Origin of the sequence: Providencia sp. PROV252, from assembly GCF_033676005.1 — a bacterium.
GTDB classification, from domain to species: Bacteria; Pseudomonadota; Gammaproteobacteria; order Enterobacterales; family Enterobacteriaceae; genus Providencia; species Providencia vermicola.
In genome coordinates, this window is sequence record NZ_CP096294.1 from 3,337,138 (window position 1) to 3,452,480 (window position 115,343).

Consider the following 115,343-nt stretch of genomic DNA (forward strand, 5'->3'; position numbering starts at 1 on the left):
TATTGATGGCAGACTACATTTCCGAGGTGTATTAGGTGCATGGCATCATGAAGGCTCAGCCTTTGTGATTAATGAACACGGTATTGAACTGATTTTCTTTCCCTTTGAATAATACCCATGAAAGTTCTTGCTCGTAAACGCGACTGTTTGCTTACTTATTAATCACGCAAACGTTTTCCTTGCTGCTTTGTCATGATATGATCGACTCAATTCAATTCTCCACCTTCGGGTGACGTTTTTTTCAATACAGGAAAGCACCAAATGACTGCCCAAGCTTCTGCTCAATCTGCGGCAAAAATCGCCATTGTTATGGGTTCGAAAAGTGATTGGACGACCATGCAGCACGCTGCTGATGTATTAACCGAACTCCAAATTCCTTTTCACGTCGAAATTGTTTCTGCACACCGTACACCCGATAAACTGTTTTCGTTTGCCGAAACCGCCAAAGAAAATGGTTTTGATGTGATCATTGCAGGTGCAGGTGGTGCAGCCCACCTACCAGGTATGATAGCGGCCAAAACCTTAGTGCCTGTTTTTGGTGTTCCTGTACAAAGCGCGGCACTCAGTGGTGTTGATAGCTTATATTCCATCGTTCAGATGCCAAAAGGCATCCCAGTGGGTACGCTTGCCATTGGCAAAGCTGGTGCAGCAAATGCCGCGCTGTTAGCAGCGCAAGTATTAGCCATTGCAGATACCGCTGTTTTTAATCGCTTATCCACTTGGCGTGAAATACAAACTAACGACGTACTCAATAACCCAGACCCGAGGGATGCGTAATGAAACCCGTTTGCGTACTGGGCAACGGTCAACTGGGTCGCATGCTGCGCCAAGCTGGCGAACCATTAGGTATCGCCGTTTTCCCTGTCGGATTGGATGCAGAGCCTGAAGCAGTTCCTTATCAACAAAGCGTGATCACCGCTGAAATCGAGCGTTGGCCTGAAACGCCTTTGACTAAAGAGTTAGCTAGGCACAATGCCTTTATTAACCGCGATATTTTCCCGCGTTTAGCTGACCGCTTCCCACAAAAAAGCCTGTTTGATAGCTTACATTTGTCAACCGCCCCTTGGGTACTGCTCGAATCCCCTGAGCAATGGCCTGAATTGTTTGACTCACTGGGTGATTTTCTGATAGTCAAACGCCGAACAGGCGGCTATGACGGGCGCGGCCAATGGCGTGTACGCCCAGGTGACGAACTCAGTTTACCCGCTGAAGTTTACGGTGAGTGCATTGTAGAGCAAGGCATCCCTTTTGATGCTGAAGTCTCGGTGATTGGTGCTCGTAATGCTGCTGGGGAGTCAGTTTTTTACCCTATCACCCACAATCTACACCAAGAAGGTATCCTGCGCACCAGTGTCGCTTTTCCGAAATCCACCAATCCTCAGCAAGATCAAGCGCAAGCGATGTTAAGCGCTGTAATGGATGAGCTCGGCTATATTGGTGTGATGGCGATGGAATGCTTTGTTGTGGGCGATAAACTGCTGATCAACGAAATTGCCCCTCGCGTACATAACAGCGGACATTGGACCCAAAACGGTGCATCAATCAGCCAATTTGAGTTACATTTGCGTGCCATATTGAATCTACCAATGCCATCCCCTGAAGTATACAGCCCTGCGGTAATGGTGAACTTAATCGGCACTGATGTGAATATCGATTGGCTCAATTTGCCACTAGTTCACTTGCATTGGTATGAAAAAGAGGTGCGTCCAGCCCGTAAAGTTGGCCATTTAAACCTCTCCCACAGTGACTGTAATCAGCTAACCGAAACGCTCAGTGCACTTATTCCACTCTTACCAAATGAGTATAAAAGTGGCATTGAGTGGGCAAATGAAAAATTAGACTGGTACTCTCACCAATAAATAGGGAAAATAGCCTTAATCGATGCCCGAACTTGTTTTCGGGCATTTTGCTATTTTCGCCGTCATCCAGATGATAATTCTCCTGACTAAAGGTGTGCGGCATGACTGGAGTTACTATGTCCTCGCAGCATTTTAGTCCGTTTTATCAGTGGTGTATTTTAATTCTATTAGGGTTAGTTTATTTTTTAGCCACAGCCACGACTTTCACCTCTTTAGGCGTTGTATTGCCAGAAATGATCAGCGAGCTAAAATGGAGCTGGAGTGAAGCGGGTTTTGGCTTTACCTTATTGGGCTTGACCTGTGGACTTGCCAGTTTCTTACCCTCTTTGCTGATCCGTAAAGTTGGCGTGCGAGCCACATTACTGCTGGGTACCTTAGTCTTTGTCGCTGGGTTTTATAGCCTGTATTCCACCAACACCATCAGTACATATTTCTTAGGTACAGCCTTGATTGGTATCGGTTTTACCTTATTAGCCACGGTGCCTGGCACTTACGTGCTTTCCCGATTATTTGAAAAACAGTCCCTCGCTTTTGGCTTGTATTTCACCATTGGTGGGCTCGGCGGAGTTGCAGGGCCATGGATTTATTTCTATGCTTCAAACCAATTGGGCTCATGGCGCATGCACTGGGTTTTGTGTGCGATTTACCTCAGCATCATCACGTTAATCACTATCTTTATGTTACGTGAAGGCAAACAAGAGCAAGAACATGCCAAGAAAGTGATGCAAAAACAAGTCAGTGATGCAAGTAAACCCATTTATCGTACAGCTGAAGTGTGGACAGTTGGACGCGCACTGCGCACATGGCAGTTCTATTTAATTGCAGCGACCTATACCTCTTTTCTATGGTGTGGTATTACCGTTAACAGTTTTGCTGTTGCCCATATCGAAGAACGTGGTTTTGGTATGACCGTTGCAGTTTCATTACTTAGTACAATGGCTTTTGTTAATGCATTTTCACGATTTATTGGCGGCGCAGCTGGAGAATGGTTGGAGCCAAAAAAACTGCTGATTGGCAGCTTAATTATCATGGTGCTTGGTGTTATCTTCCTCAGTATCGCAAGCTCTTGGTTCTGGTTAATTTTATTTGTTTTGTGCGTAGGAATTGGTTACGGCATGACGTTCTTAGCATCAAGTGTTTTGTTATCAAACTACTTTGGTCGTGGCCCCTATTTGGAGCTATTTTCTGTGGTTAACTTGATTTCAACTATCGCCTGTTTAGCGCCATTTATCGCAGGTGGGATCAAGGACTACACAGGTAGCTTCACCCCTGCATTTTTAGTCATTGCCGCCCCTGTGGTGGTTATCCTCGGCTTAACATTAATGATGAAACCACCCGCACTCCATACCAAATAAAAAATCCCGAGCACAGGCTCGGGAAAGATTGAAACCAAGGGAAAAATAATCAGAAGACCAGATATTGGATCAAAACATGCGTTTCACATTGTGCCACGACAAACTGGAATGAGGTGGCACAAATTCAATCAAGTCTTTAACAATTCAGGGACTTTCAACAGAATAAATTCATTATCATCGGCTTGATTTGGCTCACGGCTTGATGAGAACGGGTAGTTATTGTCATTCCCGACAATGATATGTTCACCGTCGACCACATCCACATTCTCAATCGTAAAGAATGGGAAGGTAAATACCCCATTATTTAAGGGCTTTCTTGCCATATTATTCGGGTCTTTGATATTCATTAGGTCAGTATATAGCTATTTATTAACAGCTTTACAGACGAAATGTACCTATTAATATTCTAAAAAATCAATTATTCATTATTCATTATTCATTATTCATTATTCATTATTCATTATTCATTATTCATTATTCATTATTCATTATTCATTATTCATTATTCATTATTCATTATTCATTATTCATTATTCATTATTCATTATTCATTATTCATTATTCATTATTCATTATTCAACCACTCTCGTTATAAATAATATAATAACATAGTAAAAAATACTTAATTAATATTAAAACTAATCATATAAAACCTTACCTGTTAGAGTTATTTATTAATATTTCATTGTGATGAAACATTAATAAATAAAAACGAAGCACATTTTAATAAAACTTTAATTACACATAATCTGTGTTTTGCATTAGATTCAAAAAACATCAATTCGATGCCTCGATAATTGGATAAAATCATGTCTAAGTTAAGTAAAGAGATCAAAGAAAATAATGCCAGTGTAAAATTGGCACCTAATGAAAGAAGCTCTCGTGAAGTATTAATAAAGTCTATGCTAGAAAGTGTATCAGGTGGTTGGGTTAACGTTTTTGCACGTTGGGACAAACAAATATAACTAATCAACGGTAGGGCTCTCCCTACCGTGTAGATTAAGGAAAGACTATGGATAAAATAAAGCATCTAGAAGTCATCTTAAAAGTCAGTGAAAGATGTAATATTAACTGTACATATTGCTATGTATTTAACCTTGGAAATGAAGCCGCAATAAATTCCAAGCCAATTATTTCTAGCGAAATTATTAGCCACTTAGTTAATTTTTTTGAGCAAGCAACTACAGAATATTATATTGAATCAATTCAAGTTGATTTTCATGGTGGTGAACCATTAATGATGGGCAAAAAAAAATTTATAGCAGCCTGTCAAGAATTAATTTCAGGGAACTATAATAATACTAAGTTATATTTAGCTTGCCAAACTAATGCTATTCTAATAGACCCTGATTGGATAGATATATTTTCCAAATATAGTATAAGTATAGGTGTGTCCATTGATGGCCCTAAGCATATAAATGATAAATATAGGTTAGATACAAAAGGTCGTAGCACTTACGATAATACTATAAAAGGCTTTAAATTACTCCAAAATGCTTGGAAAGAAGGAAAGCTTAAAGATCAACCTGGAATTTTATGTGTGGCTAATCCTAATGTTAGCGGAAAAGATATATATAGGCATTTTGTGGATGAATTAAAATGCACTAAATTTGATTTCCTCATACCTGATGAGACTCATGATACATGCATTGACCCAACAGGTTTATCAGATTTTTATTGTTCTGCTATAGATGAATTTTTTTTAGATTCAAATAGTGATATTTACATTCGTTATTTTCATACGAACATTCAATCCATGTTAAAATCTGATTTCACACCAACAATGGGAGTGAACAAAGCTAGTAATGATATAATTACTTTAACTATTAGTTCAGAAGGCGATGTTTATATAGATGATACTCTTCGAGGAACAAACGACGATATTTTTTCTGTTATTGGAAATATAAAAAAATAAAATTTAGAGAAACATTAAGCTCATAGAAAATGAAAAAGTATATGAAAATTAATAGTCAACTACCTTCTGATTGTGCTAATTGTATTTGGAAGAAAACATGTTCTGGTGGTAGGCATATACAACGATATTCTAAAGCTGATAGCTTTAATAGAAAATCAGTATTTTACCCTTCAATAAAAAAAATATTAAGTCGAGCCGCATCGCATTTATTAGAATCTGGGGTACCCGAAGAATTAATTATGGATAATTTAGGAATTAAATCATGATTAAGGTTTTACTTTCAATTTTATTACTCACTAACTTATCATTTCCATGTGAAGGTAGTCAATTAGGGACTTTAAATTATAATGAAATTGGAATTCCTATCGTTAATTTAGAAATAGAGAATGAAAAACTATCATTAATGCTTGATACGGGAAGCAGTGAAGGCTTCCATTTAAAAATGGATAATATAAACAAGATACTTAGCAATAAAAATTTAAATGTAAAAAATAAAACCCCATATAGATATATGGATATATTAGGAAATAAAAACAGTGTAACATCATGGACTATTGATAAACTTTCTATTTCAAATTTAATTTTTAATAATGTTAAAATTGTTGAACTACAGCCATGGGGACTTAACATAGGAGAAAAAATCATTGAAACAGAAGTTGTCGGCCTCGGTATTTTTTATGAAAAAAAAATCATTCTAGATTTTAAAAAAAACAAATTAATAATTTTAATAGACACACCAGAATATGCTAAAAATTGGCCATCCTATCCAATAGAACAAACCGACTCAGGATTAAAACTAACTGTATATGCTCACAAAAAACCATTGGATTTTATTATTGATACTGCAGCCTCACATTCCATTGTATTTTCCAATAAGCTTCAAACTAAAAACAAATACCTAGGCTGCAATAAAATTTCCTCTGAAGCTTTGAGCTCTGATTGCAATGTACAAAATATCTTAATAAAAGATATTAAAGGTAATATACAGAATGAATATGCTATAGCAATAGAATCCCCTACGCCTAAAAATATAGGGTTTGATGGACTACTTGGAATGTCATTTATGAAAAACAAAATAATACTGATAGATCTAGCCAAAAAAGTTATCTATATACAGAGTTGATTTCATGGAAAAAATAAATCTATATTTAGGAATGAGTCTATATTGTACAAAGAAAAAACATTAATAGGGAGATATAGCGCATTTCCATCATCTATATTACCGATAGTATTTTTATGTGTACTTTCAACTTTAGCCATCATAGTATTTATATTATTTTCCAATTGTTCCAAAAGAGTATTAGCAAAAGGCAAGATAATATACGCTCCTTCTGCTATAGAAATAACGATTAGAGATCACATTTCTTTTGTAATACAAGATGATAAATTATTAGCGGGTTCAATATCTAAAAACATTAGCAGTTTTAATGAAATCATTGACCATGAAAAAATGGTAAAATGTGCAAAACTGGCCTCTATTGACGATGATATTAATACTTTCCCTAGGGGGTATGACACAATGATTGGCGACATTGGAAATACATTATCTGGAGGTCAAAAGCAAAGAATTTCAATTGCAAGAGCCCTTTATCGTGAACCTCAAATTCTATTACTTGATGAAGCTACTAGCGACCTAGATGTTATTAATGAAAAAAATATAACTAATGCTATAGCTGAGTTAAAAATAACACGTATTTTTGTAGCGCATAGACCTGAAATGATAAACTCAGCAGATAGAATATATGACCTAAGTTTAAATAAGTGGGTTAAATAAAAATATAATATCGTTATCATTCCTATTTTATTTATAGTATCTAAAAATCGTTCTTAAACTATAATTATTTAATTCTCCCAGCCCTCAATCACAAATAAAAAACCCGAGTATTAACTCGGGAAAGATTGAAACCAAAGGGAAAATAAGCTTAAGACCAGATATTGGATCAAAACATGCGTTTCACATTGTGCCACGACAAACTGGAATGAGGTGGCACAAATTCAATCAAGGCTTTAACAATTCAGGGACTTTCAACAGAATAAATTCATTATCATCGGCTTGATTTGGCTCACGACTTGATGAGAACGGGTAGTTATTGTCATTCCCGACAATGATATGTTCACCGTCGACCACATCCACATTCTCAATCGTAAAGAATGGGAAGGTAAATACCCCATCATTTAAGGGTTTTCTTGCTTGACTATTTGGGTCTTTAATATTCATTAAATCAATGTACGCCTGCTTATCAACCGCTTCACCGACGTTTTTATCTGAAAACTCAATACGGTATACACGCTTAAATTTCGCTAAATTACTAAAGCAATTTTCCGTGTTCGTACTGCCTGCAGCACAGGCTTTATCCGATGTCCCCTCGCCATTATCACGCTCGATGATTAGGCCATGAGTGTCATCGATTAAATTAAAATCGCCGATAGCATTTTGGTTATCTTCGAACACATACAACCAGCTTCTGCCTGTCCAATCTTGTTTTTTTACATCGAACTCAAGAATGCGTGCAGCGCGTTTACCATCCACATTTTCATAATCTTGTTTTTCATCAACCCAAATTGCCCCTTCAAGCATTGGGTACAGTTTTGAACCGTCTGGTGAGGAAGCCATACCTTCAAACCCTTTTGAGCGATTCACTTGGAAGGTGACTTTATCTGTTGGTTTTCCTGGTGTGGTGATTTGATAATGGTCTGGAGAAACCACTTTTTTGCCATCGACCTGCGTTTCAAACAAGGCTAACACTTTGCCATCCAAATCCATTTTTATCAGATATGGGCCAAATTCATCCCCTACCCATAATGCACCATTAGCAAACTGAAAGCTTTCTGGGTCGAAGTCGCTGCCCGTTAAGTAACGTTCCTTTGTGCTCTCATTAATAATGTGAAAAGGAATGATTCTGTCGGGGTCATGGAAAAAAACCGTTTTGAGTGGTGTTGTTTTGCCTGATTTAAAATCAATATCGTATTGCGTCACATACAGCATAGAGTCTGGTGAATTCACTTTATTACCAAACCCATTATCCGTTAACACCCAATAGGTGCCATCCCCCATCCGTTTAATTCCTGAATGGCCTTGCAATGGCTGCCCTTTGATTGGAATGTGTTTCCCCGTTGGACGATCAGCGGATTTTCCTTCGACTTTGCCGAGAGTGTCAACGCGTGTGCCAGTGGTGAATTTTCCGCTCACTTGAAGGTCTGCAGGCGCATTTTGTGGCGCTGAAACGGTGGAATCAACGGAAAGAATGGAATGCCCCATTAATGTGGCAGGCACTTCTTGTTGAGCAAACCCTGAGAAGCTAAATGAAATCAAACTTGCCAGTAAAGAAAATGAACCCAACGTCTGTTTAATTGGGTGTGTAATTGAATTTTTATGCTGCATGGTTATGTTTCCATTTTAAGGCTATCAATAATCGACGGCGGAATCATAACCTGAGTAAATGACGATTTTGTGAAGGATTCAAGACAGTTATTTTAATTGGGCGTAAATAATTTCACGCCCAATTATTCCCTATAAATTAATCATCCATTGGGTAATCGACGGTGCTGGCTGCCTGTTCCTAATAAGCGAAGACCTAGCCATCCCCCACAAATCGACAACAAAATAGCTGCGCACAGTGGTAATAATAGCCACATACGCCATTCAGGTTGCCATGGAAAATCAAACACTTTACTTTGCAATAACCACAAGGCAATTTCAGCACCAAAGGCCGCAGCAAGGCCTGCCATTAAGCCAAGTAATGCAAACTCGCTCCATAATGTTCTGCGCATCAGCTTTCTGCTCGCACCTAAGGTGCGATAGACCACCAGTTCGCGCTCACGTTGGCTCATTCCCACTTGAATCTGTGCCAACAATAACAGCAAGCCACAGAAAATCACTAAGACGACCATCACTTCAAGAGCTTGGCTGACTTGCTGAAGGATTTGCTGAATCTGTGTAATGATCGCCCCTGTATCCAGCACATTTATGGTTGGGTAATGGCGGCTAAGTTGCGTCAATAACTGGCCGTCCCCCTCATAATGGAAACTACTCAGCCATGTTGCTGGCATTTTCGACAAGCTTTCTTCCGAAAAAATAAAATAAAAATTCGGTCGTAAACTTTCCCAATCCACAGTGCGGATGCTGCTTACCGTCGCCGTAAAAACTTGAGCTCCTGCGTTAAATGTCAGTTTATCCCCCAGTTTTAACCCTAGCTCTTTCACCACGGTTTGTTCAATGGAAACCTCCCCCGCTTTCGGCGGCCACGTGCCTTCATTCACGATATTCGCAGGGGCCAATTGAGATTGCCACGTTAAGCTTAATTCACGCCGTACCGTATTATTATTTGGGTCACGTTTATCGGCCCATTCAATCGCTGACTGGTCATTAATATCGGTTAAACGCGCTAAAACCACAGGATTGAATTCCGTTGGCTTCACTTGATACTGTGCCAGTAACTCAGTCACAGGTTTAAGCTGTGATTGGTTCATGTTAATCAAGAAATAGTTCGGGCTATCTGCTGGCAATTGCTGCTGCCAGCGGTCAAGTAAATCACCCCGAACTAAAATTAATAATGCCAGTAACATAAACGAGAGCGAAAAGGCGCTCATTTGGGTGATAGTTTGCAACGGTTGGCGCAACAAGCGGCTGACCGAAAGGCGTAAACTCAGCTGGCGAAATTTAATATGGCGCAGCCCCCAAAGCCCGACCCAACCAATTAAGGCCAATAGAATCGCCACGACAACAATCCCTGCAAGAATCGACCATAACAGGGGGTTTACTCCCGCAAAAATAAATAACCCGCCCACGACAATTAATATAACCACAGGGAGATAATAATGCAGCGGCCATACTGGGGATTTTGCATCTTCACGTAACACCCGAGAAGGTTGGGTCGCCATCAATTGGTAATAAGGACGGCTGCCTACAATAATGGCAATGATAAACAATGTCCCTATCGCCCAGACCCACGGCATTAGGCTAGCAGGAGGCAATTCTTTTGGCAGCATTGCGCCTAGAATTTGCATCAAAATGCCTTCAAAGGCTAGCCCTAATAACGAACCTAATAACGCCGCTGCCACTAAAATGACCAACCACTGGCCAATGATCCATTTACGCAGCGCACTGCGCCCAGCCCCAAGTGTTTTTAGAACCGCAATAAGCTGGTGGCGGCTACGGCAATAGTGGGTCATAGAAACCACAACAGCTGCAATCGCCAGTAATAAGGTTAATAATACGGATAACAACAAAAATTGCTGAGCACGTTGGAAAGTTTTCCCCACCGCGCCATTGTCTTCACTTAAGGTATACCATCGCTGGTCATTGCGCAGTTCTTTATCAAACTTTTGCTTAAATGCATCGATAACTTGGCTATCACCCGCGAACATATCGCGATAGGTTAAACGGCTACCTAACTGAATCGCCCCCGTTAACGGTGCATCTTCAATCGCAATTAATACTCGAGGGGCAATTTGGAATGGATTGAAGCCACTATCGGGCTCTTGGAGTAATTTCCCCGAAACCTTTAACGTCGCATCGCCGATATCAATATTATCGCCAATATTCAGGTTCAATAACTCTAATAAGCGAGGTGCCACTAACACCTCCCCTTGGGTTGGTACTAACCCCTCAGGTTCTGTAACTAACTCGCCATACAGCGGATAAGCCTTGTCGGCGGCTTTGACTAACACCAGCTGTGGGCGTGCATCTTCATCTTCCGTTGCATAGGCCATCGTCGAAAATGATATTTGCTGGCTCAGTTTTAACCCGTCTTTTTGTGCCTCTTGCAACCAAGCGGGCTCGCTCGGGTGTGAGGAACGCAGAACCAGATCCCCTGCAAGTAGCTCACGGCTTTGGTAGCTCATGCTGTTTTCGATACGATCACTAATGCGCCCTAACGCTAAAACACAGGCAACGGCGAGAGTGAGTGCTAACCAGACAATCAATAATGACGGCGTTTTCCATTCACGCCAAAACCAACGCCAAATCATGCTTCTTCCCTCAGTTGTCCATCAACCAAGCGTAAGCGACGCTGACAACGTGCAGCGAGTTCGTTATCGTGTGTAACTAAAATCAGCGTAGTACCATGTTCTTTGTTCATGGCAAACAGCAAGTCCGCGATTTTATCCCCAGTCTGTCTATCAAGGTTACCTGTCGGCTCATCGGCAAATAAAATTTGTGGACGACCGTTAAATGCGCGTGCCAGTGCCACACGCTGTTGTTCGCCACCAGAAAGTTGTGGCGGCATATGCTTCATGCGATCTTTCAAGCCTAAATCAGTCAGTAATTCAGCGGCATGTTGGTGGCTAGATGACTCTGGCTCTCCACGCAACAAGGAAGGTAGCTGCACGTTTTCAATCGCATTTAATGTAGGGATTAACATAAACGATTGGAACACAAACCCCACGCTTTGCGCGCGCAAACGAGCTCGTTCCTCTTCATCCATGCGGGTCAGGTCTTGCCCCAATAAATTGACCGAGCCACACGTGCCGTCATCTAAGCCCGCAATGATCCCAAGCAGAGTTGATTTCCCCGATCCTGACTCGCCAATTAAAGCAATTGTTTGACCAGACTCGACAATTAGCTCAACACCTTGCAATATAGTCAGTTCATGTTCACCTTGACCAACACGTTTAATGAGATGATGAACTTCAAGAATATTATTCGCCGACATATATTGGTTTTTCTCCTGTTACTGACTGCAAGTGGACACGCCCTTGCGTCAACTAAGCTATTGATCTTAGGTGATAGCCTAAGTGCAGGCTACCGTTTACCCGCTGAGCAGGCGTGGGCCTCTTTGCTTGCCAACCGCTGGCAGAAACTGTCTCCGCCTATTGAGGTGGTCAATGGCAGCATTAGTGGCAATACATCAGCACAAGGGCTGGAACGCCTTTCTACCTTATTGGAACAAAATAAACCGAGCTGGGTGCTGATCGAGTTAGGTGCTAACGATGGTCTGCAAGGCTTACCTGTCGAACAACTGGAAACTAATTTACAGCAAATAATCGACCAAATCGTGCAATCGGGTGCAAAACCGCTCTTAATGCAAATTCGTATTCCACCAAATTATGGAAAACGTTATACAACAAGCTTTGAAAAAGTGTACCCGAAACTGGCGGATAGCAATCAAATTCCGTTACTGCCTTTTTACATGGAAACCGTTATCACTAAGCCTGAGTGGATACAACAAGATGGGATTCACCCGACGGTTGAAGCACAGTCATCCATTGCTGACTTTATGGAAAAACAACTTTCCGCACATATTTTACCCTCAAACAAGTAAAATAGACGGTAAACAAACGCGATAAAGGGCTCTTTATACGCGAAATAAATTCAGTTGCATGAAATGAAGGTAAAGTTATGCAAACATCCGCACGAAACGAAAAATCGGTTCTGATCACTGGAGCATCAAGCGGTATAGGCTTTTGTGCTGCCCAAACTCTGCGCCAACGGGGCTACCATGTGATTGTCGCCTGTCGCAAAGAGAGCGATATCTTCCGCTTAAGAGACCTTGGCTTTGATACAGTTGCTCTCGACCTTGATGATAAGAATAGCATAGATACAGCGGCAAAAGAGGTGTTAACACTCTGTAATCACCGACTTTTCGGATTATTCAACAATGCGGGTTTTGGGGTTTATGGGCCATTGAACAGTGTTAGTCGGGAACAACTCGAAGCCCAGTTTTCCACAAACTTTTTCGGCGTGCACCAATTGACCTTCCAACTGCTACCCGCCATGCTAGCACACCATGAAGGGCGCATTGTGCAAACCAGTTCGGTGATGGGCATTATCTCTACCCCTGGTCGTGGTGCTTATGCAGCGAGCAAATATGCCTTGGAAGGTTGGTCAGATGCCTTACGGTTAGAGCTAAAAGGCAGTGGTGTTTTCGTGATTTTGATTGAACCAGGGCCAATTCACACGGCATTCACTCAAAATGTTGAACAAACTCAAAAAGATAAACCTGTTAAAAACCCAGGGATCGCCTCGCGCTTTACCTTAACCCCAGAGCATGTGGTGGAAAAGCTTATCCATGCGTTAGAAAGCCCACGCCCACGCGTGCGTTATTCTGTCACGCTTTTAACAGTGGCAGTCCGAGTGCTTAAACGTGTTTTACCTGACAAACTGATGGATAGAATACTGGCAAATCAGGGAAAAAAGGCTTGAAAAAAGCAAATTAAGCCCCACTCTACTATTAATGCTAACTCATTCAAAAGAGATACCCTATGTTTGCGAATAACGCACAAATTATTGATATTAACGAAACTAATCTTCATCAAGTCATTGAACAATCAATGAACTTACCCGTCATGTTTTACTTTTGGTCACCTCGTAGCCCTCATTGCCAAGAGTTTGGCTCAATGTTGGAAAAAATTGCCAACGACTACGCAGGTTTATATATCTTAGCTAAAGTTAACTGTGACGAAGAACAAATGATTGCCAGCCAGTTTGGCTTAAAAGCCATCCCAACGGTATATGTCCTGCAAAATGGCCGACCCGTTGATGGCTTTGAAGGGCCGCAACCGGAAGAGGTCGTGTTAGAGATTTTATCTCGTGTTCTACCAAGCCCTGAAGAGTTGAAAGCGGCACAAGCGGCTGAATTAATAGCGGAAGGTAAAACACAAGAAGCATTGCCTCTGCTGAAAGAAGCTCATCAACTAAACCCGAAAAATAGCGATATCACGCTGTTATTGGCAGAAACGCAAATTAACCTAAAACTCGTCGATGATGCACAAACCACCTTAGATGTGGTGCCATTACAAGACAAAGACAGTCGTTATCAAGGGCTGATTGCACAAATTGAGTTGTTAAAACAAGCAGCGGATACCCCTGAAATTCAACAATTACAGGACGAATTTAATCAAGATCCGCAAAATACCACGTTAGCCGTTCAATTAGCACTAAAATTACATGAAGTGAACCGTAATGAAGAAGCCCTTGAAATGTTATTTAGCTTCTTACGTAAAGATTTAGGTGCGGGTGACGGTGCTGTGAAAAAAACCATGATGGATATTATGTCCGCCATGGGTACTGGCGATGCGATTGCGAGTAAATATCGCCGCCAAATGTATTCATTACTTTATTAATTAAGGGTTAGATATGGACTTGTTCGCCTTTGGTGCCATTCCGATTATTATTTTTGTAGCCATCGTTATTGTTTTCACCTGCGTTAAAACAGTACCGCAGGGTTTTCAATGGACAGTTGAACGTTTTGGGCGTTACACCCGTACATTACAACCTGGGCTGCATATCATTGTGCCATTTATGGACAAAATCGGCCGTCGTATCAATATGATGGAACAAGTCCTTGATATCCCATCACAAGAAGTTATTTCACGGGATAACGCCAACGTCACTATTGATGCCGTGTGCTTTATTCAAGTGGTTGACCCTGTTCGTGCTGCTTATGAAGTCAGTAATTTAGAACTGTCCGTGCTTAATCTGACAATGACCAATATTCGTACCGTGTTAGGGTCTATGGAACTTGATGAAATGCTGTCTCAACGAGATTCGATCAACTCCCGCTTATTGCATGTGGTGGATGAAGCAACTAACCCATGGGGTGTGAAAATCACCCGTATTGAAATTCGTGATGTGAAACCACCAAAAGAACTTATCAGCGCGATGAATGCACAGATGAAAGCGGAACGAACAAAACGTGCCGATATTTTAGAAGCGGAAGGTATTCGTCAAGCGGCAATCCTTAAAGCGGAAGGTGAAAAACAATCACAAATTTTAAAAGCCGAAGGGGAAAGACAATCTGCTTTCTTACAAGCTGAAGCGCGTGAAAGGGCTGCAGAAGCTGAAGCGAGAGCAACCCAAATGGTATCTGAAGCAATTGCCGCTGGGGACATGCAAGCCATTAACTACTTCGTGGCACAGAAATACACAGATGCGTTAACCAGTATTGGCTCGGCTCAAAATAGCAAAGTGATTATGATGCCATTAGAAGCCAGCAATTTAATGGGCGCGATCGGCGGTATTACCGAACTCATTAGCGAAAGCAAAAAAACAACACAAAAGGCGAAAGAATGATAGAGCTTATCAGCGCTCAACCCGCATGGTTTTGGCTGTGCCTCGGTGGGCTATTGCTGATTGCTGAGTTACTCGGCATGGGTGGCTATTTGCTTTGGTCGGGGATTGCCGCTGTCGCCGTCGGTTTATTGACTTGGGCTTTACCCTTCCTAAATTGGGAGTGGCAAGGGATTTTATTTGCCGTCTTTACCCTTGTTTCTGCCGTGTTATGGCGCAAATGGTTAAGCGGCCGTAAAAGAAGCAAAGCTGACGATGTCAATCAAATCAGCCACCAGCTTGTGGGGGTTAAAGCGCGTTTGTTAACGGATACCGAAGAAGGCTTTAGCCGTGTTCGCCTTGCTGATGGCAGCTGGCGGGTTTTCAGCGATGTCCCACTTCTTGCTAATACTGAAGTAGTGGTCATCGCCGTTGATGGCATTACATTGCAAGTTAAACCTTCTGGTGATGGCAACAGCCACGTGCCAGGTGGTCAATAATTGGGCAGTTAGCGCCATCATCCCCTGGGCACACATCCACCAGCTCCTGTAATGTATCGCGGATTGCAGACAGTTTAAAAATTGTCTGCTCTATTTCATTTATCTTAGCAATGGTCGTGCTTTTCACATCAGCACTGTGTCTGGTTGGATTACGAAACAGCCCAAGCAGTTCACCGCATTCATCCAAGGTAAAGCCAACATCCTTCGCTTGTTTTAGCAATATCAATTCGTTTAAATGCCGTTCTTGGTAATAGCGGTAGCTATTCTCCCCTCTTTCAGGTGGCGTAATCAGCCCTTTATCTTCATAAAAACGGATTGCTTTTGCAGTTAGGCCTGTTTTTTTGGCAATTTCACTAATATTCATAATAACCCCTTGACCTTAACCTTGCTGGAAGGTGTAACCTTTGCTCATTGTCGAATTATAGACCTAATTGTCGATAAAGTTATAGACCCAATTCATCGAACGGGTTCGGAGGCTGCAAAATGAGTAACAAAACTATCCTAAAATTACAGGGACTAAGCTGCATGCACTGTGTCGGCTCAGTCACTAAAGCATTAGAAGCTCGCGGTGATGTGATAAATTTAAACGTCACTATCGATTATGCGACATTAGAAAGTGATACCAATGTTGCTGATATCATCAACACAATTACTGAAGCTGGCTATGAAGCCGAAGTTGCATCAACACCTGATGTCGAATTGCAGCTTTCGGGTTTAAATTGCATGAAATGTGCAGGCAAAACCCAAAAAGCCCTTGAAGAGGTTGAAGGTGTTGCCGCTGCGGTTGTTAGCACAACTCAGGCAAAAGTGTATGGCTCTGCTGATGCACAAACCTTAATCGCTGCGGTTGAACAAGCAGGCTTTAAGGCCCAGTTGCCGCAGTCCAATGAGGTGACGTTATCCCTTTCAGGATTAAGCTGCATGAAATGTGCGGCGAAAACCCAACAAGCACTCGAAGCTGTTGACGGTGTAGAAAGCGCACAAGTGGATACAACGTCTGCGGTTGTACAAGGTTCTGCATCAGTTTCGGCATTGATTGCTGCCGTCGAAGCCGCTGGCTACCAAGCTACAGAAGGTGAATCTCACCCAAAAACTGAGCCGCTGACCACCCAAACTGAACAGCCGGATGCTGATTCAGCGGCAATTTGTGACATTCCGGCACAAGAGTCAGATTTAGGTGAACAGCCTGACATCCCCCCAACGGATGACAGTGTGCAGTTACTGCTTGATGGCATGACCTGTGCCAGCTGTGTGAATAAAGTGCAAAAAGCACTCAGCGGCGTCCCCGGTGTGGAAAACGCACGCGTTAATTTAGCCGAGCGTAGCGCATTAGTCACAGGAACTGCAGATCCCAATGACCTGATTAATGCCGTGGTTAAAGCGGGTTATGGTGCTGAAATCATTCAAGATGAAGCCAAACGCCGTGAACGCCAGCAAGAAGTTGCTCAAGCCAATATGCGCCGTTTCCGTTGGCAATCAGCCTTAGCCTTAGCCCTTGGTATCCCTGTCATGGTATGGGGAATGATGGGCGATAATATGGTGCTGACTGAGCAAAATCACACCACATGGCTTACCATTGGGGTATTAACCTTCCTAGTAATGGTATTCGCAGGTGGGCATTTTTATCGCAGTGCATGGCAAAGTTTAAAAAATGGCAGTGCCACTATGGATACCTTGGTTGCACTGGGTACAGGAGCTGCATGGCTCTACTCTATCGTCGTTAATATTTGGCCTGAATGGTTCCCTGACCAAGCTCGCCACCTTTATTACGAAGCCAGTGCGATGATCATCGGTCTGATTAACCTTGGCCACGCTTTAGAGCAACGGGCACGCCAACGTTCCTCCAAAGCCCTTGAAAGGTTGTTAGATTTAACACCGCCAACTGCACGTGTTGTGACGGAGCAAGGCGAAGTTGACATGCCATTGGAGCAGGTTAAAAAAGGCATGATCTTACGCTTAGCGACGGGTGACCGCGTACCTGTCGATGGGGAAATCATCGAAGGGGAAGTTTGGCTAGACGAAGCGATGCTGACAGGTGAACCTATCCCGCAACAAAAAAGTAAAGGTGACCCTGTACATGCAGGTACTGTCGTGCAAGATGGTACGGTACTCTTTCGCGCCGCGGCAGTGGGAAGCCAAACCACATTAGCGCGAATTATTCACCTTGTTCGTCAAGCACAAAGTAGTAAACCGCAAATTGGCCAAATGGCGGATAAAATTTCGGCAGTGTTTGTCCCTGTAGTTGTTGCTATTGCATTGATTTCGGGGGCTATCTGGTACTTTATTGGCCCTGCGCCACAAATTACTTATGCCTTGGTTATCACCACAACTGTGTTAATCATTGCCTGTCCATGTGCTTTAGGATTAGCAACGCCGATGTCGATAATTTCAGGTGTCGGTCGTGCAGCTGAGTTCGGGGTGTTAGTCCGTGATGCGGATGCCCTTCAGCAAGCTAGCGAACTGGACACTATCGTCTTTGATAAAACAGGTACATTAACCGAAGGTATGCCTCAAGTTACTGACATCCACGTATTTAATGGTTTTGATCAGGACGGCGCATTGCAGCTCGCAGCATCGTTGGAAAATGGTTCAAACCACCCATTAGCGCGTGCTGTCTTAGCAAAAGCGAAAGGCTTAACCTTACCCGCTAATGAGCAATTTAGGACATTAGCAGGCTTAGGTGTAAGCGCAATTATTGATGGTAAAACCATTTTGTTAGGTAACCAAAAGCTGTTAGCGCAAAGCAGTGTGGATACCACAGATGTCGACGGTATTCTGCATCAGCAAGCCTCTCAAGGGGTGACCCCTGTACTGTTGGCCGTTGAAGGGAAAGTCGCTGCGTTGTTATCTATTCGTGACCCATTGCGTGAAGACAGCATCAGTGCTCTTGCTCGCTTACATAAACAAGGCTTCCGTTTGGTGATGTTAACAGGGGATAATCCAGTCACCGCCAATGCTATCGCTAAAGAAGCGGGTATTGATGAAGTGATTGCTGGCGTCATGCCTGATGGTAAATCAGCCGCAATTGAAGCCCTGCAAGCGAAAGGTCATAAAGTAGCGATGGTCGGTGATGGCATCAATGATGCCCCTGCACTTGCCCGTGCTGATGTGGGTATTGCGATGGGCGGCGGTAGTGATATCGCCATTGAAACAGCATCTATCACCTTGATGCGTCAAAGCTTACACGGGGTTGCTGATGCGGTTTCTATCTCAAAAGGGACGCTGCGCAATATGAAGCAAAACCTATTTGGTGCCTTTATATATAACACGCTGGGGATCCCAATTGCTGCTGGTATTTTATACCCACTCACAGGGACTTTACTTAACCCAGTAGTTGCAGGAGCAGCAATGGCGCTCTCCTCTATCACTGTAGTGAGTAACGCAAACCGTCTATTACGTTTTAAGCCTGAAAAATAACCTTTAAAAAAGGGTGGGGGCCTCTCTCACCCTTGAGGTTGTTGACAAAGCAGGATAAAAGCGTGGTTTTTCCTGCTTTGTGTTATCAGCCGAAAATCAATGAATTGATTTTCCTCGACTATTTTCAAAACCAATCCAACCTGCAGTCAAACCTAATCGGTTTGTCAGTAGTCTGAAGGGTGGGAGCCTATCTCATCCTTTCTCGTCTTATTTCAATCATCAAAATACGCTAAGTATTTGCCTTCCAAGATTTTATTATTTAAATCGCACGATCTTTGATGCCCTTTCTCGTCGGCTAGGTCTATACTATTAAATAATTAGCTACTTAATATTTGGAGCGCAAAATGCTTAATATTGATCGTGAAAAACTTGCCAAACTCGCTGGTGAGGAATTTAAAAAACAGCGAACTTTTTTATTAATTTTGTCCTTTTTGCTGTTGGCTGGCGGCATTTTTTGTATTGTTAACCCAATGATTTCAGGCATTGCGGTCAGTACGGTATTAGGCGTTTTACTGATTATTGGTGGTGTCGGTGCCATTGTTAGCATACTTAGCACGGTAATTTATACGGGATGGTCGCGCTTATTTGGTTTTGTGATTGGGCTAATCTATATTATTGTCGGCTATTCCTTTATTAAAGACCCACTACAAAGCTTAATCGCCCTCGCGATTTTAGTCGCCGCACTATTTATTGTCGGCGGTGTCATTCGCTTATATGTGGGTTTTCAACAAATAAAATCCCCAAGCGGTTGGCTGCAAATTCTTATCGGGTTATTAGATTTCTTTATTGCCTTTTTGCTTGTTGGCAATGGGCCATTAACGTCGATTACGCTATTAACCACGTTAATTGGTATCGAAATGGTGTTTAGCTCATTCAGCTTATTTGCGTTGCTAAGTGTGTTTAAAAACATTACTAAAAACAGTTAATTCAATTTGCCCCCTATTTGGGGGCAATCACTTCATCGATGACGACGACTGGTACTGGGTTGATTTTTATCAAGCTGATGGCCACGACCTCCTGAGCTTTTGGGGGGTTTAGGGGGAAATGACTTTTTGACTCCCTTTCCGATAGGAAGATTCCCAAACACACGTTCAAACTCATTGGCATACATTGTATAGAGTGTTTTATCCATCCCTCCCCAGAAATTCCCCATTCCAACCTGAAACTCTATACCTTTATAGTCGTATAATGTGAAACTCGTTTTCCCTACCGCCACTCCAGCAGAATATGAAGAGTTTTTATAGCGAGTTCGTGACTGCCCATGTTGTATGGCTGCAAGAGGTAAATCACCATCTCGAAGAATCATCGTTGTGAAGCGACGTTTAGGCATTGATTGTCGAAAAGTATACATGGCATTTTCACAACTTGAACATAATTTAGCCTTTTGGGATATGATTAAATTACTTATGTTAAAACTATCATGAGCCGTTAATGTTCTTATTAATGCCTGCTCCGCATGATTAACCGTTTCCCAGCCAGGCTCACGCTGGCGAGAAGTATTTTGATAGCTTAATTTATTTGTCGCCCATGTCTTAAACTCCTCACTTTGCGAGTCCATCTCCAAAAATTCATATAAATTAATAGCATATGTAAATTTAGATGTTTTATCTTTGTAAAATAATTGCGCCATACTAATGACTCGGTTGCGAATTAATGATGGATTTTTCGCAATTCTTTCAATTTTAGAGGATGCATTAAGCAGCTTTGATACTGTTTGCTGGAAATCAGCAAACATATCATCCTGTGTATCAAAAAGTCGAGGTGCTAACCCATGTTCATCCTGATAGGTCAATGGGTTGTTACGTACCATCCGATACAGATTTAAACCATCAATAGTTCCCGCGGGATCTGCGCTTAACCAACGCCCCACCCAAGGCTGATAATAACGACGACCATAATAATAAAGCCCTGTAATATCACGCTCTTGCCCTGAATAGCGCCGTGTTTTGTAGTTTACTTGCAATGCGCTACTTACCGCCCAAACAGCCGTTCCACCAAAGGGATAAAACTCCTCTTGGCTAATCAAGTTTCCATCCATATCGAGTTCTAAACCGCTATTGCTGGCAAGCCCATTAATACTATAACGAATGGTATTATTTACCATTTTATCTGGTAGCCCAATTTCCCAATGCAATACTTGGGCTTGTACCTCACTGTCTTCCCCGATACAGATCACATGGTATTTTTCATTATGTTCAATTAGCCTAATCTCTAGGTTCGGTAAATAAACAACCTTGCTTTGTTTTTGATTATATTGTGTTATTTTTAATGCCCGCAGGCTGTCGCCATCGTAGCGGTAAAACTCATTCCCGCCAGCACCATTAACACTTTGCAGTTCTTGCCTTGATGTCCACGTTAAATTTTTTCCTTGCAAAAGCTGTTTTTGCTGTCCACTTGGCGTGAATAATGGTTCCACTTGATGAGGAAACTCAGCTAAATCTGCCAGTACTGCATGGTTACTTCGGCTGCTCGTTGTCATTTTGATTGTATAAGCTTGCTGCATCGCAGGGGCACGGTGGTGAATTTGAATTAAATTCCCGCCTTTATCATAAGAATAGGCACGGAAATACCGTGTATATACCGAATTATCAATTGATGAATGGTGAGGAAGGTAGTGACTTTGCTGGCTAATACCCGCTATTTCTCGCCCTGTCGCATGGACTAATTGATAAAGCGTGTCATATTGATATCGATGCTTGGGTTCGACTTTTTGATTCCGCCAAAAAACCTTTTTTTCTGCACTATTATAAATTGCAATCACATTGCCGACAGGATCGTAGTCGTAATGTAAACTCTGAAATAATTTATAACCCAATGAGTGATTTACTGGCCTATAGGTCTGAATAAGGATTAAGCGCTGTGTCTGCGCCTCGTATACATACTCAGTCACGGCACCATTACCATAGCTCTCTCGCACTTTCTGACCGACTGCCGAATATTCAATGATCTGAGTTATTGGCTGCGTATCTTGTCCTTTAACTGTGAATGTCGTTCTGATTAACTGACCTGTAATATCATATTCTCGCTGTTGTTTATGGCCTTTTGCATCAATAATAGAAAGGCAAGCACCTGCAGCATCAAAATGTGTTTGGTGAGAAAATTTTTCGGGTGATAATGCCGTTAAATCACTATCTCCTTGCCAATCAACATTAAACTCAGCATTATCAACTTGTTGAATAAACTGCCGAGTCAATAAAGTCGGTTCCCCTTGCAGTGATACTTCCTGTGTTTGCAATAACCCTGCAGTATCAAAGTGACTAATACATTGCCCAGCTAAATTTGCCAATTGTTCGGTATGCGAATTACCTGCATATTGAAAACGCTCGCTGACTCGCCAGTTCCCCCCCTCTATTTTCTCACTGACACTTTCGAGGCGACCTAATGAATCATTAGCCTCATAGCAACACCATTTAAACGTTTTATTTGCGTCAATGCTTACCATAAGCCGCTGTTCAATATCATTCAGTTGGTAAATTTCACCGCTATCAACACCTTTGTTTAATAACGAGAACCCCATTAAATCCGCATGATAATAAAAGTTATCTTGCCCACTTTCAGACAAACGTGCATCTGCATTTTTCTGTAAAAAACCATAAATATTAAAATAATGAAATTCAAGACGCTCCTGTACATCCTGTTGAATATTAGGCTGTCGATAGTATTGAAGTGTACGAACCGTAAAGTGACGGTTATCGAATGCCGTTATTGTTGGTGTGCCCGCATGAATATTTGAAATTTGAGGCGTTATCATGTTATCTCCAATTAAGGCTAACAAAATGATAACACCATCTTGTTAACGTATTGCTTCATATCATGAAACCATAATTGAAGTGTGCCTAAATTGTCATTGTCCATTTTTATCAGGACAGACGAAAAATGCGTAATTGACGTACAACATTCGCAAATTCGCGAGAGATTGTTTACCCTATTAACCCAAGAAGAATGCAGGGTAAAATGATGGGAAAACTATTTGAAAGCTTTAAAAATTGGCTCCATATGGAAACGGCGCTGGTATACCCCTATCCTGCGATTGATGTTCGCTTATCAAAAGGCCTTAAATTGCACATTGTAGGCAGTATTCATATGGGAACAGAAAATATGTTTCCGTTATCTGCCATATTGCTCGATAAACTGAATCAAGCGGATGCATTAATTGTTGAAGCGGATATAACCCAAGCTCAATCCCCTTTCCCTCATGAAGTTGATGAACAGCGCCCTGTTCAGCAACGTTTGAGCGAAGAACAATACGCCTTATTTTTGCAATGTTGCCAAGAAATTCACCAGTCACCCGAAAAGTTTGATAGTCTCCCTTCATGGCAAATCGCCTTGATCCTACAGGCCACTCAAGCACAAGGGCTTGGCTTGCGCGGCCACTATGGCATCGATTATCAGCTTATTCGCAACGCTCAGACCCAACTTAAACCGATCATTGAACTTGAAGGCACTGCATCCCAAGTTGAATTGCTGCTTTCCTTACCTAATAATGGGTTAGCGCTCTTACAAGACTCATTAGTCCATTGGCGTGCAAATGCACGTTCACTGCAAACCATGATTGGTTGGTGGCTTGATTATCAACCCAATAACCACATGACTTTACCTAATACTTTCAGTAAAGATGTCTATCAAGTACTAATGGATAAACGTAATGCAGTTTGGAGTGAACAACTTAAGGCGCTTCCAGATGGCAATTATGTGGTTGCTGTTGGTGCATTACACCTATTTGGTGAAGACAGTCTTGTTGAGTATCTGCGCCATTGTGTCAGAGATAAATAAAAGGTAAAAAAATGACTCCTGCTGTTAAATTACTTGAAAAACAAAAAATTAACTTCACATTGCACCCTTATGATCATGACCCAAATGAGAGCAACTTTGGTGATGAGGCAGTACGTAAATTAGGCTTAGATGCCAAACAAGTGTTTAAAACGTTATTAGTGGCATTAAATGGTGACCAAAAAACATTAGCTGTTGCCGTCACCCCTGTCTCAGGGCAGCTTGACTTAAAACTGGTCGCAAAAGTGTTCAAAGTGAAAAAAGTGGAAATGGCCGATCCCCAAATCGCGCAAAAGACCACTGGCTATTTATTAGGTGGCATCAGCCCATTGGGCCAAAAGAAGCGATTACCCACGGTAATCGATGACCAAGCCCAGCAATATGCAACAATGTTTATTTCAGGGGGAAAACGCGGGTTGGATATTGAATTAGCGCCAGCTGATTTAGGTAACGTACTCAATGCTACTTTTGCTGAAATTCGCAAGTAAATACGCGCATTGATAAAAAAAGCCTCATCGATATGAGGCTTTTCATATTATAAAATGAATTATTTATTGTTATAAATAATCTCACCTTTTGGTTCGTAATCTGCAGCTTTTAGTGGAGAATGTTTCTCGATATAACCTTTGAGCACTTCCGCATCCACAAAACCTGTATTCACATAGTTAGGGTGATTATCAATTTTCGGATAACCATCACCACCAATCGCATTAAAATTCAATGTTGCCATACGATAAGTTTTTGATGTATCAACAGGTTTACCATCGATTTTCACATCGCTAATCGTACCATCTTTATTCAACGTCAAGTTTACATTATAGAATTGACCATATGCCCCTGCATCGGGTTTCATATTCGCGACCGCAGTCAGGTAAGGAATGACTTCATCCCCTTTAAAATCAACGTACACTAATTCATTCGCAAAGGGTTGAACTTTCAGCACATCTTTATACGTGATATCACCGCTTTCGATAGAATCACGGACCCCCCCCCCACTCATGATGGCAAAATCAGCGCCTGCGCGCTCTTTTTGAGCTGCTAACAGAAGGTGCCCCATATTGGTTTGCACAAAGCGCACTTTGCTACGATCGCCTTCCAGTTTGCCTTCAACAGAACCCACTTTGACGCTTAATTGCTTATCACCTTTCTCTTGGTATGGCGTCAGTAATTTCATCATATCTGGGTTGTGGGCGATTTCTTGTGTGTAATAAACACGCTCACTGGTACCATCTTCTTTGGTCACTTTTTTCTTCAAGTTAATTGGAATTAACTGGTAGTGTTTTAAGGTAAATTTGCCATTTTTGAATTCAAAATCAGCACGTCCTACATATTTACCCCACTCATGGGCTTGAACAATCCATGTACCATTTTGATTATCTGGCGCACAAGGAGTCCCTGGTACATAGTCCGCTTGTTTGTAGTCTTTGTTTTCTTGGGACATACAAACGGGGTCTTGTGAGTGACCACCCACTATCATATCTAAGTAACCCGCAGGTAAACTGCGTGCCATTTCGACGTCACCTGGTGCGTTTGAACCATGTTTGCCGTCATCATAGTGCCCCATGTGGGTTGCGGCGATGATAATGTCAGGTTTTTCAGTCTGGCGCAGTTCTTCAACCACTTTTTTCGCTTCATCCGCAGGTACGCGGAATTCGACATCAGGGAAATTTGCTGGGTTACCAATACGTACAGTATCGTCTGTAGTCAGCCCCATCACTGCAATTTTTACACCTTGTTTATCAAATATTTGATAAGGTTTAAACAGACGTTTACCTGTGCTGGTTTGGTAAATATTAGCGGATAAGAATGGGAAGGTTGCCCATTTTTCTTGCTGACGTAGCGTTTCAAGCGGATTATCGAACTCATGGTTACCCAATGCCATTGCATCGTACCCGACTAAATTCATCCCTTTGAAATCAGGCTCCGCGTCTTGTAAATCAGATTCTGGAACCCCTGTATTGATATCACCACCAGAGAGTAGCAACACACTGCCACCTTGCTTCGCCACTTCATTGCGAATTTCATCAACGACGGTTTTTTGCGCTGCTAAACCGTATTCGCCGTGGTCGTTATGCCAAAAGTGACCATGGTGGTCATTTGTATGCAAAATAGTGATATTGTAGGTTTTGTCTTTTTCCCACGCGTTTGCCATCGTCGCGGGTATTAACGCTAACGATACTGTTAATGCACATGCGGATGCTTTAAATGCAAACTTCATACACTTCTCCCTGCTGGTATAGGAATTTTTATTCGTTAATATTAGATTATAGTTTGTCACTGCCCGCAGATTTATAGCATAAAAATATGAGCAAGATTTGATACCTCTTGCAGAATAAGAAATTCGTTTCATAAAAATGAGATCACCATCAAATAATTCACTGATATTATTTTTCATGTGGCTTATTTATTCATTTCAATAAATTGTATTTCAGTTATATTGATAACAATTATGTAACACAGAAAGTTGATAATTATGAGTGAGCAAACAACAACCCCTAATAACGCAAATCCATCAAAACCCGTGAATAAAACAGGGAAAACCGTCTTCAGTATTCTGACAGCAATTAGTGTCTCCCATTTATTAAACGACATGATCCAATCGCTTATCTTAGCGATTTATCCTTTATTACAATCTGATTTCTCGCTGAGCTTCGCGCAAATTGGGATGATCACCCTAACGTATCAGATTACCGCATCCCTACTGCAGCCTGTTATTGGCTACTACACGGATAAACACCCTCAGCCATACTCATTACCAATTGGCATGAGCTTTACATTGACTGGGTTAATTTTATTGGCGATGGCAGAAACCTTCCCAATGATTTTATTTGCAGCCGCTTTAGTCGGGACGGGTTCTTCAGTCTTCCACCCAGAATCATCTCGTGTAGCTCGAATGGCTTCAGGTGGTCGTCACGGCCTTGCTCAGTCATTTTTCCAAGTAGGCGGTAACTTAGGGGCATCACTAGGGCCGTTGCTTGCCGCATTAATTATTGAACCTTATGGAAAAGGTAACTTAGGTTGGTTCTCCCTTGCGGCTTTGTTAGCGATTGTGATTTTACTGCAAGTCAGTAACTGGTATAAGCAGCAACATCGCGCTGCCAGTAAAAAAACCATTTCCACTGGCAACATTAAAATCTTACCTCGCAAGGCGGTTATTGGTTCGTTAGCGGTCTTACTGGTTTTGATTTTTTCTAAATACTTCTATTTGGCTAGCATTAGCAGTTATTACACCTTTTATCTTATAGAGAAGTTTGGTGTTTCTGTGCAAAATGCCCAGATTCACCTATTTGTTTTCTTATTCTCTGTTGCCGCAGGGACAATGATTGGCGGCCCTATTGGGGATAAAATAGGTCGTAAATATGTTATTTGGTTCTCAATCCTCGGTGTCGCCCCCTTTACACTCATTTTACCGTATGCTTCGCTGTACTGGACGGGCGTGCTAACTGTAATCATTGGGATGATTTTAGCCTCTGCGTTCTCAGCTATTTTGGTGTATGCACAGGAGCTGATCCCCGGTAAAACCGGCATGGTATCAGGATTGTTCTTCGGTCTTGCATTCGGAATGGGCGGTGTTGGGGCAGCAGTTTTAGGCCATATTGCTGACCAAACCAGTATTGAGCAAGTTTATCATTATTGTGCTTTCTTACCATTACTTGGGATTTTTACAGTATTGTTACCAAATATCGGTCATAAATAGATTTATTTTCTTATTTTACCCACACTTAATTAAAAATAAGTGTGGGTCTTTCCTACCATATTTCCTAAAAATTTCAGCTAAAAATCGCCTAATCCTAAAGTTTGTAACGATTTAGCACCTTTAGTCTGTCTTTTTTTTAAAAACATTTCATTTTTTTAAGGAAATATTTCTCAAAAAAAGTTAAAATAGAAAAACATGCAAATTGGCATTTTAAAATGAAGGCCTCATTTTAAAAGTCAACGGCATGTACCCACCTTATATTTTCATACTAACCAGAGGAGACTAAATGGAGCATTCAACGCCCTTAATCACAACCATTGTTGGTGGTCTCGCCCTTGCATATTTGTTAGGTATGATCGCACAGCGATTAAAAATCTCCCCACTTGTGGGCTACCTTGCAGCAGGTGTCCTTGCAGGCCCATTTACCCCAGGGTTTGTGGCAGATGCAGCGCTTGCACCTGAATTAGCTGAAATCGGCGTTATCTTGCTGATGTTTGGCGTGGGTTTACACTTTTCACTCAAAGATTTACTAGCCGTTAAAGCCATTGCTATTCCTGGTGCAATTGCACAAATTGCGGTAGCAACCCTATTAGGTCTCGGCCTGTCGATGTTATTTGGCTGGGGCATTTTTACTGGTATTGTCTTTGGTTTATGTCTTTCAACCGCCAGTACCGTGGTTTTATTACGCGCATTAGAAGAACGGCAACTCATTGAAAGCCAACGCGGGCAAATTGCCATTGGCTGGCTAATTGTGGAAGACTTAGCCATGGTTCTTACCCTGGTACTGCTTCCTGCCGCAGCTGCTATCATGAATACAGATGATGCAAGCTTTAGTGAGCTCGCATTAGGCCTTGCCTGGACAATTGGTAAAGTTGTTTTATTCATATTCATTATGATTGTGGTCGGTCGTAAAGTCATTCCATGGATTTTATCTCGTACCGCCTCAACAGGTTCTCGTGAGCTGTTCACCTTAGCTGTTCTCGCCCTTGCGTTAGGTATCGCTTATGCCGCTGTAGCTATCTTTGATGCTTCCTTTGCGCTGGGGGCGTTCTTCGCGGGTATGGTTCTGAACGAGTCTGAGCTGAGCCACCGTGCAGCACAAGACACCTTACCACTGCGTGATGCATTTGCGGTTCTGTTCTTCGTTTCCGTTGGTATGCTTTTCGATCCGATGGTTCTGATCCAGCAACCTCTCGGTATCTTGGCTGTTCTGGCTATCATTATTATTGGTAAGTCCGCTGCGGCCCTGGTTCTGGTCAGAATGTTTGGGCACTCACGGCGAACCGCATTAACCATCTCCGTCAGCCTTGCGCAAATTGGTGAGTTTGCGTTTATATTAGCGGGTATGGGCCTCACCCTCGGCGTGATGGATAAAGACGCACAAAACTTGGTGTTAGCGGGTGCTATTGTCTCTATTATGCTTAACCCAGTATTATTTAGTTTGTTAGATAAATACCTTGAAAGAACAGAAACGATTGAAGAGCAACTTCTGGAAGAAACGCTGGAAGAAGAAACACAAGTACCTGTCGATATCTGTGGTCACGCCATCATCGTCGGTTATGGTCGTGTCGGAGGTATGTTAGCGGACAAACTGCGTAGACGAGAAATCCCTGTTGTCGTCGTGGAAGACACCCGTGCTCGCTTTGAGGAGCTGGCTGAAAATGGCTTCAGTGCAATCCTCGGTAATGGAGCGAATAAAGAAATCATCAGCCTTGCCCGCATTGAATGTGCTAAAACGTTATTATTAACCATTCCAAATGGTTATGAAGCAGGTGAAATCGTCGCAACCGCGAAAGAGATGAACCCTGACGTTACCGTTATCGTTCGTGCCCACTATGATGATGAAGTCAGCTTTATTAAAGAGCGCGGCGCTGATCATATCATTATAGGTGAACATGAAATTGCCAAATCCATGGCGACACTCATGTGTAATGATGTGGAAGAGTTTGGCTGTTCTATCGATGATATGCTTGATGGCGGCAACGATAAAAAAGGTGAAGGCAAAAGTTTAGATGATTATCTAAAACCGGCTCACTAACCTCCTCTCTCTATAAATACAAAAAGGAAGCCATGGCTTCCTTTTTTATCTTTTGCCTTCTTTCATCTCAGCATTTGTCTTTTACCTTCCATCCCTTATCACTCACTCTAAATAATTCCCGTTGAGGCTAGGCGGCAAGTAAACGAATCCTTAGGAGAATACATAAGTATGTGACTGAGGTGAACGCACGCAGCCAACAACGCATCAGCGTGAATTATGACGAGTGAGCGATAAATTCATCACTGGTCCAAACTGGCAACCCTTTATCTTTAAAAAACTGAATTTCAGCTGCAACACCACCACTCTTTTCCCAACCTGGTAGCGTCAGTACAATTAGCCCATCACAACGTTTTAAGAATTCCATATCAATGGATGACCATGCTACTTTTTTCCCTTCAGCGGCCAAATATTGATTAATTGGGTGCGTCATGGTGATTTGGCTATAGGTCGCAATTCCTTTTAGCGCAAGTTCTGCTGCAAATTTAGTACATTCAGCAAAACGCATTTCTACAATATTGCTATCGGGATCAGAGTAAGGGCAAGCTATAAAATAAAGGCTCATAATAATTCCTGATGTTAGTGTGTTCAAATTTTAGATACAGTTATCCCGTGAAAAATAAGTGATTATTTTCCAAGGGATAGGTTTAAATAGGTGCTACGTTAAAAACTTATTCAATATCAGCAACAATGATTTTGGTTTTTGGTCGCTTTTTATTTTCGGGTAACTTAAATTCTTTACTGGTTGTCACCAGATAATCAATATTATCCCAATTAGTGACAAAGTTAATGGCGTGCTTATTGGCCTTAGTGCCATCCGCCAGCACAATCAGTTTGTCACTGTTTTCCATCATTTTTTGGGCTATTGCTGCCTCATCCACATGCTGATCCATCACGCCATGTAATGCATGGATAGCCCCTGCACCAATCACTGCATAATCTGCAAAAAACTCGGCAATATTTTTTAACGCTATTGCGCCTAAACAGGCATTTTGCGCCGCATTAAACTGCCCTCCAATTAAAATGGTTTCAATGGATGGGTTTTCTTGCAGTGTGGTCGCTAATAATGGCGAATTAGTAATTACCGTTAAATTATCAATCAATTTAATACGTTGACTAAATTCAAACGTCGTCGTACCAAAATCAATAAATAAGGTATCGCCAGGTTTAATCAGTTCAGCTGCCTTGATGGCAATCGCTTTTTTCTCATCCACAGCAGCTTGGGCACGTTCAGTAAAATTACGTTCAAATTTTGACTGAATATTCACCGCCCCACCATGGACTTTCTTTAATAACTTTTGTGATTCCAGCTTACTGAGATCTCGACGGATTGTTTCCTGCGCGACATTAAAATGCTTTGCGAGCTCCTGCACGTACACCTGACCTTGAGTCGACAATAACTCAATGATGGTTTGATGCCGTACTTTTGAAGAGCGCCCTTCACACATAGTTTAATCCTTCTTGACCATTTAACATTTCCAGCACTATACAACAGTGATACGAATTTCAGTAGCGTCTGGTTGTATTTTTGTTAAATCGATATTTTTCAATAAAATGCGTCTTGTTGGTAAACAACGGTGCTTTTTCTCATACAAAACCGTATTCCCCGCCATGACTTTGATTGTGCCTTGCAACGCTTGTTCAACTTTAATATTGAAGTCGATACATCCTTGGGATAGCGCGTCCATATTTATACAAGCAGGAACGCTAAAGCTGATATTTGAATCTCTGCTCACAGGGATGCGCTGTACAGGCTGAATTTGCGGCTGATGGTGATTGGCTAATAAATCATTCGCAATATTCTCCCCTGTCAATAAACCTTCTTGGTAGCACTGATCCCCCATATCCGCAGGGTGCAACATATTCCCCGCCGCATAATATGCCCCATCCGAGCAGCGACTAAATTGGTCTGTTACAGGCTTCCCTGTGCTCGCATCAAATTCAAGGTGACTTTTGCGGATTAATGTATTTTCCCCCACAAATTGCCCCGTAAAAATGACCGAATCACACTCAATTTTGTGGTTTTTTCCGTTGGTTTCCACCATCACATACTCTACACGGTCAAGGCCACCAATTTCAGTGATTTTACTGTTTAAATAAACGGGTGTTCCCATCGCTTTGGCAAATAAGGTCGCGGGTTTAAATGCCAGAATGCGCTCCCCACCTTCCACCATTGCCTGCGCTTTTACACCTGCATTTTTTAATGTCCACAGGGCAGAAAAACTGACTAACTCACTTCCCACAATGACTGGGTTTCGGCACGGTTTTTTACCATTAAGGTAAACAAACTGCTGCAATGCCCCTGCGGTTAAAACACCTTGCGGGCGAAGGCCTGATACCAAACGTGGGTGACGCGGTGTTTCACGAACCCCTGTCGCTACCAAGATGCGCTTAGCGTGCATCTCAACTAACCCCTCTGCGGTAGAGACCGTCAGTTTTCCATTTGGGTGAAGCTGCGTCACGGTGCTGCGGGTAAAAATTGGGGTATCACCGAGGCTTTCCACAATTTTCGCTGCAAATTGATTACCTTTCATCGGCCGCTTAAATACCAACAAACCAAATGTTGGGTGTTGGCAATGACGAGGAACACCGCCTGCATGGGCTTCTCGCTCAAGAATAGCGATATTCTTAATGCCACGACGGCGTAGAGTATGAGCTGCGGCAACACCAGTTGGCCCTGAGCCAATGATAATCACATCATAATATAAACTCATTTTACCGCCTCCACTGCCAGTGTATGGTCAAAACGACCATTAATAATTTCCGCCACCTGACTACTGCAATAAAAGCCATTACAACGCCCCATCATAACCCGCGTTCTACGGCGCAAAGCCCCCAAGCATTCAGGCGGAATATCAGAGTCAAATGTCGCTTCGATTTCCCGTTGTGTTACCAATTCACAATGGCACACAATGCCGCCATTGCTTTTACATTGGTAATCACGTTGATGATATTCAGAAATCGAGGGCATATTCGGCCAAATAAGTTCTTCTGGCGGCAATAATTCAAATAATGGCGTGAAGTTTTCTTGGTATAACTTACTCAAGTGATTTGCGACACCCAGTGCTGATGTTAAACCTGTAGAACGTATCCCCCCTGCACAAATCCATTGTTTTTCAGGGTAACCATTGATACGGTAATATTTTTCTTCTGTTGCAGGACGTAAGCCCGCATAAGTCGCCGTCACACTGTAATTCTGTAAAGACGGTAACATGCGAGAACCTTGGGCGATTAAATCTTCCATCACCTCTTGTTTGACTTCCGCTTTCCAACGGTCATCCTGTTCTTCGGCTGTTGGCCCTAACAGCAAATTACCGAAAATAGTTTTTGATAACAAAACACCCTTTGTGATGGCGGTTGGTACAGGTAAAATAATCGCATTGATATCCGCAGCTGCCGCTTTGTCATATACCAAAAATTGCCCTTTGCGCGGTTTTATTTGGAATGGTGATGGATGGCAAATCGACTCAACAATATCCCCGTTAATCCCTGCACAGTTAATCACTAAACGGGCAGAAAACTCACCTTTTGTTGTGGTTAAATGCCACAGTCCCGCCTTTAGCTCACCGCCTTTGACTTCACAATGAAAATGGTATTGTGCTCCGTGTTTCACGGCTTGGGTTAAATAAGATAACGGTGTACTCCACGGGTCAATCACAGCTTCACCTGGAACCGAAACCGCCGCTAAAGCACCATCTGCTAAGTGAGGTTCACGGCGGTATAATTCGTCTTTATCAATAATTGCCACATCTAATACATTATTAGTATGTGCTTGTTCAACAATGCCTGGCAGCTTACTCAGTTGTTCTTCATTCCACGCAACAACCAATGCCCCCGTTTCGAGGATCGGCAAATTCATTTTTTCTCTGATTTCAAGGAATTCGCGATACCCATCCTGCATACATTCCAGTTCTAGACTCCCTGGTGTGGCGTCAAAACCTGTATGTAATAGTGCGCTGTTGGCCTTACTCGCCCCTGACAAGATGTCACCACCTCGTTCTAGCAGCAAAGTATTTGCCCCCATCAGTGTGAATTTACGTGTCACTGCACAGCCAATGACACCACCGCCTATGACAATGACATCCCAAATTTTTTTATTATTAATATCCATGGCTGAGATCCTTTACTTAAAACTTGCACACATAAAACCACATAATTCCCACAATCACAATAATTAAAACAACATAAAGTACAACAACAAACCAAAAACTACTCACATTGTTACTTTATTGTGAGTTTTGTCACATCAGTGAAACTTATTGTGAGTTTTTTGTGGACTTTCCTTCCGATTAAACGATAGTAGGCAAAAAAACAGACCTATTTACAACATTTATAACACTGGGAATACTGTGATGCTCAACCAACGTTATGCCGCAATCGATCAGGGAACAACGGGAACCCGAGTCGTGGTCTTCGAAGAAGGCGGGCACTATTACTCCCCGATGAGTATTCCTCATAAACAAATCACATTGAATAGTGGTTGGGTTGAACACGACCCAGAGGAAATACTCGCTAATATTATTAAGTGCTTGAATAGCTGCGAAGTCGTCGATGCTATTGGTTTATGCCATCAAGGTGAGAGCATTGTCGCTTGGGATGCTGACAGCAAACGCCCACTTTACAATGCGATCGTTTGGCAGGATTTACGGACTGAAAAAACGATTTCTCATCTCAAAGAAGCAGGATTAGAACCCGTGGTTCAGTCCAAATCAGGCTTACCACTCGACCCTTATTTCTCCGCCAGTAAAATGGGTTGGATCATGGAAAATGTGGTGGGTGCGAAAACTTTAGCAGATAAAAACAAATTACGTATTGGCACCATGGATGCCTTTTTTCTAGACCGCTTATGTGGCGTGTTTGTGACTGACTATAATTCAGCCTCTCGCACCTCTTTGCTCAATATTCACACATTAAAGTGGGATAAAGAACTGTGTGACATATTTGGCGTGCCAATTCATTGTCTTCCACCAATTAAAGACAATATTGGCGATTTTGGCGCTATCAACCTTGACGGCCACTTAACCCCTGTTACAGCGGTGATTGTTGACCAATTTGCTGGCACATTCGGTCACGGTTGCCGTGAAAAAGGCGATGCCAAAATAACCTTTGGTACAGGTGCCTTTTTGCAAGCACTCACAGGGTTTGAGATCCCACAAACTCATGAAAGTGGCTTGTTACCCACTCTGTGTTGGAAATTCCCTAATGAAGCCCCCGTTTTTGGCTTAGATGGCGGTGTGTATAACGCAGCATCCGCCATTAACTGGGCAAGAAAAATTGGGCTATTTGATCAATTCGATGAACTCAGTGATTTCAGAGCAGAACCTGCCATTAAACGCGGTTTAGCGTTTGTTCCCGCATTATCTGGCTTAGGCTGCCCATATTGGGATCGTAGCGCTGCTGGATTGTGGGCAGGCCTTTCATTAGATACCGACAAAAAAGACATGATGCAATCGGTGTTGGAGGGGATTGCCGCTCGCTCTGCCGAAGTCATTTTTGCAATGGAAAAAATTTCACCACTGGGACAATCAATCTCTGTCGATGGAGGGCTTTCTTCAAATCAGTACTTTAAGCAATTTTTAGCCAATTTATTACAAAAAAATATTGAAGCACCAGCAAACCGTGAAGTGACTGCACTTGGCGCTGCCTTATTGGCACGCAAAGGGTTAGGGCTGACTCACGATATGGCAGTTAGGCGCAATGCAACCATAACACACCCCGATGGCACCAACATGCAAGGTGTAATGGAACAGTACCGCGACATCATTGCCCGTTCCCGCCAATTAAGACACTAAAATAATAAAAGGAAACCCTACCATGGCTGAATTCGGAAATTACATTATTTATTTAATCATGTGCGGTGCCATTATTGGTGCTGTCGCCTCTATCGTTAAACCGACCAGTGATCTGGGCAAAGAATTTGTTAACGGGATTTTCTCCATTGGCCCTGTATTTCTTGCTCAAGCAGGGATCATGGCTGCCGTACCACTGCTTTCTCAGTTAATTTCTTATGTTTTAGGGCCTATATTCTCTTCTGTGGGCTCCGATGTCTCTATCGCCGCATTGTCGATCATTGCTGTTGATATGGGGGGCTACCAGCTTGCAGATGCGTTAACCACGAACCGTGATATGTGGATCACTGCGATGTTAATCGGCTATACCTCAGGCGCGACGATTGTGTATCTCATCCCTGTTGGCTTAACTATGTTAAATCGCAAAGATCACAAATACCTCGCACTCGGCGCAATGGCAGGGTTAATCTCCATTCCATTTGGTGTACTGGCTTCACTGCTATTAATCACATTCAATAATATTCCCGTTCGCGATATTATTTCAACCAATTCCCCCGCAGCACATCAACTCACCCTTGATTTTATGACCATGCTGCAATATTTGATGCCACTGTTTGTTTTCTGTTTCTTATTGGCCGCGGGCTTGAAATATCGCCCAATGCTGATGGTTACAGGCTTCTTAATCTTCGGTAAGATTATGGATGCCTTTGTCAAACTGGTTCTGGCTTTCTCGATTGTCGAGCACTTTACTGGCGTATTTACCAAAGTTTTCGGTGCGTGGGGCTTTGACCCGCTCTTTGCAGACCAAAATGAGCTGTTCCGTGCCATTGAAATAGCAGGTTATATTGGCATCATGTTGGCAGGGACATTCCCAATTTGTTACCTATTCCAACGTTATTGCAAACCGTTAGTCCGTGCATTAAGCAACCGTTTGAAACTGAGTGATACTGGGTCGTTAGGTTTTATCATGGTGATGGCAAACATTATTGCAACTTATCATTTATTCAAAGATATGCGTGCAAGAGATAAAGTTCTGTGTGTCGCATTCGGTGTCTGTGCACAAGCCACCATCGGCGATCACTTAGCCTTTACCGCCAACTTCCAACCAACGCTCGTTCTGCCTATTTTATTAGGAAAACTGGTTGGGGGCTTCTTAGCGGTATTTATCGCAATTAAAATTTCGGTTCCACAGGCATTGCGTTATGAAGAGGAAGACCAAAAAGCAGTGGATGCCGTTAAAGGTGATGCTGAGTTAGCGGTTGCCAAACAAAGTTAAATATAATTAATATTAAACAATTTAATAACTGCATTCGAAATATTGCAATTAAATAATATCGAATGCAGTTTTTTATTATTCGTCATCATCAGTGATATTATTTACGACAAATTTTGATAGTTAATTTCTGCCTATTTGTCTATGTTTTTTTACTATCGATATTAATTATTAATTTACTTATAAATTAAGCTTTATTCTTTTATTAACTTATTAATTAAATACCCATAATGGAGTATATAAAAACACATTAATGCTCTTTCTGATATTAATGTGTTTTTATATTAAACATATCCAAACTGGACGAATTATAACCTAATCATTAACGTTCCCAATAAGACTCTTCTAAACTGTCTTCTTTTTCAGGAAGCCCACGAGTTAGCCGAGGGGAATGCTGGGTTAACACTTGATAACTAACCCGATTTGCATACTTACAAACTTGAGCCAATGAGGAATAGGTTAAATATTGGCGCTCATGTTTGCTGGAATTAGGCACATTTGAACGATGGTAAGAATTCGCTGTAATATCATGCAGTAATGCAGATAAAGCCCCGTCTCCAGCACCATTCGTGTTCATAATTTTCTCAGGGCCACCCATATACGGTTCAATATGCGAAAATATACGCAGTGGTACTTTGCAATCTTGCTGGCGCATTGCACGGCTAAATTCATATAAATTGAATTCTGCAATCGCACCAGGCAACAATGGGTGCTGAGTCGTCCGTTTGTAGCTCTCTTCTGTATATCCTGCCATATATAGCCCTGATGGGCCCGCCGTGCAGAGCACCAAATCAACCCAGTCTAGAGCCATATTAGAGGCTAATAACGGGTCACTTAGACCTGTCAACTCTTGCGCTTCATCTTCATTCATCGCAACGACCGAAATATGCTCAGCAAGGAAGTCACGCCAAAATTGCGGATCTTGAGCAATCACAAATTTAGTTCCCAATGTGAGCACCACAGGAACATTGTGTTTTTTCGCATAGGCTATGGCTTGCATTGTGGCATCAGGCATGGTTTCACCGGGTTTGCAACGCACCAAATACGCCGTTAAAACTAACGCAGACGCCCCAGCGATAATCTCTTCAGGAATACTCATTGGATGCAGGCGATTCATATGCCCAGGGCTAATGGCAAATGTCCGTTCACCATTTTCGGTAATCAGTGTGAAACAACGACCAATTGGACCATCAACACCTTGCAGATAGTTCAGATCCATACGGCTTGAGGTATGGCACAGGTAGCGATAAGCATAACTTCCTATTTGGATATTATTACACATCGTCCCTAATAATACCGACCTATCATCTGCTAACACTGAGTAGTTATGCAGCGTGTTACCGATGGTGCCACCCGCAAATTCATGCGTAATCAACGCATTGTCAGTCAACTCTTTATACAACGCCTCAGCAGCATCATCTTCAATAACCAATGAATGCCCTTTACTGAGCTGATAACGTTGAATAAAATCATCATCTACTTTCGCTTCAATATCGACTAGAGTTTGATCTATCCCCACAATATAGGATTTACAATTCTCATCATCAGCCAACGTCTCTTTTAATGGCTGTAAAAGTGGATCTCTGAGACTAACAGGGAAATAATGTTTTGACTTGCGTTGACCGGGGAATTTCATAAGTAAGAAGATTAACAATGGAACATCACGCTATTCTAGCACGATAAAATAAAGCCAGCACCTTCAAAGAAAGTACTGGCCTCATTGTTTGTCTTTTGTAAGGTTAGCTTACTGATTTTGCATTTTATAATCGCGATAAAGCTCACGGCTTAATACAAATGCACAACTTAAAATTAAGCCTAAAATGGCGCTTAACGCCACAATCAATGCTGATTTAGGTGATTCTTTATTCAATGGCAAATCAGGTTGTAATATAAAAGTGACTGGCGTAAAAGCCAATTCCTTACTCTTCAATTCAGTGATTTCATTGATATAAATCTGGCGATTTTGCAAATTTTCACTCATCAAGGCTAAATCACGGTTTTGTGTCTCAATCAGTAATTTCTTTTCTAACGCCTCAGCTCCCAACGCAATAGGATAGTCTGGGTCATCATTAATCGCTTGAGAATCACTGGCTATAGGCTTTTCAATCCCTGCTGCTTTAGCAATATCCACTGCACGTTTTAACCTTTCAACTTTAACGTCATACTCAGTTTGAATTTTGCTCACTTCACGCTTAAGTGATTCAGTGGCAAAAATAAGTTGCTGTGAGATCGTATTATCAATTTCGTTTTTAATCTGACTTCTCACTTTAGATGCGCTATAGCGGATATAGCCATCCAATAAATCTTGGGCTTCTGTTGGCTGTGATGCCGTAAATTTTAAGATAATATCGTTAGAGGTACTGTTTTTCTCTTTAGATTGGTCTTGAATTTGAATATCGTTATTAATGATTTGATTCACTAAACGTTGCTGTGCCACCACATCATCTTTAGGATCAACATTTTGTGCAAGTTTATGATAGTACTGGGTACTTCTAACATAGTCGCTTTGATTAACTTTAGAACGATATTGGTCTATAAAGGCATTAAAAATACGTTGAGACGTTAAATCTATAGGTATTTCAAGTACATCCAGTTGAGCTTTTAGTGCATTAACTTCTTTCATGCTTTCGGAGGTTGGCGGAATGACAATGGCCGTGCTGCTCCACTTTTGAGGTAAAAGCTTGACAATCCCAGCACTCAACGCAATACATAAAGCCGTAAAAATGGTAATCAATAATTTATTTTTTAATAAAACACTCAATAATGCCATGAGATCAATTTCATCACTCTGCTGAATATGAAATTGATGAGCAGAATTTGACTTCTGCTCAATACTTTTTCGTGGCGGCTGCTCATTGCTCATATTAATTCCAAAAGACATAACATTTCTTTAATAGTTTTTAATTTAAGATAAGTTATTATAGTCTATATTTGAAATTTTGATATATCGATTACTGAACTTTTTAGTATCAATTTAAGCGATCACTGATTTAATTCATCTTGAATAATTAAATTAATCATGCGAATACTATTTAGATTATCATTTAACGCCGCTATGTAATTATATTTACTACCCCCACTACTGATAAAGAATTCTTTATTTTGTTCGCTAATTTCTTCTAATGTTTCCAAACAATCAACAGAGAAGCCAGGGCAAATGACCTGAACAGAGTTTACCCCTTGTGATGGTAATTCATGCATGGTTTTATCCATGTATGGCATCAACCAAGGTTCACGACCAAAACGTGACTGATAAGTGAGCAACACTTTTTCACTTGGGTAATTCAGCGCCTCTCGAAGCGCCTGAGCCGTTTGTTCGCATTCTTGCTGATAGATATCCCCTGTATCACAATAACGCTGTGGGATACCGTGGAACGACAATACCAGCCTATCAGGTTCACCATGTACTGCAAAGCTCTCTTCAATTGATGCTACTAATGCTTGAATATAAGCAGGGTGAGTTGCATAACTGCGAATAAAACGGACTGACGGAATGGTACGCCTACCTTGAAAAGCTCTCGTTACAGCATCATACACAGCAGCAGTTGTTGTGCAGGAGTATTGTGGATATAACGGTAAAACAACTAAATCATTAACGCCTTGCTCCATTAAACTATCAACAGCACTTTTAATGGAAGGCGAACCATAGCTCATCCCTATTTCTACGGGGGTGTTTGGCATCAACTCTGCCAGCTTTTGTTTTTGACGCAATGAATACACCAATAAAGGTGAGCCATCATCAAGCCAAATTGACTGATAGAGCTTAGCCACTTTAGATGAGCGCAGCGGTAGAATGGCTCCATGTAAAATGGGTTTCCAAATCAAACGAGGTACATCAATAACGCGCTTATCACTAAGAAACTCGGCTAAATAACGTCTAACAGCTGAAGTTGTTGGGGCATCAGGGGTTCCTAAGTTCGCTAACAGAATGCCGGTTTTTTTTTCTGACATGAAACAGCTCCTAATTGATAATCATTCCCAACTTTATCACAATTAAATAACGATTTTTGTCACCAAGTGGTATAAAAAAGAAAGGCAGCGATATTCGCTGCCTTCATATAATACATTCATACTCTAAATAATTCGAATTACAGTTATCAATACTGTAATTTAGCGCATGATACGTACAAATATTAACCTAAAATTTTCGCTAACTCTGCGCTAACTTCTGCGACTTTACGAGTACCGTCTAATTTAAAGTATTTAGTGTTACCCGCTTTCGCTTCGTTTTGATAATAAGCAATCAATGGCGCAGTGAGTGCATGGTATTCAACCAGACGCTTACGAACCGTGTCTTCTTGGTCATCTTTACGGATAGTCAGCTCTTCACCTGTCACGTCATCTTTGCCTTCCACTTTTGGTGGATTGAAGTTGACGTGGTAAACACGACCTGATGGTGCGTGAACACGGCGACCGATAATACGCTCAACAATGATTTCGTCTGGTACGTCAAACTCAAGTACGTTATCAACAGTAATGCCCGCTTCTTTCATCGCATCCGCTTGTGGAATTGTGCGAGGGAACCCATCCAACAAGAAGCCGTTACGGCAGTCATCTTGTTTGATGCGCTCATTAACCAGTGCGATAACAAGTTCATCCGTCACTAATTTGCCGTTATCCATCAGCTCTTTAGCTTGTAAACCTAACTCGCTCCCTGATTTAACAGCTGCACGTAACATGTCACCTGTTGAAATTTGTGGGATCCCAAACTTCTCCATAATAAATTGAGCTTGAGTGCCCTTACCAGCGCCCGGAGCGCCCAGCAGAATGATACGCATTGCGTAAACCCCTTGCTATTTAGTTTTTTATAATTTGAAAAGAAAACACGCTACCATACCATTAGCATGGCGCTTTACTCAAGAACACACGTAAACGTTTTCGCATTTATCTTTTTTCGCAAAAGAAAAAAACCACGCTAAAGCACAAGCAAAAGCGCGGTTTATGTTCAGAAACGAAAATACAATTTCACATTACTTTAGAAGTAATTCATTGATTTTTCGTATAAATAGATTTGGATCTTCTAACGTCCCGCGTTCTGCCAATAAGGCTTGATCCAGCAGGACATCTACCCAGTCAGCAAAAACAGACTCATCTGAGACTTCAGACGCTTTTTTCACCAGTGGGTGTGCAGGGTTTAGCTCAAAGTTATATTTCACCTCTGGTGCTGCTTGCCCCGCCGCCGCAAATAATTTCGCCATTTGCGTACTCATTTCATCCGCGTTGGTGGTAACAATCGCTGGAGTGTCGGTTAAGCGGTGCGTTAATTTCACCTCTTTAACACGCTCACCTAAGAAGGTTTTCACGCGCTCAACAAATGGTTCAAGCTGTTTGTCTGCTTCTTCTTGTTCTGCTTTGTTTTCATCGGCAAGTTTATCCAATGATTCATCTGCTTTACTGACTGATTGGAACTGTTTACCGTCAAACTCAGACAAGTAGTTCATCATCCATTCGTCAATGCGGTCGGATAACAGCAGGACTTCGATACCTTTTTTGCGGAACAATTCCAGGTGTGGGCTACCTTTCGCTGCTGCGTAGCTGTCTGCGGTGATGTAATAAATTTTGTCCTGACCTTCCACCATACGGCTAACATACTCTTCCAACGACACGTTTTGTTCGCTGCTATCGGTATGTGTTGTGGCAAAACGCAGAAGTTTCGCGATTATTTCGCTGTTCGCCATATCTTCAGCAGGGCCTTCTTTCATCACGAGACCAAATTGCTGCCAGAAGGTTTGATATTTTTCTGTATCTGATTTTGCCAGTTTTTCGAGCATTTGCAGAACGCGTTTCGTTAATGCACTGCGTAAACTGCGAGTCAGCGCGCTATCTTGTAAGATTTCACGCGATACGTTCAGTGGCAAATCATTGGAATCCAAGACACCGCGGACAAAACGCAGATAATTAGGCATAAACTGCTCTGCATCATCCATAATGAATACACGCTGAACGTACAGTTTTAAGCCATGTTGTTGGTCACGATTCCACAAATCAAACGGCGCTTGAGAAGGCACATACAGCAAACTGGTGTACTCTTGCTTACCTTCAACACGGTTGTGAGTCCACGTTAGTGGATCCGCATAATCGTGGGAAATATGTTTATAGAATTCAACATATTCTTCGTCTGATATTTCAGATTTGCTACGTGTCCATAGGGCTTTCGCTTGGTTGATTTTTTCCCAAGTGACCGTGCCGTCTTCTTCGTTTTTATCTTCGATTTCAACAGGCAAGGCAATATGGTCTGAATATTTACTGATCACTGACCGTAAGCGCCAGTTATCGAGGAATTCTTTTTCGTCATCGCGTAGATGTAAGGTTATTTCAGTCCCACGCTCCGCTTTTTCAATATCCGCGATGGTGTATTCACCCTCACCCGCGGATTCCCAGAAAACGCCTTCATCAGCTGGCGCACCCGCAGCACGGCTGCGTACAGTGACTTTATCCGCCACAATAAACGCGGAGTAGAAGCCCACACCAAACTGACCAATCATTTGGCTGTCTTTGGCTTGATCGCTACCGAGAGTTTCTAGGAATGCTTTTGTACCCGATTTTGCGATTGTTCCAAGGTTGTCAATCACCTCGTCACGGCTCATCCCGATACCGTTGTCGCTGATAGTTAGCGTGCCTTTATCTTTATCGGCGCTGATGCGTACACGTAATTCACCCTCATTTTCGTACAGCTCTGGCTTAGATAGCGCACGAAAACGCAGTTTATCTGCCGCATCAGATGCGTTAGAGATAAGCTCACGCAGGAAAATTTCTTTATTGGAATAAAGAGAGTGGATCATTAATTGGAGGAGTTGTTTAACTTCTGATTGGAAACCACGCGTTTCCTGTCCTTTCATACTCATTAATCGCCTCTATTTCATCAATCTAATTGGATAGGTTTGACTTACCGATGCAGATTAGTTGGGGGCGAAAAACAGAAATTCAAGCGAAAAAGACAAAAATTTTTATCAAATAAAAACCTAAAACCAATGATTAAAAAGGAAATAATAACAACATAAATTATTTTGAAGGAAACCAAGAAGGAGATCTTTTTACCACCTCCCAGTATATCCTCTAAATAATTTGTGCTGTAGCTAGGCGTCGAATGCGTTAATCCCTAGGAGCATACACGAGTTGTGCCCTGAATCGTCCCCTCTCCAGTTATATCCTTTAAATAGTTCAAACTGTAGGTAGGCGGCAAATGAGGAGATTTCGGAGAGCATATATGAGTATGTGGCCCCAGTCGCCGAAAGCAGACTCCTACAGCTTACCCTCTCCAGTTATATCCTCTAAATAGTTCAAACTGTAGGTAGGCGGCAAATGAGGAGATCTCGGAGAGCATATATGAGCATGTGACCCCTGTCGCCGAAAGCAGGCTCCTACAGCTTACCCTCTCCAGTTATATCCTCTAAATAGTTCAAACTGTAGGTAGGCGGCAAATGAGAAGATCTCGGGGAGCATACATGAGTATGTGACCCGAGTCGCCGAGTGCAGCCAACACCCCTACAGATTGAAATATGACGAGGATATCAAAGTTTAAGGCGGCCGGAGAGCGAATGGGATAACGTCGTACTATCTACAAGCTCCAACTCCCCCCCCACTGGAACCCCGTGGGCGATACGGCTCGCCGTCACCCCATATTGCGCGCACATTTGCCCAATATAGTTTGCCGTTGCTTCGCCTTCCACCGTCGGATTGGTGGCTAAAATCACCTCGACGATTGATTCGGCGGCTAAGCGCTCTTCAAGCCGATCCAAGCCGATATCCATCGGGCCAATACCATCTAGCGGTGATAGATGCCCCATCAGAACGAAATAACGCCCTGAAAATTGCCCCGTTTGCTCAATAGCGTAGATATCCGCAGGGCTTTCCACCACACAGATCAAGCCATTTTGTTGGCGGCGGGGATTATCACAAATATTGCATACATCTTGTTCAGTAAATGTTCTGCAATCACGGCAATGGCCAATTTCAGACATCGCACGTGTTAACGACTGCGCTAAACGCATCCCACCACTACGGTCACGTTGTAGTAGTTGGAAAGCCATTCGCTGCGCTGACTTTGGCCCAACACCAGGGAGACAGCGCAGAGCTTCCATTAATGATTCAAGAAGCGGACTAGTTTGCATTAGAATGGCATCTTAAAGCCTGGTGGTAATTGCATACCACTAGAAACACTCGCCATTTTTTCTTTTTGCGTCTCTTCGATACGACGTGCTGCATCATTAAATGCCGCAGCAATTAAATCTTCCAGCATTTCTTTGTCGTCTTCGAGCAGACTAGGGTCAATTTCTACGCGACGACAGTTGTGTGAGCCATTGATAGTGACTTTAACCAGACCCGCGCCAGATTCGCCTGTAGCTTCTAGTTGAGCGATTTCTTCCTGAACCTTTTGCATTTTGTCTTGCATTTGCTGGGCCTGTTTCATCAGGTTACCCAATCCACCTTTACCGAACATAGTTTTCTCTCACAACTGAGGCTACAGCTAAATATAAGACTGTAGCGTTAAACGGGGCGAATACTCTCTTCGTCCAACTGCGCATCAAACATTGAGCGCAGTTTTTGAATCGTCTTATCCGCAATAATAGACTGGCGAGCTTGTGCCAGTTTCTCTTCATAAATCGCCTGTCGCCATTCCAGCGGGGTTTTCACCTCACTATTATCATCGTGAACGATTTTCAGTTCAACAGTACGACCATACAGTTCACTCAGAGCCTCTTCCAATGCTCTATGGGCAGAGGGTTTATCAAGGTGTTTCTGAGCGGGACGCAAATGCAAAGCAATTTGCGACTCACTTAATTCTTCTATATATGAATTCAAAGCTAATTGTTCAACTAGCTTGGGAATATTTAATTTTGCAATTTGACCTGACCAGCTATCTCGTTCACGCCCTTCTTCGATAATTTTTACTGCTAATTCAGGGGTTTTCTCATATTCGAGCGCCTCTTTAATCTCCGTTGGCGTGGTGACCGCCTCTTTCGAGTTCATAACGGCTTCGTTTTGTGGCTTCCACTGATACTGCTTCGGTTTCTCTGGTTTTGCAGACCCCGATGCTTTGTTTTCCACATTTTGTTGATGTTTGCTGGTCACGGCGGCCAGCCTTTCCAGTGCTGATACCGCCGGCTTTGCCCTTTCAGACATCACCGGTTTAGCCTTTTTTGGGCTAGGATCCTCACTTTGTGGCACTTGCAGCGCCTGCCTTGCTTTGAGCAATTGCGCTGTCGGGCTATTTTCAGGCAAATTTTCTGAACGAGGCATCGAAGGTGCAACACGTTGCTGAGTAACAGGCTGGTTCACAACTGCCGCTTGCTGCACTATTCTTGGGGGCGGTTCAATCTCTTCAATCACGCTCTTTGGGTGAAAAGCTAACGCCCGCAATAGCGTCATTTCAACCCCCATACGCCGCTCTGGTGCATAAGGCAGCTCTTTTCTGCCCACCAACAGAGTTTGGTAAAAAAGTTGCAAATCCGCAGGGGAAACCACCCTAGCCACTTGCCGTAAACGCCCCTCTGTTGAAGATGGGTCGGTTTCTTGTTCCGCAGGCAGTAATTGGATCATCGCGATGCGGTGCAGTTGCGATAGAATTTCCACTAATAAGTTTTCCCAATCAGCACCGCGACTTGCCGCGTGCTCCACTTGGGTCATAACCGCAATGCTATCTGCTCTAACGAGGGCTTCGATAATGGCTAAAGGTTGCTCATCATCCAACGTTCCTAACATTTGGCTGACTATGTCTGCGGTGACTTTACCTTGCCCCATAGCAATGGCTTGGTCAGTTAAACTTAATGCATCACGCAAGCTGCCATCCGCAGCACGAGCAATTAATTGACGTGCACGTTGGTCGTGCTCAATATTTTCTGCATTGAGAATAACCTCGAGCTGTTCACTGATTTGCGTGACATCCAACGCTTTAAGATGGAACTGTAAGCAACGCGATAAAATCGTCACTGGCAATTTTTGTGGATCCGTCGTTGCCAATAAAAACTTGACGTGCTCAGGCGGTTCTTCGAGGGTTTTTAATAGCGCATTGAAGCTGTGCCGTGAAAGCATGTGAACTTCATCGATGAGGTACACTTTAAAGCGCCCTCTCGCAGGTGCATATTGCACGTTGTCTAGCAATTCACGCGTATCTTCGACCTTCGTTCGCGAAGCGGCATCAATTTCAATGAGGTCAACAAAACGACCTTGCTCAATTTCAAGACAGTTTGCACATTGGCCACAAGGCGTTGCTGTGATCCCTGTTTCGCAATTGAGCCCTTTAGCAAAAAGGCGTGCGATTGTGGTTTTCCCAACACCGCGAGTCCCCGAGAAAAGATAGGCGTGATGAAGCCGCTGGTGCTCCAGCCCATTAGCAAGTGCAGTCAAGACATGTTGTTGGCCAACAACGTCTGAAAATTTTTGAGGTCGCCACTTACGGGCAAGTACCTGATAGCTCATGGATCCCACAGTAATTTAATAATGGTGTGTGAATAAAGGTAATCATAGTACATGCTACCACAGCCTCAACCTCTGCGGCGAGACTGTGATAAAAATAGAGGAAAAATAAAGATTAATGGCCAGGGAATTCAACCAAGCTGTATGAAGAAACGCCTTCTTTTTGTAAGCGTTCAACGCCACCTAAGTCAGGTAGGCTAATGATAAATGCAGCCTCAACTACATTTGCGCCAAGTTGCTTGATCATTTTCACGGTCGCTTCAACTGTTCCGCCTGTTGCCAGCAGATCGTCAACCACCAGCACATTATCTTCTGGACGAATGCTGTCTTTGTGGATCTCAAGGGTATCAGTGCCGTATTCAAGATCATAAGTCATACTTAATACTTCGCGCGGTAATTTTCCTTTTTTACGAACAGGAACGAAACCCACGCCTAAACGTAATGCGACTGGTGCGCCGAATAGAAAACCTCGCGCTTCAGTTCCTACAATCTTAGTGACGCCTTTATTTTGATAATGCTCAACTAACATATCAATCGTTGCTTGGTATGCAGCAGGGTTATTTAACAAAGTCGTAATGTCACGGAAGATCACACCTTCGATTGGATAATCTTGAATGGATGCGATACTTTCTTTAATCAATTGCAGTTGTTGCTCTTTAGCGGTCATAATAAAAGCCATGTAGTAAACACGAAAGTGTAGAATCTATGTAAAGTACCATAAAAATGCAATAAGCAGCCGTCTATTTGCGGTGAGTTTTGTTGCTGAATATCAATTTTACGCGATTTTTCACATTTAATGGGAACAAAAAATGAAAATACAAGCTCTGTTGGATGCGTTAAAAAAGCAAATTGACGAGTTAGAAACCCGTGTCGCTCCCATTAAAGATAACGAGTTTTCCCACTCACGTTTTGATATGCAACTGTTTAGCCATAAATCGACGCGCTTAGGGGATTGCCAAAAAGAGTTAAATAATCTTTATCAGCAGTTGTGCAACAGTGTCACACTGAACCATACCGAACAAGTGAATTTTCTCACCGAAAAAATTGTGCATCAAATGCAGGCTATTTCCCGCGAAATTTCAACGCAATCGTTGCGTGAAAAAGAATCATCCTTTACCAAGAAAAAGGAACAGGTTGATTTATATGAACGTTTATCACAACATCAAGATTATGAGCGCCGCTTACAAGCGATGGTCAGTGAAAAAGAACTTCAATTATCAGGGCTAACAGACCACCGCTTACAGCACCAATGCCAAAAAGAGCTCGCAACATTAGCAGGCCGTTTGTACCGTTGCCGCCAAGCTCTTTTACGTATTGAAAAGGCCATAGAGCACCAAGAAAATCAGTATTTTGAATAATACGACACACCGCAATATAAGGAATACGAATGGACTCACTCAAAGATGCCTCCCTCGAAATACAGCTTGCCGTTGATTTGATTTACTTGTTAGAAACGTCAGATATTGAAACCGATATTGTTCTTAAAGCCCTAGATATTGTTAAAAATGATTATATTTTAAAACAACAAAAGCAAACGGCAGAAACAGCCTGCTTTGAAGAGCTTTAATTATTTCCCACTATCTTCGCCATTTTCTTTCGAGGAACGTTGCACTTCCTGTACTTCCTCCCCTTTATTATTGTGCAGATGAACTTCCAGCTGATTAAAGGCGATATCAATGTCGTTTTCTCTGCACAGTTTATCAATCGCTCGATTCACTTCATCACTGGTCACGCTGCGATCGCCTATTTGACGGACGTAGAAGCGCAGTTCGTGGTCTAACGTGCTCGCACCAAACGTGGTGAAATAAACGCTCGGTGCGGGCTCTGTCATCACTTTGGCATTACTGGTGGCCGCAGAGAGTAATACACGCTTCACTTTGTCCAGATCCGATCCGTACGCTACGCCCAGTGAAATCGTGATCCGCGTAACTGTATCTGACAACGACCAGTTGATCAGCCGTTCAGTGACAAACGCTTTATTAGGAATGATCACTTCTTTGCGATCGAAATCAACAATGGTGGTCGCACGAATACGAATTTTGCTCACCGTGCCTGAATAGGTCCCGATGGTGACAGTGTCGCCAATACGGATCGGTCTTTCGAATAAGAGGATGATCCCCGAAACAAAGTTCGCAAAAATTTCTTGTAAACCAAACCCCAACCCGACGGTTAAAGCGGCAGCTAACCATTGTAATTTGTTCCATGTCACGCCAATCATGCCCAGAGACGCAATCGCACCGATCCCCACAATGATATACGTTAATATCGTCGTAATGGCATAAGTTGACCCTTGTCTCAATTTTAAGCGTGATAAAACAAGGACCTCTAATAGCCCAGGCAAGTTGCGGGTCATCACCCACGCAACAATAATAATCACCACCGCTAAAATGAGATTGGCGAGTGTCACGGACTGAAGAATATTCGTACCTTCAGGAGAAACATCGGTATAGCGCCACAGTTCCACACTATCAAAAAACGAGAAAATGGTAATAAAATCAGACCAAATACCATAAAACGCCAACGCAAAGATGATAAACAACACCATGGTTGTTAAACGCAAAGATTGCTGGCTAATCAGTTCAATGGTCATTGGCGGCTCTTTAATTGGCTCATTTTCCGCATCTTCCTGCGGTTCCTGCCTTTCTAGCCTTAATGCTTCACGACGTTCGACTGCACGTTGATAAGCCAGCTTGCGCGCCACCAGCGTCAAGCCCCTTAAACAGGCGTTATAGGTGATATACCAAAGCAACAACAAATACAAACTATCAAGCCAACGGTTTGCCAAACGTAGCGTGGTGTAATAGTAACCCGCCATCATCAGCCCCACTAAAATAAGCGGGGAAAACGTCAATAATGTGATGACAATCGTCCGCGTTAAATGGCTGCCTTTCTCTTGCCAGACTTGTTTGCAAAATGGCACGGTAAAAATACACAACAGCAGTAGCGAAACTAAAACTATCAATTGCCCAATCACATCTTCTGATACTTTTAGTGGGTTGATCACGCCATAAGTTGAAAAGAAGATTAATGGGATCAGCGGGATAGATAACCGTGACATACGGCGACGAGTACGTGAGATAGTGCCTTGGTCTATCCCAAAATGCTTCTGTGCAATGCCTTGTGGCTTCAATATGCGGAATGTCAGCTCAAACAACGCCCAAAAAATGGCAAGTTGTTGGCAAAACTGCCAAAAGAACGGCCCTTGGACATTACCTGTTTTTAAGAACCAATAACCTATCGCCAATAATAATAAAGAGATAGGCAGGGTTTGCATCAATGTCAGTAAGAGCGCTATTGGCGTGCTCAAAACACTGTCATTCCGTAGGCTCGATAAGCGTTGGTCAATCTCTTGTAAACGTCGGTTAATTTTGCGATGAAACCAAATAAAAATCACCGCAATCAATACCAGCGGGATCACCACTAACAACGAGTTTGTTATCCCGCGCTGAATACTGCGAGACGATAAACTGAAATCAAAACTGCTGATTTGGGCTGCCGCAGCTTCTGGGAAGGTTTTAATCCACTCCAAATCCATCGGTTTATTGCTGTTCACCCAAAATATTTGCTGAGCTAATGTATTTTCAAGGGAGCTTACCACACTCAATAATTGGTTTTGGTCGAGCTGCAAGTTAATTGCTTGGGAAATTTGCCCGCCCAGTTGCTGGTTAAGCTCATCTAACAAGCCACGCCTGACATCTAAAAGCTTGGTCAATGCGGCCTTATCATCTGTTGATAGCAATGATCCGCTGCTCTGTTCTTCACCTGTTTTGACGGCCAGTTGGCTCTCTAAACCAGAGATGTAGTCATTAGGTTGATACAACGCATCACGCTGCTGATTAATATCAAACTGTTCAAGACGTAAATCCGCAATCGTCACAGGCAAGTTTTTAGTTAAAATATCTGGCGGTAAATCGATTTGCTGTTGGAATAAGATACGAGATAGCAATAAGCTCCCGCGTAAAACGTTAATTTGCTCTTTCAAATTACGTTCTGACTGCGTTGCCCTTTCTAACCACGCTTTAACACGGATACCGTTTTGTACCAGTTTATTGCTTTCCTCGGTCACTTGGATCAATCGGTCACTGAGCGCATTATTAATAGCGACTTCTTTTTGAATAACGGGGTTTTGCTGTGCTTGAATATCCGCTTCAGAAGTATTTAAAGCTTCACGCACAGTTGATTGGGAATCATCTAGACGGCGATTACTGATAGCCGCTTGTAGCTGTTGAACCTGATCCTCAAGCTGCACAATATACGCTGCGGTATAATCACGTTGCTTTTGCAGAACATCTTGCAATTGCGTGTTAGTTTGCAAAATCCGTTTTTGGTATTCATTTTGTTGCTGCAAGAGATACTGCTCGACTTGTAGCATATCAACCTGAGAAGGCCGCAAGCTCACTGAGTCATTAAGTGTACTGTTTAATTCATTACGAATTTCTTGTAATCGCCGCGCATTATCTAACATCAACGCCTGCGCACGTTCTGGTTGAGTTTGTAAACCGATAAGTTGGCTATTATAGGTTGCTAGGTCGTTTTGTTCAGACTGTAAGTTTTCTAAGTAGGTCGATTGTAGGGTTTCTAATTGAGAAAGTGAGCTACTTTTTATCTTTTCAGCGAATTGGGAGGCTTGTCGTTCGCTTTCATTTCTAATTTGTTGCAAACCTTGAATAGCAACTCTTGATTCTTCACTTGTTCGATTAAGTTTTTTTTGCAGTTCTTCCGTTCGTTGCTCAAGTTTATCCAATTCATTATAAAAATCAGATGTTTTTTCTAAGTCCCCACGCACCAATTTTTCTTCTTCACTTAAGCTACTTTTTTTACTTAACGCAGTGAGCGAATTTTTAATGTCGTTTTTACTAGGCAGGTTATTGGGAGCTAAAGCAGATGCGGAGTAAGAAAAAAATATCATTGCGAGTAACAACACAGCGCTAATAAAATACCGCTCTATTCTTTGTTGTTTTATCATCATAATATTCTTATACCCGCTCATATTCTTTCTTTTGTTCCAGCTTTATCCAGAAAAGTAAAGTGCCAGTAATACATTACCAGCACATACGATTAGGCTAACATTTTAAACCAACAAATTAGAATGTTAAGACTTTATCTGATGTTAATGTCCAGCTAGCCAATTCCACTAGTGTGCCAACTTCAACGCCATCCGCTAAAGTTAACTCACTGATACCACGGGCATCGGTACATGTCTTACATAATTTAACAGGCACCCCTTGAGCCGTTAAAATCTCTAACATTTGCTGAAGGTTATAACCTTCTTTCGGCTTTTGAGCAGCTAAACCTGCACAAACCGCATCTGACATTAAAAAAATTTTTAAATCTAAATCTGAATTTTGCTCTTTTAGCGTGATAGCAAGACGCAGGGAGTTGAATAAAGTTTCACTACCATATGGCGCGCCATTGGCGATAATCAGAATAGAGGCCATCTGTTACTCCAGTTTATTATATTTGAGTGGGTTTAAGTCGTATTGCTGGGTTACACTTTAATGTCTCTAATAGTGTCTCAACCAACGTTATCGTGTGTTGATTTATATTAAAGTTCTCAGGTTGTAATAGCCAGTTTTCTAACAAACCCGACATTAATGAACGGATCATGATGGCAGCGCATTCAATATCAAGGTCAGCAGGTAATTGCCCAGCATCGATACAATCTTGCAAATTACCGACAATACGACACTGGCTAGCCACATAATTAGCCCGTTTAAAATCGACTAATTCAGCCATCTCACCAACTAATTCGCATTTTAAAAAGAAAATTTCCATCAACGCACGGTTTTTGGGATTGTCGATAAAATCGGTCAAAATAAAAACTAATAATTCTCTTAGTATTGAAAGTGGATCATTGGTATATTTAGAACGATAATATTCTTCAGCTTGGATTATTTGGTTATCACCAAACTCACAGGCCTGATAAAAGAGATCAACTTTATTTTTAAAATGCCAATATATTACACCTCGGGTTACCCCCGCTGCTTTTGCAATATCGGCTAATGATGTGGCTGAAACCCCTCGCTCAGAGAATGTTTTGATGGCAGCATCTAGTATTTCCTGGCGGGTTTCTTCAGCCTGTTGTTTAGTTTTTCGTGCCATTGTGACCCGTTTCTATCGAAAGCTGATTTACATACATTCGTGTATGTTTGTACTATAGCACAGTGATAAATCATATTGTTTACCATTTTTCTTATTTTTGTTTTGAACTCATATTGATTAATTGAGGTTAACTTATGCGAAAAAACAGAGGGGTGTTACCTCTGGCTCTGTTGGTTCTTTCAGGTGGCTTAGCTTTATCAGGTTGTAACGATGAACAACAAGGTGGCGGAGAACGCCCGGCGCCTGAAGTAGGAATTGTTACGCTGAAAGCCGAACCTCTGACTCTCAAAACCGAGTTACCAGGCCGTACATCTGCATTCCGTGTTGCCGAGGTTCGCCCACAAGTGAGCGGCATCATTTTAAAACGTAACTATAAAGAAGGTAGCGACGTAGAAGCTGGAACATCTTTGTATCAAATTGATCCTGCTCCTTTCCAAGCAACCTACGACAGTGCAAAAGCAGAACTTGCAAAAGCGCAAGCGAATGCAAATATCGCGGCTCTGACGGTTAAGCGTTATAAACCATTATTAGGGACGAATTACATTAGTCAGCAAGAATACGACCAAGCGACTTCAACTTATGCCCAAGCGCTTGCTGCCGTCAAAGCAGCCGAAGCAGCTGTTGAGACTGCGCGTATCAACCTGAACTATACCAAAGTGACCGCACCAATCAGTGGCCGTACTGGCAAATCGAATGTGACTGAAGGGGCGTTGGTCTCCACAGGACAAGCAACTGAATTAATGCGAGTTCAGCAACTTGACCCTATCTACGTTGATGTGACGCAATCGAGCGATGATTTTCTGCGTCTAAAAAATGAGATAGCACAAGGCGCTGTGCAAAAAGAGTCTGGTCAGGCACCTGTTAGTTTAATTAATAACAATGGCCAAGAATACGCACAAAAAGGTGTTCTCGAGTTCTCTGATGTCACCGTGGATGAAACCACAGGTTCCATTACTATGAGAGCCGTTTTCCCTAACCCGAACAAAGAGTTACTTCCGGGAATGTTTGTCCGTGCAATTTTAGAAGATGGCGTTGTTGAAAATGCAATTTTGATTCCTCAACAAGGTTTATCGCGTACTGCTCAAGGTACCTCTCAAGTCATGGTTGTTGGCGCAGAGAATAAAATTGAAGTCAGGACGGTTAAAGCAGGACAAGCGGTTGGCAACAAATGGCTGATTAAAGACGGTTTAAAAGCAGGTGATCGCGTTGTCGTCATTGGCTTACAAAAAATCAAACCAGGAATTGTTGTGAATCCTAAGGAAGCAAACTTAGAAACGCAATCCATAGACAATCAGGCTAAACCTGAAGAAAAGTCTAAATAAGGGAGCGGCTGATTAATGCCTAAGTTTTTTATAGAAAGACCAATTTTTGCGTGGGTAATTGCGATTATCACCATGCTTGCTGGTCTGTTGGCAATTATCCAGTTACCTGTTTCTCAGTACCCGACCATCGCACCTCCAGCTGTTTCTATTTCAGCTAACTATCCAGGAGCGGATGCTGAGACGGTACAAAACACAGTAACGCAGGTTATCGAACAGAATATGAACGGTATCGATAACTTGGTATATATGTCATCGAGCAGTGACTCATCAGGTTCTGCTAGCATTACGCTTACCTTTGAAGCAGGAACTGATGGTGATATCGCACAAGTACAGGTGCAAAACAAATTGCAACTGGCGATGCCATTGCTGCCACAAGAAGTTCAACAGCAAGGTATTAGTGTCGATAAATCAACAAGTTCGTTCTTAATGGTTGCAGGTTTCGTGTCCAACGATGGGTCGATGGGCCAATATGACATTGCTGACTACGTAGGTTCGAATATTAAAGACCCATTAAGCCGTGTAAATGGTGTGGGTGAAACACAGTTGTTTGGTACCCAATATGCCATGCGTATTTGGTTAAAACCAGAGCAACTCGTTAAATACAATATGACGACGACCGATGTCATTAATGCAATCAAGGTTCAAAATAACCAAGTTGCAGCAGGACAGCTCGGTGGCTCGCCGTCAATTGCAAACCAACGTTTAAACGTTTCAATCATTGCACAGACACGTTTAAACAATGCAGAAGAGTTTTCTAATATCTTACTGCGTGTTAACCAGGATGGTTCGCAAGTTCGTATTAAAGATGTTGCGGATGTTCAATTAGGTGCGGAAAACTACAGTACCGTAGCGCGCTTTAACGGAAAACCTGCTGCAGGTATCGGTATTAAACTAGCGACAGGTGCGAATGCGTTAGATACCTCTAACAACGTACGTGCTGCGCTGGAAGAGATGAAACCGTTCTTCCCGCAAGGGTTAGAAATCGTTTATCCATACGATACAACACCATTCGTTAAAATCTCGATTAACGAAGTTGTTAAAACATTAGTTGAAGCAATCATGTTGGTTGTCGTGGTTATGTATTTGTTCCTCCAGAACATTCGTGCCACATTGATCCCAACAATTGCCGTTCCTGTTGTATTGTTGGGGACATTTGCCATCCTATCGGCATTTGGTTACTCAATAAACACCTTGACCATGTTCGCGATGGTACTCGCCATCGGTCTACTCGTCGATGATGCCATCGTTGTTGTAGAGAACGTTGAACGTGTTATGCAAGAAGAAGGCTTATCACCGAAGGAAGCGACCAAAAAATCAATGGGTCAAATCCAAGGTGCGTTAGTCGGTATTGCAATGGTGCTGTCTGCGGTATTTATCCCAATGGCCTTCTTTGGTGGGTCAACAGGGGCAATTTACCGTCAGTTCTCAATTACCATTGTTTCATCCATGATCCTCTCAGTTCTGGTGGCGATGATTTTAACACCAGCACTGTGTGCCACGATGTTAAAGCCAATTGAAAAAGGCAGCCATGGTAGCCAAAAAGGGTTCTTTGGATGGTTTAACAGAACGTTTGAAAAACAAGCTCACCACTACACAGACAGCGTAAGCCGCATGCTTAACGGCACAGGTCGTTACCTGGTGATTTACCTGATTTTAGTGGCAGGCATGGCATTCATGTTTGTTCGTTTACCGTCGTCCTTCTTACCAGCAGAAGACCAAGGTGTATTCCTGTCAATGGTTCAATTACCACCTGGATCAACACAAGAACAAACTCAAGCTGTATTAGATGAAGTCAACAATTACTACCATACTGACGAAAAAGACAATGTTGAATCTGTCTTTACCGTTGGAGGCTTTAGCTTTGCGGGTCAAGGTCAAAATATGGGTCTCGCCTTCGTCGTTCTGAAAAATTGGAGCGAACGTAAAGGTGATGAAAACCACGTTGATGCGATTGTACAACGCGCGAATATTGCGATGTCCAAGAAACAAGAGGCACTGATTTACGCCTTTAACCTACCCGCAATTGTTGAGTTAGGTACCGCAGACGGTTTTGACTTCGAGTTAGTGGATAAGGGTAACTTAGGGCATGACAAACTGATGCAAGCACGTAACCAATTACTTGGTTTAGCGGCTCAACATCCAGAAATGCTCCAAGGTGTTCGTCCAAATGGTCAGGATGATACGTCACAATATCGTATCTACATTGACCAACAAAAAGCGCAGGCACAAGGTGTCGCAATCAGCGATATTAACGCAACACTCAGCTCCGTCTTTGGTGGAAGCTATGTAAACGACTTTATCGACCGCGGTCGTGTTAAGAAAGTTTACGTACAAGGTGATGCAGAAAGTCGTATGTTGCCATCGGATATTAGCAACCTGTATGTTCGTAATAACCAAGGCAAAATGGTTCCATTCTCGGCATTCTTAGATGAATCCAAAGACCCTTGGAAATTTGGTTCACCACGCTTAGAACGTTATAACGGTGTGCCAGCAATGAATATTCAAGGCCAAGCAGCACCAGGAAAAAGTACGGGTGATGCGATGCTATTGATGGAAAAACTCACGACTGAAAACCTGCCAGAAGGTATTGGTTATGAGTGGACAGGTATGTCCTATCAAGAACGCTTAGCGGGTAACCAAGCTCCTGCTTTATATGCGATTTCCTTGATAGTGGTATTCCTCTGTCTGGCTGCTCTTTATGAAAGCTGGTCAGTGCCATTCTCCGTTATGTTAGTGGTTCCATTGGGTATTATCGGTGCATTACTCTTCACCAGTATTCGCGGTTTAGATAATGACGTTTACTTTAAGGTTGGCTTATTAACAACCATTGGGCTCTCAGCGAAAAACGCAATCTTGATTGTTGAATTCGCCAAAGACCTAATGGAAAAAGAAGGTAAAGGGTTAGTTGAAGCAACGCTAAATGCCGTTAAGATGCGTTTACGACCAATCCTGATGACATCACTGGCATTTATGCTGGGGGTTATCCCGCTAGTGTTTAGTAATGGTGCAGGTTCAGCTTCTCAGAACTCAGTAGGTACAGGTGTTCTGGGTGGTATGTTTGCTGCTACCTCTCTGGCTATCTTCTTTGTTCCTGTATTCTTCGTGGTGATCCGTCGCCGCTTCTCTAAGAAGTCTGAAGATATTGAACACAGTCATCCACCTGCAGCACACTAATTGCTGATAAGTAACATATTAATAAGAGCCACTGAAATGTGGCTCTTATTTTGTTGACAAAGCAGGATAAAAGCGTGGCTTTTCCTGCTTTGTGTTATCAGCCGAAAATCAATAAACTGATTTTCCTGATTTATTTTCAAAACCTATCCAACCTGCAGTCAAACCTAATCGGTTTGTCAGCAGTCTGAGAGCCACTGAAATGTGGCTCTTATTTTCTTCTTAACTCAATATAATTACCCCCTTTTACCTGTTTCTATCAATCCCATACTATTTTTTGATTGCTTTGAAAAATGCATTCCCCCTTATACTCCTTAGCGATTAAGGGATTTTTTAATAGCAGGGAGCTGATAAATGAAATCAATAACGACACAAACTATCACTGTCTTTTTCTTATTTTCGCCATTCATTACTAATGCAAATGAGCTCAGTATTGATAAAGCCAAAATCATCAATATCAATGCACCTCTAAAAAACCATATTTCATTCAATACGTTCGAGACCTTATCTTCAAATGAACATGGTTTGATTTTTAATAATGATGTAGCGAGCAATAATAACTTGGGTGATAAGGCAGCAAAGTTAATACTCGCAGAAGTGACAGGTACCGAAGAAACTCAGATTCAAGGGGTATTAGGTATCAAGGGACAACGAGCAAACCTTGTTATTGCAAACCCAAATGGTATTTCTTGGAAAAAAGGCACGATAAATAATATCAATAGCCTGTCTTTAATTGCAGGGAAATTAGAACAGCAATACGTTAGAAATAAAGAAAATAAGAAGCAACTTGAACCTAAAAAAAAGGAGGATTACAGTAATCTTAAATTTTCAACCCACCCGGCTGGGCTAATCAGCATAAGCCAACAACAAGGCAATCCTATTCAGTTATCTAAAATGAATATATTTGCCGATCAAATAAAACTGCAAAATAACCTCAATATCAATGCTGCCTTGCAAAACTACATAAGTACGTCAGGTAGTGGAACACTTTCACCAAGTGAAGGTGTGATAAAACATAACACTAAATTCAAAACAGATATCCCATATTTTCAAGGAAATCACTTTGAATTAAGTGAACAAGCGAAATTAACAGGGCATACTGTGATGTTAGAAAGTCATCAATATCAATGCAGTAATGATTTTCTTTGCCCTCAAAACAAAATCGATATTCATGGGACAATTAAAGCAATGAATTTCTCATTACGTGGTAACAGTGAAATAACATTTTCAAATACAGGAGTTCTTCAGATAGGGAAGAGTCAACAAGCACTCGTCGCACGCCCCCCTCAATAATATCGAAATGCAAAACAACAATGTAAAGCGGCCTCAAAAGAAGAGGCCGTAAGGTAGATTTTTGAATTACATCCAGAAGAACCAAGCAAATAATGAAATCACAATGATACAAGCGACATTCAGTACAGCTCCAACTCTCACCATTTCTATTTGGCGTATATAACCCGAACCAAACACAATCGCATTAGGTGGTGTTGCTACAGGTAACATAAAGGCACACGATGCACCGATACCAATAATCATGGTTAGCACAATGACAGGCATACCCAACGCTTCAGCCACTGTTGCAAAAATAGGAACTAATAACGCAGCACTTGCCGTATTACTGGTAAATTCTGTCAGAATGATAATAAAGGTCGTGACCGCTAAAATAATGACAAACCAATGACTTTGGCCAAATGTTAGCTGCATCCAATCCGCCATAATTTTACTTGCGCCAGAAGAGCTCAAAATTGCACTCAGTGTTAAACCACCACCGAATAACATCAATACGCCCCACTCTGTATTTTTTTGAATCTGAGACCAATTTGCGACGCCCGTGACACAAATTAGAATTGCGGCGCTCATCGCAATGATGGTGTCTAAATCTTTCACACCACCGAATGCATCGCTGATAAAAGTACTAGTGGTCCAACAGACTACCGCTAACAAAAATATTATCATTGCAGTAATACGTTTACTGTTCCATTCAACATGTTCTAATTCAATTTCAAAGCGATGTTTAAGGTTTGGACGCAACATCATGTACATTAAAACAAACATCATCGGCAATAACACAACCATAATTGGAATGCCGTATTTCATCCAAGAAAGGAAGTCTAAGCCTAAAGCAGAAGCCGCAATGGCATTTGGAGGGCTACCAACGATCGTCCCTAATCCGCCAATACTTGCACTGTAAGCCACACCAAGCAAGACAAACACAAATGTATTACGTTCATGACGGACATCAAGATTGGACAAAATACCGAGCACAAGCGGTAACATCATTGCTGCTGTTGCCGTGTTACTGATCCACATTGACAAGCCCGCCGTTACACCAAATAACAGCAATACAGCAACTGAGAGACGCCCACGCGCAGCCATTAATAAGCGATTCGCGATAAGCCTGTCTAAACCTTGAATATGCAAGGCTGTGGCTAATGCAAACCCACCAAAGAATAAGAAAATAATGGGGTTCGCAAAAGATTTAAGCGCATCCCCAGTATTCATTAGCCCAAGTCCCACGGCTAAAATAGGAATGCATAGCGCTGTCACTGTAACGTGTATAGCTTCAGTAAGCCAAAGCACGCCAATGAAAACCATCATCGCTAACCCTGCATTCGCTTTCTCATCAAAAGGTAGGTATTTCAAAAGTAAAACCAACAGCACAATATCAATTGCTAAAATAATCCAACCACGCTTATTGGCGGGAGTTGGACTTACTGCCGGCGTCAAAGATTCAGAAGCATCCATGTAAGACTCCATAGCTCGGAAGCAAATTGTTTTCGAGTATTATTGTTAATATTTATTTACAAGGTCTGAAATATAGAGTTAATTGAATGGAATGAAAATGTGGAGTAACCAAAAGTGCGATCTATGCCGTGTAATTTGCTAATCTTTACCATAAACTCTAAAAAACCGAGCTATTGCATCGCAAAAATCGAAGAATTAAAAACCATCATATGAAAAGTGTGCAATATAAATCTCTTTTTATTCCCTTGGGTAAGAATAAACATAACTTGCTGATTTTTATATAATAAAACAACTTATTCCATTGGTTAATTTATTGCTATAAAAACCAGCTATGAAATCAATCAGTTAAATCTATAAGTAAGGTGATAAAAGTGGTGGCATCAAACTTAATGCACGTTCTGATGGAAAATAAGCACCAGTGTCTTGCTGTGATAAATCAAGGTCAAAATTAAACATCACTGCTTTTTCAATAATTAATTGAGTTTGATGTTCACTCATTGCGCTAAAATCACCTTGTTGTGCATTAAATAAACTTTCTGTATGTATTGTATCACGAGTAAATTCACTCAGACTCATAGAGTATGATTGATTGTGTATTCGGATCTTTAAATGATTATGTGTTTTAGCGTTTTGACCAAACACCTGCCTAATAACTAATGATGTTGATGAATTTATATCAAAAATAACTAAGTCATCATCCCGACGAAACGTCATAAGTGAACGGCGATTTAATGCAGGCAAAATGAGAAGATCCTCTTTTTCATCATAGCTATCATTATCAATAATAATCGTTTGGTAATTCAGCCATGATTCTTGGCTGATTAAATAACTATCTTGTCCTTCTCCGCCACTTAAAATAATATTTTTCACGTTTTTGATTATTGATGGGCTAAGAATATCATGCTCTTTTCCACCTTGAATAATCAAAGAAGAACTTAAATGATTAGCACTAAATTCATTATTTGACTGGCTGTTTAATAAACCAACATAAAGTATTTCTCCATTTTCAGCGGAAATTAATAAACCTTCATCTACTCGTTCTATTTTATTAATTTGAAAGCCAGAGTAAAGGTCAATTATAGCAGGTAAATCAGTTGGGTTATTGAGTACTGAGCCTTCAGAAAATGCAGCCATTAATTCTTTTTCTGTTGCGAAGTGTTGTTCATACAATTTTTTTTGCTTTCTATCAAAAATTACCCCTCCAGAACACGTTGCGTTCAGACCTAAAAATTGCAGTTCATTTTCTGAAGAAAGTTGATGTGCAATGATGACTTTCCCTTGAACACTCCATGCTGGAAGTATTTTGCTATTATCAACACTTCTAATACCAAGTAATGGAAGAACCGTTTTATCCCGATAATCAGATTCTAAGTCCCGCCACCAATATGCATGCTCTCGAAGCCATTTATCAGTCAATGCAACTGTAGATGAAGACCTATTAACATTTAACTGGCTAACAACACCAATGCTATCAACAAGTAGTAAATTTGCTTTCCATGTAAATACACGCTCTAAATTAGGCATGAACATAAACCAGGCTGAAGGTTTTATTACATTTAATACATCTTGCCCCGCGCCTCTTTGTTGATATAGTGATTTTTCCTTATCACTATAAAAGTAAAAGACTTCAGTCCCATCGTTATCAAATAATGATGAGACTAAATGTAAATCCTCAGGGATTGCCCAATGACTTTGCCTCAAAGTACGATCGACGGGAAAATGACCAAACCCTAACGAAGCAGATAGGTTAGACTTAATCAGTTTATTATCTTTGAGTCTAATCCAGTAGCGGTGCTGAGCTTGATTGTAGTCACTTCCAGATATCATCACCAAACTGGCTAAGCTGGAGTATTTCAATTGTGACATTCTAAAATTATTTTTATTATCAATTAAGTAACGCTGTAAAATTTCTTCAGGTTCAGTACTTCCTAACTGAGTATGAGTGCTAGCTAAATCGACTAACAGTTCAGGTGCTGAAACAAGACTCACCAATTCAATGTTGTTTTCTACAATTTGGTAATTTGCTACCTCGAGTGAATCTTGATAGCGACAAGAAAAATAAATAATATCTTCTTCTGACCATACTTTTAAAACGTCTAAATTACGTGCCATTTTGTTTTCTAATCGGTATTCAGAAAGAACCTTTCCACTATTAAGGTCTGTCACCCAAATCAGAGGCGAGCCTACTGAATAAAAAATAGCCTTATCTTTTCTAACCCACGCTAACAGTGCATTTTTTTTCTCTGCATCAATTGAGTCTGTAAATAGTATTTTTTCCGTTTTCACATCAAAATAAGCACGGCCTACATTGTTTCCATTATGCTGATAATTTTCAATAATAACATACTGTTGATGTGTTCTATGTTCCAAGGCTAAAGTGTGTAAATATGCATCAAAACCTTTTATGTTATTTTTCCATACTGTTTCATCAATACTCACAACTGTCATCGATTTTGTTTTGAAATTTATTTCGTTTACTTCATTCTCATTTCCAATAATATAATATTTACTTCCTGGATTTTTATTCTTGATAAAAAAATCAACCTCCCCAACGCTTACTCGATCATCAAATATTTTTATATTATTATTATTATCTTTTGAGTTAATTATCCATTGAGAAGAGTTCTGGCAGCTTGAGCAATCTGATAATAATACATTGACTCCTTCATTAATATTAATGGTATATTTTCCCCCACACCCTTCTAGATCATAACTAACAAATCCGTGCCACTCTTTTGGTAAATTAGGCATAATTAGATTACGTTTTTTATTGTCTAACCTAACACTTATTGGGGTATTAACATACTCATGGTAAATATGAGTAATTGTATTTTCGCTTGGGAAAATATAAAAATCATAGTCAAATTTATCAGTCCGCTCTAGCCTACGAATAACATCAAAACCATTGTCGTGCCTTGTTGTTGCCCCAGGCCATAAATTATAGTCATACTTTATATATGATTTTGGTGTCACTGGTAAAAAAACATTCTCTTGTGAAGCGAAATCCACAGTATGGTACCTACTTACATAGCCTATTCCTGTACGAATATTAATTGCTTGTTGTCTATCATGTACCATAGTTGGAAAATTACCCGCCCAAAAAATATAATTTTTTCGCCCCCCGCCAGAGGATTTCTCACTCGTGCGATAAATATATTGACTATCAAATTCGATTTTATCCGCTTGTAAGTCGATAGTTTTAAATACAGCACCATATTTAGGTATTAAAGTTTTATTATCTTTCGAATATTCATAACCGTTACCTTGGTATGCTTTATCCAGTGCGCTAAAATACAAACCAACCGCTTTGGCATCCTCACCTATGATGGCAAAATTACGCGCAAGTGCTGTGAAACCAATCCCAAGCCCAGAAACAATGACCCCCATTCCACCGAAAGAGGCTGATGCAGTCGTGTAACCAAAAGCATCAGCACCTATAGCCACAGTATTAGCTAAAAAACTTGCAGAATCAAAAACGAGTTGAGTACTAAAAGTGATTGTCTGTGGCTCATTTTCAGCTTGTGTTATTTCATAAATATCAAACCCAATCAATGCACCATTAAATAATGTCGATAGCCCCTCATTAGCAACTTTAGCGAGTGATGATGAAAAGAGATTCATTGAGGGAGATACTGCTTTTGTTTGGTAACTTAATGCGGTTTTAGCTAATTGCGTTATATGAGCAATATCTTTTACTGTGCTCTGGGTGATTAATGCATAATTTACATAGGTATGAATTTTTAAAGCCATAGCTAAATTTGATGTATTCGAAGTCTTTGTATTTTCAATCCGGTTTCTGTCTTCTACCCATTGGATGATTGATTGAATCACAACCCCCGCATTTAAACCATCAATAGAATTACCTTCTACAGTTAGGCTTTTTTGTCTGAACTCTTCTTCAATAAAATGATAATCGCGCCCAAACTCCGTCATTTTTTCAAGGCTATATTGGTGAAAATCTTTAAATGTTTTATCGGTTGTTTCAACCCATTGAGTTAAATCTGTGTTATCTAAGTGAATAAATTGAATACGATAATGCCCCTCTTTCTCTTCTTCTATATTAGAAAACAAGGGAAGCCATCGATCATCAAGGTTATTTTCTACAGATAGTTTAACGCTTGCTTCATGAATTTTTTCTGCCCACTGGTTTGCATCCAAGATGGATAGTGAACATTTTAATTGTAAATCTTCTTGGTATATTTCATTTTGGCCTCTTAATATTAATCTTGCTTTATTCTGCCTCGCTTCTATTGTGCTAATCTCATTTTCATCGCTTAAATTTTCAACGGTAAGCTGGTTACCTATCGAAACCCCACTCATTTTATGAGTATCGATATAAACCAGATTAAAAGCCGGCTTTCCATCTACGTCAAATGCAGAGTAATAAGGTGCAAATTTTTTCTCAATAAAAAACTTTGTTATTGCATTAAATAAACTTTGGCTATTATCAAATACAAAAATACCAAAGTTAGGATCATAAAAATAGTAGTTACTCTTACCATTTTCCACTTTTTTCCCTAACATCATTGAATGACTATTAGTATTTAATGCAAACATCATTGTGTCATCACGAACAGTTAATAACTCATGGATCTTGTTTAAGCTCATTTTCCCATAGGAAAAAGAAGATTCAACAGCACCGGTATTTGAGTGTAGGTTATTCAACCCCTCCTTTAATAAAATGGAATTTTCATCATCTGGATTCGCAGCAGCGACATAGAGTTTATCTATGAGCTTATCAGCACTATTTTGTCCCCCTTTTGCCAATGCAACAGACATCGCCCTAACCAGTGGATAACAGCGTCCACCAGATTCACTTTTAATAATTGATAAGTAAAAGTCCTGGGGGATCAACCTATTTCTTTTACTACCATTTTCATAAAAAAACTCACTGATCTTACCCGTTTCAATAAGAATTTTATCGATATACTCCGCATAATCAGCATCTTGAATCAATCGATATAATGCACCTCTTTCTTTTGCGGAAATCTCCGCTAATACATACTGTTTTTTTAATTGCCAAGACGTTTCATTACTATTAATTTCTTTAATTACAATATTATTATAATTTTTCATTCCTTCATTAAATTCATTTCTAAAATTAATATTCTTTGATGTTCTATGTAAATACAATAAATTTTCATAGCGCTCGATTATTGTTAGCCGACTACGTTCATCTGCTTTAGATGATGAAGACCCTGAGTTTATTCCTCGAACCACAAAGTCCATACCTTTATTCTGTTTAAGTGTTTGCAAATAAAAAGCATATTCAACCTCAAGCAAGCTCGAGTATATCTCATTAAATTGTTCGTTTTTTATTCTATCTAAAACCTGATTAACATCTATCGTTGCTTGCATATCAGAAATAATATCTTCATCATTAATTCTCTTTAAATTTAGTTCTATATTTCTAATTCTATTTTTTAACTCATCTGAACTCGCTTGGACTTTTCTTTTTAGTTCATTAGCTAAATTTAACCAATGAGTAGAGTTAACTTTTTTTTCATCTGTGACTGAATACTCTTCAGCTGTAGAAAAATAGACGTCTAGTTTTTTTGCAAAAAGATTCAACTTTTCGTGTACATTTTTTCTGTAAAGATTAAATTCCGTTTTTTTTTCATCTAAAAAATAACTCTCTGCTGATTTAATTTTTACATTATCAGGCAAAAAGTGTAATCCATCCTGATTCGTTCTATCTTGAAAAACCAACTTCCAATTTTCATCATCAAAATATAAAAAAATAAAGGGACTATCATGCTCCCTATTTTTATAATCCCGCTCATCTATAGCCATGGTAACATTATCATAAAGTAAAGAACTGTTATAACGGCTATCATAGAAAACTCTATATTTTTCTGAATCTAACTCTGTGACAATAACAGAGCCTTTATTAACCTTACTTAAAAATAAAAATTTATTTTCTGGAGATGTTTTTTCTATATCAATATAATTAGAAAAGTCTTTATCTGCCCCTTTTGAGTTAGTATCTAAAAAATAACTCTCTAGTGCATAAGCAGGATTTGAATGATAAGTATCATCAACATACTTTATTTCATATTCAGATTTTTCATTACGGTAAAATACAAATTTCCCACTTACTGGTATTTCGTCTATATCATTGAGATAACCTGCATTAACTTTATATGAGTAGCAAAATTGCTCGGGGTTTAATACAAATTGTTGTATATCTCGACTTGGATCAGTAGTACCTAACTCTAAATTTGAACCATTCAGCCCTGTTTTCAAAAACCTATCTTTAATCGTTTGAGAAATAAGCGCAGGGTCTTTAGGATCATAGCCAAAACGTTGTAATGTTCTTGGTAATGTGTTTATTAACCTTTCACCTGTTAATAACGATTCAGTGACGGCCTTGGCCATAATCACTGCCCTTAATTCACCATAGCTACTAGATTGCCCCTCTACCGTTTCAGAATAAGAGATCCCAGTCATTATCCTTTTCATACCAACGGGCGTATGTTCAATAAGTGCATTTGGTGGTAACAGTGATTTTAATTGCTGGCTAACTTCTTTAGCAGACACAGAACTCGCCTCTGCAAGGTAAATAACGGCTTGATTGGTTCTGTTACCTAATTTTCTTGGCCCCATAATTTTTGATTGAAAGACATTTTTTTGCGGATCATTGTCATATAACTTAATTAAAGCATTTGCTAAATCAATGTAATTTTTCTTATTAACATTAACCGTTAATCGAGCCATTAATTTGGATCTACTCAAATAACGTTGACGGTAATCTTTTGGTAAAATACGATAAGCACTTGCATTCAATTGTTGTTCTGAACTTAATTTAAAAAAAGATTCTTCATTTTGCCCTTGGGCTCTAATACTGACTTTATCCCTAACCTCTGAATTTAGAAGAGTTTTAAACTCATCTAAAAATAAATTTCTTTCTTCAAGATTTAACCTACTTGATTCTGTCGGGATATCATTATTATATAATTGACAAATAATGTCAGTTATTTTATCTTCAATATACTTCTTTTTTTCTATTAGTGTCAAATCCCAATTAAAACTATTATTTTTATAACCAACTTTAATCTCTTTAATTAAATCGATAATTTCCTGAGCAGTTCTTGCTTTATCTCTGCCTTCCCTTGAAATGGCAAGTAACGACTCATAACCTTCCTTTTCCATATTCCACCATTTAATATCAAAATTAATTTATTTTAAAGACTTATTTCTATCACAGAAAATAAATATTATTGAATTCGTTTTAATAAAATAGGTAAATTTAAGATTAACTTTAATATGGAAAAAATGATTTTTTTATCGTTTTTTAAAATATCATTTATTTTAAGCATAAAAAACGGGAAGCCGATGCCTCCCGTTGCAATCAATTAGCTTAGCAATTAAATTATGCTTGGCCTTTAACTTCTTTTAAACCGTTGAATGGTGCACTGTTACCCAGAGCTTCTTCAATACGGATTAATTGGTTGTATTTAGCAACACGGTCAGAACGGCTCATAGAACCTGTTTTGATTTGCCCCGCTGCAGTACCCACTGCTAAGTCCGCAATAGTTGCATCTTCAGTTTCGCCTGAACGGTGAGAAATAACAGCAGTATAGCCTGCATCTTTCGCCATTTTAATTGCAGCCAAAGTTTCAGTTAACGAACCGATTTGGTTGAATTTAATTAGGATTGAGTTAGCGATACCTTTGTCGATACCTTCTTTCAGGATCTTAGTATTAGTTACAAACAGGTCGTCACCAACCAATTGGATTTTGTCACCAAGAACTTTAGTTTGGTATGCAAAACCATCCCAGTCAGATTCGTTCAGGCCATCTTCGATAGATACGATTGGGTACTGTTTAGTCAGCTCTTCTAAGTAATGAGTGAACTCTTGAGACGTAAAGGTTTTACCTTCGCCTTTCAGTTCATAATTACCTGTTTCAGCGTTGAAGAACTCAGATGCTGCACAGTCCATCGCTAACGTTACGTCTTTACCTAATACATAACCTGCTTGTTCAACCGCTTCTTTGATAGCGGCTAACGCTGCTGCGTTAGATTCTAAGTTAGGTGCATAACCACCTTCATCACCTACAGCCGTGTTCATACCTTTAGATTTCAGTACTTTTGCTAAGTGATGAAAAATCTCAGAACCCATGCGAACCGCTTCTTTCAGCGTTGGTGCGCCAACAGGCTGGATCATGAATTCTTGGATATCAACGTTGTTATCTGCGTGCTCACCACCGTTGATGATATTCATCATTGGCAGAGGCATTGAATATTGACCGTGAGTCCCATTCAGATCAGAAATATGCTCATACAGAGGCATACCTTTTGCCGCTGCTGCTGCTTTTGCGTTTGCTAAAGAAACAGCCAGAATTGCGTTCGCACCAAATTTAGATTTGTTTTCAGTGCCATCAAGGTCAATCATGATTTTATCGATATTTGCTTGATCTTTTGCATCTTTACCGATCAGGGCTTCTGCGATTGGGCCATTAACTGCACCAACAGCTTTCAGAACACCTTTACCCAGGAAACGTGCTTTATCACCGTCACGCAGTTCCAGAGCTTCACGAGAACCTGTCGATGCACCTGATGGTGCAGCTGCTAAACCAACGAAGCCACCTTCTAAGTGAACTTCAGCTTCAACAGTTGGGTTACCACGAGAGTCAATGATTTCACGGCCGATCACTTTAACAATTTTGGACATTAGGTTTTCCTCAGTACAAGTTAAATTTCGGGAAGTTGGTGCCAATGCGCCGACTTCCCCATATCTTATTTCAACTCACCTTTCTGGTACTTACCAGCGGCTTTAACAAAACCTGCAAATAATGGGTGACCATCTCTTGGGGTCGAAGTGAACTCTGGGTGGAATTGGCAAGCCACAAACCAAGGGTGATTTGGGTTTTCAATAATTTCTACCAGTTTGTTATCTACTGAGCGGCCTGCGATTTTTAGGCCCGCATCTTCGATGCGTTTCAGTAATAAGTTATTCACTTCATAACGATGACGGTGACGTTCAACGATGGTTTCAGCACCATACATATCACGCACTAAGCTACCATTCACTAAATGGCATGGCTGCCCGCCAACACGCATTGTACCGCCAAGGTCGCTCTCTTCAGAACGCACTTCAACGTTACCCTCTTCATCACGCCATTCTGTAATCAGCGCAACAACTGGATATTTACAATCTGCTTTGAATTCTGTTGAGTTCGCATCTGCCATATTGGCAACGTTACGTGCAAATTCAATCAGGGCAACTTGCATACCCAAACAAATACCTAAATAAGGGATTTTATTCTCACGTGCGTATTGCGCTGTCAGAATTTTCCCTTCTACACCACGCTCACCAAAACCGCCTGGAACTAAAATTGCATCAAGCCCTTTCAGTAATTCAACACCACGGGTTTCGATATCTTGCGAGTCGATTAGCTTAATATTCACGGTTAAACGATTTTTCAAGCCGCCGTGTTTCAGTGCTTCGATAACTGATTTATACGCATCTGGTAACTCAACGTATTTACCCACCATTCCGATAGTTACTTCCCCAGCAGGATTGGCTTCTTCGTAAATAACTTGTTCCCACTCAGACAGATTCGCTTCAGGCACATCGATACGGAAACGGCTACAGATGTATTCATCCAAACCTTGGGATTTTAACAAGGCTGGGATTTTATAAATAGAATCAACGTCTTTTAGTGAGATAACTGCTTTTTCTGGCACATTACAGAATAACGCGATTTTCGCGCGCTCGTTTGCAGGAATCACACGGTCTGAACGGCAAATTAATACGTCAGGTTGAATACCAATGGACAGCAATTCTTTCACAGAATGTTGCGTTGGTTTGGTTTTTACTTCACCCGCAGCTGCAAGATATGGCACTAAGGTTAAGTGCAAATATAGTGTGCGTTCACGACCCACTTCCGCCGCCATTTGACGAATAGCTTCTAAGAATGGCAGAGATTCGATATCACCGACAGTTCCGCCAACTTCAACGAGAACAACATCATGGCCTTCACCACCACGGATGATACGGTCTTTGATTTCATTCGTAATATGCGGGATAACTTGGATGGTAGCGCCTAAGTAGTCGCCACGGCGCTCTTTGCGCAGAACTTCAGAGTAGACACGGCCTGTCGTAAAGTTATTACGACGTGTCATTTTGGTACGGATGAAACGCTCATAATGACCCAAATCCAAGTCAGTTTCAGCGCCGTCTTCTGTAACGAAAACTTCCCCGTGTTGGGTTGGGCTCATTGTACCTGGATCTACGTTAATGTAGGGATCCAGTTTCATAATCGTTACATTGAGTCCACGGGCTTCGAGTATAGCCGCCAACGAGGCTGCGGCAATGCCTTTACCCAGAGAGGATACGACCCCGCCGGTCACAAAAATATAGTTAGTTTTCATGCTGAACCTGAAAGTTTAGGTTTAAAAGATGATGGATATAACAGGACGGGAAAACAGTATACCCGAACCTTAATTTCGCTACAAATGTTCTAAGCATAATAAGGCTAAATTTCATCAACACTCTAATATTATCAGCAAGTTAAAAACGAAAATTATTTATCGCTTCAAAAATAGTCATCTGCGTCTGTTTTTATACATTAACACAGTTTAAAGGCAAAAGCTAAATCCTTTCAGCTCATTCTATAGCGTAAAAAATGCAATTCTGCACTAAGTTTGATTTTGAATAACTATTTACTCTATCACTCGCTATTTGACGCCTAAAAATGCCATTCTATTCATTGTTTTTGAAGCTTTATTTGGGAATATTAAATAAATTACTTTTAGAATAAACCAACAACATCCAAATCTTAAAACGACAAATAGTTTCAATACTTACATGTAATGGCTCTAAATAGTTCGCATTACAGCTAGGCGGCAAGAGAGGATATCTCGGGGAGCATACATAAGTATGTGACCCATGTGCCGAACGCAGCCAACAACGCTGTAGTGTGAAATATGACGAGACATTTTATTCTTGGCTTTTAACCTGCAGCCAAAGTGCCTCCATCTCTTCAAGTGTAGCACCTTCTACAGACTTACCACTTTCGGATAAGCTTTTCTCGATTTGCCTAAAACGTCGTTCAAATTTATTACAGGCTTTTTGCAGTGCAATTTCGGGCTTATGGCCTAGGTGACGAGACAAATTTACTGTCGCAAACAGCAAGTCTCCAATTTCTTCTTCTAAGCGGTTTTGATCTACAACCACCTGAGTGGCTTCTTCCATGACTTCTTCAAGTTCTTCATGCACTTTTCCAACCACTGGGCCAAGCGTATCCCAATCAAAACCGACAGAAGCACAACGTTTTTGAATTTTATAGGCTTTCATCAGTGCAGGGAGTGAGTTTGGAATATCATCAAGTACAGAAAATTGAGACTTTTCAGCACGTTCTTTTGCCTTACGCTTTTCCCATCCCTCAATCACTTCGGAACTTGAAAGTTGGTTGTTCGCATCAAAGATATGTGGGTGACGATGCTCAAGTTTGTCACTCACCGCTTGGCAGATATCATTAAAATCGAAAAGTGATTTTTCATTCGCCATTTGTGCATAAAAAACGACTTGGAATAATAAGTCACCCAATTCGCCTTTTAGATCAGAAAAGTCCTCACGCTCTATCGCATCAAGTACCTCATAGGTTTCTTCAAGTGTGTAAGGTGCGATGGTTTTAAATGTTTGTACTTTATCCCAAGGGCACCCCGTTTTTGGGTCGCGCAGCTGTGCCATGATGGATAGTAAGCGTTCAATTTGGTGATTTTGCTGACTCATTGTATTACCCTTTGATTTTCTTTTGTTTCTACATTGCTACCTTTATTTCAAACTTACCAGATATAAAGGCTAATCAACAAAGAAAACTTGAAAAGGATCATTTCAAAATAGTTGGTATTGTCGCGAGGAGAGCGCGCAGCCAACAACGCTGCGGCTCAAAATATAAAAATGGTTAATTATAATGGTGCCGATTTTCAAAATATTTTGCGTTGTAGGTAGGCGGCAAGATTAGCTATCTCGGGGAGCATACATAAGTATGTGACCCGAGTAGCTAAGTGTAGCCAACACCCCTACAACGCAAAATATGAAGAAAATCACTGGGAATGGCGTTTTGCCTCAATAACATCCGGCAACTGATTTAATTTTGCTAACACCCGACTCAGCACCTCAATATTATACAGCTCAATTGTCATATCTATCGTTGCTAATTGCTGCTTCACATCGCTGCGGCTACTGACGCCAAGCACATTAACCTTCTCATTAGCTAATATTGTCGTGATATCACGTAGTAGACCACTACGGTCATTGGCGATAACTCTAACCACGAGAGAATAACCACTGGAATAGTTTTCTCCCCAAACTGCATCTATCACGCGTTCTGGTGCGTGACTTTGCAGCTCAGCTAATTGTTCGCAATCCGCACTGTGAATAGAAATACCTCGTCCTTTCGTGATAAAACCGACAATTTCATCCCCTGGAATTGGCTGGCAGCAACGTGCAATATGGTGCATTAGGTTACCAACCCCTTCAACCACCACTCGACCACTACCATGGGATGGTGCTCTTGGGAGTGAAGACTTACTTTCTAATGTCTTCATTGCCGCGCGGTCTTCTTCTTCCGCCGTTGCTTTATTGAATTTGCTTTGTAAGAAATTCACCAACTGGTTAATTCGAATATCACCGCCACCAATACCTGCTAATACTTCGTCCAGAGAATGAACGTTATAGCGGGCAATAAGCAGTTTTTCCGCTTCACGCAGGCTAATATCAAGCTGAGATAGTTCACTATCTAAAATCTGGCGTCCAGCAAGAATGTTTTTATCTCTGTCTTGTTTACGGAACCAGTTTTGAATTTTGGCACGCCCACGGCTGGTTGTGACATAGCCTAAATTTGGATTTAACCAATCACGGCTTGGGTTCGGATGTTTTTGAGTGATGATTTCAATTTGATCCCCCATTTGCAGTTGATAACTAAATGGCACGATCCGACCACCAATTTTCGCACCGATACAACGATGCCCTACATCACTGTGAATATGGTAGGCAAAATCAAGTGGAGTTGACCCTGTCGGTAAATCGACAACATCCCCTTTCGGTGTAAAGACATAAACGCGATCATCAAATACCTGGCTACGAACTTCATCAAGCATTTCACCTGAGTCTGCCATTTCTTCCTGCCATGCAATTAATTTACGCAGCCATGCAATACGATTTTCGTAGCTGCTTCCCTTGCCAATTCCTGTTGCGCCTTCTTTATATTTCCAGTGTGCAGCGACCCCTAACTCTGCATCTTCATGCATTTGGCGGGTACGAATTTGAATTTCAAGGGTTTTACCGTTGGGGCCCAACACAACTGTATGAATTGATTGATAGCCATTTGGCTTGGGGTTTGCTACATAGTCATCAAACTCATCAGGAAGATGGCGAAAATGGGTATGCACAATTCCCAGTGCCGCGTAGCAATCTTGCAAACGTTCAACCACGATACGTACAGCCCGCACATCGAACAGCTCATCAAACGCCAATGATTTCTTCTTCATTTTGCGCCAAATACTGTAGATATGCTTGGGACGACCGTAAATATCAGCCTGAATGTTTTCTTTTAGCATATATTTACGCAACGTACCGACAAAATTATCAATATAATCTTCACGGTCAATACGGCGTTCATGGAGTAACTTAGCGATTTTTTTGTATTCATCAGGGTGCAAATAACGGAAGCAGAAGTCCTCTAACTCCCATTTTAATTGCCCTATCCCTAAGCGATTCGCTAATGGCGCATAAATATTGGAGCATTCTTTTGCGGCTAATACGCGTTCATCTTCTGTGGCGTCTTTGACTTCACGCAAATGCGCGATACGCTCTGCTAGCTTGATGACAACACAACGAAAATCTTCCACCATCGACAATAACATACGACGGATATTATCGACTTGGACTGAGCTTGTTTCACTGGATTGTGTCGCTTTTAATTGGCGAATAGCATCCATCTCAAGCACGCCTTTAACAAGTTCGTGTATCGAATTTCCGAACTGCTCAATGACTTCGTGCTCTTCCAGCTTGCCTTCTTCTACTAATGGAAATAATAATGCGGCTTGTAAGCTGCCAATGTCCATGCTGAGCGTAGATAAGATTTCGGTCATCTCGATGCCACGCCACAGCAATAAAGGCCCAATTTCTTGGCCTGCTAATTTATCGTGACAAAACTGCCAGGTATGGATGAGCTTTTCTTCTGATTGTTTATTGCTCAAACCCAGACCGCCTACCCATTTTTCTGGGGCAAACTCACCTGCTGGGGTAAGATGTGCGCTTCTTACTGCAACCATATATTCTCCCTACCTGTTAATGCTCTGGCCGACGGATAAATAGTGCCATTGATTCTAAATGGCTAGTGTGCGGAAACATGTCTAACATCCGCAAATGTAACAATTGATACCCCTCATCAAGCAAAACTTTACTGTCCCTTGCTAATGTCGTTGGATTACAAGAAACATAGACAATTTTTTCAGGCATCAGTTTAATTAAATGTTCCATCACGCCCGCCGCCCCTGCTCGTGCAGGGTCTAATAATACTTTATTGAACCCTTGAGCTGCCCACGGTTGTGTATGAATTTCGGCTTCTAGGTTCTCATTATAGAAGGTCGCGTTGGAAATAGTATTGAGCTGAGCGTTGTTTCGCGCCTGTTCGACTAAATTTTCGACACCTTCAACCCCAACAACTGATTGCGCTAATCGTGCTATTGGTAACGTAAAATTACCCATTCCGCAAAAAAGGTCTAATACCCTATCTTCACGCGTTAGATCTAACCATGCTAACGCTTGTGCCACCATCAATTGATTTACTTGCCCATTCACTTGAATAAAATTCAATGGGTTAAATTTAAGCACTTCACCTACCACTTGATATTCTGGCATTGGTGAGCTCGACGTCAGCGCTTCTAATGCATTGTCATTTCCTGCCAGCCAGATAGACACGTCATATTGCCTTTCAAAATCGTTAAGTTTCTGTTTATCTGCATGTGAAAAAGGCACTAAATGACGGATCATGATGATATTGCTGTTATCCGCATGGATAAGCTCAACATGGCCTAATTTCGGCTTAATGCTAAGTTGGTTAAGACACTCAGAAAGGGGGGTAAGTAACATATCCAGTTCAGGCACTAACACTGGACAGTTTTTAATATCAACCAGCGTATTGGACTGTACTTGACGAAACCCCATCACCAACCGTTGATGTTTAGGTTGATATTGCAAGCCTAAGCGAGCACGGCGGCGATAGCCATAAGGTTCACCACTCATCACGGGAGCTGCACTTTTATCAACTCCCGTTTCTCGCATCATTAAATATTGTAAAGCCTCGGCCTTACTTGCTCTTTGTAATTCAATATCAATATGTTGCTGTTGGCAGCCACCACACTGATTAAAATAACGGCATTGTGGCTTCACTCTCTGTGGACTTGTTGATAAGCGCTTAACCACTTTCGCTTTCGCAAAACTACGCTTATCTTCCGTTAACTCAATCTGAGCTTCCTCCCCTGGTAATAAATCCGCAACAAAAATTGTTTTCCCGTCAAGACGTGCTATACCTTGCCCTGCTGCATCTAAGCTATCAGCAATGACCGTAAGTTGACGGCGTGGAGTGGTGCGGCGGTTCGGAGAGTAAAATTGAGCCATAAGTAGTCACAACGAAGTATTAGTTACAAAAAAGGGTCCTTGTTTGTTTCCATTTCAGGCATTTTTTATTTCTGAAAAGAGAAAAACAGACACGCCTAGTATACCTGTTTTTCCTTTTATTTTATTGCCTACTTTTCGATTTTATTACTTAGCGAATTAATATTATTAATTACTCACCATAAATTTTCTATATTCTTCATAAGCATAGTGATCTGTCATACCGCTGATGTAGTCTTGAATCAAGCGGGCTCGATAGTAAAACTCAAGAATAGATTTATCCGCTTCATTCGTTGCAGAGACTTTCTCAAGCGCCTCGTTATAGGATAAACGGTGCTTATTGGATAACTTATGGAATAACCGCGTTTCAATAAAAAAGTGTTTGTGGTAATTTTTTTCCACTAAATCTGCAAAGTCAGTTCGGTTCATCATTAGCAACGGACTATAAAAATCGAGTAATCCACTGATAATTTTATAACCTTGTAACTCTAGCTGCTCGACTTCGTGATGGTTAAATACATGTTTAAATGCAACGGTTTTCAACACTTTCAGCAAACGATGCTCAGGGCTTTTGTCTTCCAATAATGCGCTATTAAAACAACCATGATAAATTTCAGGTAGGTTTTTAATAAAGCGCTGGGCACTATAGTGCGCTAACTTACCTGTAATATTAACGCGTAAGTACATAAAAAACTGGTCTTGCTGAATCCGCCTTGTGTGGTTATCACTAATATTGTTATAAGCACGCATAATGGTTTGATCGAATAAATCATTCTGCTCAACTTTCCCCCACTCTGCGCGCAAATAATCAATTAATTGCTCAACGGTAAAGATCCCTTTTTCTGCAGCGTCATCCAAATCAGCAATACAATAAGAGATATCATCTGCCGCCTCCATAATGTATGAAAGTGGGAAACGGCAATATTTCTCCATATCGAGTTTCTTGGTAAGTTCACTGACAAAATCCGCTTCAGACCAGTAATACCCTGGTTTTTTCATCAAATAATCAAATTCTGCTGGGATTGGTTCTAAATCATAAGCTCCTCGCGTATATTTCAAGATAGAACCAATTTGTGCGTAGGTTAGGTTAAGTTTCAACAAGCGGTGAGCCATTCGTAAACCTTGTGCATTCCCCTCAAATGAACATAAATCTCGCTTCAATTGGCGACGAAAAAGGTCTTGCTTTTCATTGCCTGTTAATTGCAATGCTTCAATTTGACAAGGGTCGGGTAGGTCAGATGAAAATAGATACTCAGGGGCGAGTAGTTTGCTAAACCAGCGCTGAATAGCAGCCTCACCAAAATGTCCGAAAGGTGGGTTACCAATGTCATGCATCAGGCAGGACATCTCCACTAAGCTTTCAAAAGCATCACAGCGCTCATCTAACCCATAGGTTTCTAACAATTTTTTCTTTTTCAGCTCACCAAGCACAGTTTTACTGATATAGCGCCCCACTTGCTGAACTTCAAGTGAATGAGTTAATCGGCTGCGCACCGCCGCATTTTGTTCTAATGGGAAAACTTGTGTTTTTTGCTGTAAACGACGAATAGCAGCGGAATTAATAATACGCCCACGGTCACTTTCAAATAAGCGGTTTACGGCGTCTTCATCCTGTGGTGAGACTTTCTGGTTTTTAGCACTGCTCATATAGTTACGCTGAAAGCTCAGTTTCTTTAGAAAATTAATTTCACCCACGCTGCCACCTTCCCTATCTCAATTGATGCTTCATTATATAGCCTAAACACAGGAAAAATACTTCACGACTCACCTTTCAATGTTACACTTCGTGCATCTTTGTAATTTCGTTGTCGAAATTCGAGTTGTTGCAATAAAATTTGCGAACCCGCTCGAAGAACACAGCACTAACACAATAAAACATTATCTTCCCTAGTCAAAATATTGACACTAATCGTACAAATTGAGCAGGGAAAAGGAGACAAAATGAAAGTTGGGATCATTGGAGCGATGGAGCAAGAAGTTGCTATTCTTCGCTCACAAATTGAAGGCTGCCAAACCATTAGTCGTGCAGGTTGTGAAATTTACACTGGGAAAATTAACGGTGTTGATATTGCCCTATTAAAATCAGGTATTGGTAAAGTTGCTGCTGCTATTGGTACGACTTTGTTGTTAGAACATTGTCAGCCTGATGTTGTGATTAATACAGGTTCCGCTGGCGGGTTAGACCCTCGCTTAAATGTGGGTGATATCGTTGTTTCGACCGAAGTACGCTATCACGATGCTGATGTTACGGCATTTGGCTACGAGCCCGGCCAGATGGCACAATGCCCACCTGCTTTTGTCGCTGATAACAAACTCATTGATGTTGCTGAGCAATGCATTAAGTTGCTCGATATGAATGCAGTTCGTGGCTTAGTGTGTAGCGGTGATGCCTTCATTAATGGTGCAGAACCTTTAGCACGCATTAAAGCGACCTTCCCACAAGTTGCTGCTGTTGAAATGGAAGCGACGGCGATTGGCCAAGTCTGCCATCAATTCGGCGTACCATTTGTTGTGGTTCGCGCGATTTCAGATGTTGCAGATAAAGAATCGCATACCAGCTTTGATGAATTTCTTCCCGTTGCAGCTCGCCAGTCTTCACTGATGATCAATGCAATTTTAGCTAAGCTGGCTTAAATTCAACAAAAAAGGCATAACTAATTGTCAGGTATGCCTTTTATCGCCACATGATGATGCGCCATGAAAAAATTAACTGCCTATTCATCCCACGTTATTACTTTATTATTGGCTTGTTTTATCTCCTTTTCTGCTCTGTCTGAGCCAAAACAGCGCGTGGTTAGTTTATCCCCCGCAAATACAGAGCTTGCCTATGCTGCTGGGTTAGGTGATAACTTGATTGCAGTTAGTGCTTACTCCGATTACCCAGAACAAGCAAAGAAGCTGGAGCAAGTTTCTGATTGGCAAGGGGTTAATGTCGAACGTATTATCGCGCTTAAACCTGATTTAATTTTGGCATGGCGAGGGGGAAACCCGCAACGGCCGCTTGATCAGTTGGCATCCTTTGGCATTCCCATTATCTATTTTGACCCACAAACCATTGATGGAGTCATCGACGCTGTCAATGAGTTATCCCAATACAGTCCTAAGCCTGAGCTGGCTCAGCAAAATATTAGCGCTATGCGAGCTAAGTTGACTCCTTATCGAAATCAAAAAAAGTCAGATCTCAAAACCAAAAAAATCTTTATCCAACTGGGGACTCAGCCTTTATTTAGTACGGGTAAACATACATTGCAAAATGATGTCGTGACATTTTGTGGAGGGGAAAATATTTTTGCTAACAGCGCCGTGCAATGGCCGCAAATTAGCCGTGAGCAAGTGCTCACTCGTAATCCTGATGTGATTGTAATGACTGGCTCAATTGAACAGGAAAAAGTTGTAAGAAATTTTTGGCAATCACAACTGGATGTCCCAATCATTCGTCTAAATGAAGATTGGTTCCATCGTGCAGGCCCACGAATCATCGACGCCACCGAACAACTTTGTGAGCAGTTAAACGCTTTATCCGATTGATAAAGAAGAATTACGAATTACGAATTACGAATTACGAATTACGAATTACGAATTACGGAAATTTTCTAAATAGTTCGCGTTGTGGCAAGGCGGCAAATGAAGATATCTCGGGGAGCATACACAAGTATGTGATCCGAGTAGCTGAATGAAGCCAACACCGCCACGTAGCAACTCTGCAAACAATAAATGTCTTATCCAATTAAGAATTAAGAATTAAGAATTAAGAATTAAGAATTAAGAATTAAGAATTAAGAATTACAGAAATTTTCTAAATAGTTCGCGGTGTGGCAAGGCGGTAAATGAAGATATCTCGGGGAGCATACACAAGTATGTGACCCGAGTAGCTGAATGAAGCCAACACCGCCACGTAGCAACTCTGCAAACAATAAATGTCTTATCCAATTAAGAATTAAGAATTAAGAATTAAGAATTAAGAATTAAGAATTACAGAAATTTTCTAAATAGTTCGTGGTGTGGCAAGGCGGCAAATGAAGATATCTCGGGGAGCATACACAAGTATGTGACCCGAGTAGCTGAATGAAGCCAACACCGCCACAGCACGAAATATGACGAAAATTAGACGCTAAAGGATGAACCACATCCACACGTAGACTTAGCATTTGGATTTGTTACGATAAAACGAGAACCCTCTAAGCCCTCTGTATAGTCGACACTTCCACCCACCAAATATTGCAGACTCATTGGGTCGACGACCAGCGCAACACCTTGTTTCTCAATGGTCATATCACCATCGTTGATTTGATCATCAAAGGTGAAACCGTACTGGAAGCCGCTACATCCGCCACCAGTGATATAAACACGCAGACGCAGATTTGGGTTGTCCTCATCAGAGACTAAATCTTTAACTTTAATTGCTGCCGCATCAGTAAATTGCAATGGCAGAGCTGCATCATCACTCATTTTTCACTCCAAACCGGTGACCGGTAAATTCATGTGTGGGCTAAAAACCACTCAGATCAATTAACCCAATTATCCGCCACTTGACTAAATCGTTCAAGTGTTGTTACGCAATTAGACACATTGTGCATATCTTGCTAGCAACATTTGGTTTAATTGATGCAGTGCTTTAGAATGGTGGCAAATTTTTATTTCGCCCTTTTCTGGAGCCCTGCCATGTCGCAATCTGAAATTCTGTATGAGCAAGCAAAACAACAAATTCCTGGCGGTGTGAATTCGCCAGTTCGCGCCTTTAATGGTGTCGGTGGTACGCCTTTATTTATCGAAAAAGCGGATGGTGCTTATATTTATGATGTTGATGGTAAAGCGTATGTCGATTACGTTGGCTCATGGGGACCAATGGTCTTAGGTCATAACCATCCAGAAATTCGCGATGCGGTGATTAAAGCCGTCCATAAAGGTTTGAGTTTCGGCGCACCAACTGCCGCCGAAGTTGAAATGGCCGAATTAGTATGCGAACTTGTTCCTTCTATGGATTTAGTTCGCATGGTGAACTCTGGTACTGAAGCTACCATGAGTGCTATTCGCCTAGCTCGTGGCTATACAGGCCGCGATAAAATTATCAAATTCGAAGGTTGCTACCATGGCCACGCAGATTGCTTATTAGTGAAAGCAGGTTCTGGTGCACTGACCATGGGCGAACCAAACTCGCCAGGTGTTCCTGAAGATTTCGTCAAACATACGCTCACTTGCACTTACAATGATCTTGCATCTGTGCGCCAAGCGTTTGAAAATTATCCTGAAGATATCGCTTGTGTCATCGTGGAGCCTGTTGCTGGGAACATGAACTGCGTGCCACCCACTGCAGAATTCCTACCTGGTCTACGTGCGTTATGTGATGAATTTAATGCCGTACTGATCATTGATGAAGTAATGACAGGCTTTCGTGTTGCATTAGGTGGCGCACAAGATTACTACGGTGTTGAGCCAGACTTAACCTGCTTAGGCAAGATTATTGGCGGTGGTATGCCTGTGGGTGCATTTGGTGGTCGTCTTGAAATCATGGAAAAATTAGCGCCTATCGGCCCTGTTTACCAGGCTGGTACTTTATCGGGTAACCCTGTTGCAATGGCAGCGGGCCTTGCTTGCTTAAAAGAAGTATCCCAACCAGGCGTTCATTCACGTTTAAATGAGCTAACAGAAAAATTAGCCCGTGGGTTAAAACGTGTTTCCCAAGAACAAGGCATTCCAATGGTCATCAACCATGTCGGGGGGATGTTTGGTATTTTCTTCACGGATGCAGCAACAGTGACTTGCTACCAAGACGTGATGAAATGCGATGTGGAGCGCTTCAAAAAATTCTTCCATTACATGTTAGAACAAGGCATTTACCTCGCACCATCCGCTTTTGAAGCTGGGTTTATGTCTATCGCACACAGCGATGAAGATATTGAAAAAACCATCAAAGCTGCTGAAACAGCGCTGGCGAAAATCAAAGCGAATTAATTTGCATTAAAACCAAAGAGGTGAAGCACTCTAGTTTCACCTCTACCTTTCTAAGGTTAACTTTTATAGTTATACATCTTACACAATAATTCCTTATATAGTTCGCCTTGTGATAGGTTTCGGGAAAATTATTTTCTAGGCATTGAAGTGGTCAATTAAAAGAATTAGATAGCAGAAAGTTAGAAAACTGAATATATCGTTAATTTTCTAAATAGTTCGAGTTGTGGCAAGGCGGCAAGTGAAGCTATCTCGGGGAGCATACACTAGTATGTAACCCGAGTAGCTGAATGTAGCCAACACCGCCACGGCTCGAAATATGACGAAAATTTAGGGATTATCGCCAAACATATCCTTCACCCAATCTGGCGCATCACTTTTTTGCTCATCATTATTGCCATTTAAATTCCACGTTGGTGCTTGGTCTTCTGAGGCTTGGCATAGACTGTCTGGGTTATCAGTCCAAATCGGCAACATTCTACCACCACCAAAGTTTGAGCAGCTTAACTGACCATCAGCCGTGACTTGCATATCGACAATGCCCTCTGGTGCACGATTAATCAGAGCTAATGGCGCTTGGTTATCAAGGTAGCGTTGGTAGACTTTTAAAGCCCCTGTTGCCCCTGTTAACTGTGTCGGACCATTGTTATCACGCCCTACCCAGACGATTGCCACCTCTTTGCCATCAATACCCGCATACCAGCTATCACGCAAATCATTGGTTGTCCCTGTTTTACCAGCCAAATTGTACTTACCGTATTTGGATAATAAAACGCGACCTGTTCCTTGATTCACCACTTGCTGCATACCATAAAGTGTTAAATAAGCAGCTTGTGAAGGTACAGCACGCTCTGCGGATGGGTAACTTTGATAAATTTCGTTACCATCACCGTCGATGACGGAACGCAGGGAGGACAATTTCGCCCGATTGCCTTCACCACCAATGGTTTGATAAACCTGAGCCACTTCCGCTGGCGTTAAGTTAACAGCACCTAAGAACATTGCTGGCACTTTTTCCATCGCTGCGGCTGGTGCCCCTAGACGAACAAACGTATTAAACACTTGGTCGAGGCCAATATCTAACCCTAAGTTTACGGTTGGGATATTCTGTGATTTTGCAAGCGCATCAACTAGCATCATACGGCCATTGAAATTACGGCTGTAGTTTCTTGGGCTCCAATTTTGGTTGCCGACTTTAACCGTCAGCGGTTCATCTTTTAACCATGTGTTCAAACGGTAACGATCAGGCTCACTCAGTGCGGCGAGGTACACAGGCGGTTTTGCTAATGAACCAATACTACGACGTGCGTTCAAGGCACGGTTAAACCCTGAGAATTGTGGCTGAGAACCACCCACCATGGCACGCACTTCACCGTTAATACGGTCAACCACCACCATTGCACCTTCAATATCGTCTAATTTACGGGTTTTGCGTAAATCTGCGACACCATTTTCTACGGCATTTTCCGCTGCAGTTTGCGCGACAGGGTCTAAGGTTGTGAAAATTTTCGCACCTGATAATTCTTTGACTTTATCGCCCAATTTTTCATTGAGTTCTAAGCGAACCATTTGCATAAAGGCAGGTTGGGATGCCACCAGCCCTTCTTTATTTTTCACGCCAAGTGGCCTTGCGCTAAGGACTTGGTACATTTCTTGGTCAATCACACCGCGCGTTTCAAGAATTTTCAACACGATATTACGGCGTTTGATGGCATTTTGTGGTTTTGTCCAAGGGTTATAGGTTGATGCCCCTTGTACCATTCCCACCAACAAGGCTTGCTGATCGAAGCTTAATTCATTAATTGGACGACCAAAATAGTACAAGCTCGCTAATGGGAAACCACGAATTTCATCATTACCATTTTGACCTAAGAAAACTTCGTTTAAATACAGTTCTAAAATACGTTCTTTGCTGTAATTATAGTCCAACAGGAGAGCCATATAGGCTTCGTTAGCTTTACGCTTTAAGGTTCGCTCATTAGTCAAAAACAGGTTTTTAACTAATTGCTGTGTCAGGGTACTTCCCCCTTGTACTGAGCGCCCAGCAGTTAAGTTAGCAACAACAGCACGGCCGATAGAGTACAAACTGACACCATCGTGCTCGTAAAAGTTTCTATCTTCGGTTTCAAGTAAGATTTTCACCAGAGATTCAGGAAAATCCGCTAATGGCAGCACCAAACGCTGCTCATTATTTGCAGATTGCATCATGGTGATAAGTTTTGGATCTAAACGGAAAAAACCAAATGAGCGGCCATTCTCCATATTTTCAATCTTACTTAAGGCATTATTTTCAAACACCATACGAGCCAGAATCTGCCCTTCTTTTTGATCAGGGAAGTTAAATGGACGGCGTAAAATTTCAATGGTATTGCCACGCACCACAAACTCACCCGATGTGGTGATTTTACTGACTTTGCGATATTGCATACCTTCGAGCAAGCGTGTCATTTCCGCTTGGCTATAATCCATCCCTGGCTCCAGGTTGACCATGCGACCGTAAACCGCTGCGGGTAGATCCCAAACTTTGCCATCGAGACGCTCTTTAATTTGTTGATTTAAATAAAAACCATACGCCGCTAATAGCACCGCAAACACGATCATCAACTTGACGAGTAGCCAAAACCAACGCCATTTGCTTTTTACTTTTCGCTGTTTTTTATTTTTTGAGCCTTTTTTAGCCATGTGCTCTTCTTCATCTTCATCATCGAGATATTGTTCTTCAATATCATCATCTTGGTATAAATCTTCATCATCATAATCATCGCGATCTCTACGGCGGCGTGATGAGGATTGTTTTTTATCAGCCGTTTTTTTATTACGTCGGCCAATTGGTTCAAAATCTTTACCGGACATGGTCGCTCCATATCACCTTACAAAATTACTTAACAACTTAATTATTCACTAATTGCTTAACGCCTAGTGGTTAATTTTGGCCCATAACCCTTGAGATTTCACCAAAGAAAGCTCTTAATTACATTTCCTTACTCTGCTTTGCCCATTCAAGCCCGTTTTGGAAACCCGCTATTAGAGCACAAAAATCGGTTATTTCGTACTCATCATCGCTTTTTTTGTTTGCCTTGTGGGTGCCGTATTCGCGGGGTCATCTGGCCACAAATGCTTTGGATAGCGTCCTTTCATCTCTTTTTGAATCTCTTTGTAGCTACCTTGCCAAAACGCACCGAGGTCTTGAGTAATTTGCAGTGGTCGCATGGCAGGCGATAATAAAGACAGCGTTAAGGTAAGTTTTCCCTGAGCAACAGTTGGGTTTGTTTTTTCACCGTACATTTCTTGCATGCGAATTTCGATAAATGGCGGTTTATCTAAGGCATAGTGAATACTCACATCGTGTAAGGATGGCGCGTGGTAAGTGTCTGGAAACTGACTCTGCAACCACTGCTGTTGCTGCCAATCCAAACGGTTGATTAATAACTTGGCTAAATTAATTTGCTGCAATTTTTGCTTGTTCGTCACGCCATCCAAATAGGGCTCTAACCATTCACCCAAAGAATCCAATAGTGCATTTTCATCAAAATCAGGGAAGTTAACTTCAGGAAACAACTGTTTCGCTAATGTGCAACGAATACACAATTGAAGTGCATCTTCCTGCCAATTCAGTTGTTGTAAGCCATTTTGCTTTAGCCAGTAAACCAATGCTTGGCGAATTTCTGTTTTATCTGGGTTAGTAAGCCGCTCTGATTTCACCACCAGTTGCCCACATTGCAAGCGTTTCCACGCTAATAAAGTGCCCTTTTGCTCATCCCATTCCACGGTTTCTTGCGACCTAAATAAAGTAGGGTTATCAACTTGCAACTGTTCAATTTCAATCGGATAAGCTAATGAAATTCGTGCATCTGCCGAATTTTCAGGCTGCCAAACCGAGACGACCATTAACCAAGGCGAGCCAATAAGCGAATCCGATTCATTCAGGGATGCACCTAAGCCGCTAGCGAGTTGATAACGCAATTGGTTATCACGAGATTTGGCGATACGATCTGGGAAAGCCGCAGCTAACAATGTTGGTAACCACTCACTTATCAGCGCACCTTGTTGACTAATTTTATTCGATACTTTTTGTTCACTCAGCATTGATGCACGTTTACACCAATTGTCTGTCGGCCTTTCTATAAAACTACGTAAGTCGCATCCCCCATTACGTGGAGGTTCTTCAATGATTGCCGTTAACAATGCGGCGAGCTGCATCACATTTTTATTTTGACTTTCTTGCGCTTTACAGAGCATCGCAGCAGTTCGCACCTCGCTAGCGAAAGCCGCCATCTTTTGCCCTAATACCGTTAACTTGCCTTGGCTATCTACAGCTCCTAATTTTGTTAATAACCCCTTCGCAGCGGCAATCGCAGGTTGCGGTGGTGGCGATAACCAATTTAGTTGCGCCGTATCATGACATCCCCATTGTAATAAAGAGAGCCATAACCCACTGAGATCGCTTTGGTTAATTTCAGCCTCGCTAAACTGGGCAGCACGTTCGGCTTGCTCCTCACTGAATAAGTGCCAACACATACCCGCTTCTAAACGTCCTGCTCGCCCAGCTCTTTGAGCCATTGACGCTTGGCTTATTCGCTGTTTTACCAATTTTGTTAACCCTGTACGTGGGTTAAACTGCCCAACACGTTCAAAACCGCTATCTACCACTAAACGAATACCCTCTATGGTTAAACTGGTTTCTGCAATATTGGTTGCCAACACCACTTTGCGTTTTCCTTTGGGAGCAACTTGGATGGCTTGTTGTTGAGCTTGCAGTGAAAGTGCACCATATAACGGACACAAAAGTATGTCCTCACTTACCATAGAGGAGAGTTCTGCTCTCACTTTCTCTATTTCCCCAACGCCTGGGAGGAACAAAAGTAGTGAGCCTAGTTCTTGTTGCAATAATTGCCACACCACTGATGCCACTTCTTTATGGAATAACTTGTTAGAGTTAATTGGATGGTATTCACGCACAACAGGGAAAGTACGACCTTGAGATGTAATGACTGGCGCTTCAGGAAATAACTGTGTCAGGCCTTGGTTATCCAATGTTGCTGACATTAATAAGATACGCAAATCATCTCGCAGTGCTTGCTGAGTATCTAATAACAGGGCAAGACCGAGGTCTGCCTGTAAATTTCGCTCGTGAAACTCATCTAAAATCACCAACCCAATACCTTCAAGCATCGGGTCACTTTGTAACTGCCGTGCAAGTACGCCTTCCGTTACCACCTCTAGACACGTATGGCGGCTCACTTTCGTTTCCGAACGCATACGTAACCCTATCGTGTTACCTACCTCTTCGCCAAGCTGCTGTGCTAAACGCGTTGCGACTGAACGCGCAGCAAGACGACGCGGTTCTAACATAATAATTCGCCCATCAATGACGCCACTTTTGAGTATTTCAAGGGGTAATACCGTTGATTTACCCGCGCCTGTTGGGGCGTGTAATAAAACTTGTGGAGAAGATTTTAAGGCTGCCAGTAACGATTCACTGACTTCTAATATAGGTAACACGAAAGTAACGACTCCCTGCATTTAACTTTTGCTATCAGACATTGTAGCATTAGCCTCTTTCATCAGTCAGCTTATCACTGGTTAGCACCGCGGAGACCTTATGGAATTTCATCCCCCTTTACAACCTGCCACTTTAATTAAGCGTTATAAACGGTTTCTAGCGGATGTCACCTTACCTAATGGCGAAGAGATAACAATTCACTGTGCCAATACAGGTGCGATGACTGGATGTGCAACTCCTGGAGATACCGTCTGGTATTCCACCTCTGACAATGCAAAACGCAAATATCCCCACAGTTGGGAGTTAACTCAAACAACACAAGGACACTTTATTTGTATCAACACCCTTCGTGCAAACCAACTTGTCGCTGAAGCCTTAACCGGAAAGTGCATTCCAGAATTATCTGACTACAGCAAGATAAAACCTGAAGTGAAATATGGAACAGAAAATAGTCGCATTGATTTTCTTCTCTCACACGATGGGTTACCTGACTGTTTTATTGAAGTTAAATCAGTCACTTTACTGGAAAATGAACACGGTTTTTTCCCTGATGCGGTGACGCTTAGAGGACAAAAACACTTAAGAGAACTCATGCATATTGCGAAAGAAGGAAAAAGAGCCATACTATTGTTTGTTGCGTTACATACAGGTATTCACGTAGCATCAGCAGCGGCGCATATTGATAAGAAATATGCGCAATTATTAGAGGAAGCAAGGCAAGGCGGTGTTGAAGTACTTTGTTATCAGGCAGATATAACTGCTCAACAAATGTCGTTAAGTAAACAGATTAGTTTTACATCTATTAAATAATATTTTTTAATAGATTTTTATACGGGGCCGCTGAGTTCTGGGGCGCTAAAAGGGAATAAACACGCTCGCCCTCACAGCATTACAAAACTCATTGCATGAACGATTGCCAAGAGAGCTCTCTTCTGCTATTTATAGCGACCTTAAATTTTCCCCCTTGGGGTTTTTGTAAAATTTGCGTGTGTAGGAGAAGCATTATGCAAGAAGGGCAAAAACGTAAGACATCGTCCTTAAGCATTCTCGCCATTGCTGGGGTTGAGCCCTATCATGAAAAAGCTGGCGAAGAGTACATGAACGAAGCCCAATTGGCGCATTTTAAGCTCATTCTCGAAGCATGGCGCAATCAACTCAGAGATGAAGTGGACCGGACTGTTACTCATATGCAAGATGAGGCAGCTAACTTTCCAGACCCCGTTGATAGAGCCGCTCAGGAAGAAGAATTCAGCCTTGAATTACGTAACCGGGATCGTGAACGTAAATTGATTAAGAAAATCGAGAAAACGCTGAAAAAAGTTGAAGATGACGACTTTGGCTACTGTGAATCATGTGGTGTAGAAATTGGCATCCGTCGTTTGGAAGCCCGTCCTACCGCTGATTTATGTATCGACTGTAAAACATTAGCTGAAATTCGCGAAAAGCAAATGGCAGGCTAATTGCTCAAATGGAGTCCTGAACGGCGCATATTGCGTGCGCCGTTGTAAGGGTTTCGCCCCTTTAAAATCCCCTCTTTTTCACACAATCTAATACGCGCCTTTATTCATTCCTTATTTTTGCTATCATTTTTGATAAAATTCATGGCTAGCAAACGAATACGTTAATCGGGTCTTAATAAAAATGCGATTTTTCAGTAAATTTTTTATTGAATTTTACAGTGTATTTTTCAGATTATGGTTTAAATAGCGCTTAATGTCTTTGTGGTAAAAACCCACTAAAATAAGGTATTCTGCGCCATAAGTGATGAAACCAAGAAAAATATCGCTTGTTTTTTAATCTATTTTTATTGATAAAAAAAATGATTAGACGTGACTTTTATTCGTTTAACCATTCTCAAAGAAACTTCTGTGAGCTATGATTAGCCGCTTATTTTGTTTATTGAACATTGGTAATCACATCGAGGTGTACTATTTTTAACCGAGTAGCAAATTTCTGCCGTCACATTTTATCTCGTAATACCACTGCATCGAATAGTGAAGATTCCTTGCAGCACACGCATACTCAGCGAGATACCTCGGCAGCCGGTAAAAGGCCAGTCACTCATTCCGATAAGGAGCAGACATCTCCTCGTACTCGGAACGCTAAACAAACGCCAAAAACAGCGTCTATTAAAAAAACGGTTCGTCAATCTCAACGTGCCGATTCTTCGTCTGAGAAACACCCTACAATGACAACCGAAAATAACGAAAACATTACTGTTATTCCGCGTTCTGAACACTCTATTTCCCGCAGTGACATCAGCGATAATGCGCTGAAAGTCCTCTATCGTTTAAATAAAAGTGGCTATGAAGCCTACTTAGTGGGTGGTGGTGTTCGTGATTTATTATTAGGCCAAAAGCCAAAAGACTTTGATATCACAACAAATGCAACGCCAGAGCAAATCCGTAAGCTATTTCGCAATTGCCGCCTTGTTGGCCGCCGATTCCGCTTAGCGCATATTATGTTTGGCCCTGAGATTATTGAAGTTGCAACTTTCCGCGGACATCATGACCAGAATGCCTCAGATGATAAGAACTTGTCATCACAGGCACAAAATGGCATGTTGCTGCGCGATAACATTTTTGGTTCTATCGAAGAAGACGCTATTCGTCGCGATTTCACCGTTAATAGTCTGTATTACAACATTGATGATTTCACTTTACGTGACTACGTCAATGGATTGGCTGATCTTAAAGCGGGTGTTATTCGTCTTATTGGTGACCCTGAAACTCGTTACCGCGAAGACCCTGTTAGAATGCTCAGGGCAGTACGCTTTGCGTGTAAGTTGGATATGACTATTGAGCCAAAAACCGCAGACCCAATTTATCATCTTGCTCCATTATTAAGGGAAATTCCTTCTGCAAGATTATTTGAAGAGTCCTTAAAATTACTTCAAGCAGGTCAAGGTTATTCAACGTACAAGATGCTCAAGAAATTTGGTTTATTTGAGCAACTATTCCCTGTTATTTCGAGCCGTTTTAGTGAAACTGATGACTCGCCAATGGAAAAAATCATTGAGCAAGTCTTGAAAAACACAGACTTCAGGCTTAAAAACGATAAGCGTGTCAACCCTGCATTTTTATTTGCGGCCATGTTATGGTATCCCGTTACTGAACATGCAGAGAAGCTGTCCCAAGAAGGTGGCCTCGCTTATTATGATGCCTTTGCCCTTGCGATGAATGATATTTTAGATGAGCAATGTCGTTCAATTGCCATCCCTAAACGTATCACGACAACAATGCGTGATATCTGGTTACTGCAATTACGCTTACCACGCCGCCAAGGGCGACGCGCCAATAAATTAATGGAGCACCCAAAGTTCCGTGCCGCCTTTGATTTATTAGAGCTTAGAGCCAATGTAGAACATCGTAATGAGCTACAAGAACTGGCACTATGGTGGGCAGATTTTCAGCAAGCTAACAACAGTAAGCAGCGTGAGATGATTTCAGAATTAGGCAATGCCCCAACTCGCCGCCGTCATCGCCCGCAACGCTCCTCTCATGCAGGGGCACGCAAACCCAATAAATCGTCATAAATAGAGAGCCCGTTATGGAACAAGTCTATATTGCTGTAGGAAGTAACCTTGGTGAGCCTCTTAAACAGGCACAACAAGCTATTGCAGCATTAGACGCTATTCCTAATAGCCATGTTACTGCAACATCATCTATTTACCGCACGAAGCCGTTAGGCCCGCAAAATCAGCCAGATTTTTTAAATCTGGCTGTATGTCTTGAAACAACGCTTGAGCCAGAAGCACTACTCAACTATACCCAACAAATCGAGCTTGACCTTGGTCGTGTGCGCAAAGACGAACGCTGGGGGCCGAGAACCCTCGATCTCGATATCATGCTTTTTGGTAACCGTGTTATTAATACACCACGATTAACGGTTCCACACTATGGGCTGAAGGAGCGAGAATTTATGTTGTATCCACTCAGCGAACTTGCCCCTACTCTTGTTTTTCCAGATGGTGAATTGCTGTCTGAAAGACTCACACACGTCCCGCGTAACGGCCTAACATTTTGGGATATTAACGCCTAAAATAATCAACCTCTTCTGAGGTGTGGTCGTTGGGAGATCATTTCCGGAGGTTATTATAATGAAACCAATTTCTCTGGCTGATTTATGTCAGTTTAAAAAAGACAAACGCAAATTTGCTACCATGACCGCCTACGATGCAAGCTTTGCTCAATTATTTTATGAGCAAGGGATCCAAGTGATGCTGGTAGGTGACTCGTTAGGTATGACTATTCAAGGTGAAACCAGCACATTACCCGTTACTGTCGAACAAATTGCCTACCATACCCGCTGCGTCCGCAAAGGTGCACCAGACGCCTTTATCATCGCAGACATGCCATTTATGAGCTACGCTACCCCAGAGCAAGCCTGTGCTAATGCCGCTATTCTTATGCAGGCGGGAGCAAACATGGTTAAAATCGAAGGTGGTAGCTGGTTATGTGATACGGTCAAAATGCTAACTGAACGTTCTGTGCCTGTTTGTGGCCATTTAGGGTTAACACCACAAGCGGTGAATGTACTGGGTGGGTACAAAGTACAAGGTCGTGACGAAGTGACAGCTAATCAGCTAGTAAAAGATGCAATTGCCCTCGAAAATGCAGGGATACAGCTGTTAGTGCTTGAATGTGTGCCAACGTCATTAGCTAACCACGTCACAGAAGAATTGTTATTACCCGTTATTGGTATTGGCGCAGGAAATGGAACGGATGGGCAAATTTTGGTGATGCATGATGCGTTAGGGATTACCGCTCGCCCACCGAAATTTGCGAAAAATTTCCTTGCGCAGGCAGGCAACATGCATGATGCCATCCGCTTGTATATTCAAGAAGTGGAAGCAGGCATTTACCCAGCTGAAGCTCATTCATTTTCTTAATTGACTCATATATAAGGACGACTTGTATGCTTATCGTTGAAACGGCACTGATACTTCGCCGCGAAATTCGCCGTTGGAAACAAGAAGGCAAACGCATCGCACTTGTCCCAACGATGGGAAATTTGCATGATGGTCACTTAACGCTGATTGACCAAGCCAAACAGCAAGCTGATATTGTTATTGCGAGTATTTTTGTTAACCCAATGCAATTTGATAGACAATCAGACCTCGCAAATTACCCTCGCACACTGCAAGAAGACTGTGAAAAACTCAAACGTAAGGGCGTAAATTTAATTTTTGCACCCTCTTCGCAAGAATTCTACCCTGACGGTATGGAAAAACAGACTTTTGTTGAAGTGCCTGAGTTATCAACGATGTTAGAAGGTGCAAGCCGCCCTGGGCATTTTAAGGGCGTAGCTACGGTTATCACAAAGCTGTTTAACCTCGTTCAGCCTGAAATTGCCTTATTTGGTGAAAAAGACTATCAACAACTGCAATTAATTCGTAAATTAGTTAATGACTTATCTTTTGATACCCAAATTATCAGTGTCCCAACAGTGAGAGCCAAAAATGGTCTAGCACTGAGCTCTCGTAATAACAATTTATCTGCCGATGAGCTAAAAACCGCACCTATGCTGTATCAAATTATGCAACAAGCGGGAGAAAAATTAGTAATTGAGCCAAGTTCATCTGACGATATTATTGCCGACATGAATAACAGCTTACGTGAAGCAGGTTTTACCCCTGACGAACTGTTTATTCGTGATGCAGAAACATTATTGCCACTTAGTGATACAAGCAAACGTGCTGTAATTTTAATGGCTGCATGGTTAGGTCAAACCCGTTTAATTGACAATTTACAAGTTGACCTGAAACGCGATATTAAATAAAACAATAAGACTTATAATACTTTCACAGCAACCATCTTGCTGCGTTGATAATCCAGTTACGACTTTACATTGGACGTAACCAACAACGCTGCAGTTTGAAGGCACAATGATTTCTTCAAAGTCATTCAGATTGCAGCTAGGCGGCAAGTAAATGAGTTCCTGGGAACATACATAAGTATGTGACTAGGGCGAATGCACGTAGCCAACAACGCTGCAGTTTGAAGGCACAATGATTTCTTCAAAGTCATTCAGATTGCAGCTAGGCGGCAAGTAAGTGAGTTCCTGGGAACATACATAAGTATGTGACTAGGGCGAATGCACGTAGCCAACAACGCTGCAGTTTGAAGGCACAATGAATTTCTTCAAAGTCATTCAGATTGCAGCTAGGCGGCAAGTAAGTGAGTTCCTGGGAACATACATAAGTATGTGACTAGGGCGAATGCACGTAGCCAACAACGCTGCAGTTTGAAGGCACAATGATTTCTTCAAAGTCATTCAGATTGCAGCTAGGCGGCAAGTAAGTGAGTTCCTGGGAACATACATAAGTATGTGACTAGGGCGAATGCACGTAGCCAACAACGCTGCAGTTTGAAGGACGAAGAAGAAAAAAATGTTAAGAAAAATGTTACAAGGCAAACTCCACCGAGTCACTGTCACTCAGGCTGACCTCCACTACGAGGGTTCTTGTGCTATCGACCAAGACTTTATGGACGCTGCGGGTATCCTTGAATACGAAGCCATTGATATTTATAACGTTGATAATGGTGAACGCTTTTCAACTTATGCTATTTCGGGGGAAAGAGGCTCGCGTATCATTTCCGTTAATGGCGCTGCTGCTCGTCGTGCTGCGGTGGGTGATAAGCTGATCATCTGTTCATATGTGAATATGAGTGATGAAGATGCTCGCACTCACAAGCCAAACGTCGCTTACTTTGATGAAAATAATGTGATGAGCCGAATTGCAAAAGCAGTCCCTGTACAAGTGGCTTAGCCCGTAACTTACATATTTAACTAACTGATAATTATGTTATTTAAATATAAAAAGCTGCTTTTGCTATATTGCATAGCAAAAGCAGCTTTTTCATACAGAATTCAATCGTCCATTCTTAGCTTCTAAGCCCTCTACCCTGCTCAATTAAATACCAGGTCAGTAAATAGAAAACGACTAAGAAAATCATTAGTACTCCAAGTGTAATTGCAATTGACACATCTGCAATACCAAGAAAACCATACCTAAACCCGCTAATCATATAAACGATGGGGTTTAACTTTGACACGGCTTGCCAGAATGGCGGCAATAACGATAAGGAATAAAATACCCCACCCAAGTAAGTTAAGGGTGTTAGTACAAACGTTGGTACAATACTAATATCATCAAATGTTTTTGCAAAAATCGCATTTAATAGCCCAGCAAGTGAAAACACAATCGCTGTGAGCAATAGTGTCACCACGACCATAATCCATGAATGCACCTGTAGTGGAATAAAAAACAAAGAAACCAATGTGACGAGGAAACCAACTAAAATTCCTCTCGCAACACCACCACCAACAAAACCAGCGATAATAATATGCGTTGGAACAGGCGCAACAAGTAATTCTTCAATATTTTTTTGGAATTTTGAACCAAAAAATGATGAACAAACATTCGAATATGAATTGGTAATAACAGCCATCATAATCAGACCAGGAACGATAAATTGCATATAATCTACCCCTCCCATATCACCAATTCGTGAACCAATTAAATTACCAAAAATCACAAAATACAGCGACATGGTGATCACGGGTGGTAATAATGTTTGTATCCAAATACGGCCAAACCGAGTGACTTCTTTTATCCAAATAGTTTTTAATGCAACCCAGTATAATGAGATCATCTTGTTATCTCCTTTTCGGTCGCATTACTTTCTTTTTTGACTAAACTAACAAATAATTCTTCCAAACGATTTGCCTTATTACGCATACTTAAAATTTGGATACCTTGTTCGCTAAATTGACTAAAGACACTATTTAGCCCCTGCTCTCTCTTTACATCCACTTCAATCGTTGATGTGTCTACCAAACGAGATTCATACCCTAATAATTGTGGTATAGGACTTTTTGGCATTAAATCAAAAATAAAGGTCTCTGACTCTAATTTGCTCAACAACTGTTTCATACTGGTATTTTCAACAAGTTCACCGTGTTGAATGATACCGATATTACGACACAGCATTTCTGCTTCTTCTAAATAGTGCGTTGTTAAAATAATTGTTGTGCCTTGTGCATTCAAATTCTTTAAAAAAGACCACATAGAACGGCGTAATTCAATATCAACACCCGCAGTAGGTTCGTCCAAAATTAATAACTTTGGTTGATGCATTAACGCTCGAGCGATCATTAATCGGCGTTTCATCCCGCCTGATAAATTACGAGCGCGTTCATCACGTTTCTCCCACAAATCCAATTGCGTCAAATATTGTTCAGCACGTTGGATGGCAACAGAACGCGGGACACCATAATAACCCGCTTGGTTTAGGACAATCTGCAAAACGGTCTCAAATGGGTTGAAGTTAAATTCTTGAGGGACCAACCCGAGTTGCTGCTTCGCAAGTACAACTTGTTTTTCTAAGTCATAGCCAAATACTTTAACTGAGCCGCTCGTTTTATTTACTAATGAGCTGATAATACCGATAGTTGTTGATTTGCCTGCGCCATTAGGCCCAAGCAAAGCATAAAAGTCACCATCTTCAACATATAAGTCGATTCCTCGCAGAGCCTTAACGCCACCTGAATAGGTTTTTGTTAACTGCGATAACTCAAGTGCATACGTCATATATAAAAAAACCCTTTATTCTTAGGACGGTTTGGAGGCAATATACTCTTATGATGCCACTTTTTTCTGCTCTATGTTATGCAGAAAAGAGATAATAGATTTATATAAGATAATTCAATATGTTACTAATTGAGGGTTGTCTTGTCTAAATGAGTGGTTCATTATACCAATGTTGTAATTAGTATAACTAATTATTAATTAATCAATAAATGTTGTATAAGATTTTATCGCACAGTAACACAACTAGGCTATAAGTCATGATGAGAAAAATCGAAGAGCTGTTTGCTAATAATGAAGCATGGTCAGCCTCTGTAAAAGAACAAGATCCTGAATTCTTTAAAGAATTATCAAAAGCACAAAAGCCAAGATTCCTATGGATTGGCTGTTCAGACAGTCGAGTTCCTGCTGAAAAATTGATCAATGCAGCGCCTGGTGATCTATTCGTTCACCGTAATGTTGCAAACTTAGTTATCCATACCGACCTTAACTGCTTATCCGTCATTCAATATGCTGTCGATGTTCTGCAAGTTGAACATATCATCATTTGTGGCCATTACGGCTGTGGTGGTATTGAAGCGGCTGTTGATAATACCGAACTTGGTTTAATTAATAACTGGTTACTTCACATACGTGACATATGGTATAGGCATAGCTCAATGTTAGGCGAACTCAAACCTTGTGAACGCTTAGACCGTTTATGTGAATTAAATGTTGTTGAACAAGTTTATAACTTAGGACATTCTACAATTATGCAATCAGCGTGGAAGCGTGGCCAAAAAGTGATGATCCACGGTTGGGTCTACGGTATTAATAATGGCCGTTTACAAGATTTGCATATTACTGCAGATAGCAGAGAAAAACTCGAACTTTGTTATAGGGAATCTATTGCAACATTAACACAAAAAAATAAATAAAGTTACAAATTGAAAGCTCTCTTATGAGGGCTTTTAATTACAAACATCCTAATTCAGAGTAATAAAAAATAAATAAAAATATAAATAAAAGAAACAAATAAAAATATAAAACAAAATTTAACATTAACAATAATTAAGAGTAAATAAGTAAGTATACAAGCATAAGTAATAACACATACCCACCCCGCCGCAGAGTAAACATTATCAATTGATAATAAAAGAATTAATCATTAAATATACACTTTAACCTGCTTTTATTAAATCCCCAACATTTTGTTTCATAAAAAAAACACAATCTCAATTAAGTATTTTTAAATATACTTATTTTTATTTTCACTCATAATTTATTGGTCATAATAAAATATCATTATTTTACAAATATTAATCTCAAATCATATTTAGGGATATTTCTATGAGTCAGCCTATTCAAATTGGGTCCTATACACCCACGTTAAAGCTAAAACCGATTGTTTTATGTGTTTCCGCCATTTTAGGTATTACTTCTGTCGCTCAAGCAGAAATAATTAATACCAATGGTGCCGGCGTCATGAATAACAGTAATGGTCCAACGATCGTCCATATTAATAAAGCCAGCGATAAAGGTGTTTCTCACAATATATACAGTAAGTTTGATGTTGATAATAAAGGGGTTATTCTAAATAATAGCAAGGATAATGTTAATACCCAATTGGGTGGAATGATTAACGGCAACCTTAATTTATCAGGTGGTGAAGCCTCCGTTATTATTAACGAAGTCAACTCCAATAATGCAACAAACTTAAACGGTATGGTTGAAGTTGCAGGTAAAAAAGCACAAGTGATTGTTGCTAACGCATCTGGAATTACTTGTAATAGTTGTGGATTTATTAATACCGAAAGTACCACACTCACAACAGGTAAACCTATTGTGACTAACGGTGAATTGCTTGGCTATAACGTATCCAAAGGGCAAATTATCGTTAATAAAGGTTTAACTTCTGATTCCCCTACTGAAATTATCGCGCGTTCAGCGGTGATTAACGGTCAACTGAAAGCAAAAGAGCTCAAAGTCGTCACTGGACATAACTTTGTCGATACTAACGGTGATGTTGTCTCTACTGTTGCAGCTACAGGTAGTAGACCTTCTGTGGGTATTGATGTTTCTGCGTTAGGTGGTATGTACGCTGATAAAATCACCTTAATCTCTACTGAAAATGGAGTCGGTGTAAAAAATAAGGGGATTATATCAGCGGGTGATAAAGGCTTATCGGCTAAATCTGCATGGGTTTTCTCTAATGAGAGTAACAAAATAGAGTCTTCTGGTGATATTGACTTAAACGTAAACACTTTTCATAACAAAGGGTTAGTCAGTGCTAAAAATGATCTTAATATTCTGACGAATGAAACTAATTCTGGATATGTAACCTTTGATAACGATAAAGGCAAACTTATTTCAACCTCAGGTGATATTAATTTACGCACCAATAATACTGTTTTAAACCGTAACGGTGGGAGCATCCAAGCTAAAAATAATATTAATATTAAAACCAATGAGATTCAAAATGGTGGCGGTTTAATCAAAGCCGAGACAGGTGATGTCAATATTGACGCTAGAGGTACAATTTATCAGTGGCGTGAATATTCAAGTGTCAGACCTGAAGATAGAATTATTGCTGGTAGAGATATTAATATTACCGCAGATAGAATTATTAGTGAAAATGCTAAAATTGATGCAGGCAGAGATGTCATTTTAAACACTGTATCCTCTATAGAAAATACTAACTCTGTTATCACGGCTAAACGTAGAATGAGCATTGATGCGAATAGTCTAACAAATAAATCATCATCGATTACTGCCACTAATGCTAAATCTGATTTAAATGTCACTAATTATATTACTAATGACGCAAACTCAGTCATCAGTAGTGGTCGTGGATTAAATATTACATCTGCAAGGCTCACTAATGCAGGTAAAATCATTTCCCCAACTAATGTACCAAATACGGTTCCAACGCCAACCTACGAGTCCAACATTAATGTTAAAGATATTGATAATAAAGGCGGTTTCATTGCTGGCGATAAACTAAGCATTACGTCTGATTTTATCTATAATGACCAAGGTTTTATTGATGCAAAAACACTTGATATCAATGCTAACTATTTAAACAATAACGGTGGATATATTCGTTCATATAACAATATGGCGTTAAATACTCATCAACTAAATAATTATAATTCAAGTAATTTTAGCCGAGTTTCCAGTAAATTTGGGTTAATCAATAAAGTGGGTGGTATTGAAACCTTAAATGGTGGCATTACCGTTACAGGTCATTACCTATATAATAACTACGGGTTATTCAAAAGCGCAGCCCAAGATAGAGCTGCACCTTTGGGTGGTATGGAGTTTAATTTAACGGGTGATTTTAATAATACTTATGGTGAACTAACCAGCGATAATAGTATTGCTATCAACACTAAATCACTCAATAATTACTGGGGTAAAATTAACTCTGGCAATAAATTAATCATTAAATCGACAGGTTCCATTAATAATTACTATGGAAAACTATCGTCACTAGGTGTTACTGAACTTTATACCCCTTCAGTTTTAACCTATGATTCAAACGAAACCTATAGTGTTGATGGTACTGGTATCATTTATAGACCTGATGGTCTAAATATTATTCATATCAAAAAGCCTACTGATAAAGGTATTTCACATAATACTTATCAAAGCTTCAATGTGAAAGATAAAGGAGTCATCTTTAATAATAGTAGTTCATTAACCACAACTCAGTTAGCTGGCAATATTAATGGTAATGACAATATAACAGCAGGAAAAGAAGCTCAAATTATTCTTAATGAAGTTGTCGGTAATAGCATCAGTACCATTAATGGTATGATGGAAGTTGCAGGTAATGCGGCTCAAGTCATTGTGGCTAATGCATCAGGTATTACCTGTAATAGTTGTGGCTTTATTAACGCAGAACGTGGGGCATTTGTCACCGGTACACCATTAGTCGTTGCTGGTAATTTAATTGGCTATAATGTTACTAAAGGACAAGTCACTATAAATAAAGCAATATCCTCAGCTGATGCAATTGATTTTATTGCTCGCTCAGTACTTATTAGTGGTGATGTTAATGCAAAAGAGTTAAATATCGCTACAGGTAATAACTTATTTGATGCAAATGGTAATGAGTTATCTACACTGACTAATACCAATATCTCTAGTAAAGGGGTGACCATTGGAGCTAATGGGAAATTAAATGCTGATAAAATCAATATTAATTCAGTCGGTTCAGGTTATTTACTTAATAACAATGGTTTAATTAATGCAGGAAGTACGGGATTAACCGTTAATTCGGATTCTATTTACAATACCGCAGTGATCCAATCTGTCGGTGACATTAATATAACATCGACTAGCAACATTGTATTTAATAATAAAAATTCCATTACATCTAGTGCCGGCAATGTTGATATAACATCTAATGGCCAAATGGTAAATCATCCTAGTGCATTAATTAGCGCTTACAAAAATGTCAGTATTAATTCCCTTGATAGCTTTTACGGTAGTGGAAGCTTAGTTAAATCAATCACTGGTAATATTGATTTTAATTTAGCAAAAAGTTTCATTCATTGGAGTGGATATTACAGTAAATGGGGTGCAGATACAGTTATTGCTGCAGGCGATATTAATATAAATGCTGCATCAGCGACTATTGAAAAAGCAAATGTTAGCGCAGGCAGAGACTTTACCTACACGGGTTCTAATTTAAGCATTGGTAAGTCTAGTACTGTGAGTGCTAATCGTCGTGTTATCATTGATACTGACAATTTAAATAATAGCGCTTCCGTTCTTAAGGCTGAAACTGGTCGTATGGATATTACCGCACGAAATGCAATACAAAATGACAGTACCTCAGTAATTAGTAGCGATAAACTGTTAAATATTACAACGCCTAAATTAACTAACACAGGTGTTATCGCCTCAGGAAATGGTAAATCAACATTCCGTGTCGATAATTTGGTTAATACTGCAGGTTATATTAAAGGTTTTAATCTTAACTTTATCTCTGAGTATCTAAACAATACAAACGGGTTGATTAAAGCTGATAATAATATTGTGATGGATGCAACGTATGTCTCTAATACTAATTCCTCTAACTTTAGCAGATATGCGACCTACCTTGGCTTAGTACAACAAAATGGTGGAATTATCGCTGAAAATGGCAGTATCAAAATGCAAGGTACCCAATTGAATAATACTTCTGGCATTATTCAAACCAATGCTGTCTTCCCTGCTTCTGGCGAAGCCGATATTAATATTACAATGGGTAATGAAATCATTAACAACTATGCTCAAATAAAAAGCGCAGGAAATCTGAAAGCAACTGCAAATACAATTTCCAACTATAGTGGTTTAATGAATGCAGACCTTGGCTTAACCGCTAAAGCTACGCATTCTATTAATAACTATAATGGAAAAATTAACTCAAGAAATGTCACTACAGTGACAACACCTAGCCTATCAAACACTAACGGGCAAATCTTGGGCAGCAATGTCATCATTAATACCCCCTAAAATATGACTGGTATGCCATAAAACAAAAAGGACAGCTTAGCTGTCCTTTTTTATGGGATTGCCCAGAATATTAATCTTCGAGTAACGTTACATGGCCAATATAAGGCAAATGACGGTACTGTTGTGCGTAGTCGATACCATAACCAACAACGAATTTATCTTCGATTGAGTAACCAATCCATTCAACTGGAACATCCACTTCACGGCGTGATGGTTTATCCAACAATGTGCAAATAGCGACAGATTTAGGGCCGCGTAATTCGAAAATCTCACGAACTTTATTTAAGGTATTACCAGAGTCGATAATATCTTCAACAATTAAAACGTGCTTATCACGAATATCTTCGTCCAAGTCTTTGACAATTTTAACATCACGGCTCGATGTCATCGCATTGCCGTAACTTGAAACAGTCATAAAATCAACTTCATGGGGAACATTAATTTTACGGCATAAATCTGCCATAAAAATGAATGACCCTTTTAATAAACCAACAAGGACTAAATCGCCTTCAAGTGGTTGATAATGAGCACTGATTTTTTCAGCTAATTCGCTGATTCGTTGAGCAATCTCTTCTTCAGAGATCATGACTTCAAGGGTATGTTTCATCTTCAATTACGCATCTATGGGAATGGAAAGCGCGTAATTTTACCATAGGCGAAGCGTAGATACTAATAAAGGAAAATGCAGCAATAACATTTAATGCTGCATTTCGTCCTAAAACTAAAGTATTTGGTTAACTCACTGTAAAACCAAGCATCATTCCTGTGTCTTCATGTTCTAATAAATGGCAATGTGCCATATACGGATGCTCTTTCGTCGCAGGGTGTTTAAATTCCACTAAAATTTCGCTCACCTGCCCTTCAACTTTAACAATATCTTTCCAGCCTTGGCGATGCGGCTCAACAGCCTGGCCATTTTCTTTCAGGATACGGAATCGAGTTCCGTGTACATGGAATGGATGCAACATCATGTCACCACGCCCTGAAACGACCCATATTTCTTGGCGGTTCATTGGCGCATCAAATGCTGGGTGTGTCATTGAGAACACTTGCCCGTTAATGGTATTCGCGTTATGGATATCTAAATCACCAGTCCCTGTGCCGCAATGCCCGCCATTCCCCATGCCACCTCGCATATTTCCACTACCCATATTACCTTGACTCATATTACCATGGTTCATGGTGCCATTGTTCATCATCGCGCCATGCCCCATATTGCTCATCATCGCGCCATGACCGCCCATGTTCCCCATCGCTTGAGCACCATACTTTTCGCGCAGCATCATCATACCTTGCATGTCTAAACGCATATCCATCATAAGGTGGAAACGGCGGCGATTTAATCCTGCTAAAGAAGGGATTGCAGAAATTGCAGCAAGAGTTGAAGGTAATTTACCTTCACCATTTGTTAATGTAGTTTCGATACGTAAAACAGGTAGAGGTTGGTCAAATGGTGCAATAGTCATCCCCATTTGCCCTACGGGTAATGTCACTAAATCAAATGCACGACCATCTGAAGCATCAATTAGCACCTCAAAACGCTCCCCCATTAAAATCGGTAATTCCGTCAATCCAACTGGCTCAGCGAGTAAACCGCCATCACTGGCGATAACATACATTTTACGACCATCACTCGTTGAAATGTTTAGGCTACGGACATTACAGCCATTGAGTAATCGTAGGCGGATCCAACCTTTTGGTGCTACGTGTTTCGGGTAAACTGTCCCGTTCGTAAGCATTAAGTCACCAAACCAACCTACCGCAGCGCTCATCACATCTAGTTGGTAATCGATTTGCCCATCATCTTTTAAGCGTTTATCCTGTAAAATAACGGGAATATCATCAACTCCCCAAGCGTTCGGCAAACCATGTTTTGCCGTGTCATCATCTTGAATTAGCACAAGGCCTGCCAGCCCCATCGCCACTTGGTATCCGGTTTTTCCATGAGTGTGAGGATGGAACCAACAAGTCGCTTCGCTTTGATTTACCGTAAAATTTACGTTACGACTGGCACCAGGTTGGATTATAGCTTGAGGGCCGCCATCTTGTTCACCTGAAATTTCTAAGCCGTGCCAGTGAACAGTGGTATCTTCAGGGAGCTGATTCACAATATTAATATTAACACTTTGGCCATTTTTTAAGCTGATTGCTGGGCCGAGCAAATCACCGTTATACCCCCATGTAGTCGTTTTCTTACCAGGGACAAATTGGGATGTTCCTTGCTTGATCGCCAATTGAATATTCCCTTGAGCATCAGGCTCTAGTAACGGGGGAATTGCCAATGTGGGATAGTTTTCAGCCGCTACTGCGATGCGGCTCCAAATAGGCAGCGCACTTGCAGCATATGTGATAGCACTTAATTTTAAAAAATCGCGACGTAACATTGATAACCTTCCTTTTATTATCAAATCAATAATCACTGGCAGAGTATGTTGAGGGAAATTACCCTTTCTCTGCAAAACATGGTTTAATAAAACAAATGATAAAGCCTCCCCTTACAGGAAGGTCAATAAACCCACTCAATAATTATGGGTTTATTACATTCATTTAAGAAAAATATAGTTGACTAACAATTCTATTCTTATGCTAACGTTACTTGACATAGAAACCCGATAGAATAAAGAATGCGCAAATTTATATTAATGATGTCATGCATAATGACTCTGTTAGGGATAACCAATTCTGCCAGAGCTCTTGCCCCTAACGAAGCTGAAGATCTGGCTGATCTGACGGCTGTTTTTATTTACCTAAAATATGACTGTGGGTACTCACAAATTCCCGATAGAGAAATTGAACGCGCTATCGTGTACTTTGCGAAAAGCAATAAATGGGATTTGAGCAACTACAACTCTGAAAAAATGACTCAGCTAAATAAAGAAAGTTATAACGACTTGAAGGGAATACCACTCACACAAGAGTTTAAATGCCAGTCACTCGCACGGGATTCACTTGGCCTTTTCGCCTACGTAAAATAACCCCATGCTCTAAGTCGAGAAAACATGCAAGGATTTAAGTGCATGTTTTCTTCTCCTACTAAGCACATTTATTGCATTTTTTTAGCCCTACGTTCTTGCCAAAATAAAACAACAGATGGAATGCTTTGAATAATCACCATGCGGATAATATGATTCGACATGACAAATCCTGCATCCAAATTCATTGTAATTGCAGCAAAAGTCATCGCTTCCATACTACCTGGCGCCCAAGCAAGTAATAATACCGAAATGTCATACCCCGTTAACCATGCTGCAAATACCGTAATCAAGAATGTCAAAATAATATTGATGACGACAACTTGCGCAGAGGAGTAAATATTTTTAATTAATGATGAAAGCGGAAAAACCACAAAGTGATTACCGATATTCATCCCAATTAATACCATACTCAGTTCAGTCAGCATTAATGGGAAGTTTAATGGAATATCAACCCAACTTTGTATTAATGTTGCTGCGGCTAATGATGTGAGCATATAAGGTGCAGGAACTCTAAAACGCTGCAATATCAAGCCTGTAATCACCCCAACAACAACAATGAGCAATAACCACATTGTTGCAGCCAGCGTTAATGAAGGAAACTCGATAATCGGTTGCGGATCGCCATCGCTCCCAACCACAATCCCAGCTAATAAAATTAATATAATAAGGCGAATAGTATGGGAAATAACAATCTTCTGTGGTGGTGTGTGAGTATGGTCAGTTAAGGCCAAAATGGCAGCCATTGCCCCTGGTACAGACCCCAACATAGCTTCTTGTTTTGTCCAGCCAACCTTGCGGTAAAACCAAAAAAAACTAAAGGAAAATTGCACAGCTAGGCACACAACTAACATCAATAACAGCAAGAATAAATTATCAGCCTCATTGAGCGAAACCTGGTTAAACATCAAACCAACCGAGGTACCTAATGTCACTTGAACAAAAGAAATTGTGTGTTTTGGTATAGCAAAAGAAATGCCAAAGCGATGAAAAATGATAACAGCGATAATTGGGCCAAACATCAGTGCAAGTGGGACACCAAGGTAAGTTAGTCCCCCTCCAATCACTGCGCAAACAACGATCCCAATTATCATATTAAATAATTTCATCATACAACATTAACCGTTAAGATTATTTATAGTCTTAATTTATATCATATTATTAATGCCTGATGACCTTAGTTTTCATTTATTTATTATGATAGTGATCATTCACTGCGGTTTTACCATTATTAGTTTTTGATTTCCTTATTTTTACTGCCTCCCAATCTGTCTTTAAAGAGCCTTATTTTGACATTTAGCATTATCGGTTATGGCTTGGTTAATTATCGCTTTTGCCATCCATTGTGCTAATTCAATGACCTGCTCATTATCCATCTTCCAAATATCCTTTAGCACTAAGAAAATCTCCGAGCCATAAATAACGGAAAATGCTTTGATTACCTTATCAATAATTTCTTGCGGATATTCCGATTTCATCGGTGCTGTGACCATTGTTAAAATATCTTTGCGGTTTCCCCGTTCGAATTGCTTATTTTTTACCTCTTGCGGAGCAGAACGCCCTTGTGCCCATTGCTGCAATGAGGCTTGTAATGCAGCTCTTAAAGCGCCTTCATGCTCAAACATTCTTGGAAAAGCGAAGGTCAGTAGTTCATCAATACGCTCTTCCGTTTTTTCACTCTGAGGCCGCCATGTTAAAATGGGCCCTAAGCTTTCATTAACAGTTGCCGTGATTAAATCACTTTGAGTGGGAAAATACCGATAAGCGGTTGCACGGGAAACCCCCGCTTCAAGTGCTAGCTCAGAAACGGAAGGCATTGCCCCTTTTTCAAATAAATCTAAAGCCGTTGTTACCAATAATAGATAAGTCCGTTTTCGCGTTCCCTTATATCCCTGAGCCGAATTAGTTTTAGGCATTTTATTTATCCTTAAAATACTGTCTCTTACATCAAGTCTAGTCAATAATACTGAGAAAACACAAGCAAAAATAAGTTATCCTTCTCAGTGACATACCGTTAAATGTTTAATCTCCCAAACTATCCTGTATATACAATTAAATATTGTATCCCTATCACAAATTTAGCAACCCTATGATACAAAGCACTAATAATATTTCTGATGTTTTATCAATATGATATGCATAATATCAACTAATTGTTTCTTCAATAAACCCAAAATGAGACTGCAATCTCATTTTACAAACGTAAAAAATGATACTATAGTCTCATTACGGTGAAAAATTCAACGCGAACTCTAATCTGAAAGGATTTTTATATGAAAAAACACCCTGGTTTTATCTATATTGCCACAACGCTGGATACCAAAAGTGCTGAAATATTTTATGTCAGTGAATTAATTAAAAGCGCTGGGTTAGCTGTTCGCACCGTTGATTTAACCACTCAACCAACGCAATTAGAAAAAGAGGCAGATGTCAGCGCACACACAATCGCAAGCTTTCACCCTCTTGGTGTGGATGCGGTTTTTTGTGGTGACCGTGGCAAAGCGATTGAGGCGATGGCTCACGCTTTTAGCCTTTACCTTGCTGCACAAACTGATGTCGCGGCAATCCTTGGTTTAGGGGGCTCGGGCGGAACCGCATTAATCACCCCTGCAATGCAAGTGCTCCCTGTTGGTATTCCTAAGTTAATGGTCTCCACTATGGCGTCTGGGGATATCTCAGGTTATATCGGTGCAAGTGACATCTCGATGATGTACTCAGTCACCGATGTTTCAGGATTAAATATTATTTCTCGTAAAGTGTTAAAAAACGCAGCAAATCAAATAGCAGGTGCCGTCTGGTTTAACCAAGAAGAAGAAGAAAATATTGATATCAAACCTGCCATCGCCCTAACTATGTTTGGCGTAACGACACCTTGCGTTCAACAACTTACCGCACAATTAGAAGAGCAATACGACTGCCTCGTGTTTCATGCCACGGGGAGTGGTGGTAAAGCGATGGAAAAACTGATTGATAGTCAATTACTGCATTCTGTGCTGGATATGACGACAACAGAAGTGTGTGACTATTTATTTGGTGGCGTTTTAGCCTGTGATGAAGACCGTTTTGGTGCCATTCAACGTACACAAATACCTTGCGTCATGTCTTGTGGTGCGTTGGATATGGTGAATTTTGGTCGCCCCGCCACAGTACCTGAAAAATACCAAGAGCGCTTATTTTACCATCACAATGCGCAAGTCACATTGATGAGAACAACCAAAGAAGAAAACCAACAAATGGGTCGTTGGATTGCTGAGAGATTAAATCGCTGTGATGGCGAAATCCGTTTTATTGTTCCAACATCAGGGTTTTCCGCATTAGATACCGAAGGTGCACCGTTCTGGGATCCTATTGCGGACCAAGCGTTTATCGATGCACTGACAGAAAATTTGATAATAACAGAAAAAAGACAGCTTATTTTGAGTCCTCACCACATAAATTCCCAGGATTTTTGTGAACAGGTTATTCAGCTACACCAGGAAATTTTGAACAAATAATAGAGGTTAATATGAAACATAACCGCGCAGAGTTATTGAAAAAATTCAGAGAAATGATTGCTCGTGGAGAACCAATTATCGGCGGTGGTGCTGGTACAGGTTTATCCGCAAAATGTGAAGAAGCTGGTGGCATTGACTTAATCGTTATCTACAACTCAGGCCGTTACCGCATGGCGGGTCGTGGTTCACTTGCAGGCTTGCTCGCTTATGGCAATGCCAATGAAATCGTTATGGACATGGCAAAAGAAGTCTTGCCTGTTGTTAAGCACACTCCTGTTCTTGCAGGTGTTAACGGTACTGACCCATTTTGCCAGTTTGATAAATTTTTAGATGACATCAAAGCGACAGGCTTTGCGGGCGTGCAAAACTTCCCGACTGTTGGCCTGATTGATGGTAATTTCCGCGCTAATTTGGAAGAGACGGGAATGGGCTATGGCCTAGAAGTAGATATGATCCGCATGGCACACGAAAAAGATTTATTGACCACTCCGTATGTTTTTAGTGCTGATGATGCTGTTGAAATGACCAAAGCAGGTGCGGATATCATTGTGCCACATATGGGTTTAACAACAGGTGGGAATATTGGTGCCGAAACAGCACTAACGCTCAAAGACTGTGTACCTCTTATCAATGAATGGGCAAAAGCAGCTAAAGCGGTGCGTGATGATGTCATTGTCCTTTGCCACGGCGGCCCTATCGCAACACCTGAAGATGCCGAGTATATTTTAGCAAACTGCCCTGACTGCCATGGTTTTTATGGTGCAAGTTCAATGGAGCGTTTACCTACCGAAGTCGCACTAACAAAGACTACACAGCAATTTAAATCAATAACACGTTAATTTTTTTATTTTTTGCCAACACCAGGCGCCTATTTAGATAGGCGCTTTTTTTATCTCTTTTTTGGGTTTAAAAAACGCCACAAAACCCAAAGTAGCGATGTTGAATAATACAAAACACCGAATTGAATAATCATAAGCGGTTTTTCCGTCATCCCTGTCATTTTTAACATGCCATAATAGTTATTATCTTCAAGGTATTGATCCGTAAGCCCCCCTTCAGGCAAATAATGCGTTAAAAATACAGCAATAATAAAACACGCAACATAATGACGTAATTTAGCAATCCCTTCATCGAAGGCATTAAAATTATCAAACCCATTCCCTTGCTGACGCCCAATAATAATTCGGTTTATTAACGTAGCCGCGTAAATATAAAGAATGGCGGAAGAATTAATTTGCGTAGTATGAAAAATATAAGCCACGCCACCTAAAATAGCGGCCACAAAAATAAAGAAAAAACCACGCTGAAGTACTGCCATCATTGTGCCCATATGCACTAGAATAAACTCAAACAACAGTATCAATACCATATTGTAAACCACTTCAACACCTGACCAATCAGGGGAAAACCACAAAGACAATAAAAAACCGATATAAAAAATAGTTAAGCCGTGATCCACCAGCGAAGGTAGAAAGTGCATAACACCTTGAGGTTTACCTGATGCAATAAAATGGCGCTTCCCTTTTACTGAGAATGATGATGAATGCTTATTGGTATTTTTTTTGTTTCTTATCTTCCTTGCCACGAACTTACTTTCCTTTTTCTCGGTAAATAGAGTGACCTTTACACAAAAAATTCATTAAGCAAGCCATAAAAATGGGTAACCCAAAGTAGAGCACTCCAAACGCAAAAGCGACATGAGGTTTGTCAGGAAACTCTCCCCCCGTGGAAATACTGGCGTAATAACCAATAGACCGCAAATACTCAGGTGTTAATCCACCATAAGGCACAAGGAAAGATAAAATTAATACGAGAAAAATACAAAACATAAAATTGAGCGCCATTAGCGCTGAATAGCCCATATTTTCATTGCGTTCTTGTTCGCTGCGGCTGGTTAAACCAAATAGCATCCGGTTCGCGACTGTCGCACTATATAAATAAAGTATCAAGGGTGAATCCCCTAATACTGACATATTAATTACCAATGCAAATAAGCCATAGAAAAGCGCAAATAAGGTTAATATTCGCCAATCACGAAATACCGCCATAAAGACGCCAGAGTGAATCAAAATAAATTCAAAAATTAGAATAATGGTCAGGTTATAAATAATTTCCACAGTGTAGTACTCAGGAAAGAACCAAACGGATAAAATAAACCCAACATAGAAAAGGGAAAAACCGTAATTAATTATTTTAGAAAAAGCACGAATAAGGCTAAAAGAGTGCGAGCTTTCTTTCACACTTTTCACTGAGGGTTGTTTTGGGAAGAAACCTTGATTTTTATTTTTTCCTGTTTTTAATTGCTCATTCCCTGACGGCTTAACCATGATCTCACTCCAGATTATCAATTTTACTTTCTGAATAAGCTACTTGATAACGCAAAAAATAAATAGTGGCTAAAATCCGAATGACAAAGTACAACCAAGATAAAGTGTAAAAAACATCAGCAAGATGGCATGAACTTAACGTTTCATGCCACAAATAGAAGCGTAATTAGACGAGTTTGGCAATCAATGTGTCTAAATCACCTTGCAGGAAATTCACCGGTGGGATTTCAATTACAGTATAAGCACCCGCCGCCTGCTTCATTGAAGCGCGCGCAGCTGAAACCATAAATTGTGATGTTAATGCAGGGTTATTGATACGCATTGAATATTCGAACAATTGGTTGTGTGTAGCACCCGAAACGCCTTTGTGCGTCATGTGTACACCGTGCCCAACGTCTTTTAATGCGTCAATGCTATCGACCTGGCGAATATGGGTTTCATCAGAAGCAAAATAGCTATCCGCTTTAATCGCTTGAGCAACATCATCAAATTTTGCGCCTGCGTCTAATTCAATGTACACCATACGGCGATGTACCCCAGTTCCTAATGGAATCGTTACCGATAACGCATCTTTCACGCCATCAATCGCTTTTGCCGCAACACTGTGCCCCATGCTCATACCTGGTCCAAAATTGGTGTAAGTCACCCCTTTTGGCGCCATGGCTAACATTAAAGTACGCATGATAGAGTCAGAACCTGGATCCCAGCCAGCTGAGACAACGGCGACGCTATTATGCTGCTTGGCAACATCATCGAGGCTTCTTTTCAGCGCCACAATGTCTGAATGCACATCAAAGCTATCAACAGTATTGATGCCTAATGCTAAAATTTTTGCCGCAAGTGGCCCGATTGCACGGGTTGGTGAGCACAGGAGCGCAACATCCACTTTCCCTAGTTTTTCAATATCATCGACGACTTTATACGAGGCAAGTTCAGCAGGGATATCTTGTGTATTGCGACGAACGATACCAACAAGCTCAAAATCATCAGCGGCCAGAACAGCTTCTAGCGCATAATGGCCAATATTGCCATATCCCACTATTGCTGCTTTAATTTTTGTCATTTTTACTCCTATACAGTTCTGATGTTGCTTATTAATTAATTTATAGCGAAATTAAATCTAACAGATTAATTAAAAGTAAACAAAACATTCACTTTACGAAATTGGGGGCATTTTAACCCTATTTTCATTAATGAATTCCATGTAGAATTCCCAGTTCAAACGACTATTCTTAATTCTCATAAATATATAAAGGTTCTCAATGCATCAGTCTGATGTGACTGAGCGGTCACTCTTTTCGCTCAGCTGGCCAATTTTTATCGATATTTTTCTGCATTTGGCCACATTATTAATTAATACTTACATGGTTAGCCATGTATCGACGGCTTACCTTGCTGCAATGGGAGTAGGTAACCAAGTCTTTGATCTTTTTATCACTATTTTTAACTTTATTAGTGTGGGATGCAGTGTGGTTATCGCACAATATTTAGGGGCAGGCCGCCGTGAAAAAGCCAGCCAAGCGATTCACATCTCCATCGCCTTTAACTTTATTCTGGGTTTTTCCAGTGCATTAGTCGCGGTATTCTTTGGCTATACCATCCTAAAAATCATGAATATGCCATCCCATTTAATGGCGGATGGTTATACTTATTTACGTATTTTAGGGATTTGTTTAATTCCTGAAGCAATTTCCATTATTTTAGCGGCATGTTTACGGGTTTATGGCAAAGCACAGCCTGCCATGTGGGTAACATTGATTGCCAACCTGATTACTGTTGTTGGTAATATCATTGTACTTTATGGTTTCTTTGGCTTGCCACAATATGGTTTAGAAGGTGTGGCATGGTCAACCGTAGTCGGACGTATTGTTGCTGTCATCTTACTTTTCTGCTTATTATTCTATGGGTTACGAATAAAGTTTGTCCCAATGATGCTCATTCATTGGTCACGTAAGATGCTCGGTAAAATTTTGCATATCGGTTTACCTTCAGCGGGGGAAAACCTTGTGTGGATTTTACATTTTATGACAGCATCTGCCTTTATTGGGTTAATGGGAGAAACTTCCCTCGCTGCGCAAACGCTTTATTTCCAATTATCTTTATTTATCATGCTGTTTGGTATTTCTGTCAGTATAGGTAATGAGATCATGGTGGGTCACCTGGTTGGCGCAAAACGCTTCCAAGATGCCTATATTCGCGGTATCAAGAGTCTAAAAATGGGCTTTTATGTCACTATCGGTGTTGTTATTGCTTTCTGGTTACTTCGCGATCCTATTCTAAACAACATTACCGATGACCAAGGTATTATCGATCTCTTATTACCCTTATTTTTACTCTCAGTATTTTTAGAGCCAGGGCGCACCATTAATATTGTCATGGTGAATGCGTTACGTGCCTCTGGGGATGCGCGCTTCCCATTATGTACTGCCATTATCTTTATGTGGGGAGTGGCGATTCCACTCGGCTATTTTTTAGGGATAAAAATGGAAATGGGCTTGCTGGGAATTTGGCTCGGCTTCTTTGCCGATGAATGGCTGCGTGGCTTAACTAATGCATGGCGCTGGCGCTCACGGAAATGGCAAAGTAAACGCCTTGATGTAGAGAGTTAATCGGTAAAACAATCACAATGTCCTGCCCTGTTTTATAGGCAGGATTTTTGTGACAAAGCTCAAATTTAAAAATATTTTATTTTTATCTCAACATTTGGAGATTTTTTTTCTCCCTCTCCCCAATATATCCCCGAACATAGTGAAGTTTTTCTCCAACAGGTTGTTTAAAATAATAAAATCAAAGAAGATTTCATTAAGGGAAGCTGCCATGCATGCGCAATCACAACCATTACTTTGGCAATATTTTATCAATGCGGTAAAACAAGAAGTTAAGCCAGCTTTAGGTTGTACCGAGCCAATTTCACTGGCTTACGCTGCAGCAAAAGCAGCGTCCTTCCTTGACGGTGACATCACTCGCGTTTGTGCCTTTGTCTCCCCCAACCTGATGAAAAATGGTATGGGTGTCACGGTGCCAGGTACAGGCATGGTAGGGTTACCTATCGCTGCCGCTTTAGGTGCGGTTGGCGGCGATGCGGATGCGGGTTTAGAGGTTCTAAAATCCGCTTCGGCCGATGCCATTGCATTGAGTAAAACTATGTTAGCACAAGGACTAGTGACTGTTGATATCAAACACCCTTGCGAAGACGTTATCTATTCCGAAGCGACGGTACATACCCAAACAGGCTCAGCGACTGTGATTATCACGGGTTCACATACCAACATTGTGAAGATAACCCATAATAATGAAACTGTGTTTGATACCTTATCAAGAAAACCCCTAGAGGATCTTCCTGTTGATTGTGCAGCAGATATCCCTTTACCGCCCGTTACCGCAAAGGCCGTCTACCAATTTGCAACTGAAGCCCCATTAGACGATATCCGTTTTATTTTAGAAGCCGCCCAGCTAAATGAAGCCCTTTCCCAAGAAGGTCTGCGTAATGTCTATGGCCTACATATTGGGAAAACGTTGCAAACTCAGCGTGATCGCGGTTTGTTATCGAAAGACTTAATGTCCGAAATTATGATCCGCACCTCTGCCGCATCCGATGCCCGTATGGGCGGCGCGGTTTTACCTGCAATGAGCAACTCTGGCTCAGGTAACCAAGGTATTGCTGCAACCATGCCTGTTGTGGTAACTGCAGACTATTTACAATCCTCTGAAGAACAGTTGGCTCGTGCGTTGATGTTATCCCACCTAATGGCTATTTATATTCATAATCAGTTACCTGCGTTATCTGCACTGTGTGCGGCAACAACCGCTGCTATGGGTGCAGCGGCTGGGATTGCATGGCTATTGGAATCACGCTATGAAGTCGTCGCAATGGCGATTTCCAGCATGATTGGTGATGTCAGCGGGATGATTTGTGATGGTGCATCAAACAGTTGTGCAATGAAAGTCTCCACCAGCGCCAGTGCAGCCTATAAAGCTGTCCTCATGGCCTTAGATAATAGCTGTGTGAGAGGATCTGACGGTATTGTGTCGGATGATGTTGACCAGTCGATTGCTAATTTGTGTGCATTAGCAGCAGGGTCAATGAGGCATACTGATGTGCAGATTATTGAGATTATGGCGTCAAAAGCTCGTCCGTAGCGTTGTTGGCTGCATTCACCAACCCTAGTCACATACTTGTGTATGCTCCTAGGGCTTGGCTCTCTTGCCGCCTTGCTACGCCGCTAATGACTTTGAATTTTTTTTTGAATTTCTTTTTTTGAATTTCTTTTTTTAATTGTTCTATTTTGAATTAACTTCTAGGGCGGCGAATTTTTCACGGATCATATCTTCGGGTAGGTCAATACCAATAAATACCAATACACTGCGGCGTTGTTCATCAACTTCCCAGTCTCTATCCCAGTCTGCACTATAGAGGCGCTGAACCCCTTGGAATAACAGACGTTTTGGTTCGCCTTTGATGGATAAAATACCTTTGTAACGCAATAAATTATCCGCAAAGCCGAGCAGTAAATCTTCCATTACCTGTGAAACTTCCATTAATTCAACAGGGTAATCGAATTCCACGACAATAGATTCCACTTCATTTTGCTGTTTTGGTGCAAAACGGAAAGTCGGTTTATTCACCTTCAGTTGCGAGTCTAATAAAAAACCTTCAATATCTAATAAAAGCTGTAAGTTAATGTCGCCATGAATAACTGGGTAAATTGGCGCTCTGGCATTAATACGTTGCAATCGCTCTAACAGGGCATCAGTATCTGGATTGATATCGGTTTTGGTTAATAAAATTCGGTCTGCATAGCCAATTTGGGCTTGAGCAATCGCAAAATCATTCAGTTGTTTCTCTGCATGAACTGCATCCACCAACGTAATAATGCCATCTAATAAAAATCGTTCGCATAACACGTCATGGGAAAAAAAAGTCTGCGTAATAGGGCCAGGATCTGCCATTCCTGTACATTCAATGACTAGGCGGTCAAAATCCAATTTGCCACTGTCGAGGCCATCTAATAAATCCAATAATGCATTTTCTAATT

87 protein-coding genes and 1 pseudogene (2 of these 88 only partly in view) are annotated in these 115,343 nt (G+C 41.1%); 44 read left to right on the plus strand and 44 right to left on the minus strand.

Annotated elements, in window-relative coordinates:
- The 4 genes from lpxH to M1F05_RS15510 form a co-directional block, all read left to right on the plus strand.
- Positions 1 to 112, plus strand: partial view of a UDP-2,3-diacylglucosamine diphosphatase gene (gene lpxH / locus M1F05_RS15495; RefSeq protein ID WP_206082896.1) — the end only. The gene continues 614 nt to the left of window position 1, outside the view; 112 of the gene's 726 nt are visible here — the last part of the coding sequence; its start codon lies off the left edge, out of view; the stop codon is at positions 110 to 112.
- A gap of 149 nt (positions 113 to 261) precedes the next feature.
- Positions 262 to 777, plus strand: a complete 516-nt coding sequence (purE, locus tag M1F05_RS15500) for a 5-(carboxyamino)imidazole ribonucleotide mutase (RefSeq protein ID WP_206082897.1) — start codon at positions 262 to 264, stop codon at positions 775 to 777.
- On the plus strand, positions 777 to 1,859 hold the full coding sequence (gene purK, locus M1F05_RS15505; RefSeq protein ID WP_206082898.1) for a 5-(carboxyamino)imidazole ribonucleotide synthase: 1,083 nt from the start codon (positions 777 to 779) through the stop codon (positions 1,857 to 1,859). The genes purE and purK overlap by 1 nt, the downstream gene beginning before the upstream one ends.
- Before the next feature lie 116 nt (positions 1,860 to 1,975).
- Positions 1,976 to 3,214 carry a CynX/NimT family MFS transporter gene (locus M1F05_RS15510; RefSeq protein WP_206083035.1) on the plus strand — a complete coding sequence of 413 codons (1,239 nt, stop codon included), beginning with the start codon at positions 1,976 to 1,978 and terminating at the stop codon, positions 3,212 to 3,214.
- A gap of 128 nt (positions 3,215 to 3,342) precedes the next feature.
- Here M1F05_RS15510 and M1F05_RS15515 read toward each other — a convergent pair.
- Positions 3,343 to 3,573: pseudogene (locus tag M1F05_RS15515) on the minus strand (glycerophosphodiester phosphodiesterase); the annotation flags it as partial.
- 450 nt (positions 3,574 to 4,023) lie between these two features.
- On the opposite strand from M1F05_RS15515, the gene xyeA reads away from it, so the two are divergent.
- From xyeA to M1F05_RS15540, 5 genes are read left to right on the plus strand one after another with little or no spacing between them, the layout of a single operon-like run.
- The gene (gene xyeA / locus M1F05_RS15520; protein ID WP_206082899.1) at positions 4,024 to 4,179 is read left to right on the plus strand and encodes a XyeA family cyclophane-containing RiPP triceptide; all 156 of its coding nucleotides are present in this window, start codon (positions 4,024 to 4,026) and stop codon (positions 4,177 to 4,179) included.
- A gap of 47 nt (positions 4,180 to 4,226) precedes the next feature.
- Positions 4,227 to 5,129, plus strand: coding sequence for a radical SAM protein (locus M1F05_RS15525; protein ID WP_206082900.1), 903 nt, complete (start codon positions 4,227 to 4,229; stop codon positions 5,127 to 5,129).
- A 41-nt stretch (positions 5,130 to 5,170) separates the two neighbouring features.
- A complete protein-coding gene (locus M1F05_RS15530) occupies positions 5,171 to 5,395 on the plus strand; it encodes a hypothetical protein (RefSeq protein WP_206082901.1) in 225 nt (74 codons plus the stop codon).
- Positions 5,392 to 6,252, plus strand: a complete 861-nt coding sequence (locus M1F05_RS15535) for a hypothetical protein (RefSeq protein ID WP_206082902.1) — start codon at positions 5,392 to 5,394, stop codon at positions 6,250 to 6,252. The genes M1F05_RS15530 and M1F05_RS15535 overlap by 4 nt, the downstream gene beginning before the upstream one ends.
- A 42-nt stretch (positions 6,253 to 6,294) precedes the next feature.
- Positions 6,295 to 6,903 carry an ATP-binding cassette domain-containing protein gene (locus M1F05_RS15540; protein WP_241016787.1) on the plus strand — a complete coding sequence of 203 codons (609 nt, stop codon included), beginning with the start codon at positions 6,295 to 6,297 and terminating at the stop codon, positions 6,901 to 6,903.
- Between the two features lie 225 nt (positions 6,904 to 7,128).
- Here the strand turns inward: M1F05_RS15540 and M1F05_RS15545 are convergent, their stop codons facing one another.
- The 3 genes from M1F05_RS15545 to ybbA all read right to left on the minus strand — a co-directional run bounded on the left by M1F05_RS15545 (position 7,129) and on the right by ybbA (position 11,782).
- Positions 7,129 to 8,511, minus strand: coding sequence for an esterase-like activity of phytase family protein (locus tag M1F05_RS15545; RefSeq protein WP_206082903.1), 1,383 nt, complete (start codon positions 8,509 to 8,511; stop codon positions 7,129 to 7,131).
- A gap of 140 nt (positions 8,512 to 8,651) precedes the next feature.
- The gene (gene ybbP / locus M1F05_RS15550; protein ID WP_206082904.1) at positions 8,652 to 11,099 is read right to left on the minus strand and encodes a putative ABC transporter permease subunit YbbP; all 2,448 of its coding nucleotides are present in this window, start codon (positions 11,097 to 11,099) and stop codon (positions 8,652 to 8,654) included.
- Complete coding sequence (gene ybbA / locus M1F05_RS15555) at positions 11,096 to 11,782, minus strand: putative ABC transporter ATP-binding protein YbbA (RefSeq protein ID WP_206082905.1); 687 nt, start codon at positions 11,780 to 11,782, stop codon at positions 11,096 to 11,098. The genes ybbP and ybbA overlap by 4 nt, the downstream gene beginning before the upstream one ends.
- Between ybbA and tesA the strand changes: the two genes are divergently transcribed.
- From tesA to M1F05_RS15580, 5 genes are all read left to right on the plus strand, one after another.
- Positions 11,750 to 12,391 (plus strand): multifunctional acyl-CoA thioesterase I/protease I/lysophospholipase L1, encoded by a 642-nt coding sequence (gene tesA, locus M1F05_RS15560; protein WP_206082906.1) that lies wholly within the window; start codon positions 11,750 to 11,752, stop codon positions 12,389 to 12,391. The genes ybbA and tesA overlap by 33 nt on opposite strands.
- 77 nt (positions 12,392 to 12,468) lie before the next feature.
- The gene (locus tag M1F05_RS15565) at positions 12,469 to 13,272 is read left to right on the plus strand and encodes an SDR family oxidoreductase (RefSeq protein WP_206082907.1); all 804 of its coding nucleotides are present in this window, start codon (positions 12,469 to 12,471) and stop codon (positions 13,270 to 13,272) included.
- A 59-nt stretch (positions 13,273 to 13,331) separates the two neighbouring features.
- On the plus strand, positions 13,332 to 14,192 hold the full coding sequence (locus tag M1F05_RS15570) for a co-chaperone YbbN (protein ID WP_206082908.1): 861 nt from the start codon (positions 13,332 to 13,334) through the stop codon (positions 14,190 to 14,192).
- Between the two features lie 13 nt (positions 14,193 to 14,205).
- Positions 14,206 to 15,141, plus strand: a complete 936-nt coding sequence (locus tag M1F05_RS15575; RefSeq protein WP_206082909.1) for an SPFH domain-containing protein — start codon at positions 14,206 to 14,208, stop codon at positions 15,139 to 15,141.
- Entirely contained in the window at positions 15,138 to 15,617 is a 480-nt protein-coding gene (locus tag M1F05_RS15580; RefSeq protein WP_206082910.1) for an NfeD family protein, read from the plus strand. Before M1F05_RS15575 ends, M1F05_RS15580 begins: the two co-directional genes overlap by 4 nt.
- On the opposite strand, the gene cueR is transcribed toward M1F05_RS15580, so the two are convergent.
- A complete protein-coding gene (gene cueR, locus M1F05_RS15585; protein ID WP_206082911.1) occupies positions 15,571 to 15,981 on the minus strand; it encodes a Cu(I)-responsive transcriptional regulator in 411 nt (136 codons plus the stop codon). The two genes, M1F05_RS15580 and cueR, sit on opposite strands and share 47 nt — an antisense overlap.
- 119 nt (positions 15,982 to 16,100) lie before the next feature.
- Between cueR and copA the strand changes: the two genes are divergently transcribed.
- Both copA and M1F05_RS15595 read left to right on the plus strand, forming a co-directional pair.
- Positions 16,101 to 19,034 carry a copper-exporting P-type ATPase CopA gene (gene copA, locus M1F05_RS15590; protein ID WP_206082912.1) on the plus strand — a complete coding sequence of 978 codons (2,934 nt, stop codon included), beginning with the start codon at positions 16,101 to 16,103 and terminating at the stop codon, positions 19,032 to 19,034.
- Between the two features lie 344 nt (positions 19,035 to 19,378).
- Entirely contained in the window at positions 19,379 to 19,960 is a 582-nt protein-coding gene (locus M1F05_RS15595; protein WP_206082913.1) for an HdeD family acid-resistance protein, read from the plus strand.
- A gap of 32 nt (positions 19,961 to 19,992) precedes the next feature.
- On the opposite strand, the gene M1F05_RS15600 is transcribed toward M1F05_RS15595, so the two are convergent.
- Complete coding sequence (locus tag M1F05_RS15600; protein ID WP_206082914.1) at positions 19,993 to 22,785, minus strand: RHS repeat-associated core domain-containing protein; 2,793 nt, start codon at positions 22,783 to 22,785, stop codon at positions 19,993 to 19,995.
- 206 nt (positions 22,786 to 22,991) lie between these two features.
- Here M1F05_RS15600 and M1F05_RS15605 point away from each other — a divergent pair, with 206 nt between their 5' ends.
- Together M1F05_RS15605 and ybaK are read left to right on the plus strand one after the other, a co-directional pair.
- Positions 22,992 to 23,807, plus strand: a complete 816-nt coding sequence (locus tag M1F05_RS15605; protein WP_206082915.1) for a TraB/GumN family protein — start codon at positions 22,992 to 22,994, stop codon at positions 23,805 to 23,807.
- Positions 23,808 to 23,818: 11 nt separating this feature from the next.
- On the plus strand, positions 23,819 to 24,292 hold the full coding sequence (gene ybaK / locus M1F05_RS15610) for a Cys-tRNA(Pro)/Cys-tRNA(Cys) deacylase YbaK (RefSeq protein ID WP_206082916.1): 474 nt from the start codon (positions 23,819 to 23,821) through the stop codon (positions 24,290 to 24,292).
- Positions 24,293 to 24,351: 59 nt separating this feature from the next.
- On the opposite strand, the gene ushA is transcribed toward ybaK, so the two are convergent.
- Entirely contained in the window at positions 24,352 to 26,022 is a 1,671-nt protein-coding gene (ushA, locus tag M1F05_RS15615; protein WP_206082917.1) for a bifunctional UDP-sugar hydrolase/5'-nucleotidase UshA, read from the minus strand.
- Positions 26,023 to 26,277: 255 nt separating this feature from the next.
- Between ushA and M1F05_RS15620 the strand changes: the two genes are divergently transcribed.
- A complete protein-coding gene (locus M1F05_RS15620) occupies positions 26,278 to 27,501 on the plus strand; it encodes an MFS transporter (RefSeq protein ID WP_318825887.1) in 1,224 nt (407 codons plus the stop codon).
- Positions 27,502 to 27,787: 286 nt separating this feature from the next.
- A complete protein-coding gene (ybaL, locus tag M1F05_RS15625; protein WP_206082918.1) occupies positions 27,788 to 29,539 on the plus strand; it encodes a YbaL family putative K(+) efflux transporter in 1,752 nt (583 codons plus the stop codon).
- 214 nt (positions 29,540 to 29,753) lie between these two features.
- On the opposite strand, the gene M1F05_RS15630 is transcribed toward ybaL, so the two are convergent.
- The 4 genes from M1F05_RS15630 to M1F05_RS15645 all read right to left on the minus strand — a co-directional run bounded on the left by M1F05_RS15630 (position 29,754) and on the right by M1F05_RS15645 (position 33,647).
- Positions 29,754 to 30,101: a DUF1937 family protein gene (locus M1F05_RS15630; RefSeq protein ID WP_206082919.1), complete on the minus strand. Its 348-nt coding sequence runs from the start codon at positions 30,099 to 30,101 to the stop codon at positions 29,754 to 29,756.
- Between the two features lie 106 nt (positions 30,102 to 30,207).
- Entirely contained in the window at positions 30,208 to 30,984 is a 777-nt protein-coding gene (locus M1F05_RS15635) for a DeoR/GlpR family DNA-binding transcription regulator (protein WP_206082920.1), read from the minus strand.
- 36 nt (positions 30,985 to 31,020) lie between these two features.
- Positions 31,021 to 32,250, minus strand: coding sequence for an NAD(P)/FAD-dependent oxidoreductase (locus M1F05_RS15640; protein ID WP_206082921.1), 1,230 nt, complete (start codon positions 32,248 to 32,250; stop codon positions 31,021 to 31,023).
- Positions 32,247 to 33,647 carry an NAD(P)/FAD-dependent oxidoreductase gene (locus M1F05_RS15645; RefSeq protein ID WP_206082922.1) on the minus strand — a complete coding sequence of 467 codons (1,401 nt, stop codon included), beginning with the start codon at positions 33,645 to 33,647 and terminating at the stop codon, positions 32,247 to 32,249. The genes M1F05_RS15640 and M1F05_RS15645 overlap by 4 nt, the downstream gene beginning before the upstream one ends.
- Before the next feature lie 241 nt (positions 33,648 to 33,888).
- On the opposite strand from M1F05_RS15645, the gene M1F05_RS15650 reads away from it, so the two are divergent.
- Both M1F05_RS15650 and eutH read left to right on the plus strand, forming a co-directional pair.
- Positions 33,889 to 35,328, plus strand: coding sequence for an FGGY family carbohydrate kinase (locus M1F05_RS15650; RefSeq protein ID WP_206082923.1), 1,440 nt, complete (start codon positions 33,889 to 33,891; stop codon positions 35,326 to 35,328).
- A gap of 22 nt (positions 35,329 to 35,350) precedes the next feature.
- The gene (gene eutH, locus M1F05_RS15655; RefSeq protein WP_206082924.1) at positions 35,351 to 36,601 is read left to right on the plus strand and encodes an ethanolamine utilization protein EutH; all 1,251 of its coding nucleotides are present in this window, start codon (positions 35,351 to 35,353) and stop codon (positions 36,599 to 36,601) included.
- A gap of 319 nt (positions 36,602 to 36,920) precedes the next feature.
- Here eutH and M1F05_RS15660 read toward each other — a convergent pair whose 3' ends face one another.
- The 9 genes from M1F05_RS15660 to apt all read right to left on the minus strand — a co-directional run bounded on the left by M1F05_RS15660 (position 36,921) and on the right by apt (position 47,681).
- Positions 36,921 to 38,234: an inosine/guanosine kinase gene (locus tag M1F05_RS15660; RefSeq protein WP_206082925.1), complete on the minus strand. Its 1,314-nt coding sequence runs from the start codon at positions 38,232 to 38,234 to the stop codon at positions 36,921 to 36,923.
- A gap of 108 nt (positions 38,235 to 38,342) precedes the next feature.
- A complete protein-coding gene (wzz(fepE), locus tag M1F05_RS15665) occupies positions 38,343 to 39,461 on the minus strand; it encodes an LPS O-antigen length regulator Wzz(fepE) (RefSeq protein ID WP_241016789.1) in 1,119 nt (372 codons plus the stop codon).
- Between the two features lie 119 nt (positions 39,462 to 39,580).
- Positions 39,581 to 40,549, minus strand: coding sequence for a ferrochelatase (gene hemH / locus M1F05_RS15670; protein WP_206082927.1), 969 nt, complete (start codon positions 40,547 to 40,549; stop codon positions 39,581 to 39,583).
- 182 nt (positions 40,550 to 40,731) lie between these two features.
- A complete protein-coding gene (gene adk / locus M1F05_RS15675) occupies positions 40,732 to 41,376 on the minus strand; it encodes an adenylate kinase (RefSeq protein WP_206082928.1) in 645 nt (214 codons plus the stop codon).
- Between the two features lie 192 nt (positions 41,377 to 41,568).
- Entirely contained in the window at positions 41,569 to 43,443 is a 1,875-nt protein-coding gene (gene htpG, locus M1F05_RS15680) for a molecular chaperone HtpG (RefSeq protein ID WP_206082929.1), read from the minus strand.
- Positions 43,444 to 44,109: 666 nt separating this feature from the next.
- Positions 44,110 to 44,709, minus strand: coding sequence for a recombination mediator RecR (gene recR / locus M1F05_RS15685; RefSeq protein WP_206082930.1), 600 nt, complete (start codon positions 44,707 to 44,709; stop codon positions 44,110 to 44,112).
- Positions 44,709 to 45,038 (minus strand): YbaB/EbfC family nucleoid-associated protein, encoded by a 330-nt coding sequence (locus tag M1F05_RS15690; RefSeq protein WP_004260403.1) that lies wholly within the window; start codon positions 45,036 to 45,038, stop codon positions 44,709 to 44,711. Before M1F05_RS15690 ends, recR begins: the two co-directional genes overlap by 1 nt.
- Before the next feature lie 47 nt (positions 45,039 to 45,085).
- Positions 45,086 to 47,017 carry a DNA polymerase III subunit gamma/tau gene (dnaX, locus tag M1F05_RS15695; RefSeq protein WP_206082931.1) on the minus strand — a complete coding sequence of 644 codons (1,932 nt, stop codon included), beginning with the start codon at positions 47,015 to 47,017 and terminating at the stop codon, positions 45,086 to 45,088.
- A 112-nt stretch (positions 47,018 to 47,129) separates the two neighbouring features.
- Positions 47,130 to 47,681, minus strand: a complete 552-nt coding sequence (apt, locus tag M1F05_RS15700) for an adenine phosphoribosyltransferase (RefSeq protein ID WP_206082932.1) — start codon at positions 47,679 to 47,681, stop codon at positions 47,130 to 47,132.
- A gap of 142 nt (positions 47,682 to 47,823) precedes the next feature.
- Between apt and priC the strand changes: the two genes are divergently transcribed.
- Together priC and M1F05_RS15710 are read left to right on the plus strand one after the other, a co-directional pair.
- Positions 47,824 to 48,372: a primosomal replication protein PriC gene (priC, locus tag M1F05_RS15705; RefSeq protein ID WP_206082933.1), complete on the plus strand. Its 549-nt coding sequence runs from the start codon at positions 47,824 to 47,826 to the stop codon at positions 48,370 to 48,372.
- Positions 48,373 to 48,401: 29 nt separating this feature from the next.
- Positions 48,402 to 48,581 carry a DUF2496 domain-containing protein gene (locus M1F05_RS15710; protein WP_206082934.1) on the plus strand — a complete coding sequence of 60 codons (180 nt, stop codon included), beginning with the start codon at positions 48,402 to 48,404 and terminating at the stop codon, positions 48,579 to 48,581.
- Here the strand turns inward: M1F05_RS15710 and mscK are convergent, their stop codons facing one another.
- The 3 genes from mscK to acrR form a co-directional block, all read right to left on the minus strand.
- The gene (mscK, locus tag M1F05_RS15715) at positions 48,582 to 51,980 is read right to left on the minus strand and encodes a mechanosensitive channel MscK (protein WP_206082935.1); all 3,399 of its coding nucleotides are present in this window, start codon (positions 51,978 to 51,980) and stop codon (positions 48,582 to 48,584) included. It lies immediately after the preceding gene.
- Positions 51,981 to 52,098: 118 nt separating this feature from the next.
- On the minus strand, positions 52,099 to 52,452 hold the full coding sequence (locus tag M1F05_RS15720) for a DsrE/DsrF/TusD sulfur relay family protein (protein WP_206082936.1): 354 nt from the start codon (positions 52,450 to 52,452) through the stop codon (positions 52,099 to 52,101).
- A 16-nt stretch (positions 52,453 to 52,468) separates the two neighbouring features.
- The gene (gene acrR / locus M1F05_RS15725; RefSeq protein ID WP_318825888.1) at positions 52,469 to 53,116 is read right to left on the minus strand and encodes a multidrug efflux transporter transcriptional repressor AcrR; all 648 of its coding nucleotides are present in this window, start codon (positions 53,114 to 53,116) and stop codon (positions 52,469 to 52,471) included.
- Between the two features lie 134 nt (positions 53,117 to 53,250).
- Here acrR and M1F05_RS15730 point away from each other — a divergent pair, with 134 nt between their 5' ends.
- The 3 genes from M1F05_RS15730 to M1F05_RS15740 all read left to right on the plus strand — a co-directional run bounded on the left by M1F05_RS15730 (position 53,251) and on the right by M1F05_RS15740 (position 58,902).
- The gene (locus M1F05_RS15730) at positions 53,251 to 54,438 is read left to right on the plus strand and encodes an efflux RND transporter periplasmic adaptor subunit (RefSeq protein ID WP_206082938.1); all 1,188 of its coding nucleotides are present in this window, start codon (positions 53,251 to 53,253) and stop codon (positions 54,436 to 54,438) included.
- Positions 54,439 to 54,453: 15 nt separating this feature from the next.
- On the plus strand, positions 54,454 to 57,612 hold the full coding sequence (locus M1F05_RS15735) for an efflux RND transporter permease subunit (protein WP_206082939.1): 3,159 nt from the start codon (positions 54,454 to 54,456) through the stop codon (positions 57,610 to 57,612).
- Positions 57,613 to 57,963: 351 nt separating this feature from the next.
- A complete protein-coding gene (locus tag M1F05_RS15740; RefSeq protein ID WP_206082940.1) occupies positions 57,964 to 58,902 on the plus strand; it encodes a filamentous hemagglutinin N-terminal domain-containing protein in 939 nt (312 codons plus the stop codon).
- A 66-nt stretch (positions 58,903 to 58,968) separates the two neighbouring features.
- Here the strand turns inward: M1F05_RS15740 and M1F05_RS15745 are convergent, their stop codons facing one another.
- From M1F05_RS15745 to dgt, 8 genes are all read right to left on the minus strand, one after another.
- Complete coding sequence (locus M1F05_RS15745) at positions 58,969 to 60,354, minus strand: DASS family sodium-coupled anion symporter (RefSeq protein WP_318825889.1); 1,386 nt, start codon at positions 60,352 to 60,354, stop codon at positions 58,969 to 58,971.
- A gap of 351 nt (positions 60,355 to 60,705) precedes the next feature.
- Positions 60,706 to 67,506 carry a TcdA/TcdB pore-forming domain-containing protein gene (locus tag M1F05_RS15750; protein ID WP_318825890.1) on the minus strand — a complete coding sequence of 2,267 codons (6,801 nt, stop codon included), beginning with the start codon at positions 67,504 to 67,506 and terminating at the stop codon, positions 60,706 to 60,708.
- A 220-nt stretch (positions 67,507 to 67,726) separates the two neighbouring features.
- Positions 67,727 to 69,028 carry a phosphopyruvate hydratase gene (gene eno, locus M1F05_RS15755; RefSeq protein WP_206082943.1) on the minus strand — a complete coding sequence of 434 codons (1,302 nt, stop codon included), beginning with the start codon at positions 69,026 to 69,028 and terminating at the stop codon, positions 67,727 to 67,729.
- 65 nt (positions 69,029 to 69,093) lie between these two features.
- Complete coding sequence (pyrG, locus tag M1F05_RS15760; RefSeq protein WP_206082944.1) at positions 69,094 to 70,731, minus strand: glutamine hydrolyzing CTP synthase; 1,638 nt, start codon at positions 70,729 to 70,731, stop codon at positions 69,094 to 69,096.
- Between the two features lie 568 nt (positions 70,732 to 71,299).
- Positions 71,300 to 72,094 carry a nucleoside triphosphate pyrophosphohydrolase gene (gene mazG / locus M1F05_RS15765; protein ID WP_206082945.1) on the minus strand — a complete coding sequence of 265 codons (795 nt, stop codon included), beginning with the start codon at positions 72,092 to 72,094 and terminating at the stop codon, positions 71,300 to 71,302.
- Positions 72,095 to 72,408: 314 nt separating this feature from the next.
- Positions 72,409 to 74,640, minus strand: coding sequence for a GTP diphosphokinase (gene relA / locus M1F05_RS15770; RefSeq protein ID WP_206082946.1), 2,232 nt, complete (start codon positions 74,638 to 74,640; stop codon positions 72,409 to 72,411).
- Positions 74,641 to 74,656: 16 nt separating this feature from the next.
- Complete coding sequence (rlmD, locus tag M1F05_RS15775) at positions 74,657 to 75,988, minus strand: 23S rRNA (uracil(1939)-C(5))-methyltransferase RlmD (RefSeq protein WP_206082947.1); 1,332 nt, start codon at positions 75,986 to 75,988, stop codon at positions 74,657 to 74,659.
- A 165-nt stretch (positions 75,989 to 76,153) separates the two neighbouring features.
- Positions 76,154 to 77,680 carry a dGTPase gene (gene dgt, locus M1F05_RS15780; RefSeq protein ID WP_206082948.1) on the minus strand — a complete coding sequence of 509 codons (1,527 nt, stop codon included), beginning with the start codon at positions 77,678 to 77,680 and terminating at the stop codon, positions 76,154 to 76,156.
- 246 nt (positions 77,681 to 77,926) lie between these two features.
- On the opposite strand from dgt, the gene mtnN reads away from it, so the two are divergent.
- The gene (mtnN, locus tag M1F05_RS15785) at positions 77,927 to 78,619 is read left to right on the plus strand and encodes a 5'-methylthioadenosine/S-adenosylhomocysteine nucleosidase (RefSeq protein WP_206082949.1); all 693 of its coding nucleotides are present in this window, start codon (positions 77,927 to 77,929) and stop codon (positions 78,617 to 78,619) included.
- A gap of 63 nt (positions 78,620 to 78,682) precedes the next feature.
- A complete protein-coding gene (btuF, locus tag M1F05_RS15790; protein WP_206082950.1) occupies positions 78,683 to 79,513 on the plus strand; it encodes a vitamin B12 ABC transporter substrate-binding protein BtuF in 831 nt (276 codons plus the stop codon).
- Between the two features lie 576 nt (positions 79,514 to 80,089).
- On the opposite strand, the gene erpA is transcribed toward btuF, so the two are convergent.
- Positions 80,090 to 80,434 carry an iron-sulfur cluster insertion protein ErpA gene (gene erpA, locus M1F05_RS15795; protein ID WP_154623408.1) on the minus strand — a complete coding sequence of 115 codons (345 nt, stop codon included), beginning with the start codon at positions 80,432 to 80,434 and terminating at the stop codon, positions 80,090 to 80,092.
- 213 nt (positions 80,435 to 80,647) lie between these two features.
- Between erpA and hemL the strand changes: the two genes are divergently transcribed.
- The gene (hemL, locus tag M1F05_RS15800) at positions 80,648 to 81,937 is read left to right on the plus strand and encodes a glutamate-1-semialdehyde 2,1-aminomutase (RefSeq protein WP_206082951.1); all 1,290 of its coding nucleotides are present in this window, start codon (positions 80,648 to 80,650) and stop codon (positions 81,935 to 81,937) included.
- A gap of 327 nt (positions 81,938 to 82,264) precedes the next feature.
- Here hemL and mrcB read toward each other — a convergent pair whose 3' ends face one another.
- Together mrcB and hrpB are read right to left on the minus strand one after the other, a co-directional pair.
- On the minus strand, positions 82,265 to 84,787 hold the full coding sequence (gene mrcB / locus M1F05_RS15805) for a bifunctional glycosyl transferase/transpeptidase (protein WP_206082952.1): 2,523 nt from the start codon (positions 84,785 to 84,787) through the stop codon (positions 82,265 to 82,267).
- Positions 84,788 to 84,976: 189 nt separating this feature from the next.
- Positions 84,977 to 87,436: an ATP-dependent helicase HrpB gene (gene hrpB, locus M1F05_RS15810; protein WP_206082953.1), complete on the minus strand. Its 2,460-nt coding sequence runs from the start codon at positions 87,434 to 87,436 to the stop codon at positions 84,977 to 84,979.
- 100 nt (positions 87,437 to 87,536) lie between these two features.
- On the opposite strand from hrpB, the gene sfsA reads away from it, so the two are divergent.
- From sfsA to panD, 7 genes are all read left to right on the plus strand, one after another.
- Entirely contained in the window at positions 87,537 to 88,247 is a 711-nt protein-coding gene (sfsA, locus tag M1F05_RS15815; RefSeq protein ID WP_206082954.1) for a DNA/RNA nuclease SfsA, read from the plus strand.
- Between the two features lie 194 nt (positions 88,248 to 88,441).
- Positions 88,442 to 88,897 carry an RNA polymerase-binding protein DksA gene (gene dksA, locus M1F05_RS15820; RefSeq protein ID WP_004260494.1) on the plus strand — a complete coding sequence of 152 codons (456 nt, stop codon included), beginning with the start codon at positions 88,442 to 88,444 and terminating at the stop codon, positions 88,895 to 88,897.
- 728 nt (positions 88,898 to 89,625) lie between these two features.
- Entirely contained in the window at positions 89,626 to 90,972 is a 1,347-nt protein-coding gene (gene pcnB, locus M1F05_RS15825) for a polynucleotide adenylyltransferase PcnB (protein ID WP_241016797.1), read from the plus strand.
- A gap of 14 nt (positions 90,973 to 90,986) precedes the next feature.
- The gene (gene folK / locus M1F05_RS15830) at positions 90,987 to 91,478 is read left to right on the plus strand and encodes a 2-amino-4-hydroxy-6-hydroxymethyldihydropteridine diphosphokinase (RefSeq protein WP_206082956.1); all 492 of its coding nucleotides are present in this window, start codon (positions 90,987 to 90,989) and stop codon (positions 91,476 to 91,478) included.
- Positions 91,479 to 91,536: 58 nt separating this feature from the next.
- Entirely contained in the window at positions 91,537 to 92,328 is a 792-nt protein-coding gene (gene panB, locus M1F05_RS15835; protein ID WP_206082957.1) for a 3-methyl-2-oxobutanoate hydroxymethyltransferase, read from the plus strand.
- A gap of 26 nt (positions 92,329 to 92,354) precedes the next feature.
- Entirely contained in the window at positions 92,355 to 93,218 is an 864-nt protein-coding gene (gene panC, locus M1F05_RS15840) for a pantoate--beta-alanine ligase (protein ID WP_206082958.1), read from the plus strand.
- Positions 93,219 to 93,828: 610 nt separating this feature from the next.
- Positions 93,829 to 94,209, plus strand: a complete 381-nt coding sequence (panD, locus tag M1F05_RS15845; protein ID WP_206082959.1) for an aspartate 1-decarboxylase — start codon at positions 93,829 to 93,831, stop codon at positions 94,207 to 94,209.
- A gap of 115 nt (positions 94,210 to 94,324) precedes the next feature.
- Here the strand turns inward: panD and M1F05_RS15850 are convergent, their stop codons facing one another.
- Both M1F05_RS15850 and M1F05_RS15855 read right to left on the minus strand, forming a co-directional pair.
- On the minus strand, positions 94,325 to 95,095 hold the full coding sequence (locus M1F05_RS15850; protein ID WP_206082960.1) for an ABC transporter permease: 771 nt from the start codon (positions 95,093 to 95,095) through the stop codon (positions 94,325 to 94,327).
- The gene (locus M1F05_RS15855) at positions 95,092 to 96,033 is read right to left on the minus strand and encodes an ABC transporter ATP-binding protein (RefSeq protein WP_206082961.1); all 942 of its coding nucleotides are present in this window, start codon (positions 96,031 to 96,033) and stop codon (positions 95,092 to 95,094) included. Before M1F05_RS15855 ends, M1F05_RS15850 begins: the two co-directional genes overlap by 4 nt.
- Before the next feature lie 257 nt (positions 96,034 to 96,290).
- Here M1F05_RS15855 and can point away from each other — a divergent pair, with 257 nt between their 5' ends.
- Positions 96,291 to 96,947, plus strand: coding sequence for a carbonate dehydratase (gene can, locus M1F05_RS15860; protein WP_206082962.1), 657 nt, complete (start codon positions 96,291 to 96,293; stop codon positions 96,945 to 96,947).
- 412 nt (positions 96,948 to 97,359) lie between these two features.
- On the plus strand, positions 97,360 to 101,514 hold the full coding sequence (locus tag M1F05_RS15865) for a filamentous hemagglutinin N-terminal domain-containing protein (protein WP_272516295.1): 4,155 nt from the start codon (positions 97,360 to 97,362) through the stop codon (positions 101,512 to 101,514).
- 70 nt (positions 101,515 to 101,584) lie between these two features.
- On the opposite strand, the gene hpt is transcribed toward M1F05_RS15865, so the two are convergent.
- Positions 101,585 to 102,121, minus strand: a complete 537-nt coding sequence (gene hpt, locus M1F05_RS15870; protein WP_206082964.1) for a hypoxanthine phosphoribosyltransferase — start codon at positions 102,119 to 102,121, stop codon at positions 101,585 to 101,587.
- Between the two features lie 127 nt (positions 102,122 to 102,248).
- Positions 102,249 to 103,898: a multicopper oxidase CueO gene (gene cueO, locus M1F05_RS15875; protein WP_318825891.1), complete on the minus strand. Its 1,650-nt coding sequence runs from the start codon at positions 103,896 to 103,898 to the stop codon at positions 102,249 to 102,251.
- A 240-nt stretch (positions 103,899 to 104,138) separates the two neighbouring features.
- Between cueO and M1F05_RS15880 the strand changes: the two genes are divergently transcribed.
- Positions 104,139 to 104,489: a YacC family pilotin-like protein gene (locus M1F05_RS15880; protein WP_206082966.1), complete on the plus strand. Its 351-nt coding sequence runs from the start codon at positions 104,139 to 104,141 to the stop codon at positions 104,487 to 104,489.
- 68 nt (positions 104,490 to 104,557) lie between these two features.
- Here M1F05_RS15880 and M1F05_RS15885 read toward each other — a convergent pair whose 3' ends face one another.
- A complete protein-coding gene (locus M1F05_RS15885; RefSeq protein ID WP_206082967.1) occupies positions 104,558 to 105,598 on the minus strand; it encodes an AbrB family transcriptional regulator in 1,041 nt (346 codons plus the stop codon).
- Between the two features lie 162 nt (positions 105,599 to 105,760).
- A complete protein-coding gene (locus tag M1F05_RS15890; protein ID WP_206082968.1) occupies positions 105,761 to 106,402 on the minus strand; it encodes a TetR/AcrR family transcriptional regulator in 642 nt (213 codons plus the stop codon).
- Between the two features lie 357 nt (positions 106,403 to 106,759).
- Here M1F05_RS15890 and M1F05_RS15895 point away from each other — a divergent pair, with 357 nt between their 5' ends.
- Together M1F05_RS15895 and M1F05_RS15900 are read left to right on the plus strand one after the other, a co-directional pair.
- Positions 106,760 to 107,980 carry a Tm-1-like ATP-binding domain-containing protein gene (locus M1F05_RS15895; protein WP_206082969.1) on the plus strand — a complete coding sequence of 407 codons (1,221 nt, stop codon included), beginning with the start codon at positions 106,760 to 106,762 and terminating at the stop codon, positions 107,978 to 107,980.
- A gap of 11 nt (positions 107,981 to 107,991) precedes the next feature.
- Positions 107,992 to 108,819, plus strand: coding sequence for a phosphoenolpyruvate hydrolase family protein (locus tag M1F05_RS15900; RefSeq protein WP_206082970.1), 828 nt, complete (start codon positions 107,992 to 107,994; stop codon positions 108,817 to 108,819).
- A gap of 50 nt (positions 108,820 to 108,869) precedes the next feature.
- On the opposite strand, the gene M1F05_RS15905 is transcribed toward M1F05_RS15900, so the two are convergent.
- From M1F05_RS15905 to M1F05_RS15915, 3 genes are all read right to left on the minus strand, one after another.
- Positions 108,870 to 109,565: a hypothetical protein gene (locus M1F05_RS15905; RefSeq protein ID WP_206082971.1), complete on the minus strand. Its 696-nt coding sequence runs from the start codon at positions 109,563 to 109,565 to the stop codon at positions 108,870 to 108,872.
- Between the two features lie 4 nt (positions 109,566 to 109,569).
- Positions 109,570 to 110,307 carry a hypothetical protein gene (locus M1F05_RS15910; protein ID WP_206082972.1) on the minus strand — a complete coding sequence of 246 codons (738 nt, stop codon included), beginning with the start codon at positions 110,305 to 110,307 and terminating at the stop codon, positions 109,570 to 109,572.
- Between the two features lie 166 nt (positions 110,308 to 110,473).
- Positions 110,474 to 111,370: a diaminopimelate dehydrogenase gene (locus tag M1F05_RS15915; protein ID WP_206082973.1), complete on the minus strand. Its 897-nt coding sequence runs from the start codon at positions 111,368 to 111,370 to the stop codon at positions 110,474 to 110,476.
- A gap of 199 nt (positions 111,371 to 111,569) precedes the next feature.
- On the opposite strand from M1F05_RS15915, the gene M1F05_RS15920 reads away from it, so the two are divergent.
- On the plus strand, positions 111,570 to 112,916 hold the full coding sequence (locus M1F05_RS15920) for an MATE family efflux transporter (protein ID WP_206082974.1): 1,347 nt from the start codon (positions 111,570 to 111,572) through the stop codon (positions 112,914 to 112,916).
- Between the two features lie 208 nt (positions 112,917 to 113,124).
- Positions 113,125 to 114,447: a serine dehydratase subunit alpha family protein gene (locus M1F05_RS15925; protein ID WP_206082975.1), complete on the plus strand. Its 1,323-nt coding sequence runs from the start codon at positions 113,125 to 113,127 to the stop codon at positions 114,445 to 114,447.
- A gap of 141 nt (positions 114,448 to 114,588) precedes the next feature.
- On the opposite strand, the gene yjiA is transcribed toward M1F05_RS15925, so the two are convergent.
- Positions 114,589 to 115,343 carry the 3' portion of a GTPase gene (yjiA, locus tag M1F05_RS15930; protein ID WP_206082976.1) on the minus strand. 214 nt of this gene lie beyond the right edge of the window, so 755 of the gene's 969 nt are visible here — the last part of the coding sequence; its start codon lies off the right edge, out of view — the gene reads right to left on this strand; it ends in the stop codon at positions 114,589 to 114,591.

What these genes read in the sequence shown, in the direction of transcription:
- M1F05_RS15850 (WP_206082960.1), bottom strand. Translation starts at nt 95,095, where the DNA reads ATGATCTCATTATACTGGGTTGCATTAAAAACTATTTGGATAAAAGAA.
- M1F05_RS15630 (WP_206082919.1), bottom strand. Translation starts at nt 30,101, where the DNA reads ATGAGCCTTTATTTTATAGCTTGCCCTTACTCTGATCCCGATAGCAAT.
- hemL (WP_206082951.1), top strand. Translation starts at nt 80,648, where the DNA reads ATGTCGCAATCTGAAATTCTGTATGAGCAAGCAAAACAACAAATTCCT.
- tesA (WP_206082906.1), top strand. Translation starts at nt 11,750, where the DNA reads ATGATGAACTTCAAGAATATTATTCGCCGACATATATTGGTTTTTCTC.
- M1F05_RS15710 (WP_206082934.1), top strand. Translation starts at nt 48,402, where the DNA reads ATGGACTCACTCAAAGATGCCTCCCTCGAAATACAGCTTGCCGTTGAT.
- can (WP_206082962.1), top strand. Translation starts at nt 96,291, where the DNA reads ATGATGAGAAAAATCGAAGAGCTGTTTGCTAATAATGAAGCATGGTCA.
- M1F05_RS15575 (WP_206082909.1), top strand. Translation starts at nt 14,206, where the DNA reads ATGGACTTGTTCGCCTTTGGTGCCATTCCGATTATTATTTTTGTAGCC.
- M1F05_RS15510 (WP_206083035.1), top strand. Translation starts at nt 1,976, where the DNA reads ATGTCCTCGCAGCATTTTAGTCCGTTTTATCAGTGGTGTATTTTAATT.
- btuF (WP_206082950.1), top strand. Translation starts at nt 78,683, where the DNA reads ATGAAAAAATTAACTGCCTATTCATCCCACGTTATTACTTTATTATTG.
- eno (WP_206082943.1), bottom strand. Translation starts at nt 69,028, where the DNA reads ATGTCCAAAATTGTTAAAGTGATCGGCCGTGAAATCATTGACTCTCGT.
- htpG (WP_206082929.1), bottom strand. Translation starts at nt 43,443, where the DNA reads ATGAGTATGAAAGGACAGGAAACGCGTGGTTTCCAATCAGAAGTTAAA.
- M1F05_RS15900 (WP_206082970.1), top strand. Translation starts at nt 107,992, where the DNA reads ATGAAACATAACCGCGCAGAGTTATTGAAAAAATTCAGAGAAATGATT.
- ushA (WP_206082917.1), bottom strand. Translation starts at nt 26,022, where the DNA reads ATGAAGTTTGCATTTAAAGCATCCGCATGTGCATTAACAGTATCGTTA.
- M1F05_RS15660 (WP_206082925.1), bottom strand. Translation starts at nt 38,234, where the DNA reads ATGAAATTCCCCGGTCAACGCAAGTCAAAACATTATTTCCCTGTTAGT.
- panD (WP_206082959.1), top strand. Translation starts at nt 93,829, where the DNA reads ATGTTAAGAAAAATGTTACAAGGCAAACTCCACCGAGTCACTGTCACT.
- M1F05_RS15650 (WP_206082923.1), top strand. Translation starts at nt 33,889, where the DNA reads ATGCTCAACCAACGTTATGCCGCAATCGATCAGGGAACAACGGGAACC.
- M1F05_RS15890 (WP_206082968.1), bottom strand. Translation starts at nt 106,402, where the DNA reads ATGCCTAAAACTAATTCGGCTCAGGGATATAAGGGAACGCGAAAACGG.
- M1F05_RS15720 (WP_206082936.1), bottom strand. Translation starts at nt 52,452, where the DNA reads ATGGCCTCTATTCTGATTATCGCCAATGGCGCGCCATATGGTAGTGAA.
- M1F05_RS15855 (WP_206082961.1), bottom strand. Translation starts at nt 96,033, where the DNA reads ATGACGTATGCACTTGAGTTATCGCAGTTAACAAAAACCTATTCAGGT.
- M1F05_RS15605 (WP_206082915.1), top strand. Translation starts at nt 22,992, where the DNA reads ATGGGAAAACTATTTGAAAGCTTTAAAAATTGGCTCCATATGGAAACG.
- cueR (WP_206082911.1), bottom strand. Translation starts at nt 15,981, where the DNA reads ATGAATATTAGTGAAATTGCCAAAAAAACAGGCCTAACTGCAAAAGCA.
- purE (WP_206082897.1), top strand. Translation starts at nt 262, where the DNA reads ATGACTGCCCAAGCTTCTGCTCAATCTGCGGCAAAAATCGCCATTGTT.
- M1F05_RS15920 (WP_206082974.1), top strand. Translation starts at nt 111,570, where the DNA reads ATGCATCAGTCTGATGTGACTGAGCGGTCACTCTTTTCGCTCAGCTGG.
- M1F05_RS15895 (WP_206082969.1), top strand. Translation starts at nt 106,760, where the DNA reads ATGAAAAAACACCCTGGTTTTATCTATATTGCCACAACGCTGGATACC.
- M1F05_RS15865 (WP_272516295.1), top strand. Translation starts at nt 97,360, where the DNA reads ATGAGTCAGCCTATTCAAATTGGGTCCTATACACCCACGTTAAAGCTA.
- dnaX (WP_206082931.1), bottom strand. Translation starts at nt 47,017, where the DNA reads ATGAGCTATCAGGTACTTGCCCGTAAGTGGCGACCTCAAAAATTTTCA.
- M1F05_RS15925 (WP_206082975.1), top strand. Translation starts at nt 113,125, where the DNA reads ATGCATGCGCAATCACAACCATTACTTTGGCAATATTTTATCAATGCG.
- priC (WP_206082933.1), top strand. Translation starts at nt 47,824, where the DNA reads ATGAAAATACAAGCTCTGTTGGATGCGTTAAAAAAGCAAATTGACGAG.
- folK (WP_206082956.1), top strand. Translation starts at nt 90,987, where the DNA reads ATGGAACAAGTCTATATTGCTGTAGGAAGTAACCTTGGTGAGCCTCTT.
- M1F05_RS15580 (WP_206082910.1), top strand. Translation starts at nt 15,138, where the DNA reads ATGATAGAGCTTATCAGCGCTCAACCCGCATGGTTTTGGCTGTGCCTC.
- M1F05_RS15735 (WP_206082939.1), top strand. Translation starts at nt 54,454, where the DNA reads ATGCCTAAGTTTTTTATAGAAAGACCAATTTTTGCGTGGGTAATTGCG.
- mrcB (WP_206082952.1), bottom strand. Translation starts at nt 84,787, where the DNA reads ATGTCCGGTAAAGATTTTGAACCAATTGGCCGACGTAATAAAAAAACG.
- ybaK (WP_206082916.1), top strand. Translation starts at nt 23,819, where the DNA reads ATGACTCCTGCTGTTAAATTACTTGAAAAACAAAAAATTAACTTCACA.
- M1F05_RS15600 (WP_206082914.1), bottom strand. Translation starts at nt 22,785, where the DNA reads ATGATAACGCCTCAAATTTCAAATATTCATGCGGGCACACCAACAATA.
- mtnN (WP_206082949.1), top strand. Translation starts at nt 77,927, where the DNA reads ATGAAAGTTGGGATCATTGGAGCGATGGAGCAAGAAGTTGCTATTCTT.
- cueO (WP_318825891.1), bottom strand. Translation starts at nt 103,898, where the DNA reads ATGTTACGTCGCGATTTTTTAAAATTAAGTGCTATCACATATGCTGCA.
- eutH (WP_206082924.1), top strand. Translation starts at nt 35,351, where the DNA reads ATGGCTGAATTCGGAAATTACATTATTTATTTAATCATGTGCGGTGCC.
- hemH (WP_206082927.1), bottom strand. Translation starts at nt 40,549, where the DNA reads ATGTCAGAAAAAAAAACCGGCATTCTGTTAGCGAACTTAGGAACCCCT.
- M1F05_RS15745 (WP_318825889.1), bottom strand. Translation starts at nt 60,354, where the DNA reads ATGGATGCTTCTGAATCTTTGACGCCGGCAGTAAGTCCAACTCCCGCC.
- mazG (WP_206082945.1), bottom strand. Translation starts at nt 72,094, where the DNA reads ATGAGTCAGCAAAATCACCAAATTGAACGCTTACTATCCATCATGGCA.
- dksA (WP_004260494.1), top strand. Translation starts at nt 88,442, where the DNA reads ATGCAAGAAGGGCAAAAACGTAAGACATCGTCCTTAAGCATTCTCGCC.
- M1F05_RS15535 (WP_206082902.1), top strand. Translation starts at nt 5,392, where the DNA reads ATGATTAAGGTTTTACTTTCAATTTTATTACTCACTAACTTATCATTT.
- apt (WP_206082932.1), bottom strand. Translation starts at nt 47,681, where the DNA reads ATGACCGCTAAAGAGCAACAACTGCAATTGATTAAAGAAAGTATCGCA.
- M1F05_RS15635 (WP_206082920.1), bottom strand. Translation starts at nt 30,984, where the DNA reads ATGTGTGAAGGGCGCTCTTCAAAAGTACGGCATCAAACCATCATTGAG.
- pyrG (WP_206082944.1), bottom strand. Translation starts at nt 70,731, where the DNA reads ATGAAAACTAACTATATTTTTGTGACCGGCGGGGTCGTATCCTCTCTG.
- M1F05_RS15595 (WP_206082913.1), top strand. Translation starts at nt 19,379, where the DNA reads ATGCTTAATATTGATCGTGAAAAACTTGCCAAACTCGCTGGTGAGGAA.
- panC (WP_206082958.1), top strand. Translation starts at nt 92,355, where the DNA reads ATGCTTATCGTTGAAACGGCACTGATACTTCGCCGCGAAATTCGCCGT.
- M1F05_RS15750 (WP_318825890.1), bottom strand. Translation starts at nt 67,506, where the DNA reads ATGGAAAAGGAAGGTTATGAGTCGTTACTTGCCATTTCAAGGGAAGGC.
- purK (WP_206082898.1), top strand. Translation starts at nt 777, where the DNA reads ATGAAACCCGTTTGCGTACTGGGCAACGGTCAACTGGGTCGCATGCTG.
- pcnB (WP_241016797.1), top strand. Translation starts at nt 89,626, where the DNA reads ATGACAACCGAAAATAACGAAAACATTACTGTTATTCCGCGTTCTGAA.
- M1F05_RS15730 (WP_206082938.1), top strand. Translation starts at nt 53,251, where the DNA reads ATGCGAAAAAACAGAGGGGTGTTACCTCTGGCTCTGTTGGTTCTTTCA.
- panB (WP_206082957.1), top strand. Translation starts at nt 91,537, where the DNA reads ATGAAACCAATTTCTCTGGCTGATTTATGTCAGTTTAAAAAAGACAAA.
- M1F05_RS15910 (WP_206082972.1), bottom strand. Translation starts at nt 110,307, where the DNA reads ATGGTTAAGCCGTCAGGGAATGAGCAATTAAAAACAGGAAAAAATAAA.
- rlmD (WP_206082947.1), bottom strand. Translation starts at nt 75,988, where the DNA reads ATGGCTCAATTTTACTCTCCGAACCGCCGCACCACTCCACGCCGTCAA.
- recR (WP_206082930.1), bottom strand. Translation starts at nt 44,709, where the DNA reads ATGCAAACTAGTCCGCTTCTTGAATCATTAATGGAAGCTCTGCGCTGT.
- adk (WP_206082928.1), bottom strand. Translation starts at nt 41,376, where the DNA reads ATGCGTATCATTCTGCTGGGCGCTCCGGGCGCTGGTAAGGGCACTCAA.
- sfsA (WP_206082954.1), top strand. Translation starts at nt 87,537, where the DNA reads ATGGAATTTCATCCCCCTTTACAACCTGCCACTTTAATTAAGCGTTAT.
- M1F05_RS15880 (WP_206082966.1), top strand. Translation starts at nt 104,139, where the DNA reads ATGCGCAAATTTATATTAATGATGTCATGCATAATGACTCTGTTAGGG.
- relA (WP_206082946.1), bottom strand. Translation starts at nt 74,640, where the DNA reads ATGGTTGCAGTAAGAAGCGCACATCTTACCCCAGCAGGTGAGTTTGCC.
- ybaL (WP_206082918.1), top strand. Translation starts at nt 27,788, where the DNA reads ATGGAGCATTCAACGCCCTTAATCACAACCATTGTTGGTGGTCTCGCC.
- acrR (WP_318825888.1), bottom strand. Translation starts at nt 53,116, where the DNA reads ATGGCACGAAAAACTAAACAACAGGCTGAAGAAACCCGCCAGGAAATA.
- xyeA (WP_206082899.1), top strand. Translation starts at nt 4,024, where the DNA reads ATGTCTAAGTTAAGTAAAGAGATCAAAGAAAATAATGCCAGTGTAAAA.
- M1F05_RS15525 (WP_206082900.1), top strand. Translation starts at nt 4,227, where the DNA reads ATGGATAAAATAAAGCATCTAGAAGTCATCTTAAAAGTCAGTGAAAGA.
- M1F05_RS15565 (WP_206082907.1), top strand. Translation starts at nt 12,469, where the DNA reads ATGCAAACATCCGCACGAAACGAAAAATCGGTTCTGATCACTGGAGCA.
- M1F05_RS15690 (WP_004260403.1), bottom strand. Translation starts at nt 45,038, where the DNA reads ATGTTCGGTAAAGGTGGATTGGGTAACCTGATGAAACAGGCCCAGCAA.
- M1F05_RS15640 (WP_206082921.1), bottom strand. Translation starts at nt 32,250, where the DNA reads ATGAGTTTATATTATGATGTGATTATCATTGGCTCAGGGCCAACTGGT.
- M1F05_RS15915 (WP_206082973.1), bottom strand. Translation starts at nt 111,370, where the DNA reads ATGACAAAAATTAAAGCAGCAATAGTGGGATATGGCAATATTGGCCAT.
- M1F05_RS15620 (WP_318825887.1), top strand. Translation starts at nt 26,278, where the DNA reads ATGAGTGAGCAAACAACAACCCCTAATAACGCAAATCCATCAAAACCC.
- M1F05_RS15885 (WP_206082967.1), bottom strand. Translation starts at nt 105,598, where the DNA reads ATGATGAAATTATTTAATATGATAATTGGGATCGTTGTTTGCGCAGTG.
- M1F05_RS15530 (WP_206082901.1), top strand. Translation starts at nt 5,171, where the DNA reads ATGAAAATTAATAGTCAACTACCTTCTGATTGTGCTAATTGTATTTGG.
- ybbA (WP_206082905.1), bottom strand. Translation starts at nt 11,782, where the DNA reads ATGTCGGCGAATAATATTCTTGAAGTTCATCATCTCATTAAACGTGTT.
- mscK (WP_206082935.1), bottom strand. Translation starts at nt 51,980, where the DNA reads ATGATAAAACAACAAAGAATAGAGCGGTATTTTATTAGCGCTGTGTTG.
- copA (WP_206082912.1), top strand. Translation starts at nt 16,101, where the DNA reads ATGAGTAACAAAACTATCCTAAAATTACAGGGACTAAGCTGCATGCAC.
- M1F05_RS15570 (WP_206082908.1), top strand. Translation starts at nt 13,332, where the DNA reads ATGTTTGCGAATAACGCACAAATTATTGATATTAACGAAACTAATCTT.
- ybbP (WP_206082904.1), bottom strand. Translation starts at nt 11,099, where the DNA reads ATGATTTGGCGTTGGTTTTGGCGTGAATGGAAAACGCCGTCATTATTG.
- M1F05_RS15645 (WP_206082922.1), bottom strand. Translation starts at nt 33,647, where the DNA reads ATGGATATTAATAATAAAAAAATTTGGGATGTCATTGTCATAGGCGGT.
- erpA (WP_154623408.1), bottom strand. Translation starts at nt 80,434, where the DNA reads ATGAGTGATGATGCAGCTCTGCCATTGCAATTTACTGATGCGGCAGCA.
- M1F05_RS15545 (WP_206082903.1), bottom strand. Translation starts at nt 8,511, where the DNA reads ATGCAGCATAAAAATTCAATTACACACCCAATTAAACAGACGTTGGGT.
- hpt (WP_206082964.1), bottom strand. Translation starts at nt 102,121, where the DNA reads ATGAAACATACCCTTGAAGTCATGATCTCTGAAGAAGAGATTGCTCAA.
- M1F05_RS15740 (WP_206082940.1), top strand. Translation starts at nt 57,964, where the DNA reads ATGAAATCAATAACGACACAAACTATCACTGTCTTTTTCTTATTTTCG.